The organism is Kribbella sp. NPDC026596, from assembly GCF_040638415.1.
Classification (GTDB): domain Bacteria; phylum Actinomycetota; class Actinomycetes; order Propionibacteriales; family Kribbellaceae; genus Kribbella.
In genome coordinates, this window is sequence record NZ_JBEZYF010000004.1 from 54,338 (window position 1) to 166,190 (window position 111,853).

Here is a 111,853-nt window from a genome sequence, read left to right on the forward strand (position 1 = left end):
CTGGGAAAGCCCAGCTCATGAAGACCGCGTCCGCAGGCAGTGATCTCCTCGCTCAGCAATCCGCTGACCTGCGCCGCCCAGTGCGGTCCTTGGCCGACGCGCGCCAGCAGGAAGGCGACGATGCACAGTGTCGAGTAGATCCGGAAGTGCGACACCTCACGATCGGCCAGATGATCCAGGTCCGGGATCGAGCGCAGATGGCTCGGCGCGATCTGATCGACGAGGTTCCTGTTCCACAGCCGAGAATGGTGGGCGCACACATTGCGAACGTAGTTGAGCACCCGCAACCAGTTGGCCAGCGCGCCGCCGTTGCCTTCGCCGTGCTGATCCAGGATGTCCAGCCTGGCCGCGATCTCGTTCCGATCTGACGACTTGAGCCCTTGGAACAGGTAGCTCATCGAGCCGAAGTCCAGGATCTCGGTCATCACCCAGACAGGGAGCCGCCCGTCGTACTTGTGCTGGAAGTGCAGGACGAAGTCCTCCGACGACCTGGTCTGTGCGGCCAGCATCTTCCGCAGCCATCGGTCGTAGGTGCTTGGCCGGCCGCCGCTGGACTGGGTGAAGCGACCGTCGAGATTCCCTGCGTCCAAGTGCGCATAAGCCCCACGTCGTCCGAGCGTGAATCCGATCAAGACGCGAACACCGATCTCGATCCGCTCGAGAGCGTCGAGGACGTGCAGTTTCAGTCGGCGATCGGCGTCGTACAGCCTGACCACCTGGCGGAAGGTGGTGCCCTCGACGAACTGGTCGTCACGGTCAGGGCCGTCGAGGCGGCGGCGGTAGGAGTACCAGTAGCCACTCAGGCGGTAGTAGCCGATGGCGCGTAGTAGGTGCTCCGCTTCGGGCTCGTTGTCGACGATCAGTCCTCGGCTCTTCAGCAGGCTGACTTGGTCGGCGAACGCGAGGTGGGGCTTGGTGTAGGCAGTCACGGAAATCCCCCAGGAACAAAAGAAAACCAGCCCGTGCCTTGAGGGGCAGAGGGGCTGGCCGTGTTGTGAACAAGCATACACCGATGGCTTGTCCACGTGCGGCAGGAAATCCAGGACTGTGGATATCAGGGCACGAGCATCCAGGTCGCGAGGGTGGCCATGAGTACGGCTATGGCTGTGTCGAGGAATTGCCAGGAGCGGGGGCGGGCGAAGAGGGGGGTTAGTTTGCGGGAGAGGAAGCCTAGGGTGAAGAACCAGGTGAAGCTGGCGGTGACGGCGCCGAGGCCGTAGAGCCAGCGGCCGTCGGTGCCGCGTTGGTTGGCCAGGGAGCCGAGCAGGACGACGGTGTCGAGGTAGACGTGCGGGTTCAGGTAGGTGAATCCGAGGCAGGTGAGTACGACGCTGCGGAGGGCGGCGGGGGCGTGGTCGGCGGGGCTGATGGAGCCGGGGTTGAGGGCTCGCTTCGCGGCGAAACCGGCGTACAGGAAGAGGAACGCGGCGCCGCCGAACTTGGCGATGTCGAGGGCCAGTTGGCTGCGGGTGAGTAAGGCGCCGAGGCCGGCGATGCCGCCGGAGATCAGGAGCGCGTCGGACAGCGCGCAGGTGAGGACGACCGGCAGTACGTGTTCACGGCGCAAGCCCTGACGGAGCACGAAGGCGTTCTGCGCGCCGATCGCGACGATCAGGGTCAAGGACGTGGCAAAGCCGGCGAAGAGGGGCATGTCTTCGACGGTAGGAAGTTTCAGCTGTACAAACCAGCTAAAGATTCTCACGTACCATTAGGATTGCTTCATCATGCAGTTCGACTCCGCGCAGCTCGAGACGTTCGCGGCCGTCGTCGACGAAGGCAGTTTCGACGCGGCCGCCCGGCGTCTGCAAGTGACGCCGTCCGCGGTCAGTCAGCGGATCAAGGCCCTGGAGAGCCGGCTCGGCCAGGTCGTGGTGATGCGCGGGAAGCCTGCGCGACCGACCGAGGCCGGCCAGGCGTTGCTCCGGCTCGCCCGCCAGGTCTCGTTGCTCGAGCTCGAGGCGATCACCGCCGTCCGCGGCACGGTTGACGCGCTCCGGCTCCCGATCGCGGTGAACGCGGACTCGCTCAACAACTGGTTCCTGCCCGCCATGCTCGACCTGTCGCAGAACCATGACGCCAGATTCCTGGTTCACCAGGAGGACGAGGAGCACTCCGCCGAGTTCCTCCGCAACGGCACGGTCCTGGCCGCGGTGACCGCCGATCCACGGCCGGTCCAGGGCTGCCGCGTCGTACCGCTCGGCAAGATGCGGTACCTGCCGGTCGCGACCCCCGAGTACGCCGAACGCTGGCTGACCGGCAAACCGCTGGCCGATGCCTTGGCGGACGCACCGATGATGGTGTTCAACGCCAAGGACATTCTCCAGCACCGCCTGATCCGCAAGGTCACTCGGCGGAAGCTCGATCCACCGACCCACGCGGTCCCGGCGCCCGGTGCCTTCCACCAGGCCGTCCGGATCGGGCTCGGCTGGGGAATGATCGAGGATGAGGTCGCCGAGCCCGAGCTGGCCGCCGGCCGCCTGGTGGATGTTGCCCCAGGCAAATACATCGACGTGCCGTTGTACTGGCAGCACTGGAAACTCGAGTCCGGCATCCTCGACGCGCTCACGGCCGCGGTGCTGCGGGCCGCTGCGACTGGTCTTCGTACGTCCTGAGGTCGATCGCGTTGCCCACCTTCAGCGGCAACTCGTCGATCAGCTTCCGCCACGGCAGGTACGGCAGCATCCGGAAAGTGAGGTTCCGCAGCGCCGCGAACCACTTGCTCCCCGGGATGAACCACCGTGCACCGTCCACGCCCTGCTTCTGGCTGGCCGCAGCGAACCCCCGCATGCGTACGTCGTACTCCTCGAAAGCGCGCACGTGGTCACCACCGGCCGTGTGCAACTCACCGGCGAGAACGTAGGCACCGACGATGGCGAGGCTCGTACCCATCCCGGACAGCGGTGAGGCGCAGTAGCCGGCGTCGCCGACCAGCGCGATCCGGCCGCGGGAGTAGCTGTCGAGCTTGATCTGACTGATCGAGTCGAAGTAGAAGTCCGGCGCGGTCCGCATGCCCTCGAGCAGTCGCGGCACCTCCCAGCCGATCCCGGCGAACTGCTCTTCGACGATCTGCTGCTGCGCGGCGATGTCGCGCCGGTTGTAGTCGAGTGGCTCGGACGCGAAGTAGAACAACGCCTTCGCCTCGGTGTTGTCGCGAGCGCTGTAGGTGCCGACGGTCTTGCCTGGGACGTTGAGGATCCGCCCGGTGTGATCGAGATCGAGGTGGTTCTCGACGGTGCACACCGAGGCGTAGTACCCGAGGTCGTGGACGTACGACGACTCTGGGCCGAACGCCAGCCGCCGGACATTCGAGTGCAGCCCGTCCGCGCCGATCACGAGATCGAACCGCCGGCGCAGCCCGCTCTCGAACTCCACGTCGACCCCGTCCGAGTCCTGCGTCAGCTCAGTGATCGAGTCGTCGAACAGGTACTCGGTGGTCTCGGCGGTCGCTGAGTACAGGATGTCGACGAGGTCGCCGCGGAGGATCTCTAGCTCACCGCTGAACGCCTCGACCGACGTGGTCGCCGCCGGCTTGCCGGACTCCTTCACGTACACCATCGACCCCATCCGGGTCGCCCGCGCCTCGACCGCGGGCAGGATGCCCATCCGCTCGAGCACGGTCATCGACGCGCCGCGGAAATCGACCGCATAGCCGCCGGGCCGCGGCGCCGGAGCGCGCTCGACCACGGTCGGGGTGGAGCCGTACCGGTGCAGCCAGTACGCCAGGGCCGGGCCCGCCACGCTCGCGCCGGAGATCAGAACTGTGGTCATCGGAAGCCTCCTCAGGAAGTTGGTGCGACGACTGTACGACGGTCTTAGACAAATGTACAAGACGCTCGTATGAGACGACCGTGCTAGGCTTCCGGCATGGGAAACCGCGAGGCGCTGATCGAGGGCGCGAAGACGTGTCTGCTGCAGAAGGGCTACAGCCGGACCACCGCGCGCGACATCGCGACCGAAGCCGGGGTCAGCCTGGCGGCGATCGGCTACCACTTCGGCTCGAAGGAAGCGCTGCTCAACGAGGCGATGCGTGAGGCACTGATCGGGGATTGGGCGGCCGCGGTCGGTGGGGCGATGGCGACCCGGGCGGCCGGCGGTGGGCCGCGCGAGCAGTTCGTCGCGACCTGGGGGCAGATCGTCGAGAGTCTGGCCGATCCACGGATGAAGGCGTTGTGGGCGACCCAGTTCGAGGTCCTCAGCCTCGGTGGGAGCATGCCCGAGCTGGTGGCCGAGCTGTCGAAGATGCAGGGTGAGGCGCGTGAGGGTCTTGCGCAGATCTTCGGCGGTGTCGACGCCTCGGCCGGACCCGAGACCGTGCAGGCGGTTGGCTCGTTCCTTCAGGCGCTGCTGCTCGGTGTCGTGGCGCTGAACATGTTCGACCCCGACAGCGCTCCGACCGGAGCCGAGCTGGCCGCCTCGATCCGCCAGGTTGCGGACCGGCTCGAAGGCTAGCCCCAGCGGACCGGCTCGAGGGTCAGTCCCAGCGCATTGCCATCGGGTTGTCCGGCGGGATGACACCGGCGGACATCAGCGTTGCGCTCAGCGGGTGCACCAGATCGTGCAGCTCGGCGGTCAGTTCGTCGCCGAGCGCTCGCCAACCCTGCTCGGCCAGCGCGTCCGTGGTGTCCTCGACCTGCTGCCGCAACGCTCGCCCGGCCTCCGTGAGCGCGCCGGCAGAGTCGAGCAGCCCACGATCGCGCAGGTCGTCCTCAGCGGCGGTCCAATCCTCATCGCTCCACCGCCGGTTGACCTGGAAGACCTCCCTGGACGGGCCACCCGCGGCGGAGATCGTCACGCACGCCTGACACGGGCTGAGGGCCGCGCCGACCAGCGCAGCCACATGCCCGTCACCCCGGGACTCCCGCAGGATCGTCGTCGCCTGCCACACCACCAGATGTGGTTCGTCCGGCCATTCCAGCGCCGCGTTAGCCGCGGCGATCGGTCGCCCGCCGACAGGCGCCAGCTCGGCAGCCCGGCGAGCCACCTCGGCCGCGCGACCGAACGAGGCGCTCGGGAAGAGACGCCGTACGGCGCTGTCGACGGCCGACAACCGTGCGTCGAGCAGCTGTTCCGGAGTCGCATAGCTCCAGGCATCCGGCAACGCACGAGCGACCATCGCCGGGTGGAAGTTGTAGAACACCGCGGCGACGAGTGCCGGTCCAACCGGACCGAGAGGAGCTGCCCGGCAACCGAAGTAGCTCATCCAGCCACCCTTCAGGCCGAGCGCGTCCGTGGCCTGCCTGGTGTCCGGCGAGAAGTACGTGATCGCGTGAAACGGCTCAAGCGCCTTCCACATCCGGCGAGCCCGGTTGTCGGTCATGGGGCCTCCCGGCCTGGACTGAGGAGTGGAGGGAGCGAAGCGACTGGAGCGACGAGGGAAGGCCGGGAGTAAAAGCCCCATGACCCCGCCGGCGCCGGAGGCCCGGCCATTAGCGCAGTGGTTTGTACATCACGTGCAGACCGACGTACCCGAGCTTGGGGTGGTTGAACGCCTCGGGGACGGTGCCGGCGATGCGGAAGCCGAGGGTCTGCCAGAGGTGCACGGCCGGCTCGTTCGTCTCCACCACGGCGTTGAACTGGATCGACCGGAAGCCCTCACGGCCTGCCCACGCGATCATGTCCTCGCAGAGCAACCGGCCGACACCCTTGCCGCGGGCCGCACCGTCGACCATGAAGCTCGCGCTGGCGACATGCGCGCCGGGGCCTGGCCGGTTCGGATACATGTTGGCGCTGCCCAGAACGGTGCCGTCGGCATCGACCGCAACCGTGGTCCGGGCCAACGCCGAACTCGACGGCGACATCCACAGCGCCCGCGCCTGCTCCTCGGTGAGTTCCGGATCGTAGGTGTACGTCTCGCGCGCGGTGACGATCTCGTGAAAGAACGGCCAGATAGCGGGCCAGTCAGCGTCGGTAGCAATCCTGATCTGCACAGTCATCGTGCGAGAAGCATCACCCGTCAGAGACCGGATGCCAAGTGGATTCCCGATAGGCTGTCTGAGGATGACAAACACCGTGGTTCAAGGGCTGCCGCGCTGGAGTCTGGCCGTGCCCCCGCTCGCTTTCGTTGTCCTGTTGGTGTCCTGGGGCCGTGACCTGGGCACGGTGCTGCTGATCCTGGTCTGCGCCGGGCTCGGCGCGGCGGTGATCGCAGCGGTCCATCACGCTGAAGTCGTCGCCCATCGGGTCGGTGAACCGTTCGGCACCCTGATCCTCGCGCTCGCCGTGACCGTCATCGAGGTCGCGCTGATCGTCACGCTGATGGCGTCCGGCGGTGACAAGGCTGCGTCGCTCGCCCGCGACACGGTGTTCGCCGCGGTGATGATCACCTGCAACGGCATCCTCGGACTGTCTCTCGTTGTCGGCTCAGTGCGGCACCACGTCCAGGAGTTCCGGGTCCACGCCTCCAGCAGTGCACTGGCCGTGATGACCGCGCTCGTCACGCTGAGTTTGGTGCTGCCGACGTTCACCACGAGCGCGCCGGGTCCGCAGTTCAGTCCGCCGCAGCTCGCGTTCGCCGGCGTCACGTCCTTGATCATGTACGGCGTCTTCGTCTTCGTGCAGACGATTCGGCACCGGGACTACTTCCTCCCGGTCCAGTCGGACACCGACGCCGCCGAGGACGAGGAGGTGCACGCCCACGCGCCGAGCGCGAAGGTCGCGCTGGCCAGCCTTGGCTTGCTGTTCGTCTGCCTGATCTCAGTGGTTGGTCTGGCCAAGACGGTCTCGCCGAGACTGGAGTCGGCGGTCGAGTCGGCCGGCGCGCCGCTGGCTGTCGTCGGTGTCGTGATCGCGCTGCTGGTGCTGCTGCCGGAGACGGTTGCCGCAGTACGCGCGGCTTTGCGGAACCGCCTCCAGACCAGCGTCAACCTGGCGCTCGGCTCGGCGCTCGCGAGCATCGGCCTGACCATCCCGGCGATCGCGGTCGCGTCCATCTGGCTGAGCGGACCGCTCGTGCTGGGGCTTGATGGCAAGGAACTGGTGCTGTTCGCGCTGACCGTGGTGACCAGCACACTCACCCTCGCCACCGGTCGGGCCACGCTGCTTCAGGGCGCCGTTCACTTGATGGTGTTCAGCGCGTTCCTGTTCCTCGCGGTAAGCCCTTGAGGTAGTCGATCACCGCTTGCTGGTGATTGTGCTCGGCCCAGCCCAGCGCGTTCCCGCCGTACGACGGATCACGCCGCTCCGGGTCTGCACCGAGCTCGATGAGCTTCTTGACCGTGTCCAGGTGACCGTTGATCGCGGCCTGGTGGATCGGCCCCGATCCGCCCATGATGTCGAGGTCGAAGCCGAGGTTCCGCAACGGTTCCAGCGCCTCGGTCCGCCCGATCTCGCCCGCCCGGATCGGCAGATAGGGATTGCGTGCGACGGCCCGCGCCGCGAGCTCAGGGCTGACGTCCGGGGTCTCGCCTCGCATGATCGCGGCGAACACCTCGTGGACCTCGTCCAGCGGAGCCGCACCGCGAGCGCGCAGCAGCTCGGCGATCTCGGTGTGCCCTTGTACGGCGGCCAGCTCGTACGCGCGATGCCCGCAGAACACCGGATGTTCGGTCCCACGCCCCTCCGGATCGGTGCCCTGGGCAAGTACTAGCTCGACCCGATGGAGGAGGCCGGTCGAGGATGCGAAGACCAGTTCGTCCTCGAGGAGCTGCTGAGGTGTCGGGTGTGCGGTCGTCATCCGCTCGTGCCACGGACCGCCGTCGCCCCGGCCCAGTCCGTACTCGAGCAGGAGCTCCAGGTGCACATCGTCGTACGGCGGGGGAGCCCCGGGACCGCAGTTGTACATGGTCTGGCTGTCGTTCGGATCGGCGCCCGCCTCCAGCAGCAGCCGGGCGAGCTCGACCCGGTCGCGATGCGGTGGCTGATCGCCTTCACCTCGGCCGAATACGCCGGTCAGGGCTGTGAAGGGCGACGGCAAGCCCTGCCACAGGTAGCCCGCGTTCGGATCCGCGTCGTGCTCGAGCAGCAATCCAGCGATCTCGACCTGATGGGGTGCGTCGAGGCGGCTGTAGGTGAGATACAGCAACGGTTCCCACCGGTACGGTCCGCCTTCTGTCCGCGCGTGCTGTGGAAGCTCCGCCCGTACGGCGTCCAGCTCGCCGGCCACCACCTTCGTGTAGATGTTGCTCTGGGCAACCTCTGGGAACCGGTCCAGGAGATCCCGGGCGGATTGCTGCCGGGCCGGATCGTCCTGGCCGTAGTGCAGTGTCGCCAGCCGGAGGAACTCGTCAGCGCGTTGCTCCGGGGTGTCGAGCGGCCCACCGATCGTCTGGCGATGCGGGGAGCGGCTGTACTTGTCGACGAGCTCGAGATGGCGCACGATCCGCGGCCAGCTGGGGAATCCGTAGCTGCGGGCGATCACCAGCTGCGCGTCGGCCAGCGACTGCACGGGATGGAACTCGTCGGCCAGGGCAACGGCTTCTCGGTCGCCGGATTGGACCTGCTTGAGCAACGTCTTGGCCTGCTTGCGCAGGTGCTCCAGGTTCGGGTCGTCCGGGAGATTTCGGGTCGGCATCGCGACCTCCTCTCTACGAGCCTGCTGTCCGCGTCGTCAGGCGAGAAAGGAGGTGAACATATGCCACACCGCTCCGTGAACAGGTGGGCTGAGCCCTTCCCGCGGACCGGTGGCACCCTGCGTGCCTACCCGGAAGCCTAACCGACTAAGGCTTTTCCATCCACCACTCGATGAACTCGTGCGCCCGGTCCCGGTCGAGCCGGATCACCCACAGGTTGCTGAACTCACCCGGCGGATCGGTCTGGTACGTCGTCCAGCCGCGCACGAACCCGACTCCGTCACCGAAGCCGAGCACCTCGTACTCGAACAGCGACTCACCCGGAGCGTCGGCGACTTCCAGCCAGGCCTGCACGATCGCATCCCGACCTAAGACCGGCTCCTCGTCCGGGCGCCGGTACCACGCGGCGTCCTCGGTCCAGAGTGCCGCGATATCAGCCGGATCGTTGGACTCCCAGGCCTTGCGGTACCTCGCCACCCACTTGTCGAGGTCCTTCTCCTTCATGAGATTCGGCGGTGGTTGAGAACGATCGCGGCCGGGGTCGCCAGGACTTCGGGGTGTTCGCGCGGATCCGCGTCGTACGTGACGAGGTTGCCGTCGCCGGACAACCCGAGGTAGTCCTGCGCTCCGGTCGACGCGGCCACCAGCGCCTGGCTGACCGTCAGGCCGTGCTTCACCAGTAGATCGATCTCGCCGGCGACGGTCCCGACGACATCGGATCCGGTCAGCACGCGAACGCCGTACCGATCGGCGAGCTCGAGCATCGACGCGAGGTACTCCGACTTGGCCTGGCGTCGCTTGACCTGCTCCGGCGTGGCGTCCGGCCGCGCGCCGACGGAAGCGCACAGTGTCGGCGTCCACGCGCCGCCGCGAGCGCCGAGAACTTCGAGGTCCTGCTCGGTGATCGACGTACCGTGCTCGATCGAGTCGACCCCGACGCGGATCAGGTCGCTGACGATCTCGGTATTGGTGTGCGTCGCGACCCGGGCGCCGCGGTCGTGGGCTAGCTCGACGACGGCCCTGACCAGCTCGGTCGGGTAGGTCTGCTCCATCGGGCTGTCCCGGATCGGGCCGTCCGGGCCGACCGCCGGGAAGTCGGCGACGAGCTTCAGCCAGGTGGCGCCGTCGTCCAGTTCGGCGCCGACCGCGGTGAGCAGGTCCTCCGGCTCGACGGGCTCGTGCATCCGCGAGAAGTAGCGACCGCTTGGCGCGAGGAATCGTCCGGCCGCGAGTACAACGGGACGGGCGTCGTCTTGGGTGGCCGCCAGCTTCAGGGTGACCGAGCGGTCCCCGCCGACGTCGCGGACCGCGCTCACGCCGGCGGCGGCGAGTTGCCCGAGCCGCTCACTGGCGAAGTCGGCCCCGAACAACCGCGGGCCTAGCTCGTCCGTCCCCACGGTCAGGTGGCAGTGCGAGTCCACCAGCCCCGGTACGCCGAACCGCCCGGGCAGCAGGTCCGTGGCACCCGTCGCGTCCGTGGTGCCGAACTCGAGCCGGGCGGCGTCACCGGCTGGGAGGACGGTTCCTTCGAAGACCCAGGTCGTCATGGTCGCCATCCTGCCGCAGCAGGAGACCCAGCTCACGTTCTCGATGACTTGAACATGTTCAAAATGTCGCCGTACGCTCGGATCGACGATGATTTGAACGTGTTCAAGAAGTGGGGACAAGATGAACCTGAACGTGACGACGTACCTGATCTACCTGCTGGTCGCGGTGCCGCTGACGATCTGGGTGGCCCGGACGCTGAGCCGGAACGGCCGGATCTTCCTGGTCGACGTGTTCCATGGCAACGAGGACTTCGCCGACGCGGTGAACCGGCTGCTGGTGGTCGGGTTCTACCTGGTCAACCTCGGTTTCGTGACGTTGTTCCTGCGCAGCGGCAGTGCGGTACTCGACGCCCGCGGGGTGTTCGAGCAGCTGAGCGTGAAGCTCGGCACCGTGATGGTCGTGCTCGGCGTGCTGCACCTGTCGAACGTCTGGATCTTCAACGCGATCCGCCGCCGCAGCCGGATGGAGCAGATGACCACCCCGCCGGTCCCGCCGAACGACATCGTTGCGACCGCTCCCTTGACCATGACCGAGACGGCCCCCCGCTACGGCTACTGAAGGCCGCGTTGATCATGCAAGAGCTGACCGTTCTGTACGACGCGCACTGCGGTCTGTGCCGCCGCTTCAAGGACTGGCTGGCGGCACAGCGGCCGGCGCCGAACGGGAGGGGAGGGGTGGTGCGCCTGCGGTTCGTCGCGGCGGGGTCGACGTACGCGCGGGCGCTCTACCCGTCGCTGGACCATGAGGCGACGCTGCGGGAGGTGACGGTGGTCGCCGACGACGGGTCCGTGTACGTCGGCGACCGGGCGTGGATCGTGTGCCTGTGGAGTACGTGGGAGCACCGGCACACCGCCGTACGGCTGGCGAGTCCGGCCATGCGGCCGGTGGCGCGGGCGATGGTCCAGGCGGCCGCGGGGCTGCGGCGCTTGAACGGAGGTGACTACGCTGACCGATGTGACGGACAGTGCGACCGCCAAGGGTGAGCAGACCCGGGAGCTGATCCTGTCGACGGCGCTGCGGTTGTTCCGCGAGCAGGGGTACGGCAAGACGACGATGCGCGCGATCGCCACCGAGGCGGGGGTCTCGGTCGGCAACGCGTACTACTACTACGGCTCCAAAGAGCATCTGATGCAGGCGTACTACGACCACCTGCAGGTGCAGCACCGTGAGGCCGTCGAGTCGATCCTGACGACGGAGAAGGCGTTCGTGCCGCGGATGACCGGCGTACTCCGGACGTGGCTCGACGTGGCCGCGCCGTACCACGAGTTCGCCGGCACCTTCTTCAAGACCGCGGCCGATCCGAAGAGCCCGCTCTCACCCTTCAGTGAGGAGTCCCAACCCGCCCGTGAGGCAAGCATCGAGGTCTTCCGCCGAGTCGTCGAAGGCTCAGACCTCAAGCTCCCCGCCGACCTGAAGGCCGAGCTCCCCGAACTCCTCTGGCTCCTCCAGATGGGCATAGTCCTCTTCTGGGTCCACGACAACAGCGAGGACCTACGCCGCACCAAAACCCTGATCGACCGCTCAGTCCCCCTCGTCGACCGCCTCCTGAGGCTCACCCGAATCCCGGGCGTCCGAGGCGTAGTAAACGACGTCGTCGGCCTGATCCGCTCGATCAAACCCTGAGCTACTCGCCGGTTGTGCCGTCGATGGTTTCGCGGAGGAGGTCGGCGTGGCCGTTGTGGCGGGCGTATTCCTCGATCATGTGGATGTAGAGGTAGCGGACGGAGTAGTCGCCCTCGTGGTTGGGGCGGGTGAAGGTGTCGTCGAGGGTGTAGCGGGCGGCTAGTTCGTCGGAGGTTTTGACGGTCTGGCGGTAGTCCTCGAGGTCCTGGTCGGCCTGGCCCGGGTCCGCGAGGTCGAAGTCGCCGTCCGGGTGCTCGGCGGTCCAGAACTTCGGCTCGGACGGCTGCTGGGCGAGGGCGCGGTGGAACCAGTACTTCTCGACCTCGGTCAGGTGCCGGACCAGGCCGATCAGCGACATGCTGGACGGGTCGACGGCGCGCTGGACGAGCTGCTCGCCGGTGAGGCCGGAGACCTTCCACAGGAGCGTGCCGCGGTGGAAGTCGAGGAAGCCCTGCAGAAGTTCGCGTTCGCCGGCAGCGGTGGGCGGATCCACCCGGAACTGTGTCGTCACGAGCCAGAACCTAGTCCATGTGACGAGCGTCCCGTGAAACAACTGCTGGGGACTGGACCCGCGTGCCGTAGACTGTGCGTGACGGCCCGCCCAGTTCTGCCTCGGGCCGGAGAGCGCAAACACCTTGCGCCAGCAGTCGACCACCACGCGCCGCGGCACCTACTACAGCCGCGCCGGGCAGGACGACCCACGACTTCCTTTGGAGCATTGCATGGCGGCCAGCCGCCCCACGTCTACATCCCCCCAGAAACAATCCCCTTCCCAGCAAGCAGGTGCTGTCCAGCAATCGGGTCCTTCCCAGCAGTCCGGTCCGCGGAGCTCGACAGACGCCCCGCGCGGTGGATCGGCGCAACCGCGCCGCCGCAGCCGTTCCGGTGCCCGACGCAACAAATCCGCCGCCGGCGCCCCGCTCTTCAGCCCGCCCGCCGACAACGGCAAGCGGCAGCCGAAGGTTGCTGACAGCAACGAGTCGGTCACGTACGACGAGGTCGCGACGCTCGTTGTCCCGGACGACCTCACGTTCGCGGATCTCGGCGTACCCGAGTCTTTGGTGGCCGCTCTTGCGACCACCGGCGTGACGAAGCCGTTCCCGATCCAGGCGGCGACGTTGCCGGATTCGCTGGCCGGCAAGGATGTTCTCGGCCGCGGCCGGACCGGATCGGGTAAGACCTACGCGTTCGTCCTGCCGGTGCTGGCTCGCCTCGCGGCCAGCCGGACCAAGCGCCGCCCGAACCACCCGCGCGCGCTGATCCTCGCCCCGACCCGCGAGCTGGCGACCCAGATCCAGGCGTCGATCACGCCCCTCGCCGACGCGCTCGACCTGCGCACGATGACGGTCTTCGGCGGTGTCGGTCACGGCCCGCAGATCAACGGCCTGCGCAAGGGTGCCGACATCGTCGTCGCCTGCCCGGGCCGGCTCGAGGACCACGTCCAGGCCGGGCACGCGAAGCTCGACGCGGTCGAGATCACCGTCCTCGACGAGGCTGATCACATGGCGGACCTCGGCTTCCTGCCCGCGGTACGCCGGATCCTCCAGGCGACCCCGTCGACCGCCCAGCGGCTGCTGTTCTCGGCCACGCTGGACGCCGGCGTCGACGTACTCGTCCAGCGCTTCATGACCGACCCGGTCACGCACAGTGTCGACTCGGCGCAGTCGCCGGTGTCCAAGATGACGCACCACGTCCTGCACGTGAAGGCCGACACCCGGCTGCCGGTGCTCGTCGACCTGACCGCCGCGCCCGGACGTTCGCTCGTCTTCACGAGGACGAAGTACGGCGCCAAGGCGTTGACCAAGAAGCTGATCGCCCTGGGTGTTCCGGCTGTCGAACTGCACGGGAATCTGTCGCAGGGCGCCCGTACGCGGAACCTGGAGGCCTTCTCGGCCGGTACGGCGAAGACGCTGGTCGCCACCGATATCGCGGCGCGTGGGATCCACGTCGACGACGTCGCGCTGGTCATCCACGCCGACCCGCCGATCGAGCACAAGGCCTACCTGCACCGGTCCGGGCGGACGGCTCGCGCGGGTGCCGAGGGTACGGTCGTCACGCTGATGACCGACGACCAGGTGCGCGATGTCCGCGACCTGACCCGCAAGGCCGGTATCGCGCCGACCATCACGAAACTCGCCTCCGGCGATCCGCTGCTGACCGAGCTGGCCCCTGGCGAGCGCACCTTCGTCGAGCCGGCGGCCAAGCCGGTCGAACAGGAGCGTGGCGCGGGATCGGGCGGTCGTGGCGCGGGCGGTCGTGGTTCGGGCCGGGGCAACCGCCGCCGGCGCGCCTCGGGCTCCGCTCCGCAAGCGACCGAGCAAGGCTCAGCCCGCTCGGGATCAGCCAAATCGGACCGGTCATCCCAGTCGGCCCCGTCGGGTCGCTCGTCCCAGCCGTCTCGTGGAGCGCGGGGCGCGGGCCGTTCCAAGGCCCGCGCGGGCTCGGGCGGGTCGAAGACCTACACCACGAGCACCCCGGGATCGACGAGTCGTCCAGCCGGTGCCGCAGCGTTCTCCGCGGGCTCCCGCGCCGGCACCTCCCGCCGAGGCCGCTGACCTCATCGGACGTGCCGGTCGGCCTCACCGCCGGCCAATCGGCGCACTGCTCGAGCTGAAGGCCCAGTCATTGCGACTGGGCCTTTCGCGCGCGGTGGGCGCGGACTCGGCCGCGGGTGGCGCAGGCTGGGTTGGGACACCAGCGGCGGCGCCCGGTGGTGTCGATGAAGACGCCTCGGCAGTCGGACTCGGAGCAGGCGAAGAGAAAGGCGCGCTCCGGGCCGGTCAGCTGATCCACCGCCTGCCGCGCGATCCGTTCGAGTGCATCGGTGGTGGTCGCCGGGCGACTGCGAACCAGCCGGTCGGTCACGATGAGCCTGACCTGGCCGGAGTCGAGGAATCGGCCGAGCGCCTCCACCTGCCCGGGGTCGGGCGCCACGCCGTCGACGGTCGCGAGCGCGATCGGCCGCAGCGTTTCGCGGAGGTCCCACGCCGCCTGCAGGTCCGCCGCCCGTACCGCACGCGCCGGCCGCAGCTCGACCTGCTCCAACCACTCTGTGAACCGCTCGACCGTCGGGATCCGCTCCACCGGGTGCTCCCCGAAGTGCGTTCCCCGCGTGGCCAGCAGGTTCAGCCACGTCGCGCCACAGTCCAGCCGGAACTCCATCCGATCGACCACCTGGACATCGTAACGCCTCACCCGTTACGTTGGTAACGGTTCAACCGTTACAGGAGGATGCGATGCAGGACGCCGGCGACCGCAGCGTTCGAGGAGGAGTCGTGATCCGCACCGTCCTGGGTGAGCTGCGGCCGGAGGCGCTAGGTGTCACCGACTCCCATGACCATCTGTTCTTTCGTTCGGCGGTGCTGCCCGGGCAGGAGCTGGACGACGAAGCCGCCGCGGTCGCTGAAGTCGAGGCGTTTGCGGCGGCCGGCGGACAGGCGATCGTGCAATGGACGCCGTACGGACTGGGTCGCCAGGCTGAACTGTTGCCCGGAATCTCAACCAGCACGGGGGTTTCGCTGATCGCGGCGACCGGACTGCATCGGCGGGAGCACTACCCGGAGGGCTTCGTCGACAAGGTGCGGGATGATCTCGCCGAGATCTTCGTGCGTGAACTGACCGTTGGTATCGGCAACAGTTCGGTCCGGGCCGGACTGATCAAGGTCGCCGGCGGGTTTCACGTCCTGGATGCGCACGCGGAGTTGGTGATGCGGGCCGCGGCCGAGGCTCACCACCAGACCGGTGCGCCGATCGCGATCCATCACGAGCTCGGGTCCGCGGCGGACGCCGTACTGGATCTGCTGGTCGACGAGCTCGACGTACATCCGGCGGCAATGATTCTCGGGCATCTCAACCGGTTCCCGGATCACCGTGTGCATCTCGAGTTGGCCGCGCGGGGTGCATGGCTGGCGTTCGACGGGCCGTCGCGGGCGAACAACGCGACCGATCCCCAGCTGCTGGACTGCCTGGCCGCGCTGGTCGACGCCGGGTACGCCGATCGGCTGCTGCTCGGCGGTGACACGACGACGGCGCGAGCCCGTGCTGCGACAGGTGAAGGTCCCGGTATGCCGTACTTGCTCACACACCTCCGACCCAGGATCGAGCGTCACCTGGGCGCAGAGGTAGCGGCGGCCGTCTTCAGGACTAATCCCGCGCGAGCGTTCGCTGTCGACTGGCGAGGCTGACGGCGGGTCGCGGGTTGTACCGGCCCGGCGACTGTACGGTTCCGCCATGAGCGAGCGAAGCGAGGTCATCATCAAGCAGAGTGCGTCTTGTGCCTCAGCCGCGCCCGGAGCGAAGCGAGGACGTGGATGAGCGTGATCGCGCAGGTCTTCGTGGTGCTGGCCGGGCTGTTTCATGTCGCGGTGTTTGCGATGGAGAGCCTCCTGTTCCGCAAGCCGAGCACCTACAAGCGGTTCCTGGTCAAGGACGAAGCCGAGGCCGCAGCGACCGCGCCGTGGGCGTTCAACCAGGGCTTCTACAATCTGTTCCTGGCGATCGGCGCGCTCGGCGGTCTGATCTGGGGCGGCGACAAGGGACACGCCATCGCGCTGTTCGCGTGTGCGTGCATGGCGGGCGCCGGCATCGTGCTCGTCGCGTCCGACCGGCGGATGGTCCGCGCCGCCGCGACCCAGGCCGGCCCGCCGATCATCGCATTGGTGCTCGCCGCGATCCTCTGATGGGCTTGACTTAAAGTCCACTTGATGTCCGAAGGTTCTCGGCATGACCACCACTGCCGAGCCCGGAACCGCACCGGCCACTGATTCAGGCGGCGTACTCGCACCGCAGTACCGGGCACTGACGGTCGGGATGGTCGCGCTGATCACCCTGGTCGCGTTCGAGTCCCTCGCCGTCACGACCGCGATGCCGACCGTCGCGCAGGCGCTGGACGGACTCAGCCTGTACGCGCTCGCGTTCGGCGGCCCACTTGCCTCCGGTGTGGTTGCAATGGTGGTCTCCGGAACTTGGAGCGACCTCAAGGGCCCGACCCGCCCGCTCTGGCACGGGACCGCATGGTTCCTGGCCGGTCTGATCATCGCTGGGCTGGCTCCGAGTATGGAGGTCCTGGTCGCCGGCCGGATCATCCAGGGCTTCGGTTCCGGCTTGCTGACAGTCGCCCTGTACGTCGTCGTCGGGCAGCTGTACCCGGCCCGGTTGCGCCCGCGGATCTTCGCCGCCTTCGCGACCGGCTGGGTGGTCCCATCACTGGTCGGTCCCGCGATCGCCGGACTGATCGTCGAGCACACCAGTTGGCGGATCGTCTTCCTCGCCGTACCGGCGATGGCGATCCCGGCCGCGCTCGTGATGCGGCCCGGTCTGGCCCGCGGGAGTGCTCACGAGGCACGGCCGGGACGGCTTTGGGACAAGCGGGCCATGTTGGCGATCGCGGCCGCGGTCGGCGTCGGCCTGCTGCACTACGGTGGCCAGCAACGCGGCGTACTCCAGCTTGTCCTGCTCGGGGTCGGGTTGGCCGGCGTGATCGCGTTCGCGCCGCGGCTGTTGCCGAGTGGGACGTTCACGTTCGGACGCGGCTTGCCGTCGGTGGTTGCTTTGCGCGGTCTGGTTGCGGCAGCTGGCTTCGGCGCTGAGGTGTTCCTGCCGCTGATGCTCACCCGGGAGCGCGGCCTGTCCCCGGCACTCGCGGGGCTGGTGCTGACCGTGAGCGCTCTGAGCTGGACCGCCGCCTCCTGGTACCGCGGCCGCCCGAACCAGCCGTTCTCGCACGCTGTCTTCCTGCAAGCCGGCATGGTCTTGATCCTGCTCGGCATCGTCACCGCGGCGTTGACGCTCAACTCACAGGTGCCGGTCGTCGTCGGCATCCTGGGCTGGAGCCTCACCGGGCTCGGCATGGGTACGGTCTTCCCGACGCTGTCCGTACTGGTCCTCGAGTACTCGGAGCGCGATCAGCAGGGCGCGAACAGTTCCGCGCTGCAGCTGAGTGACTCGTTGGCCACGGCAACGGTCCTGGCGGTCGGCGGGTCGCTGTTCGCCGCACTCGAGCCGCATTCCGCGATGACGGCGTACCTGGTGGCCTTCGGGCTCCCGGCTCTGCTCGCGCTGCTCGGCGTACAGGCGGGCCGGCGGACTGCTACTCCTTAGAGCCCGTCACGGCGATGCTGGCGCCGAGGCCGATGATCATCAGGCCGCCGGTGCCGCCGACCAGCTCGAGCCGGCGCGGTGAGCGGGCGAACCACTCGCGGGCGGTGCCGGCGACGACGGCCCAAACGCTGTCGGAGCAGAGCGCGATCAGGATGAAGATCAGGCCGAGGACGAGGATCTGGGCCGAGGCCGGGGTGCTCGCGCCCTTGTCCACGAACTGCGGCAGCACCGCGGCGAAGAAGACCGCGGTCTTGGCGTTGGTGAGCCCGACCAGGAAGCCCTGCCGGAGCGTCCGGCGGGTGGTGCCCGGCTTCACGCCGCTTGTCATCGCCTCGACCAGCGACTTCCGGGTCCGGAACGCGTGCACGCCGAGATAGATCAGGTACGCCGCTCCCGCCAGCTTCACGATGGTCAGGGCGATGGCGCTGGCCGCGATCAGGGTGCCGAGACCGAGCGAGACCAGGACGAGCAGCACCGACGCGCCGACGGTGTTGCCGACCATCGTCAGCACCGCCTCCCGCCGCCCGACCGCGAGCGCCCGCCCGACGATGAACAGCACACTCGGCCCGGGCACGACGATGATGATGAACGCGGTGATCGCAAACGCGACCAGATGATGAGCGGACGGCATCCCCCCAGAGTAAGTGCGACCCGATCGCGCCGCACCACCGATTTCGCCGGATGGGACAGACCACCGCCACACCATCCGCCCCCACGCGGGGGTGATTGGGCGGGTGGGATAGATCACCGGCGCGCCGTGATGCGTTGACCGGGCTCTTGGGCGGGCTCTACGGTTCGTAGGACAAACTGCGGTGCCATGAGGGAAGCCGGTGGAAGTCCGGCACGGCCGCGCCACTGTGAGCGAGCTCTGCTCGTGAGTCAGGACGCTCGGGCACCAGCAGCCTTTCGAAGGGGACGCGCACTTCCCCAGGAGGTACAAGATGGCAGCTCCTGCCCGCTCGGTCGCCGTACCGGCATTCTCACCCCGGCTTCTCGCCCTCGCGCTGCTCAGCGTCGGTCTGATGCTTCTGCTCGCCTACCTGGTCGGGTTCGACCAGGGCGCGGTCTCCCAGTCCGGGATGTACCTGCACGAGCTGATGCATGACGGCCGGCACCTTCTCGGCGTGCCCTGCCACTAGATCTCATGCGCACCTTCGGATCGCTCCTGGTGCGCGGACTGATCGTCGGACTCTTCGCCGGCCTGCTGGCCGGAACTTTCGCGTACGTGATGGGTGAACCGCGTGTCGACGCGGCCATCGCGATCGAAGAGGCCGGTGCCGCGCACACCCACGACCATGGCGACAGCACTGAACCTGCCGCCGAAGAAGAGCCGCTCGTCAGCCGCGAAGGCCAGAAGGCCGGCCTCTTCCTTGCCACCAGCCTGTACGGCGTCGCCCTCGGCGGCATGTTCGCCGTCGGGTTCACCCTGCTCCGGCGCAAGCTCCGGACCGAGAACGACGCGTACGCCGCCCTCGGCCTGGCCGCGGCCGGATTCGTCGGGATGGTGCTGGTGCCGTTCCTCAAGTACCCACCGAACCCGCCCGCGGTCGGTGACCCGGACACGATCACCCGGCGGACCGTGACGTACCTCCTCACGCTGGTGATCGGCCTGCTCGCGGTCTGGGCCGGTGTCGCCGCGTCCCGCTGGGCCGAGCGGTACGGCGACCTCGCCCGGCTCGCCGGTGGGGTGATCGGCTTCCTCGTCACGATCGTGGCGGCGTACCTGATCCTGCCGCGAATCAACGAGGTTCCGGAGACGTTCCCGGCTACGCTGCTGTGGCAGTTCCGGTTCGCCTCGCTCGGTACGCAGGCGACGCTGTGGCTCCTACTCGGCTTTGGGTACGCCGCCACAGTGGACCGCCGGCTGGCTCGACAGAAGGTGGTCGCCGCTTGACGGCATTGACGCTGATCGCGCATGCCTTGACACCCGCGTTGCGTGGACTGGTGCTCGGTGGCGACGCCGAGCCGGATCCCGCGAGTGTCGAGGCTGCCCGCGAGCTGAAGCTCCACGCCGATGCGGTGTACGCCGGCCCCGAGCGGGCCGCCGTACGCACCGCTGAGGCGCTCGGCCTGACCCCGGTCGTCGAGTCGGCCCTCCGGGACCGCGAGTACGGCGACTGGGCCGGCCGGGGGCTCGAGGAGTTGCTCGCGGCGGATCCGGAGCGGGTGTCTGCCTGGCTCGAGCGCCCGCACACCGCGACCCCGGGCGGCGAGACCGAGAACGACGTCCTCGGCCGCGTGGCCGACTGGCTCGGGGACCTGGCCGAGCGCCACGACGATCGCAGCACGGTGCTGGCCGTCGTCCATCCCGCGATCGCCCGGGCCGTCGTCCTGTACGTCGTCGACGCGCCCGCTGAGTCGCTCCGCCACGTGGACGTTCGTCCGCTGGCCACCGTGAATCTCTCCCATCACACCGGCAACTGGTCCCTCGCCTTCCGCTGACCGGCTGGTCTTCTGACGTGTCAGACTGCCGGTGCCGGTCTCACGCTCAGGTGATCGGCAGTCACGGGGAGTCGCGATGGATCAGCTTGCCGAGCGGTACCGCGCCAACCACGGACGACTCGTAGCCGCCCGGGACCGCCTGCAGGCCGCGGTCGACGCGGGTGCCGCGACGGATGACGACCGACGGCGGCTGGGCACTGTTCTTGAACTTCTGACCCCGGTCATCGTCACGGCGGTGAATGCCGACGGCAAGGTCGTCGAGGTCCGGCGACCACGTCAGTTCCTCGAGGTGGATCCCGCCGGCCAGGGCCGGGCGGTGGAGGTGCACGGCGAGCTCGACCAAGCGCGGAACGTCGCGGTACTGGTCCCTGGGATGGGCAACAGCCTGGACACGTTCCGCGGGCAGTCCGACCGCGGCGACCTGATCCGGCAGGAGTCGGGACCGGGCACGGCCGTGGTGGTGTGGCTCGATTACGACTCGCCGCAGGGGCTGCCGGCGGCAGCGAGCAAGCAAGCGGCGCTGGACGGCGGGCCGCGGCTGGCGACCTTCCTGACCGATCTCGATCACCTGAAGACGCACGACGCGAAGAGCACGCTGATCGGTCACTCCTACGGCACCGACGTAGTCGGCCAGGCGCTGCTGAACGGTGGCCGGGCGGACAGGGTCGTCCTGACCGGATCGCCCGGAATCACGAAGTACATCGACGAGGCGGCCGATTTCGTACCGACCCCGACCCGCCTGTACGTCGAACGCGCGCCGGGGGACTATGTCGCGTACAGCGAGTGGCACGGCCCGGATCCGGCCACCTTTCCGGACGCGATCAGGATGGCGACCAACGATCCACTGGCCAACGACGAGGCGGTCTCGGTGCACTGGCACAACGAGTACTACCGACCCAACAGCGAGGCGCTGCGCAACATCGGCCGGGTGGTCCGGGGCGACCTGACCGCGATCACGACGACGAACACCAGTCGGTCGGCCGAGACCAAGTTGGCGCTCGGCGCCTCATGGGGTGGGGCCTTGAACGCGGTCGCGGGCGCCGCGTCGAAGGTGTACGACGGGGTTGTGTCACTCACCAAGCCGTCGCAGGACTCCGCCCGGGCCGCCGCGTCGAAAACCTCCGCCCAAGGCTTCACGTCACGCTCCCGGCAGCAGGAAGGGCCGCGCCGATGATCGCCGGACGGGAGTTCCTCCGGAACGAGTTGCTTGCGGTTGCGGCTGCCGTCGTACCGGATCAGCGACCGGTGGTCACGCACGACCCGGGACCGGTGAATCCGGCCGTTCTGTTCGACGGTCGCGGCCCGGCGACCGTCTTCAGGATCACCGTCGAGACCGGCGACCCGCAGGCCCCGGACCCGGCCGCTGCTGTCGACGCCGCGGCGGAAGCGTTCCGGGCCCGAGGGTGGACCGCCGAGGTCGCGCCCGAGGAGAGCGGTCACTACCGCGTGATCGCCGCCCGCGACGGGTTCGACGTCGCGGTACACGCCTGGTCGACGGACTGGCGGATCACGTTCACCGGGGAGACCCCGGTCGCGCCGTGACGCATCACGCCGTGACTCGGCGAGGCGTCAGGTCGTCGCGGCTCGTTCGGCGGCGCTGCGGAGTACGCAGAACTCGTTGCCTTCCGGGTCGTGCATGGTGACCCAGCCGGTGCCGTCGGGTTCGCGGTGGTCGTGGGCGATGGTGGCGCCGAGCGTGAGTAGCCACTCGAGCTCGGCGTCGCGTGGGCCGTCCGGCTCGAGGTCGAGGTGGACGCGGTTCTTGGCGGCCTTCTCGTCGTTGTTCCGTTCGAACAGCAGCGTCAGCTTGTCCGTCACCACCGCCGCGTAGGGATCCTCGGGGTGGTCGTCGTCGGGACGCGGTGCCTTGAGCACCTGCAGCCAGAAGCCGGCCAGTTCGTAGGGGTCATGGGCGTCGAAGGTCACGGTCCGCACGCGCGAAGTCATGCGCCGAAGACTACTTCCGGAACGCCAGGCGGTCAGGCGGAATATCGCCGTCCACGTACGGCGTGAAGCCGGCCTTGACCGCGATCTCGGTGAGGCCTTCGGGAAGCCAGCGATGGACGTACAGATCCATCGGCAGATCGCCGTACCCGGAAGTCTTGTGCGTGCTCTCGGTGCCGACGTGGAAGCCGAGCAAGAGGATCCCGCCGGGCGCGAGGACGCGGTGGAACTCGGCGAACGCCTGGGGTACGACGTCGCGCGGCAGGTGGATGATCGACCACCACGACAGGACGCCGCCGAGCCGGCCGTCGGGGAGGTCCAGCCCGGTCATCGAACCGACGCGGAAGTCCAGCTCGGGGTGATCCCGCCGGGCGACTGCGATCATCCCGGGGGACAGGTCGATCCCGGTCACCTGCACACCGCGCGCGGCCAGCAGGGCGGTCGTCCGGCCGGGCCCGCACCCGACATCGATGACCGGACGACCATCAGCCAGCTTGGCCAACAGGTCGAAGCCCTCAGGCTCCCAGTCCGCGCCGTCCTGCACGAGCTCGGCGTACGACGTCGCGACGGTGTCGTAGGAAGTGCGGATCCCCACCAGATGATCTGTCATGGCGCGACCTTAGAAGGCCGCGCCGACAGAAAATCAGGCCTTGCCGAGGGACTGCTTCTGCTTGCCCAGACCCTGGATCTCGAGCTCCATCGTGTCGCCGGGTGCCAGGTACGGGAAGCGGCCGGACAGCGCGACGCCCTCCGGGGTGCCGGTGTTCAGGATGTCGCCGGGGCTCAGGACCATGTACTGCGAGAGGTCGCGGATCAGCGCCGCCACGGAGAAGACCATGTCCCGGGTGTTCGAGTCCTGCCGCGCCTCGCCGTTCACCCAGGACTTCAGGGCCAGGTTGTCGGGGTCGACCTCGTCGGCCGGCACCAGCGCCGGGCCGAGCGGGTTGAACGTCTCGCAACACTTGCCCTTGGACCACTGCCCACCGGACTGCTCGATCTGGAAGGCGCGCTCCGACACGTCGTTCGAGACCGCGTACCCGGCGATGCAGGCCAGGGCCTCTTCGTCGGTCTCGACGTACCGGGCCTGCTTGCCGATGATGACGGCGAGCTCGACCTCCCAGTCGGTCTTGGTCGAGCCGCGCGGGACGAGCACCTCGTCGTCCGGCCCGACGACGGTGCTCGGGTGCTTGAAGAACACGATCGGCTGCTTCGGCGGCTCGGATCCGGACTCGGCCGCGTGGGCGGCGTAGTTCATGCCGATGCAGACCACCGCGCCCGGCCGGGCGATCGGAGCACCGACCCGTAGGCCGGCGACGTCGGCCGCCAGGAGTTCGCCGGCGTCGAGTGCGGCGCGCGTACGGGCGATGCCGTCGGAGGCGAGGAAGTCGCCGTCGATGTCGGCGGTGAGCGGGCTCAGGTCGTGAACGGTGCCGTCGGCGGCGCGCACGTACGGGCGCTCCTCACCGACCGCGCCGAGGCGCAGCAGTTCCACAGAAATCTCCCTGATGACGGTTCTGGTCCTGGGTGGCGGTCTAGTCCTGGTCGAAGATCGGGCGCAGCCGGGCCCGGGAGGCCTCGATGTGCGCCCGCATCGCCGCGGCCGCGTCCTCCGGATCGCCCTTGCGGACCGCGGTCACGATCGTCTTGTGCTCCCGCAACGCCTTCGTCGCGATGCCGCCACCGTAGTACAGCCGGAACAGGTGCAGGTGGCAGTGTGTCCGCGCAAAGGACAGCCGGGCCGTCTCGTTGCCGGACAGCTCCAGCACCAGGTCGTGGAAGCGCTGGTCGTGCGCCGCCATCGCCCGGTAGCTCTCGTACGCCGGCCGGTCGGGTACGTCGGTGTAGCTCAGCATCTCGGCCTTGAGCCGGGACAGGTCCTCGGCGCCCGCCCGCTCGGCGGCGCGCCCGGCACCCCACGGCTCGACGTGCAACCGGTACTCGAACAGGTCCTCGAACTCGGCCCGGGTCAGCCGGGAGGACACCCGGTACCCGCGCAGGGGCTCCTTGATCACGAGGCCGTCGGACTCCAGCCGCGCCAGCGACTCCCGGATCGGGGTCTGGGAGATGCCCAGCTCACGGGTCAGCGCGTCGATGTTCAGCCGGGTGCCCGGCTCGACCACGCTGTCCATGATCAGGCCCTTGACCGTCTCGTAGACGTCGTCGCTCAGCACCTGTCGCTGGGGCAGGCGCGCGAGCTGCCCCGCCAGACCCACATGCGCATCCGTCACAGTTGCTCCTCCCGAAGCCCTATTCTGCCCGACTCGCATCGTTACCTGGACGAGTCTTGACGCGTCCAGTGTGAGACGGCAGCATCAGGTTGGCAATATCCTATAGGATCTGGAGCCGCCCCGTGACCGTGTCACCCAGTCGGACCCCGCTTGCGGCGAGTACGGCGATCATCCACGCCGAGGCCTACCTGGTCGACCTGGAGGTCGAGACGGTCCGGACGGACGCGGTCCAGTCGTTCCTCAAGCAGGAGACGATCTTCGTGTCGCTGGAGACCGCGGACGGGCTGACCGGCCTCGGGTACTCCTACACGATCGGTACTGGCGGCACCGCCGTACTGGCTCTGCTGCGGGACCACCTGCTGCCCCGGCTGGCCGGTGCGGACGCCCGGAACGTCGAGGCGCTGTGGTCGGACCTGTTCTGGTCGACGCACGCGACCACGGTCGGTGCGATCACCTCGCTCGCGCTGGCGGCAGTGGACACGGCCTTGTGGGACCTCCGCTGCTTGCGCGCCGGTGAGCCGTTGTGGCGGCTGGCCGGTGGGTATCGGCAGCAGGTCCCGCTGTACGACACCGAGGGCGGCTGGCTGCATCTGACAACGGATGAGCTCGTCGCGGGCGCGCTCGCCTCGCAGAAGGCCGGCTGGCCCGGAGTGAAGCTCAAGGTGGGCAAACCACGGGCGCACGAGGATCTGGAGCGCTTGCAGGCGGTTCGGGACGCCGTGGGGCCGTCGCTGGACATCATGGTCGACGCGAACCAGTCGATGACCTATCCCGAGGCTCGGCGGCGGGCCGCGGCCTTCGAGGCGGTGGATCTGTCGTGGTTCGAGGAGCCGCTGCCGGCGGATGACGTGACCGGGCACGGCAGGTTGGCGGCGTCGACGTCGATCCCGATCGCCGTGGGGGAGTCGCTGTACTCGGTCTCCCAGTTCCGGGAGTACGTCGCCTCCGGTGGCGCCGGGATCGTCCAGGTGGACGTGGCCCGGGTCGGCGGGATCTCGCCGTGGCTGAAGGTCGCGCACCTGGCCGAGACGTTCAACCTCGAGGTGTGTCCGCACTTCCTGATGGAACTGCATGTCAGCCTGACGGCCGCCGTACCCAATGGGCGGTACGTCGAGCACATCCCGCAACTGCGGGCGATCACGTCGTCGGAGATGGCGATCGTGGACGGGCACGCGGTGGCACCGGACACGCCCGGGCTCGGGATCGACTGGAACCAGGACGCGATCGATGACCGGAGGGTTGGATGAACGGCATGAGCAGAGTCGACGCCCACCACCACATCTGGGACCTGACGATCCGCGAGCAGTCCTGGATGGTCGGGCCGGAGCTGGATCCGATCCGGCGCAACTTCTCCATCGACGACCTGGCTCCGCTGGCCGCGGCGGCGGCCGTCACCGCCACCGTCCTGGTCCAGACCGTCGGCCTGGTCGACGAGACCGTCGAGTTCCTGGAGGTTGCTGCTAGCAACGACCTGGTGGCCGGCGTGGTCGGCTGGGTCGACCTCACCGCGGACGACGTCGCCGAGGCGCTGGACGGTCTGCGCTCACGGCCGGACGGCTCGTACCTCAAGGCCATCCGCCACCAGGTCCACGACGAGCCGGACGTCGACTGGCTTCTGCGTCCCGACGTACAACGCGGTCTCGCGGCGGTCGCCGACGCCGGCCTGGCCTACGACCTCCTCACCAAGACCCCGCACCTTCCGGCCGCGATCCAGACTGTCCGCAACCTCCCACAACTGACCTTCGTCGTCGACCACATCTCCAAGCCGGTGATCGGCGAGCCCTTGGAGCCGTGGGCCGGCCACCTCCGCGAGCTGGCCGCCCTCCCCAACGTCACCTGCAAACTCTCCGGCATGGTCACCGAAGCCCCCTGGTCCACCTGGAAACCCGCAGATCTCCAGCCCTACGCCGACACGGTCCTCGACGCCTTCGGCCCCGACCGCGTCATGTTCGGCTCCGACTGGCCGGTCTGCCTCCTGGCCGCGACCTACGCCGACGTCACCGATACCGCCGAGGCCCTGACCACCGCCCTAACCCCCGCTGAACGCCAGTCCGTCTTCGCCACCACCGCCACCCACACCTACAACCTCTAGCTGTACTAACGCTTGACAAGCGCCGCGCCGGTCGGGGAGATTGGCCGAACGGCGCCGACCGGTCGCCGAGCCGTGGAACATCTGCCCCAGTCGGAGTTCCGTCGGTGAAGGGGAAGAGCCCTCTCGGTCGTCGATGTCAGCAGGCCATCTCTCAACACCGCGTCGCTGGGGGGCGAGGGTGTCATGAGGAGGCTTGTCATGACCAGGGACGGCAACTTCAAGAAGGTTGTCCGGCGTCACGCCGAAGAGACGGGGCAGCGCTACACCGAAGCGCTGACCGATCTAGAGGGTCTCAGTACCCGCATGCACCACGAGCCCGTTGCCGAGCGGCTGCTCGCCCACCTTCGGGATCACTACGGCATCGACCCGGTCGCGGCGACGAAGGTCAGTGTGCACAAGACCTACGTCTTCCGCATCGATCGGAATGACGGCGAACCATGGATCGCGCGTGCGTTCCCTCCGGCCCGGCCGAGGGCCGGCGTCGAGGGCGACGCCGCGATCCTGCGCTTCCTGGAGCGGCACGACTTTCCCGCGGAGCGTCTCGCCGTCGACGACGCGGTGTCCGACTTCGATGGCAGCGCGGTCCTCGTGACCCGGTTCATCGAAGGCGCCCCGCTTCCTGATGGTGCCGAGAAGTTCGCCATCATGGGTGAACTGCTCGGACGGCTGCACGCGCTGCCGCTCGACGACTCCGTCAGCCGCCCCGGCGGGGCGAGTGGTGAGGACCCCAGTCGTGAGGGTCGACCGCGTCAGGACCTGCTGGCCGCACTGTCGTTTCTCGACGCGGTGGACACGAAGGTCGCGGCGGCCGATCGCCAGCGATTCGAGCAGCTCCGCGACCAGGTGCGCTCGGCCGACGACGGTCAGGGTCTTCCCGAGGGCTTGCTCCACGGCAACCTCCTGCACGCTCCCGATCACGCGATCGTGAGCGCGCACGGATCGATGGCGATCAACTGGAAGGCGTCCGGGCGCGGACCGCGCCTCGCCGACTTCGCTTACCTGATCTGGGGCACCGGGAACTGGTCTCCTTCGAGACACACCAACGAAGAGTGGATCGACGCGGCCGTCAATGCCTACCGCCGGCACGTCGAGCCGACCGACGACGAACTCGACCGGCTCGAGGCGATGATGTACATCCGGCCGCTCTACCTCGTTGGCTTCAGTTACCGGCGTGCACTCGCCAACGGCGTGCCGTTCGACGAGTGGGCCTTCATCGAACCACCGGAGTACTTCAGCTCCACCGCCGCCGCAACCCGAGCCGCCTTCCGCAGATAGACGTTCGCGGCGATGGTGGGAGAGCTGAAGGTTCTCGGCGCGTCCGAGCACAACCTGCTCGACGTCGACGTCACGTTCGGTCCCGGCGTGACCGCCGTCGTCGGTGTGTCCGGCTCGGGGAAGTCGTCGCTGGCGTTCGACGTCGTCTACGCCGAGGCACGGCGGCGGTTTACCGAGTCGTTCGCCCTCGGACGTCGAGGGGCACGCGTTCCGGCCGCACAGGTACGCGGCATCGAGGGCTTGGGACCAGCGGTCGCGATTGCCCAGAACGTGCTCAACAACAACCCAGCTTCGACGGTGGCGACGTCGGTTGGCCTGCACCCGTTCCTGCGCATTCTGTACGCGCGATTCGCGGATGTGACCTGCCCGCGGTGCGAGGTGCCGGTTCGGTCGGTGTCGCGCGAAGAGCGGCTCGCGATCGCCTTGGACATGCTCGCGATCGCGGGCAGCCTGGACGTAGAGGTCGCGGTGGTGCGCGGGCTTCGCCGGAGCCACGCGCGTCTCCTCGCCGGCCTGCGCGGCCAGTTCGACGCGGTCACGATCGACGGCCGTCCGTGGGCTGCAACCACGTCGAGCCGCGTGCCGCGGCTTGACCCGGCGGTGCCGCACGATGTCGTCGTACGCGTCGCCACGCTCCAAGCGGGAGCGTCGGCGGCGGAGGTACGCGCCACCCTGGAGCGTGCTGACGCGTTGGGCTCGCCGGAGGTTCGTCTCGACGGCACGCCGGTGCTGCGGACGCCCGTCTGCCCGAGCTGCTCGGAGTGGGTCCGGCCGCTGGAGCCGATGGCGTTTCGAGACCCGGCCGTGGACACCTCGTCGCATCGCATCGCCGGCGTGACCTTGCCCGATTTGCTGGCTTGCTCGGTGAGCGAGGTTCTCGAGTTCGTCGAGCAACTTCCGGTCGGCCCGCGCGCGGCGCGCGTCGAGGACGAGCTGCTGCGGCGACTGCGGCCGATGGTCACGTTGGGGCTCGGCCACATCACCCTCGACCGATCGATGCCGACGCTGTCGCGCGGAGAGGCGCAACGGACCCGGCTGGCGGTCGTGCTCGGGGGCAGGCTCGAAGACCTGCTGCACGTCCTCGACGAGCCGACTATCGGGCTGCACCACACCGATCTCCAACGACTGCTGGATGCCATCGCATCGCTCTCCGGCCCCGTACTCATGGTCGAACACGACCGGGCCGCGATCGCGATGGCAGACGAGGTCGTCGAGATCGGCCCGGCTGGAGGCCGTGGCGGCGGCGAACTCGTCTTTCAAGGAATCCCCGCCGCGCTGTGGCGCGCCGACACCGCATCGGGCCGCGGCTTCTCGGTGCCAACCAGTGTCCGGCGCGCCCCTCGCGTGATCGGTGATCAGCGGATCGGCATCAGCGGCGCCGGCCCGCGCAACCTTCGCGGGGTCGACTGCGAGATCCCGCTCGGAGCGCTCACCGTCATCACGGGTCCGTCCGGAGCCGGCAAGACCACCCTCGCTCGTGACGTGTTGCTGGAGTCGATCCGAGCGCACGCGCCGGTCGGCTGCGCGACGTTCGACGCGCCCGCCGTGCGCGCGATCGCTGTCGACCAGAAGCCGCTGGGTAACAACCCGCGGTCGAATCCCGCGACGTACACGAAGGTCTTCGATCGCATCCGCGAGGTGTTCGCGAGCGAGACCGGGCGGTCGGCGTCGGAGTTCACGTTCAACCGGGCCGAAGGGGCCTGTCCCGAGTGCGAGGGGATGGGCGCGGTCGCGATCAGCCTGAGCTACCTCGCGCCCATGTGGGTCCCGTGCGAGACCTGCGAGGGCCGGCGCTACCGGCCCGAGGTCCTCGAAGCAACGTGGTCGGAACTCTCGATCGCAGACGTGCTGGCGTTGAGCGTCGACGAGGCCCACGCCGTGTTCGCCGAGCACCGGTCGGTGACGCGCCTCCTGGAGACCTTGCAGGAGGTCGGGCTCGGCTACGTGACGTTGGGCCAGCCGTCGCCGAGCCTGTCCGGAGGTGAAGCACAACGGGTTCGCCTCGCCCGCGAGGTGACCAAGGCCAAGACGGGCGACCTCGTGCTGCTCGACGAGCCCACCACCGGCCTCCACCCCGCCGACCTCGGCCGGCTGCTCACTGTGCTCGACAAGCTGACGGCCAACGGCTGCACTGTGGTTGTCGTCGAACACCACGCCGACGTGATCGCCTCCGCCGACTGGCGCATCGATCTCGGCCCGGGCGGTGGCCCTGATGGCGGACGCCTGCAGCACTGCGGCCCGCCCGTCGCCGAGAAACAACCAAGGGTCAGGCCCCGCGCGAAGCCACGCGCCGGCCGACGCTCGAGCGACGCGATCCGCGTGCGCGGGGCCCGCGCCCACAATCTGCAGGGTGTGGATGTCGACTTCGCGAAGGGTCGGTACACCGTCGTGACGGGGGTGTCGGGGTCCGGCAAGTCGTCGCTGGTCCGCGATGTCGTCGCGGCCGAAGCAACGCGGCGGTTGCTCGAGTGCCTGTCGGTGTACGAACGCCAGTCGGTGCGCGAGGGACCCGAAGCCCCGCTCGACTCGCTGACCGGGCTGGGGCCGACGATCGGCATCGACGCCTCCGGCATGATTTTCGACTCGAGGGGACCCGGCTTCCAGGTCTGGGATGCCGCCCGAGCGACCGTCGGCCGGTCGAGTGACCTCGACCGCCTGATCGCGCTGGTCATGGCGCGCGCCGGTGTGCGCACGTGCCTCGCGTGCGGCGACGACGACGTTCGCCGAGATTCACTGAGGCCCGATTCCGCGTGGACCTGCAGCGGTTGCGACACAAGGGCGGCGCCGATCGAACCGCGCCACCTCGTGGGATCGCCGGCATCCAGCTGTCCCCAATGCGTGGGACTCGGCGTTGAGCGACAGTACGAATGGGACAAGGTGATCGTGCGGCCCGACGCACCACTCGCCCGCTGCTTCGGCAGGGGTCTGGCGTGGTTCTGTCCTGAAGTAGTCGGCAGCAACGACGTGTTGCGTGCCCTCGGTGCGCGCTACCGGTTCGACCCGAGCACGAAGCCGTGGTCCGAGATGTCAGACGAAGCGCGCCACGCGGTCTTGTACGGCGACTCGTCCTGGGTCGGGCTGAACGACTGGGCTCAGCACGACCTGGGCGGCAAGGAGACGAACGCGTTCCCGTGTCGGGAGTGCGACGGCAAGCGGCTGCGCGCTCCCTACTTGGCGATTCGTCTTGACGGTCGCGACCGTGACGACTTGTTCTCGGCGTCGTTCGCCGAGCTCGAAGACGTACTGGTATCGATGGACGAGCCGGACGACGAACACGCGGCGCACGCCCGCACAGTTGCGTTGCATCGCCTCGGATTCCTGGGCTCTGTCGGGCTCGGCTACCTCCAGCTGGACCGGACGACCTGGACGTTGTCCGCGGGCGAGGCCCAGCGGATCAAGCTGGCGTCGGTGGTCGGCGGTGGTCTCGTCGGCATGACCGTTCTGCTCGACGAGCCATCCCGCGGCCTGCATCCCGCAGAAGTGAGTGCACTCGCTCAGACCCTGGCCGAGTTGCGCGACGCCGGCAACACCGTCATCGCCGTCGAACACGATCCGACGCTCATCCGCGCCGCCGACGACGTCATCGAGATCGGCCCTGGGCCCGGGCGAGCGGGCGGCCGCATCATCGATCTCGACAGTGCGGAGTCGGTCACCCGGGCAGTGCGCGACGGACACAACTCGATCTCTCGCCGCGCCCGCCGCGAGCCAACAGAGTGGATGCACGTCACCGGCGCGCGGGAGAACAACCTGCGCGGCCTCGACGTGCGCATCCCGCTCGGCGTGCAGGTCGGCGTGTGCGGTGTGTCGGGTTCGGGCAAGTCCTCACTCGTCGTCGACACGATCGCCCTGGGCCTGGTGCGACCGAAAACCGACATCCCCCACCGCGGTGTGGTCCGCGTAGAGCCAGGCATTCACGACGCCATCTCCGGCGCGCCGGAACGCACCGTCGTGGTCGATCAATCGCGTGCCGAGATCACCTCGCCCGGCGTCTTCCTCGGGCTGATTGACGGCGTTCGACGGGCATTCGCCGCAAGCGAAGCGGCCATCGAGCAGAGCATCACAATCAAGGACCTCGCGTACCGCTGCGATGCGTGCCGTGGCAAAGGAACCTGGCAGGAGGACATGTCGTTCCTCCCGTCGGTGACCCAGACCTGCGAGGCGTGCGGCGGCTCCGGCTATCGCCGCGAGGTAGCCGCCCTCGTCGAGCGGGGCCGAAGCCTCGCCGATATCGAAACCCTCACCATCGGCGAACTCGTCGAGGAGTGGGGCGATATCGACCGGGTGCGCCGCGTCGGCGACGCCGCCATAGCGCTCGGCCTCGGCTACCTGATCGTCCGCCAGCCGGGTTGGAGTCTGTCGGGAGGCGAAGCCCAGCGGCTCAAGCTCGCCAAGGAACTCGCTCGTCCCACGAAGGCCGGCACCCTGTACGTACTCGATGAGCCCACCGTCGGTCTGCAGGTCACCGATGTCGGGGTGCTCGCCCGCGCCCTCGACACGATCGTCGACGCCGGCAACACCGTGCTCGTCGTCGAGCACGACCCGATGTTGCTCGCCACCTGTGACTGGCTCATCGAACTCGGTCCGGGTGCAGGACCCCGTGGCGGCAAGACCGTCTTCGAAGGCCCACCGGAACAACTCGCCAAGGCCGACACCGCAACCGCGTCCTTCCTGTTCGAGGTCCTCAGGTGAACACGCTGCTGCTCGGAGACCCGTCCCCGTCGCTGCAGTGGCGTGCGGCGGTCGAGCTCGAGGGAATCACCGAAGACGATGACGACGTACGGGCGTCGCGCGCCGAGATCCGCGAGAGCGCCGCGGTCCGGTCGCACCTCGCGCGGCTTGAAGCCGCGCGCAACCGGCCCAAAGCCGCCGGCTACCTGCTCTGCCAGCTCGCGTACCTCGGCTACCAGGGTCCCGAGCTGCCCGCTGCGGTCGACGCCATCTTCGCCCACCAGCAACCGGACGGCTCGTGGCCACTGTGGCTCGACGACGACAGCGACCGTAAGCCCACACGGAAAGCGCAGCCGCCACCACCAGCCGACGGCCCGCGGTTCATCACCATGCAGACGGTCGTGCGCTTGCGGGGCATTGCCGCTGCGGGCTTCGCCACCGACCCTCGCGCGGAACGCGCCTACGAGTGGCTCCTCCGCGAACGGCTCCCGGACGGCTCCTGGCCGTCGGGACCCAAAGCCGACCTCGGCGGTCCCGGACGCCCATCGCCGGCGGAGAAGGACTACCGGCAACTGACCCGAGGCGCCGGATGCCGCTCGGCGACGACCGGCGCCGCCGCCTGCTTCGCGCTGCACCCCGAACGGAGACGATCCGACGCCGCCCGCATCGGTGTCGACCATCTCCTCGCACGCGAGACGCGAGACGAATCGACCCTCGGATGGGAAGTCTCCCGCCTGGTCGGGCTCGAACGGGCCATGGGACAGGTCACCTTCTACGTCACCTTCGATCCCGCCTTCCTCCTCGACCTGGCCTCCCGATGCGGCGTCTCCGCTGACGACCGCCGCGTACGCGACCTCGTCGCCTGGCTCGAGACCCTCCGAGGCCCCTACGGTCTCTGGGAACACCACGCTCACCCGCAGCTCTCCCGATGGCTCACCTTCGACCTCGAATGCAGCCTCCGCCGACTGGCCGACGGCGACTGGGTCGGCAACGAGGAACCGGCCGGCTTCACCCCCTACAAACGTGGCCGCCGCCGCTACTGAGCGGAGGGGGCGAACTCGACGCGGACGCCTAGGAGGCGGATGGGGCGGCGGAGTTCGAATTTGGTGAGGAGGGCCAGGGCGGTGGTGGCAATCACTTCTGGGTCTTGGGTTACTTCGGGGAGTTTGCGGCTCTTGATGGGGGTGTAGAAGGAGATGAAGCGGACCTTGACCCAGACGCGTTGGATGCTGCGGCCTTCGGCGACGACGTCGCGGGTGACCTCGACGGCGATGCGGCGGAGTTGCTCCTCGACGTCGGCTCGTTCGACGAGGTCTTCGGGGAAGGTCTCCTCGTGGCTGCGGGATATCGGCTCGCGGGGTACGTCGGTGACTTCGGTGTCGCCGAGTCCGCGGCCGAGAGCGGCGTACCAGGCTCCCATCTTCGGGCCGAAACGTTTGCGGAGGACATCGACGTCGGCGGCGGCCAGGTCGGCGATGGTGAAGACGCCTAGTTCGTTGAGGTTTCGCTCCATCCGGCTGCCGATGCCCCAGAGTTCGCGTACCGGCCGGTGGTCCATCACCTCGCGCCAGTTCGCGCCGGTCAGCCGGTAGACGCCGTCGAACTCGCGATGGCCGTCCTCTGTACTGGCGTGTTCGAAGGGCGCAGCGTGCGACCGCGGTTGCTTGGCGAAGGTCGTGGCCAGTTTGGCGCGGGTCTTGTTGTCGCCGATGCCCACCGAACAGGTGAGCGTCGTCCGGGCCTGTACGGCGGCGCGTAGGTCAACGGCCAGCTGTTCCGGATCGTCGGTCTCCGCGCCGACGAAGCACTCGTCCCATCCCCACACCTCGACCACCACCGGGAACGAGCGCAGCGTGTCCATCACCTCGGTCGACGCCGCTTCGTAGGTCGCGGGATCGGACGGCAGGAAGATCGCCTGCGGACACTTCTTGTACGCCGCTCGCACCGGCATCCCCGAGTGCACGCCGTACTCGCGCGCCTCGTACGACGCGGTAGCGACCACCTGCCGCGGTTGCGTGGGATCGCCCGACCCGCCGACCACCACCGGCAACCCGCGCAGTTCCGGCCGCCGCCGGATCTCCACAGCCGCGATGAACTGATCCATGTCCACATGCAGGATCCACCAGCTCATCAACACCCCCTGGGCTCGACAACCCAGCGTAGCCAGTCGGGGAGGCAGGGTCAGAGTTCTTTGCGCATCTGCTGGGAGGTGACGGTGTAGCCGAGGGACTCGTAGAGGCTGATGGCGGTGGAGTTGTCGCCGAAGACGTTGAGATCCAGCTGCTGGTAGCCGAGCCGGCGGCACTCCTCCTCGCCGGCGAGCATGATCGCGCGGCCGTAGCCCTTGCCGCGCTGCTTGCTGCCCACCTCGAGCCCGTAGATGAACGGCACTCGTGCCTTTGTGCTGATCCACAGGCTGCCGACCGGTTCCGAGCCGTCGCAGGCGATCCAGATCAGGTGGTGCTCGGTGGTGGTGCCGTCGGGCAGCAGCCGGGCGGTCTCGTCATGGGCGAGCGTCAGCGCCTCCTCGGGGTTCAGCCCGCGGGCCGGCCCGATGCCGGCCGCGAACGACTCGGCGGCGCGGTCCTTCCAGCCGGCGAACTCGGACTCGGTAATCGGGCGCAGGCTCACCGATGGCGTGGTCACCTGCTGACGATAGCCCGCCCGCAGGTTTGCCGACGGGTACTGGAGCAAGTGGCCGCGGTTGTGGAACCAGCCGCGCCGAACCCGATCGACCCCCGAGGTGCCCGACCATGTCAGCCAAACCCAGGACCCTGTCATGAGGCGGCGGAAACCGCCCGCCGGTGTGGTGAGCAAGGCGCCAGACGGCCTGCCGTCCCCGTTGTTCGAGAACTGGGCCTGGCAGGAACGTGCCGCCTGCGCCGACGTCAACCCCGAACTGTTCTTCGCCGCCGAGGCCGAGCGCGGCCCGCGCAAGCACGCCCGTGAAGTGATCGCCAAGTCGCTCTGCAAGACCTGCCCGGTACGGCGGGAGTGCCGCGAGCACGCCCTGGTCGTCGGGGAGGCCTACGGCGTGTGGGGCGGCACCACCGAGGAGGAACGCGAACCCACCCTGCACACCCGCCATCACTAATCTGCCGGCACGGAGCCGCTGACACTCAGTCGAAGAGTTCCTCCAGGAAGGACTTTTTCTTCTTGCGGGGGTGCTGCTGGTTGCCGTACCGCGGGTCGTAGCGGCGGTCGTCGTCGCGCCGCCGATCGTCGTCGTACCGGCGGTCGTCGTCGTACCGCTTCTTCTCCTCGTACCGCGGCTGCTGCGGTGAGTTGTACCGCAGCTCCGCGTCGACGAGCCGCTCCAGCTCGCCCCGGTCGAGGAAGATCCCGCGGCACTCGCCGCACTGATCCACCGTCACACCACTACGTTCGTACGTGCGCATCGCGCCACGGCACTTAGGACACGTCAGGCTCTCCATCCAGCAACCCTAAGTGACGAATTCCCCGCGCTGCCGCGCTTTCAGCCAACTCTCAGGAACTTCAGAGCCCAACTCTCAGGATCACTTGAAGCGGGTGAGGAAGTTCTTCAGGATCGGGCCGGCGGCGTGCGAGCCGGACTCGCCGCCCTCGACGATGACGGCGAAGGCCACGTCGCCGCGGTAGCCGGCCATCCAGGCGTTGGTGATGACCTTGCCGCCCGAGACGAGCTCGGCGGTGCCGGTCTTGGCGGCGACCGCGCCGTTGCCGGCCAGCACCTTCGCGGTACCACCGGTGACCGTCGTCCGCATGAAGGTCCGCAGCGCGGCAACCGTTGCTGCAGGCAACGGAGAGGCGGCCGCCCCGGCCGCGTCCTTGCCCGGAACGAGGACCGGCTTCATCGCGGTGCCGTGGTCGACCGTCGCCGCGACCAGCGCGATCGCCAGCGGGCTCGCGGTGACCGTGCCCTGGCCGATCATCGACGCGGCCTCGGCGACGTCGTCCTTGGGGGCAGGCACCTGACCGCCGTACGCCGAGATCGACAGGTTCAGGTCCCGCCCGATGCCGAACATCGCCGCGGCCTTGGTCATCCCGTCCTTCGGCAGCCGCGCGTGCTGCGAGATGAACGCGGTGTTGCAGGACTCGTTGAACGCCTTCTGCATCGTGCCCGCGCCGTACGCCGCGAGCCCGTCGTAGTTCTTGAACGTCTTGCCGAAGACGTTGATCGTGTTCGTGCACGGCAGCGCGGTCGCCGCGGTCTCACCACTGCCCAGCAGTGCCGCCGAGGTGACGATCTTGAACGTCGACCCCGGCGCGTAGCGACCCTGGAAGGCGCGGTTGTAGCTCGCCACCTGCGGGCCGTTCGCCGCGGCCAGGATCTGCCCGGTCGACGCCTGGACGGCGACCAGTGACGCGGGCAGCTTGCTCGTCGCCAGCGCCGCCTCGGCGTAGCGCTGCAGGTTCACGTCCAGGGTGGTCTTGACCGGCTTCCCCGCGGTGCCCTTCTGGCTGAACACCGTGTCGATCGTCAGCTTGGTCTTGCCGTCGCGCAGCGTGACCGTCCCACCCGGGGTCCCGGCGAGCTGCTGCTGGAATGCGTACTGCAGGCCGGTCGTCCCGACCTGATCCTGCGCCGACGCGGTCGGACCCGCGTTCTTCAGCGACTCAGCGGTCGCCGTCTTCATCGTGCCGAGGATGGACCGGGCGAACGTCGCGGTCTCCGGCAGCGACTGCGTGCCGCCCATCGTCAGCACACCGGGGAGTTTGCCCATGGTCGGCCGCAGCGCCTCCCACTGCTCGGCCCGGATCGTGATCGCGTCGACGAACTGGCCGGCCGGTGCGGCCTTCGCGCGGGCGGCGAGCTTCGCGCCGTCCACCTGGAGATTCTTGGTGAAGGCGGCGTACGTCGCGGCCGTCGCCACGGTGCCCGAGGCGACCCCGACGATGACGACCGGACGGTTCGCGGTCAACGCGACGCCGTTGCGGTCCAGGATCGAGGCGCGGGCGGGCAGTGCGCGGACCCGCTTGAGGTAGTTCGCGTCGCCGAGACCCGGGTAGATGGTGTCGCCGGAGGCTTTGATCTTCCACACGTCGCCGGTCTTCACGGCGGTCGCCGTACTGGTCCACTTCATCGCGCCGATGCCGCGGAGCTGGGCCTCGACGGCGAGCTCCTGCGTGCAGTTGTTGCCGTCGCTGCACTTCGGGTCGCCCTGCGGTGCGACCGTCACGGTGCTGGCGACCAGCGCCGTGTCCACGTCGTCGAGCCGCTTGGCGAACACCGTCGGGTTGTCGGTGAGCGCGCCGGCCGCGTCGGGCTTCCCGTCCGGCGCCCACGCCTTGACCCAAGCGTCGGCGAACTGCTTGATCACCGCGGCCGAGGCCTGCTTCTCGTCGTTCGGGTCTGGCTTTCCGTCGCCTGATTTGCTGTCGGAGCAACCGGCGGTGATCAGCAGACTACTCAAACAGACGATCGCAGTGGTTCGCTTCACGTTCTCAACTCTCGCACGACGACGGATGGACACCGGGCACAGTCTTCGGCGTGTGGCATTGCGGCCACGAGGGCGAAACTACTCAACCCGTGCAAGTACGACGCCGGATCCGGCGCCTGAGTTGGCAGCTACCCGGTGGATCGCCCGGATGAATCGGGAGCAAGAGGCAGAAGGTATCGGGATTCTGGAACCGTGGTCCAGGTCCGGCACCCGCGGCGTATTCTGCGGCCTTGTGACCCGCCTTGCTCTGCACAGCCGGCTGATTCCCGGAACCGAAGAGGCCTACGAGCTCGAGCACGCTCGTGTCTGGCCGGAACTGATCACCGTGATGCGCGCCGCCGGCATCACCGACTGGTCCATCTGGCGCAGTGGCCGCGACCTCTTCCACCTGGTCGTGTCGGACGACTTCGAGGCCGCCGTCGCCCAGCTGAAGACGGACCCGGTCGATCAGCGCTGGCAGCAACACATGAGCCAGTTCGTCGAAGGCTTCGCCGAGAACCCCGAAGGCGTCGCCGGCCAGTCGCTGCGCCACGTCTGGACCATGAGCGAACAGCAGGACTAGTACATCTCCCACACCAGGAGCTCGGCGCCGTTCGGGCCTGCGGTGATGCGACGGCCGTCCCCGTCGGTCAGTCGTACGGCGTCCGCCGTACCCAGGTCGCCCGCGGCTTCGAGGGCGGCCGTGCCCTGGGCGATGAAGAGATGCACGTACGGCGCTGCCGGGAGGGCGACCGCTTGGCCCGGGGCGAGGCGGGCGACCGACATCCCGGCGGAGCGCTGGTTGATGCGGATCGCCGTACTGGCGGCGTGCTGAGGGAGACCGGAGGCGATGGGAACCAGCTCGCCGGTGCCGAGGTCGAGCTCGGCCTGCTGGTACGACGGTGGCAGGTCGAAACGGTCCGGGCGGACCCACATCTGGACGTAGCGGACCGGGTCGACGGAGTCGTTCCACTCGGAGTGCTGGATGCCGGAGCCGGCGCTCATCCGCTGGGCCAGGTCCGGGTAGACGACGCCGCTGTTCCCTTCCGAATCACGATGCGCCAAGGCGCCCCGCAGTACCCAGGTGACGATCTCGAGGTCCTGGTGCGGATGCGTCTCGAACCCGGTGCCGGGGGCAACTGTTTCGTCGTTGTGCGCGAGCAGGAAGCCGAACCCGACGTTCGCCGGATCGTAGTGTGGCCCGAACGAGAACGAGTGCCGCGACTCCAGCCACTCGGACGAGGTCACGAATCTGTCGCCCGCCCGCCGGATCTCCATGGGTACTAGTAATACCCCTTCTGGCCGTCCAGGAGCTCACGCATGGTGTCCAGGTGCCCGACGTGCCGGGCGGTCTCCTCGACCATGTGGATCACCATCCACCGCAGCGTCGGGCTGTATTCCGGGTCCTTGCCGACGTCGTCCAGCGAGTGGGCGGCGGTGATCTCGTTCGACTGCGCGCACTGCGCCTCGAACTCGTCCAGCAGCCGTGTCAGCGGTACGTCGTCGACCATCCAGTCGGCGTCGTCCGGCAGATCCTTGCGGAACTGCGGGTTCGTGTCGGAGGGCTCACCGAGAAAGATCACGTTGAACCAGCAGTGCTCGGTCCAGCGCATGTGCGACACCAGTCCGGCCGGCGTCATCATCGGCGAGTCCGGCAGCACCGAACGGTGCTCGTCCTCGGCCCGCAGGCCCTCGAGCTTCCAGCGGACCAGCGCCCGCTGCAGATCCAGCCAGCCGATCAGCTGCGTGCGCTCATCCGCCACCAAGGGCGGCCGTTCCCGGGAAAGAGTCATGCCGGGACCGTAGCCGAGCGCGGGATCAGCGGCACCCGCATAAAAGAGGGACTGCGCCGCTCGGTGGGCGGCGCAGTCCCGGACGTGGGGCTGGGGTCAGCCGGTGGGGTTGCCGTTGTCGGAGCCCAGGGTGGCGGTGACGGTCTGGGTCTTGCCGTCGCGGGTAAAGGTCACCTTGACCTCATCGCCCGGGCGGTGCGATCGGACCGCGGCGACCAACGCGTCCCCTGACGCGATCGCCTTGCCGTCGACAGTGGTGACCACATCACCAGACTGCAGACCGGCCTTGTCCGCCGCACCGCCGGACGTTACCTCGCCGAGGCGTGCTCCGTTCGTGAGCCCGTCGGACGCCTGCGCGTCGCCGACCTGTACGCCGAGCCGCGCATGCGTGGCCTTGCCCTTGGCCACCAGCTCGTCGATGATCGGCTTGGCCTGGTCGATCGGGATTGCGAAGCCCAGGCCAATGTTTCCGCCTTCGGATTGTCCCGATCCTCCGGCGGTCTTGATCGCGCTGTTGATTCCGACCACCTGGCCGGCGAGGTCGATCAGGGCGCCGCCCGAGTTACCGGGGTTGATCGCGGCGTCCGTCTGAATTGCTGGGAAGACTGTGGTGCTGTCCTGCTGCTCGTCGCCCGACGTCACTGGCCGGTTCAGCGCCGAGACGATGCCGCTCGTCACGGTCGCCTCCAAGCCGAACGGCGAACCGATCGCGACCACGCCTTGCCCGACCGCGAGCTTGCCGCTCTGGCCCAGCGTGGCCGGGGTCAGGTCGGTCGCCTCCGCGTGGATGACAGCCAGGTCGGTCAGCGGGTCGGTGCCCTTGACCGTGGCCGGTACCGTCCGGCCGTCGTTCAGCATCACGGTGATGGTCGCGCCCTGTCCGGCGCCGGCCACCACGTGGTTGTTGGTGACGATCAGGCCGTCCTTGCTGATCACGATGCCGGAACCGGTCGCCGCGCCCTGCGAGGTCGCGACGGCGATCTTCACCACGCTCGGCAGCACCTTCGCGGCGGCGTTCTGCACCGAGCCGTCCGGAGCCGAGGCGGGAGCCGCCTGGTTGCCGTTCAGCGGAGCCGTCGTCGACGGAGTGTTGGCCGTGGAGTCGTTGGTGGCCGAGTACACCGCGGCGCCGCCGACTCCGCCGGCGGTGCCGACCAGGAGGGCGGTCAGCGCCACCAGCGCGAGTCCGCGCCGCTTCGGCTTGGCCGCCGTGGCGGCCGGTGCCTGCGGCTGCGGACCGTAGGGCCAGTTCGGGCCCGGAGACGTCCCCTGATGCGTCCCCGGCGCACCGAACTGCGGGTAAGCACTCCCACCTGTTGGGTGCTGACCCGGCCGCTGCTGCCCACCAAGCGGTGCGAACTGCTGCTGCTGATGCTGTCCGTACATCGGCATCTGCTGCGTCCGCTCCGGCCCCTGCGGTTGCTGCGGGTTCTGGCGGGGCTGGTTCTGCGGCTGCTGCGGCGTGTTCTCACTCATAGCGAATACTGTGGCGGCCGGACCTGAGAAGGCCCTGAAGATCCCCTCGGAGCTGTCGAAGAACTCCATGAAGATCCTCTGAAGGATCAGTCAGGATCTTTTCAGACGGTTTGCGTACGACGTCGCGGCGCGCTAGCGGGTACGACGTCAGCGGGTCTGCGTCGCGGCGTGCGGCAGCCACAGCGTGAACTGCGCTCCCGCGCCGGGGGCGTTGCGCGCGTAGATCATCCCGCCGTGCTGCTCGGCCGCATGCTTCACGATCGCGAGTCCCAGGCCGGATCCAGGCCGGCTACGCGCCTCGCTGGAGCGGTAGAACCGTTCGAACACATGCGGCAGATCCGCCTCGGCGATCCCCGGCCCGGAGTCGGTCACCGTGAGTACGCCGTCGAGCAGGCGGACCGTGACGAGCCCGACCGGCTGGCCGTCGCTCCGCGGCGTGACACCCTCCGGCACGCTGTACTTCGCGGCGTTGTCGAGCAGGTTCATCACAGCGCGGCCGAGCAGTCGCTCATCACCCCACACCGGGAACGGAGTGAGCTGGACGTCCCACTCCAGCCCCGGCGCCCGGCGCCGTACCTTGATGATCGCGTCCTCGACCACGTTGGACAGCTCGATCAGCTCCGCGTTCCGCACCTGCGGGGTGTCGCGGGCCAGTTCGGTGAGGTCACCGATCAGCGTGGTCAGCTCGTCCATCTGCGCGCGTACGTCGTCCAGCAGCTGCTGGCGATCCTCCGGCCGCAGGCCGCCGCGCTTGTCGGCCTGAGCGAGCAGGTCGAGGTTGGTCCGGATGCTGGTGAGCGGCGTACGCAATTCGTGCCCCGCGTCACCCACGAGCCGCCGCTGCCGGTCCTGCGACCGCGCCAGCGCCGCGAGCATCGCATTGAACGCCTGCGCCAACCGCGAGATCTCATCGGACCCGGTCACCGGAATCGGCTGCAAGTCTTCGGTTCGCGCGACATGCTCAGCTGCCCCGGTCAGCCGCGCGAGCGGTCTGAGCCCGGACCGGGCGACCGCGTTGCCGACGAGCGCGGCGCCGATGACGCCGATCAGGCCGAAGGCCCAGAGCACGATGCCGAGGTTGTGCAACGTCTGGTCGATCGCACCCAGAGACTGCGCGACGACCAGCGCCGACGGCTGGAACAGATCCGGGTCGGCCCGGCAATTGAACTGGGCCGGACAGTAGTGAGCGGGTACGGCGACCACCCGGAAATGTGAGCCGTTCCGGACGCCGACGGTCCGCAGACTGGCGTCGGCGCCCTGGGCCCGAGCGATGGCGAGCTCGTCCTGTCCCATCGGCGGGAGCACGCTGTCCTCGGCGCCGAACGTCTGCCCGTCCGCACCGATCATCCCGACCTGGATATCGCTCAGGCCGAGCGCGTCGGGTGGGATGTTCTGCAGATTCTGGAGGTTGGTCAGCACACCCTTCTGGGCGGCCTGGCTGGCCCGGAGGATCAGGCTGTCGTCCAGGTTCTGGTACATCTGCTGGCGCACGGTGACGTACGCCGCGACACTCACGATGGCGACCGCGAGTCCGACCGCGACCGCCGCGAGCATGGTGACCCGGGCGTGCAGACTCAGCTGGTGGAGTTTCTCGTTCCACCAGGTCTGGGTACGGGCAGCCGTCGCCACCACCCGATTCCCGTTGCCGTTGAGAACCAGCGGGGGCGCGGGCTGCCGCGGGGCGGCCGGCTCACGCCGGTCGGCGTACGAGGGGAATTCTTCGGGGTGTTGACGGCTCACGGTGGGGTGTCTCTCAGGACGTACCCGATGCCGCGGACGGTGTGGATCAGGCGGGGAAGGTCGTTCACCTCGGTCTTGCGGCGGAGGTAGCCGATGTAGACCTCGAGGGAGTTGGCGGTGGTCGGGAAGTCGTAGCCCCAGACCGCGTCCAGGATGACCGCGCGCTCCAGCACCCGGCGCGGGTTGCGGATCAGCAGCTCGAGCAGGGAGAACTCGGTCCGGGTGAGCGGGATCGGTACGTCGCCCCGGTGCACCTCGTGCGCGTCCACGTCGACCACGAGATCGGCGTACTGCAGCACCTCGCCGCGCTGGCCGCCCTCACCGGGCGTGGTGCTGCGGCGGAGCAGGGCGCGCAGCCGGGCCAGCAGTTCCTCGAGCGCGAACGGTTTGGTCAGGTAGTCGTCGCCGCCGGCGTCCAGGCCGTCGACCCGGTCCGCGACCGCGTCCCGCGCGGTCAGCACCAGGATCGGCACATTGTTGCCCGCGGCCCGCAAGGCCTTGGTGGTCTCGAGCCCGTCCAGGCGCGGCATCATCACGTCCATCACGACGACGTCCGGCTCGACGTTGCCGATCACCGCGAGCGCCTCGGCCCCGTCCGCGGCGGTCACCACCTCGAAGTCGTTGAACTCCAGCGAACGGCGCAGCGAGTCCCGGACCGCCCGGTCGTCGTCCACCACCAGTACCCGCATCGTCTTCCTCGCTCCGCTCGAAGTTCCGCCTCGACAGTAGGCCGTCAGTTTGAGAATCGCCTGAGAACCCGCTGATCACTACCCCAATACCTCCTGCACACCTTAGGTTGGCAAATCGTGGACATCCTCGAATACACCCCCGAGCCCGAGCAGTTCGCCTGGACCTTCGGCGGGGTGCCGCCGGTCCGGCGCGTCAAGCCGGGCACCGCCCTGAGGTTGTGGACCGAGGACGCGTACTGCGGCACCCTCCGCAGCACGGCGGACCTGGCCAGCGCCTCGCTGAACATGCCGTTCGTGAACCCGCAGACCGGCCCGTTCTACGTCGAGGGCGCCGAGCCCGGAGACACCCTGGTGCTGCACTTCGTGGAGCTCACGCCGGCCCGCAGCTGGGGTGTGTCCACGACCATCCCGTTTTTCGGCGGCCTGACCAGCACCGACCGCACCGCGACACTGCAGGACCCGCTGCCGGAGCGGACCTGGATCTACGAGGTCGACTCCGACAAGCAGACCGTCGGGTTCCACGCCCGGAGCAGCGGGCTGGAGCTCGCGCTGCCGTTGGAGCCGATGCTGGGCACGGTCGGCCTCGCGCCGGCCGCGTTCGAGGCTCGCTCGTCGCTGGTTCCGGACATGTTCGGCGGCAACATGGACACGCCGGAGATGCGGGCCGGTGCGACTTGTTACCTGCGGGTGAACGTCGAGGGTGCACTGTTCTCGGTCGGCGACGGGCACTACCGCCAGGGCGAGGGTGAGTCCTGCGGGACCGCGGTCGAGGGCGCGATGAACGTCGTACTGATCGTGGACCTGGTGAAGACGCCGGGACCGGTCTGGCCGCGGATCGAGAACGACGACTACCTGGCGGTGGTCGGGTCGAGCCGGCCGCTCGAGGACGCCTGGCGGGCCGGTCAGGTCGACATGGTCGGCTGGCTCGGGTCCCTGTACGGACTGGACAAGCTCGACGCCTACCAGCTGCTCAGCCAGATCAGTGAGGTCCCACTGGCGAACGTCGTCGACGTGAACTACAGCGTGGTCACCAAGGTCCCGAAGCGCCTGCTACCGAGCGCGACGGTGTACGACGGCATCCACCAGCACCTCCGTGCCGCGGCCGCCACTCTCACCTGAAGCTGGGTACGACGTCCTCCGCGAACCGCTGCATCGGCTCGTGGTCGTACGCGACCCGGGAATGTAGACGATGACGTACTGGATCCCGGCCTCGGCCAACCTCTCGACGTGCTCGGTGAGCCGCTTCGTCGTGAGGACCTCGGCGAGAGCACCAGGGGTTCCGCCGGCGCCGATCTCCGCGAACTCGTCCAGGCTGTAGCGGCCCCGCGCCTTGGCCGTCGTGGCGACCGGGTCGGCACCGGACTCGACCGGAAAGACGTTGAGGCTGGTCGACTTGACGATCTCGTCGTAGTCACGGCCGACGTCGTCGCAGTGTTGCCGGAGTACGGCGAGCTTGTGCTCGATCACGTCGACGCGACCGGTGCCGAAGTTGCAGACGTCGCCGTACTTCGCAACGAGCCGGAGCGTGACCCGCTCGCCACCACCGCCGATCCACAACTGTGGCTTGCGCCGCGGTACTACGAAGGGCTTGTCGACCGAGTGGTACTTGCCCTCGAAGACCACGTCGTCCTCGGTCCACAACCGGTGGATCAGCTCCACGGACTCCGCGAACGACCCCATCCGGTCCTTCTGGCTCGTCCACGGATAGCCGTACGCCCTCCACTCGTGCTCCGACCAGCCCGCGCCGATTCCGGCGTACAGGCGGCCGTGGCTGGCGACGTCGACGGTGGCGGCCATCTTCGCGTAGAGCGCCGGGTTGCGGTAACCGTTGCAGCCGACCATCTGGCCGAGCTTCACCCGGTGCGTATCGCGGGCGAGTGCGGCCGTGGTGGTCCAGGCCTCGAAGACGGTCTCGCGGACCGGCTCGGGCACTGTGTGGAAGTGGTCGAACAGCCAGATCGCATCCCACGGCCCGGCATCGGCGGCCCGGGCGACCGCGGTCATCGCCTCCCACTGCTCGACCGGATCCTCGAGTTCAGCCAGGTCCATCCGCCAACCCTGCGGTACGAAGACACCGAACTTCATCGGGCCCTCCCGGTACGACGTGAGATCGCGACGCCGGCCAGGCACACCGCGCCGCCGACTAGTGCGAGCAACGCGGGCGTCTCGCCGAGGAAGAGCCAGCCGAGCGCGATGGCGACGACCGGGACCACATAGACCGTGGCGCCCATCTTGCCCGCGCTGGTCCGCCGGAGGGCGAACGCCCAGGTGGTGAATCCGAGCGCGGTCGGGAAGGCGGCCAGGTAGACCGCCCACCAGATCGTCCCAGCGCTCGCGGATCCGAGCTCGTCGACTAGTGCGGGCGCGAACGGGACGCAGACGACGGCGCCGATGGTGCAGGCGAGCCAGGTGACCTCCGCCGCGGGGAGCCGGCCCAGTAGGGGCTTCTGCGTGACCACGCCGACGGCGTACGAGATGGCCGCGGTGATGCAGAGGACGACACCCCAGGTTTCCGCGCGGCCGGTGGAGGTCGACGTACCGATCAGCAGGATGCCGCCGAACGCGACCAGGCTGCCGATGACGACCTGGCGGGGGAAGCCCTCGCCGAGGGTGAGGCCGGCCAGCAACGCGATCAGCAGCGGGGCGATGTGGACGAGCATGGCCGCGGTCCCGGCGTCGAGACGGCGTTCGGCCTCGTTGAGCGTGAGGTTGTAGACGCCGAACCAGAGCAGGCCGCAGGCCAGCAACTGCGGCCAGTCGCGCGCGGCCGGCCAGCGGCGTCCGGCCACCTCGCGCCGTGGGCGGAGGAAGAGGAACGCGCCGAGGAAGATGCTGCCGAGGCCGAGGCGGGCCAGTGCCAGAGCGCCGGCCGAGAACTCGGTGCCGGCGTGCCGGATGGCGACGAACGACGAAGCCCAGAGCACCACGGTCACGGCCGCCGCGGCGGTCGCGAGGCCGCTCCTGGGCGGAGCTTCCACGATGGTAGTCACCCTGACTACCCTAGGAACCAGCTCTCAGTTTTCCCATGCCGGATCGGAGTCGAAATGGCGGTCTTGCTTACTGAAACGAAAAGCCAAGTGCTCGATGAGCTCAATACCCGGATCTTGGCCGAACTGACCGCCGACCCGCGGCTGCGGACCACCGAGCTGGCCCGCCGGCTGGGCGTGTCCACGCCGACCGTGCGGGAACGCGTCGCGCGGCTGGAGGAGTCCGGGGTGATCCGGGGCTACCGGCTCGAGGTGGATCCGGCCGCGCTCGGGCTACCGGTCGCGGCGTGGGTGCGGCTGCGGCCCGGTCCGGGGCAGATCCCGAAGATCATCGAGCTGGCCGCGCGTACGCCGGAAGTCGTCGAGTGCCACCGGATCTCGGGCGAGGACTGTTTCCTGATGCGCGTCCAGGTTCCCGCGATCGCGTCGCTCGAGGACGTCCTCGACAAGTTCCTCGTCCACGGCCAGACGACGAGCTCGTTCATCGTCTCGACCCCGGTGCCCCCGCGCTCGGTGCCGTTGGGGTGAACCCCAACCACCGCTGAGGGTGGTCTGCATCACTAATGTGGTGGCGACTTAGTGACCCTTGGAAGGACCCCGACCCATGGCTGCTGACAAGTCTGTTCGCAGAGTTGCCCTGCTCACCGCCGGCGGGCTCGCGCCCTGCCTGTCGTCCGCCGTCGGCGGGCTGATCGAGCGCTACACCGAGGTGGCGCCCGACGTGGAGATCATCGCCTACCTGAACGGGTACCACGGCCTGCTCAGCGGCCGGTTCGTCGAGGTGACGCCGGAGGTCCGGGCGAAGGCGTCCGTACTGCACAAGTTCGGCGGCAGCCCGATCGGCAACAGCCGGGTGAAGCTGACCAACACCGCGGACCTGGTCAAGCGCGGCCTGATCGCCGACGGCCAGAACGCGCTCCAGGTCGCGGCCGAGCGGCTGGTCGCCGACGGGGTCGACGTCCTGCACACCATCGGCGGTGACGACACCAACACCACCGCCGCGGACCTGGCGGCGTACCTGCACGAGCACGACTACGACCTGACCGTGGTCGGCCTGCCGAAGACCATCGACAACGACGTGATCCCGATCCGGCAGAGCCTGGGCGCGTGGACCGCGGCGGATCAGGGCGCGCTGTTCGCCCGCAACATCATCGCCGAGCACAGCTCGAACCCCCGGATGCTGATCGTCCACGAGGTGATGGGCCGCAACTGCGGATGGTTGACCGCGGCAACGGCCCGGGCGTACCGGGACTGGCTGGACACGCAGGAGTGGAACCCGGGCATCGGCCTGGACCAGGGCGGCTGGGACGTGCACGCGGTGTACGTGCCGGAGGCAACGATCGACCTGGACGCCGAGGCGAACCGGCTGCGCAAGGTGATGGACGAGAACGACTGCGTCAACATCTTCCTGTCCGAGGGCGCCGGCGTACCGTCCATCGTGGCCGAGATGGAGGCCCGTGGCGAGGAGGTCGGGCGGGACCCGTTCGGTCACGTGAAGCTGGACACCATCAACCCGGGCGCGTGGTTCGCCAAGCAGTTCGCGGAGCGGATCGGCGCGGAGAAGACGATGGTGCAGAAGAGCGGCTACTTCAGCCGTTCGGCCGCGGCCAACGACCGCGACCTGGCTCTGATCAAGGAGTGCACCGACTACGCGGTCGACGCCGCGCTGCGCGGTGAGAGCGGCGTGGTCGGCCACGACGAGGAGCGCGGTGACGAACTGCGCGCGATCGAGTTCCCGCGGATCGCCGGCGGCAAGGAGTTCGACCCGGGCGTCGACTGGTTCGTCGCGCTGAAGGCGGAGATCGGTCAGGCCTGAGTGCTGAGGCGGCCGACCCACTGGTCGGCCGCCTTCTCGATCTGCGCGAGGACGTCGTCGAAGTCGGCGTCGTCGCCGTAATACGGATCCGGTACGTCGTCATCGGCGAACAACCGGGCGTCGCCACCGAGCTCGGCCAAGTGTCCTGAGTCCATCGCGAGCACGAGGTCGCGGTCCGCGAACCACCCGGGCCGGAACTGGCGGGCCCGGTGCGCGCTGCCGTCGTACCCATGCCTGCGCAGCACGGCCGCGGCCCGCGGGTCCATCCGATCCCCGACGTGCCAGGCGCCCGTCCCCGAGCTCGTCACCTCGACGTCGTCGATCCCCGCCTCGGCGAGCTTCGCGCGCAGCACGACCTCGCCGATCGGCGACCGGCAGATGTTCCCGGTGCAGACGATCTCGACGTGCCTGGGCACTACTTGATCTCGGCCTTGTCCGGAAGAACGATGTTCAGCACGATGCCGACGACGGTGATGATCACCGAGCCGAGCAGCGCGGACCAGAAGCCGTCGACGTGGAACTGGACGTCCAGCTTGCCGGTGATCCACGACGTGAGCAGCAGCATCGCCGCGTTGATGACGAAGAGGAACAGCCCCAGCGTCAGGGCGATGAGCGCGCACGACAGCAACTGGAGGATCGGCTTCACAATCGCGTTCACGACGCCGAAGATCGCGGCGACGATCAGCAGCGTGAGGATCCGCCGTCCGGTGGTCGCACCCTCCAGAGTGATCCCGGCGACGACCCAGGTCGCGATCGCCAGCGCGACCGCGTTGGCGAGGAGTCTGATGACCAAGTTCTTCATGCGGTCGATCCTCCCATCCCACCGGTGCCTCTACGCCCGGTACGCGCCCTGACCCGAACCTGACTCTTGACACGGAAATGACCAAGTGATCTGATCATTTTCATGTTCCGTCCATTGGTTGGGGTAGTCGCGTTGTCACTCACGGCAGCGGGCCTCGGTCTGCCCGCTGCTTCCGCCGACCCCTCCAGCTGCAGCGCCGTGAGCACGAACTGGACCGCCCAGGCCCAGCCGCACGCCGCGCCCGAGGGCCTTCTGAACGCCTACAGCGACACCGGGAAGGGGTGGACCGGGGCGGACAGCACGTACTCCGTGCCGCTGTCGGGTGGGCGGACCGCGTTCGTCTTCTCGGACACCTTCCTCGGCCCGGTGAACCCGGACGGCAGCCGTCCGACCACGACGCCGTTCATCAACAACTCGTTCGTCATCGAGCAGGGCGGGAAGCTGAAGACCGTCACCGGCGGTACGGCGACCAACCCGACAGCGCTCGTACCTCCGCCGTCCAACGGCTGGTACTGGTTCGGCGCCGCGCAGACCAGCAACGCCGGCCGGAACCTTGACGTCATTGCCTTGCGGTTCGAGAAGACCGGACCGGGCCAGTGGGACTGGCACTGGGCCAGCAACTACCTCGCCCGGTTCGACAGCAAGACGTTCAAGCTGCGCAGCCTCAAGCCGCTCCCGTCGGCCGCCAACGTGCAGTGGTCCGGCTGGCTGCTGCGTGACCACGGCTACACCTACATCTACGGCGTGGAGGACCTCGGCTCCTCGAAGTACCAGCACGTCGCCCGAGTCCGCGGTGACGACCTGACCGCGAAGGCGTGGGAGTACTGGACCGGCTCCGGCTGGTCGGCGGACGAGACCGCTTCCGCACGTGTGCTCGAAGGTGTCGCCAACGAGCACAGCGTGACCCAGTGGGGTGACGGCTATCTGCTGGTCACGCATGACACGACAGAGCTGTTCAGCAAGCGAGTCCTCGGGTACTTCTCCTGCTCGCCGACCGGTCCGTTCGTGAAGCCCGTCGAGCTGTACCAAACCCCGGAGACCGGTGGGAACATCATCACCTACAACTCACATGAGCATCCGGACCTGCGCCGTGGCAACGAGCTCCTGGTCAGCTACAACGTGAACAGTCTCGTCAGCGACGACCTGTACGCCGATGTGAGCATCTACCGCCCGCGGTTCCTGACCGTCACCCTGGCGGCGGCGCAGTGAGCACCCCGGGTGGCGTCGTACGCCGCAGCCTGCTGGACGATCTGGCGACGTCGATGCTCTCACTGATCGCGGACCGGAAACTGTCGGTGGGTGACCAGTTCGAGTCCGTGCGGTCGCTGGCCGAGCGGTTCAAGGTCGCCGTACCCACCATCCGGGAGGCGCTTCGCCGACTGGAGGCAACCGGCGCGGTGGAGCTGCGGCACGGCTCCGGTGTGTACGTCGGTCCGAACGTCGGTCGTCTCGTCCTGGCCAACCCCCTGGCGCTGGCGCCGAGCGCGGAACGGCTGGTGGAACTCTTGCAGGCACGCGCTCTGATCGAGCCGCCGGTCGCTGCGCTGGCCGCCCAGATCCGGGCCGAGACCGCACTCGAGCAAATGGAACGGGACCTCGCCGCAGCGGCCGAGCTGATCGCATCCGGCGACCATGCCCAGCTCGCCGAGGTGAACATGGACTTCCACCGCTCACTGGCGCAGGCGTCCGGAAACGCGACCCTGGCCGAGGTGGTCGAGTCCGTCACCGTCGTCAACGCGCGTGAGCAGCTGGAGATCCTGCACATCCACGGCGACCGGCAGACCGACCTGGACGAGCACCGCGCCATCTACGACGCGGTCCGCGCCGGAGACACCGAACTGGCTGAACGCCTGACCCGCGAACACCTCGACGGCGTCCTCGTCGTCATCAACCAACGACTTCAGCACCCCTGAGCTGGAAGGACGCACTCCCATGCAACGCAAGATCAACCGCAAAGCGCTCACCGCCCTCGCAGTGGCCGGTGCGCTCGCGCTGTCCGCCTGTGGGGGCGGCGGGGCCGCCGGCGGTGCCGCCAAGGGCGAGGACAAGCCGGTCGACTCGCTGAAGTTCTACAACGACAAGGGTGGCTGGAAGGACGCCTTCACCCAGGTCGGCGCGGCGAGCAAGTCCGATATCGGCGTCGGGATGGAGCCGGTCGGCTACTCCGACTCCAACACCTACACCGCGTTCATCCGCTCCTCGTTCCGGACCAAGGAGAAGGCGGACCTGTTCAGCTGGCACACCGGCAAGGAACTTCAGGACCTGGTGGACCAGAAGCTCGTCGCCGAGACCACCGACCAGTGGACCAAGGCGGTTGCCGACGGCAACATCCCGGAGCAGCTCAAGCAGTACTTCACCTACGGCGACAAGCAGTACTGCGTGCCGCTGAACGCCGGGTACTGGGTGATGTACTACAACAAGGCCGTCTTCAAGAAGGCCGGGATCACCCAGACGCCGAAGACCTGGGCCGAGCTGACCCAGGTGGCCGACAAGGTCAAGGCGGCCGGGGTCAAGCCGTTCTACCAGACCAACATCCTGTTCTCCTTCGTCTGGTTCGAGACGCTGCTGGCCGGCAAGGACCCGGACCTGTACGACGCCCTCGCCACCGGCAAGGCGAAGTACACCGACCCGGGCGTGGTCGAGGTGATGAACGAGTGGAAGAAGATGATCGACGCCGGCTACTTCAGCGACCCGGGTTCGAAGACCGAGCCGCAGGCGCAGCTGAAGAACGGCGACGTGGCGATGATCAACTTCGGTACCTGGTTCAGCGGCAACCTGAACACGCTGAAGATGAAGGCCGGCACCGACTACGACTTCTTCGTGATCCCGAACGTGAACCCGGACCTGCCGAAGACCTCGATGATCTTCGAGACCGGCCCGGTCTGCTCGGCCGCCGCCAGCGACCACGCCTCCACGGTGAAGAAGTGGACCGACTGGTGGGTCACGCCGCAGGCGCAGACCGCGTGGGCGAACTCCCGCGGTGACCTGTCGTTCAACCCGAAGGCCGAGGTCAAGGACCCGGGCCTGGCGGCGCTCAACAAAGATGTCGGAGGCGACGGCAGTGCCAGTTACCGGCTGATCAACCGTTGGTTCGAGGCGACGCCGGTGCCAGTCGCGAACAAGGCGCTCGAGGTGTTCGGCGCGTTCGTCACCAAGCCGGGCGACCCGATGCCTGGCCTGCAGAAGATCCAGGCCGAGGCGGACGCGTACTGGGCCAAGCAGAAGTGACTTCGACGATCGAGCGGGCGCCGGTCAAGCCACGGGTGAGCGTCCAGCGCTCGGCCCGGACCGGCGCCCGCATGGCGCCGCTGTTCGGGCTGCCGGCCGTGGGCGTGGTGGCACTGCTGCTGTACCTGCCGTTCCTGTGGACGACGTACGTCAGCTTCACCGACTACGACGGCCTGGCCTCACCCGTCTGGTCGGGGCTGACGAACTACAAGGCGATGTTCAGCGACCCGGACCTGGTCGGGGCGCTGACCAACACGCTGCTGTGGGTTGTCGGCATGGTGACTCTGCCCGTGGTGCTCGGGCTGCTGATCGCCGTCATGACTTATGGACACAAGTGGGGCACGTGGCTGCGGCTGCCGTTCCTGCTGCCGTACGCGATCTCCGGTGTGGCCGTCGGCGTCATCTGGGGGTTCGTGCTGCAGCCCGACGGTGCGCTCGGTCAGGTGCTCGGGTTCTTCGGCCTTCCCGGTGCGCACACCGGCTGGCTGCAGGCCGGCCCGGGCAACACGCTGATGATGATCGTGGCCGTCACCTGGCAGGCGGCGGGTGTGAACGCCCTGCTGTTCGTGGTCGGGTTGCAGTCCATCCCGGCGGAGCCGCTGGAGGCTGCCCGCCTGGACGGCGCTGAGGGCTTCAGGCTCTTCCTGCACCAGCTCTGGCCGCAGCTCCGGCCGATCACGACGGTGGTCGTCGGGCTGTCGATCGTCGGAAGCCTCAAGACCTTCGACGTGGTGTGGGTGATGACGCAAGGCGGTCCTGGTACGTCGTCGGAGACGCTCGCGCTCTCGATGTACAAGGAGACGTTCGTACTGAACGACTACGGCCAGGGTGCCGCGATCGCGCTGTTCCTGAGCCTGGTCACGTTCGCCGCGTCGATCCTCTATCTGCGCTACCAGTTGGGGGAGTCGCGTGAGCAAGGTTAAGACTGCGATTCTCGTCGTACTGGGGCTGATCTGGCTGGCGCCGGTGTACCTGCTGGTCGTGAACGCGTCCAAGTCCGTCGACGGGTTCGACGCGAAGACGGTGTGGAAACCGGCCGGGTTCGCGCTGTTCACGAATTTCGGGGACGCGTGGAGCAAGGCCGCGCTGGGCGACACGCTCGTAGCGACCACGATGTACAGCGTCATCGCGCCGGTGATCGCCGTGCTGATCGGCGCGGCCGCCGGGTACGCGATCGTCGTACTGCGGTTGCGACGCGGGTTCCTGTGGTTCGTGTTCATCTTCGGCGGGACGATCTTCCCGCTGCAGATGATCCTGATGCCGCTGTTCTCCGGGTACGCCGACTCCGGGCTCTACGACACCCGGGTCGGGATGATCATCGTGTACACCGCGATCAGTGTGCCGTTCTCGGCGTTCGTGATGCGCAACTTCTTCACCGGTATCGCGCGCAGCGTGTTCGAGGCCGCGATCGTCGACGGTGGTGGGCTGTTCCGCATCTTCCGGAGCATCTACCTGCCGATGGCGGGGGCTGCGCTGGCCGCGATCTTCATCCTGCAGGCGACCTTCGTCTGGAACGACCTCCTGCTCGGGCTGACGCTGAGCCAGTCTGAGTCGGTCCGCCCGATCATGCCGGCGCTGACCGGTTTGCAGAGCACGTACGGCGGCGCCGCGCTTCCCACCGTGTTGGCCGGAGGGCTCCTTGTCTCTCTGCCGACGGTGATCCTGTTCCTGGCCGCCCAACGCTTCTTCTCCCGGGGTCTAGCCCTCGGTCAGTTCTGAAAGGAAACAAATGCAGGACTCTGCAAACAGCGCCGCCTTCGGCGGCGGGGGCGGGGGCCGCCGCACAGTCGTCGTCACCGGTGGCGCCGCCGGGATCGGACGAGGTGCCGTCGAACGGTTTGTCCAAGCCGGTGATCAGGTTGTTGCCCTGGATCGGGACGCGGAGGCGCTTGCTGGGCTCGAGAAGGAGCTCGGAGTCCGTGGGATCACCGTGGACGTCGGAGATCGTGAGGCTCTCGCCGCGGCCGCGCAGCAGGTGGAGCACGTCGATGCCCTCGTCTGTGCGGCCGGAGTCCAGCGGTACGGGACGGTTGTGGATACCTCGTGGTCCGTCTACGACGAGGTGATGGCGGTCAACGTCGGCGGAGTGTTCTTCGCCTGCCAGGCGTTCGTGCCGCTGCTCCCACGCGGCGGCAGTGTCGTCGTGGTGTCGTCCGTTCAGGCGTATGCGGCGCAGCACGGCGTCGCGGCGTACTCAATGGGGAAGGGCGCGCTGCTCAGCCTCGTACGGGCGATGGCGGTGGACCACGCGGCGGACGGAATCCGCGTCAATGCGGTCTGTCCGGGCTCGGTGGACACACCGATGCTGCGGACGTCGGCGGCCCAGTTCGGAGGCGGCCGGTCGACGGATGACGTGGTCGCGGAGTGGGGCCGGTCGCATCCGCTAGGGCGGGTGGCGACACCGGGAGAAGTCGCCGAGGTCATCCATTTCCTCGCGTCCCCGGCCGCGGCGTTCGTCACCGGGGCGGACGTGAAGGTCGACGGCGGGTTGACCGCCGGGCTGGCCGTCGTACTGCCGGAGGACACGAAGTGAAGATTGTCGACATCCGCGCCACGACTGTAACGATGCCGCTCGAGGCGCCGTTGCGGCACAGCAATGGTGCGCATTGGGGGCGTTTCGTCCGGACCGTGGTCGAGGTCGAGGCCGACAACGGGCTGATCGGGCTCGGCGAGATGGGCGGTGGCGGTCAGAGTGCCGAGGCCGCCGTCACCGGGCTCAAGCCGTACCTGGTCGGTCACGATCCTGCTCGGACCGAGGCGCTCCGCTGGATGCTCGCCAACCCGACTGCGAGCCTGTACAACAACCGAACCCAGCTGCTGGCTGCGATCGAGTTCGCCTGTCTCGACCTGCAGGGCCGGCAACTCGGCGTACCCGTGCATGAGTTGCTGGGCGGCAAGGTCCGCGACTGGGTGCCGTTCGCGAGCTACCTGTTCTTCCGGCACCCGGCCGACGACGGAACCGGTGAGATCCGGACGGCCGAGCAGTTGGTCAAGCACGCGCGGCAGCTCGTCGACGAGCACGGGTTCAGTGTGCACAAGCTGAAGGGCGGTGTCTTTCCGCCGGACTACGAGCGCGAGTGCTTCCGCGCGCTGGCCGAGGCGTTCCCCGGGCACCGGGTCCGCTTCGACCCGAACGGCGCGTTCAGCGTCGAGGAGGCGATCCGGTTCGCCCGCGGGATCGAGGACCTTGACAACGACTACCTCGAGGACCCGACCTGGGGTTTGAACGGGATGCGGCGAGTCCGCGAGAAGACGTCGATCCCGCTGGCGACCAACACCGTGGTGGTGAACTTCGAGCAGCTCGCGGCCAACGTCCGCGATCCCGCAGTCGACGTGATCCTGCTGGACACCACGTTCTGGGGCGGCATTCGCCCGTGTATCAAGGCCGCCGGCGTCTGCGAGACCTTCCAGCTCGGTGTCGCCGTTCATTCATCCGGCGAGCTCGGCATTCAGCTGGCGACGATGCTGCACCTTGGCGCCGTCGTACCGAACCTCTCGTTCGCCGCGGACGCGCACTACCACCACCTGCGTGACGACATCATTGCCGGCGGCAAACGTCCGTACGTCGACGGCGCGATCGCGGTCCCGGACGGACCCGGGCTCGGCGTCGAGCTGGACCGCGACAAGCTGGCCGAGTACGCCGAACTGTTCCGCGAACTCGGCCCGTACCCGTACGACCGGGACCCGGCACGTCCGGACTGGTACCCCCTGCTCCCGAACACCGATTGGGCCGACCCCTCATGACCATCCCTCGCAGTGCCGACCTGGCCAGCGACGTCTTGACTCACACCTACGACGACATGTTCAACCCGCCCGGGCTGACGAACTTCCTGGGTACGGCGCAGGTCGACCTGGACGTGGTCGCGATCCGCAGTGTGAACTTCCCGCCATACTCGCACGGCGACTGCATCACCGGTCAGCTGTACGTCGACGGCCGGCTGGCCCGCTCGTACGGCGGGACCGTCGAGGTGGTGTGGCGGCCGGACTGCGTGGTCCGATCGACCGTCGTCGACGGGCTGACGCTGCGGTCGGTCACCGCGTGTGCGCCCGGTCGGCCGGCTGTCGTCGTACGGCTCGAGCTGGAAGGTGCGCCTGGGCGGTCGGTGCGGCTCGGGTTCGCGCTGGACAGCACGGCGACCCGGTCCGAGAGTGGATGGTTGAAGCCGGAGCCGCCGTCGGAGCCGAACGACTTGAGGGTTGTCGACAATCGGGTTGCCGGCACTGGTGCATCCGCTTCCGCGGTCAGCCTGCAGGGCCTCGACGTGCCGGCGGTTGCCGACCGGTCGATGCTTGAGGCAACGATTGTTCTGGATGCCGCGGGCAAGGGACAGCTCTCGTATGTGCACGTGCTGGCCGAGGATCTGAGTGACGCGACGACGCACTTCGACATGTGTGTGGCCGACGTACCGGCGGTGATTGCTGCTGCGGAAGGCCTGTGGGACAAGGCGTTGGCGGATGCTTTCGATCCGTCGAGCGATGGCTTCAGCGGTTCACTGCCGATCCTGGAGACCACGAACGACGCACTGCGAAAACTGTACTGGTGGGGCGTTCTGGGTGTGATCTGGTTCCGGCGGGACAACCCGGCGAGTGTGCTTGGGCGGACCTACGACACGTTGATGCCGCGCTACTGGCAGACCACGACGTTCATCTGGGACTACAGCCTCTCGTCGCTGACCCACGCATTGCTTGACCCGGAGCCGATGCGCAAGCACATCGAGCACTGGATCGACCTCGACATCCACAAGCACTTCGGGACCGAGTGGCTGACCGGAGGACCGGTCGGCTACTGGTACTCGGTCAACGACTTCGCCATGACTCGGTTGGTCCGCGACTACGTGCGCTTCACCGGGGACTCCGGGTTCCTGGACGCGTCGGTCGGTCCCAAGCCGGTCGCGGAGCACCTGCAGGACTGGGCGACGGCGTGGCGCGGTCTGCGGGGTGAGCATGCTTTGGCGGACTACGGAGGTATCGATAACCTGCTGGAGTGCGTGAGCAGCTACGTGCACGAGGTGGCGAGCTTCAACGCCGCCAACGTGTGGTGTCTCCGCGTCGCTGCGGAGGTCGCCGATCGCTCTGGTGATGCCGATCGCGCTGAACTGCTCCGCAAGGAGGCGGACGAGCAGGCCGGCCATGTCAACGAGCTGTACATCGAGGGCGCGGGCTTCTGGCACGCTCGGCAGCCGGATGGCTCACTGGTCCCGGTGCGGCACTGCTACGACTTCAACATCATCGGTACGACGATGGCCGACGACCTCTCCGAGTCCCAGCGGGCCGAGATGGTGTCGTTCTTCCAGCGTGAGCTCCAGACGCCCACCTGGATGCGCGCGTTGTCGCCGTACGACGCCGATGCGGCCTTCAGCGTGCGCCCTGACCACCAGTGGAACGGCGCCTACCCTGCCTGGCCGGCCGATGCGTCCCGTGCTCTGTTCGCCCTGGGTCGTGGCGATGTCGCGCTCGAATGGCTCCCCGGGCTGGCTCGCACCGCGAACCAGGGGCCGTGCGGCCAAGCCCACTTCGTCGAGGAAGCCGCTCCGCTGATGTCCGGCGGCGCGCGCAAGTCCCCGCCGCAATTCCCGTACCTGATCGACTGGGCCTGCTCCTCGTCAGGCTCCTGGGTCAGCCTCGTCCTGGAAGGCATCTTCGGCCTCGAGATCGCCCTGGACGGCACAGTCACCGCCAACCCCCAAGTCACAGCCCTCGACCCCAACGCACAGCTCCGGGGCCTCCGAGTCGGCTCAAACACCTACGACGTCTCCGCCGAAGGAATCACCCAGCGCTAGCTAGGTGGCATGGCTATGGCTTCCAGGAGGGATTCCTGGGCGCCTTCCAGGTGGTGGCGGAGTTCTTCGACGCATTCGTCCAGCTCGCCGCGTTCCAGCAGGCGGATCAGCTTGCGGTGGGACGCGACCTGCTGGCGCGCGTCCTGCCGCAGCGCGTCCACCCGCGCCAGCGCGAGGCGAGCCTCCCCGGTGACCGAGTCGGCAGTCGCGATCAGCCGTTCGCTGCCGGTCAGCGCGACCAGGCTTCGGTGGATCGCCAGGTGCGTCTCCGTCATCGCCTCCGGGTCAGCACCATCTTTCGCGGTCGCCGCGAACACCCGCATCGCCTCGCGGACCCGCTCCCGCGCTGCCTCGTCCGCGTCGAACCACGCCCGGATCCCGGCCGACTCCAGCACGAACCGGGCCCGGCAGATGTCCGCCACCGCGTCCGGGTGCAGGATCGCCACGCTGACACCCTTGTTCGGCTCCCGGACCGCGAGCCCTTCGGTGACCAGCATGGTCATCGCCTCGCGAACGGTGCTCCGGGCAACTCCCAGCGCCTCCGCGAGTGGCTGTTCGCGTAACGGCGTACCAGGTTCGAGGTCTCCCGCGAACAGGGCGGCGCGCAGCGCGTCGACCACCCGGTCCACCGTGGTCGAGCGGTCCACCCGCAGCCGTTCGTACATAGGGCGATTCTCGTCCAGTCAAGGTCCGTTGTCGCGCGCGACCCGGCTCGCGGGCCGCTCCTGGCGGCTGCCTGTGGATAACTCTCGACACAATGACCTGGTTTTAGGGCAGCATTTTCCTCTGTGGCCGCCCCTCTCCCCGGACCGGCGTGGAGAGCCACCGAGCGATCGAGGAGCACATAGTGGGTGACAGCAAAGCCCTGCCGATCCTCGGCGGCGTCATGCTGGTGCTGTTCCTGCCTCTGCTGATCGTGATCGCGCTGATCGTCGGCGGCCTCGCCGGTATGGAGGCCAGCGCGTCGGACTGCGGCACCAGTGAGACCGAGGGCAAGGCGTTCGCCTGGCCGACCGACAAGCACGACATCGAGCAGGGCTGGCAGGACCCCGACTCCGAGGGCAACAGCCACTCCGGTCTCGACTTCAACGTCGACGAGGGCAGCAAGGTGTACGCCGCCGAGGCCGGCACGGTCACCTCGGTCGCGAACGACGAGGTCCGGATCAAGCACGACAAGGGCGTCGAGACCCGCTACAAGTACTTCAAGGACATCAAGGTCAGGGTCGGCGCCACGGTCAGCCGTGGCCAGGAGATCGGCACCTCGGGCTCCGGTGACGAGGCCACCCCCGGGTTGACCGGCTCGCACCTGCACTTCGAGCTATGGGTCGACGAGAAGAACGACGGGAACCTCAAGAACACCAAGCCCGAGGACGACTCGTTCGGCGACGACGCCGCCACCAGCGACGAGGGCGGCGCGGGCTGTTGCGGCGGAGACCTGACCGGCAACAACAACGCGCAGAAGGCGTTCAACTACTTCGCCTCCAGCGGGTACTCCAAGGAGCAGGCGGCCGGGATCGTCGGCAACATGATCCACGAGTCCAGCGTCGAGCCGGGCCGGCTGCAGGGCACCCCGTCCGGCAAGGTGACCAACCCGTCCGACGCGGTCGAGAGCCCGATGGGCTGGGGCATCGTGCAGTGGACGCCGGCCGGCAAGATGATCAAGCCGTCCCGCCAGGCCGGGATCGACGACGCCACCATCGTGTCCCTGCAGTTCCAGCTGGACTTCCTCCGCAAGCAGCTCAACGGTGAGACGGCGATCCCGGAGAAGGCTGCCGGCGACCAGGTGAAGGCGGCCAAGACGGTCGAGGACGCCGCCGTCGCCTTCGGCCGGTACTACGAGCGCTTCGCCGGCTCCAACGACCTGAGCAACTCGCGCTACACCGAGCGCAAGGCCGCCGCCAAGGAGGTCCTGTCGACGTTCGGCGACGGCGCACCATCCGGTGGCGGCTGCGGCGCCGGCAGCGGCAACATCGCCGCCGTCGCGAAGACGCTGGCCTGGCCGACCTCGGGGCACGACGGCACGGACAAATCCCTCGCGACGAAGGAGTACCGGGCGGCACTGCCGAAGTACAACAGCGAGAGCGGCGACCGCGTCTGGACCGACTGCGGGCGGTTCGTCGCGACCGTGATGCGGATGAGTGGTGCCGACCCCGACTACCCGATGGTGTACACCCCCACGCAGGAGAACTACCTTCGGACCTCCGGGAAGTACGACGTGTTCGACAGCATCAAGATCGCGGACCTGCAGCCGGGTGACATCCTGATCGGCCCCGGTCACACGTACCTGTTCGTCGGGCCGTGGGGCAACGGCTTCAACTCGGCCTCCGGCTCACTCGGAGACCACGTGCCGGAGGCAAGTAATGCCTACGACGTCGGTATCCCGGGCGGGTTCGCCGCCGCCCGGCTGAAGAAGAAGTAGGAAGGAGGAACGCATGCTCGAGGAGAAGCGGCGACCCGTCCTGATCGGCGCGACGGCCATCGTGATCGCTGTGGTGCTGATCGGTGGCTATCTGCTCTTCCGCGGCGCACCCGAGTCCAAGCTGACCGTGACGTCGATTCCCAACGACCTCACGCTGACGCTCGACGGGAAGCAGATCGCGGCGAACGGCGAGGTCAAGGTGAAGGCCGGCACCCACACGCTCGCGGCGGAGCGGAACGGGTTCGAGAGCTACAGCCAGACGGTGACCGCGGAAGGCGGCGACCCGTTGAGCGTGAAGATGTACCTGTACGCCAACGGCCCGGAAGGGCGCGAGTGGGCGGAGAAGCACCCCGAGCAGACGCTGCAGGCCGAAGAGGAGGCCGGACGGCGCTACGACGAGATCAACAAGCGGCTGCGGGAGAAGTACCCGATCATGGCCGCCCTGCCGTACCTCGGGCCCGGCTTCAAGGCGACCTACGAAGCCTCGAAGTCCGACCCGAAGAACCCCGAGGCGATCTCGATCGTCATCGCCACCTACACCGCCGACGGCAAAACCAAAGCCCTCCAATGGATCCAAGGCCAAGGCTGGGACCCCAACACCCTGGACATCATCTACACCACCACCAGCTAGACGGGCAGGATCAGGTCGCCGCCTGGGGTGGTGATGGGGTGTAGTGGGAAGTCCAGGGGGTTGGTGAGGCAGCGGATGGAGCCGCCGCCCTTGTGGAACTCCGACAGGTCGAGGACGACGACGCGCAGGCCCAGCGTGGTGAGGATGTCGTGCAGGCGGGGGGAGCATGCCGGCATGATGATCGTCTCGTTGACGACGATCGAGTTGGCGCTGAACGCGAACGCCTCCTCGTCGGTGAGCACGATCGGGTCTGGCACGATGCCGGACAGCTCCGCCTGGCTGGACTCGTCGAAGGCCGGCGGGTAGATCATCGCGTGCGTGCTGTCCACCGGGCAGAACGGCAGGTCCAGGTGGTACATGCCTTCGTGCGCGATCCGCAGCCCGCGGACGCGGATGTTCCACTCGGTCGCCAGGTGCTTGAGCGCCTCGGCCTCGGTCCGCGGGCCGTATCCCACGACCAGACTGTCGCCGAAGACGAACGCGTCACCGGACTCGAAGTGCGGCCCGACGCCCTCACTCCCGGGCCTGCTCAGGGTGAACCCGTCCCCGGTGAACCACTCGGCCGCGGTCAGCGACTCCTTCCGGCGCGGTTCGAAGCGCATGTGCGAGAGCATTGCCCGGCCGTCCGCCGTCGCCAGGCCGAGGTTCATCGCGTAGACCATGTCCGGTGAGTCCGCGCGCTGCGCGAGTACGTCGACCTCACCGCCGGCGTCCACGATTGCCTGGCGCAGGGAGTCCCACTGCTTCAGCGCGAGCGCCGGATCCGGCTGGTCGTGCGTGGACATGTACGGGTTGATCACGTAGTCGATCCGGAAGTGGTCCGGGCGGACCATCAGATACCGGCGACCCCACTCCAGCGGCTGACCCATGAGCACCCCTTCTGACTGTTGAGATCTATTGCCAGATCCCCTGATTGTCCGACAATCAGTCAGTTTGAGGCTCGCCGTACGCCGAGTCAAACGGTGTGCCGGAGGTCGCTCCGGAGAGGGTGGTTCTGGGGTGAGGTAAGGATTAACCTGCGGGCATGACCCCTGACCATGAGGTTCGCTTCCGCGCCTGCCTGGACGATGTTGCGGCTTACAAGCCCGGTCGTCCGCCCGCGCGCACCGACGGACGGCCGACGTACAAGCTGTCCAGCAACGAGAACCCGTACCCGCCGCTGCCGGGCGTGCTCGCCGCCGCGATCGAGGCCGCGGGGCAGATGAACCGGTACCCGGACATGGGCGCCGTCGACCTGCTCGAGGCGCTGTCGGACCGGTTCGGCGTGCCGGTGAGCGATCTCGCCGTCGCCACCGGATCGGTCGCGCTGCTCTACCACCTGCTGCAGGCGACGGTCGCTGACGGTGACGAGGTGATCTACGCCTGGCGCTCGTTCGAGGCGTACCCGATCGCCGTCCAGCTGACCGGCGCGACCTCGGTGCAGGTCCCGCTGACCGTCGACGCCCGCCACGACTTCAAGGCGATGGAGGCGGCGATCACCGACCGGACCAAGGTCGTCCTGGTCTGTACGCCGAACAACCCGACCGGCCCGGTCGTCCGACGCGACGAGTTGCTCGCGTTCCTGGACGCCGTACCGACGAACGTGCTGGTCGTGCTCGACGAGGCGTACCGCGAGTTCGTCCGCGATCCCGATGTGGTCGACGGCGTGGACGTGTACCGCGATCGGCCGAACGTCGTCGTGCTGCGGACCTTCTCCAAGGCGTACGGCCTGGCCGGCTTCCGTGTCGGGTACGCGATCGGCCACCCGCCGGTGGTCGCGGCGATCCGCAAGTGCGCGCTCCCGTTCGGCGTCAGCCACGTCGCGCAATCGGCCGCGATCGCGTCGCTCCGGGTCGAGGAGGAACTGCTCGAGCGGGTCGATGCTCTGGTCGTCGAGCGGGCCCGGGTCGTCGACGAACTGCGTGCGGCCGGCTGGGACGTGCCGGAGACGCAGACGAACTTCGTTTGGCTGGACCTCGGCGACGACACGGCGGCGTTCGCCCAGGCCGTCCAGGCCGAAGGTGTGTCGATCCGCCCGTTCCCGGGTGACGGTGCGCGCGTCACCATCGGTGAGCGCGAGGCCAACGACCTCTTCCTCGCGGTGGCCCGCGCCTGGCGCCAGTGACGGCCAAACCTCCGTCGATCATCTGGATCTCGGGAGCATCCGCCGGGATCGGTGCCGCCCTGGCCGCGGCCACGCCGTACCGGGACGCGCGCGTGATCGACCTGTCCCGCAGCGGCGGCGGTACGGCGGAACACCTCGAGGTGGATCTGTCCGATCCGGCCGACTGGTCGCGGGTCGAGCGCCACTTCGAGGCTGAGCTCGAGGCCTATGAGGGTGATCGTGTCGTGTTCATCCACAACGCTGGCACGATCACGCCGATCGGTCGCGCGGACGCGGTCGACCGCGACGCTTACCGGCGCGCGGTCCTGCTCAACTCGGCCGCACCGCAGATCCTCGGTAGCGCGTTTCTCCGTGCCTCGGCGCACCTCACCTGTGAACGGCACCTGGTGATGCTCTCCTCGGGTGCCGCGAAGACGCCGTACGCCGGGTGGTCGTCGTACACGGCCGGGAAAGCGGCGATCGAGCAGTGGGTACGCACGGTCGCGCTGGAGCAGCCGGACGGGTGCCGCGTGATCGCGGTGGCCCCGGGTGTCGTCGACACCGCCATGCAGACCGAGATCCGCTCCACCGACGAGCAGGCGTTCCCCTCCGTCGAGCGCTTCCACGACCTCAAGCGCACCGGCTCCCTGAGTACGCCGACCGCCGCAGCCGCCGGCATCTGGTCCCTCCTGACCCGAGACCTCCCGAACGGCAGCTGCGTGGACCTCCGAGACCTGTAGGCGCGCTCAGCGCGTGGGCCCGGGGGCCTGTGCGTCCGGGGGCAGTTCCGTGGCACGGAGGCGCCAGCTCGCGGGGGTCGGCACCCCTCCTGGTGGCCGTAGACAAGCAATAACCTGTTCAACCCCACCGGTTCCGGTCCAAGCCCACCGGTTCCGGTCCAACCCACCTGGTTCCGGTCCAACCCACCTGGTTCCGGTCCAACCCACCTGGTTCCTGTCCAACCCACCTGGTTCCTGTCCGAGCCCACCGGTTCCTGTGCCGGCCCACGGTTCTGTCCCAGCCCGGCACGCAGAGAACCCGGCCCCGCTGGGACGGGGGCCGGGTTGTAGTTGCGGCGCCGGGAGGAGTGAGGCTTGCTCCCGGCGCCGCTGGGTGGTGCTACCGAATCAGTCACCCCACCGAGGTGACTCTCTCGGGTCCGCATCACTGACCAGGGAGGGTCAGTTGTTCTGCGCGGAGTCCTGCTCGCACGTCTTCAGCGTGTCAACGGAGTTGCCGTCGTTGAACGCGCCCAGGACGCCGGCCAGGTTGGTCAGCGGGACGTTGCCGCCGATGCCGGTCGCGGACAGCTCGTTGTGGCAGGCCTGCCACGGGCCGACGTTGTTGCGGCTGACCGAGAGCAGCCCGTTGTCGCCCCGCTTGTACCACTTGCTGTTGGCCTGCGCGTTGCCCTGCTCGCAGGTCTTGACAGCGGTGACCGAGTTGCCGTTGTTGAAGAAGCCGACGATGCCGGTGACATCGCTGGCCGGCACGTTGCCGCCGATGCCGGTGCCGGAACCGAACAGGTGGCAGGCCTGGAACGGGCCGACGTTGTTGTCGTCGAGGGCGACCAGGTCGCCGTTCCGCTTGACGCCGTACCAGCCGTGGTTGCCGTAGGCCTTGCTGGCCAGCGACGCCGCGTCGGCCAGGCCGGTGTCCTGTGCCTTCTGCTGGGTGTCGTCGAGAACGTTCGCGCTCACAACGGTGGCCAGGCCCAGCGTGGCGACGGTCGCCACAGCCGCGGCTGCGGCGATCTTGCGAGTTACCTGCATTATGCCAGGTTTCCTTTCGGGTTTGACGGATTCGTCTTAGTGCTAACGACACCTGGCGAGGGGCGTTACAAACTTTTTTGTCAGATATTTCGGTACTCACGGGGCTCATAGCCGACCGGTGATGAGTTCGCTGACAGGGCAACGAAATCCGTGCTGACCAGGCAACTTACCGGCAACCAGGCGGTCGCCGGAGTGAGCGGAAGTTGAGATGGAACGGCCCGTAACCGATGCCCGGCTATCTCGTTGAGTCAGCGCGGGTGACGGATGAACCCGGTGATTCGGAAGATTGTTCTCGGTGGGCTCGGTGGTCGCCGAATAGGCAATACCATGATGAATCGGAATGTCGTTGCAACATTGCCGGAGTTTCGCACCATGTTTTTTTCGGGGCAGGGTGCCGCCCGGCAGACCAGGCCCGCTGCCGCGCGCATCGGCAGCGGTGGGAGACCCGGGTCCCTTGGGGCCCGGGTCTTTCCTTTGTCCGGAATCAGCTACGCCGGCGCTCGGCCGTGACCACGAGCGCGACCCCGATGATGATCACCGCGCCACCGACCAGGATCTGCCAGGTGATGTGCTCGCCGAGGATCAGCCACCCGAGCAGTACGGCGACCGCCGGGTTCACGTACGCGTACGTACCGATCAGCGAGATCGGCGCGTTGGCCAGGAGATACGAGTACGCCGAGTACGCCAGCAGTGATCCGAACACGACCAGATAGGCCAGCGCGACCCACCCGGATCCGTCGATCTCCCCGAGGTGCAGCCGCCCGGGCTCACCCCGGAGTACGCCGACCAGGACCATCGCCGTACCGCCGAAGACCATCTCGTACAGCGCGGTCACCAGCGGGTCCCGCGGCAGTCCGAGCCGCGGGGCGAACCGGGATCCGATCGCCCAGGAGATCGTGCCGACCACCAGGATCGCCACCGACAGCGGCTTCGCGCTGGTGTTGCCGCCGGACAACGCGAGCAACGCGGCACCGCCGAAGCCGATCAGTACGCCGACCCACGTCAGCCCACGAGGTCGCTCGCCACCGCCGACCCGCAGCAGCATCAGCCACAAGGGGATCGCGGCGACCAGCAGCGCGGCCAGACCGGACGGAACCGTCTGCTCCGCGATCGCGACCGCACCGTTGCCGAAGGCAAGCAGCAGGATGCCGACCGTGGCCGCGCCGAGCGCCTCCCGACGGGTGATCCGCAGCCGGCGCCACCCCGACTTCAGGCTCAGTGCCGCGGCCAGCAGGACGGCCGCCGTGAGGAACCGGGTCGCCATCCCGAGCATCGGCGGGATGTCCGCGTCCACGACCACCCGGATGGCCAGGTAGGTCGAGCCCCAGACGACGTACACGACCGCCAGCGCGGTCCAGATCATCGCGCCCGACGCCGGCTTGGCGCCGGTCTCGGGGAGTACGGCCGGGGCAGGCGCGGCCATCCAGGCCTCCTCAGTTGCGTCAAAAGTGTCTGTCAGGGGTGTCATGCAAAGACGATGCTTACGCTAAGCCTGCCCGATCCGCCACGCAAGCCGGTATCCGGCCAGCAATCCGCTGTTTCCCGCCAGGCCATGCGTACGGGGCAGGGTGCCAACGACCCTGCCGTACGACCCTGATCGTGAGGAGAGCTGGATGCGGATCGCCGGAGTCCTGGTTGCTGCGATGACCGTCACGCTGGGCACCTGCCCGGCGTACGCGAGCGGGCTGACGGAGGTGACCGCCGCCGCCGAGACCGCGCCGAACTGGGACGACGACGCCGGTGGCAACGCGAACGCCGACGACCCGGCCATCTGGGTCGACGCCCAGCACCCCGAGCGGAGCGTCGTCCTCGGAACGCTGAAGAACGGCGGCCTGACGGTCTTCGACCTGACCGGCAAGCAGGTGCAGCGGTTCGCCACGCCGCCCGCGCCGGAGCCGGGTCAGGAGCCGGGCCGGTTCAACAACGTCGACATTGTCGACAATCTGGCGATCGTCACCGACCGCGGTCGCGACCAGCTCCGGACGTACGCCGTGAAGGCCGGGCGACTCACCGATGTGACCAGCGCCACGGCGCCGCTCGTGTTCAGCAAGGACACCGCGGAGGTCCAGGACCAGCGGACCGCTTACGGGCTCGCGGCGACGAAGATCAAGGGCCGGACGGTCGTCGCCGTGACGCGGCGCAGCGAGACCCGGGTCGGATTCCTCGCGCTGGTTCCGGACGGCCACGGCAAGATCACCTACCGCTCGATCGGCACGGTCGACCTGCCGAGCAGTTTCAAGCTCTCCGACGGCAGCACCTGGTCGCCCTGCGAGGAGCCTGGCGACCGGCCGCAGCTCGAGGGCATGGTGTTCGACCGCACCACCAACGACCTGTACGCCGCTCAGGAGGACGTCGGCGTCTGGCGGATCCCGCAGCACGGCAAGCCGGAATTGCTGGAGAAGGTCCGCGAGTTCGGGCAGCGAGCCGTCTACAACGATGAGACCGAGGAGTGCGAGCCGACCGGACCGGTCAGTCCGGACGCCGGAAAGCACCTCAGCGCCGACGCCGAAGGACTCACGATCGCCTATCGCAACGGCGTACGGACGCTCTACGCATCCAGCCAGGGTGACTCGACGTTCGCGGTCTACGGGATGGACGGACGCCGACTGGCGTACCGCGCCGGCTTCGAGGTGATCGACGGTCCGGCGGCGGACGGCGTACAGCACAGTGACGGTGCGGCGGTGACGACTCAGCCGCTCGGGTCGCGGTTCCCGCACGGCCTGTTCGCGGTCCATGACGGCGAGAACACGCCCGGTGACAGCGACCGCGAGGGCACGAACTTCAAGCTCGTCCGGCTGGAGAAACTGCCCTGATCGAGACGCATTTGTGACACATCTCGTCAAGACCGGCTGATCTCTGTAATATGAGCGCGGACATAGGACCAGTGGATGGACTGGTGTCTCATCCTGAGACCCGTTTCGGTACCGCCGTACCCGGACGCGTCCAGACAGTTAGCGGATCAGGCACCTGCTGGGTACGGTGTCCGGCAAGATGGTGGTGAGACCAGTGAGGAGGTCCACTGCCAACAGTGCATCAACCCCTGGAATCACGCGGTCCTGCCTGCGAATGCCTCATCCGGCGCAACGGGCCGGCCCCGTGCAACGTTGCGGTCGCGGCGATCCCGCGCTCGAACCCGAGGAGTGCATGTGAGTGAGTCGGTGCCGGGAATTGCCCCGGAAGTTTTCGCGCCCGTCGAGGCGCCGGTCAGTCCATCCCAGGCCTCCGAAGAGGTCGAGTTCGTCCAGCTGCTGACGCCCGAAGGTGAGCGCGTCGAGCACCCGGACTACGCCTTCGAGCTCGACGACGAGGCGATCAAGGGGTTCTACCGGGACATGACCCTGGTCCGCCGGATCGACACCGAGGCGACCGCCCTGCAGCGTCAGGGTGAGCTCGGCCTGTGGGCGTCGCTGCTCGGTCAGGAGGCCGCGCAGATCGGCTCCGGCCGCGCGCTGAACTCCAAGGACATGGTCTTCCCGACCTACCGCGAGCACGGCGTGGCCTTCTGCCAGGGCGTCGACCCGCTGCGGCTGCTCGGCTTGTTCCGCGGCGTCGACCAGGGCGGCTGGGACCCCAAGGACAACAACTTCCACCTGTACACGATCGTGATCGGCGCCCAGACGCTGCACGCGACCGGGTACGCGATGGGCCAGCAGCGCGACCACTCCATCGGTGACGCCGAGAACGGCGAGGCCACGATCGCGTACTTCGGCGACGGCGCCAGCAGCCAGGGTGACGTCAACGAGGCGTTCATCTGGGCGTCGGTGTTCAACGCCCCGGTCGTGTTCTTCTGCCAGAACAATCAGTGGGCCATCTCCGAGCCGATCGACCGGCAGACCCGGATCCCGCTGTACCAGCGCGCGGCCGGCTTCGGCTTCCCCGGCGTCCGTGTCGACGGCAACGACGTACTCGCGACGTACGCCGTCACCCAGCAGGCGCTGAAGCGGGCCCGGGAGGGCAGCGGGCCGACCCTGATCGAGGCCTACACCTACCGGATGGGCGCCCACACCACCTCCGACGACCCGACGAAGTACCGGCTGAGCGAGGACCTCGAGCACTGGAAGCTCAAGGACCCGATCGAGCGCGTGCAGGCGTACCTGGTCCGCACGGCCGGCGTCGACCACGACTTCTTCGACGAGGTCGAGGCCGAGGCGGACAAGGTTGCCGCCGAACTGCGGGCCGGCTGCCTGTCGATGCCGGACCCGGTGATGACCGACTTCTTCGACCTCGTGTACGTCGAGCAGACGCCGGAACTGGTCGAGCAGAAGGCCCAGTTCGCCGCCTACGCCGCATCGTTCAGTGACTCTTCAGAGGGCGAGGGCTGAGCAGATGGCGAAGATCAGCCTCGGCAAGGGCATCAACATGGGTCTGCGGGCGGCGATGGAGGCCGACCCGAAGGTCGTCGTGATGGGCGAGGACATCGGCAAGCTCGGCGGAGTCTTCCGGGTCACCGAAGGACTGCAGAAGGACTTCGGCGAGGACCGGGTGATCGACACCCCGCTGGCCGAGTCCGGCATCATCGGGACCGCGGTCGGCCTGGCGCTGCGCGGGTACCGGCCGGTCTGTGAGATCCAGTTCGACGGCTTCGTGTTCCCGGCGTACGACCAGATCATCAACCAGGTCGCGAAGATGTACTACCGGTCGATGGGCAAGATCCGGATGCCGATCGTGATCCGGATCCCGTTCGGCGGTGGCATCGGCGCGGTCGAGCACCACTCGGAGTCGCCGGAGACGCTGTTCGCGCACGTCGCCGGACTCAAGGTGGTCGCGTGCAGTGAGCCGGTCGACGCGTACTGGATGATTCAGCAGGCGATCGCCTCCGACGACCCGGTGATCTTCTTCGAGCCGAAGCGGCGCTACCACGAGAAGGCGGAGCTGGACGAGTCCGTGCCGCCGGCGCTGCCGCTGCACCAGGCGAAGGTGGTCCGCGAGGGTACCGACGCGACGCTGTTCTGCTACGGCCCGATGGTGAAGACCTGTCTGCAGGCGGCCGAGGCCGCGGTCGAGGACGGCCGGCAGCTCGAGGTCGTCGACCTGCGCACGATCTCGCCCCTGGACCTGCAGGCGATCTACGACTCGGTGCGCAAGACCCGTCGTGCGGTTGTCGTGCACGAGGCGCCGTACTCGCTCGGCCCGGGGTCGGAGATCGCGGCGCGGGTGACCGAGGAGTGCTTCTACCACCTCGAGGCGCCCGTTCTGCGGGTCACCGGGTACGACACCCCGTATCCGCCGTCGCGGATGGAGGAGGAGTACCTGCCCGACCTGGACCGGGTGCTCGACGGGGTCGACCGGGTGATGGGGTACTGATGGCCATCCAGCAGTTCCGACTCCCCGACGTGGGTGAGGGCCTGGTCGAGGCCGAGATCGTCAGCTGGAAAGTCAAGCCGGGCGACACGGTCAAGCTCAACGACACCGTCGTCGAGATCGAGACCGCGAAGTCGCTGGTCGAGCTTCCCGTTCCGTTCGCCGGCACCATCACCGAGCTCCTGGTGCCTGAAGGCGAAACAGTCCCGGTCGGTACGCCGATCATCGCGGTCCAGACCGACTCCGCCGAAGGCTCCCCCGAGGACCTGGTACCGACCATCCCCGAGGAAGACCCCACCGGCGGCCGCACCGCAGTCCTCGTCGGCTACGGCCCCCGCACCACCGAAGCCAAACGCCGCCCCCGCAAGACTCCCGCAGCCTCCGCCAGCTCGGCGCTGGCTCCGGCTGCGGGCGGTGCTGCCCCAGCTACCACCCCCACCCCGGCACCTGCGGCTCCCGCCGCCGCGGCCCCAGCCGCAGTCGCGCCGGCCCCAGCCGCGTCCGCGCCTGCGCGCTCCTCTTCCACGTCCGTTGCCGGAGGCAACGGAGGTGCGGTGCATGTCTTGGCGAAGCCGCCGGTGCGGAAGCTGGCCAAGGATCTGGGGATCGAGCTGGCGAGTGTGACGGCTACCGGTCCTGGTGGGATCATCACCCGGGCTGATGTTGAAGCGCACGCGAGTGCTCCGGCTGAGGTTCCGGTGGCACCGGCGTACGAGGCTGCTCCGGTGGTGAGCGGGCGCGAAGACACTCGCGTGCCGGTCAAGGGTGTGCAGAAGGTGATGGCACAGGCGATGGTGGCCAGTGCTTTCACCGCACCGCATGTGACCGAGTGGATCACCGTCGACGTCAGCGCCACCATGGAGCTGGTCGACCGGCTCAAGGGTGACAAGGCGTTCCGGGAGCTCCGGGTCTCGCCGTTGCTGATCGTCGCGAAGGCGGTCACTCTGGCGGCCCGGCGTACGCCGATCGTCAACGCGGCCTGGGACGAGCAGGCGCAGGAGATCGTCTACAAGGGCGCGGTCAACCTCGGCATCGCCGCGGCCACCCCGCGCGGGCTGATCGTTCCGAACATCAAGAACGCGGACGCCCTCACCCTGCCCGAGCTGTGCGGGGCGCTGAACGACCTGGTCGCCATCGCCCGCGAGGGCAAGACCCAACCGGCTGACCAGGCCGGCGGCTCGTTCACGATCACCAACGTCGGCGTCTTCGGCGTCGACGCCGGTACGCCGATCATCAACCCCGGCGAGGCCGCGATCCTCGCGTTCGGCGCGGTCCGCAAGCAGCCGTGGGTGGTCGACGACGAGATCGTCCCCCGCTGGATCACCACGCTCGCGCTCTCCTTCGACCACCGCCTGATCGACGGCGAGAAGGGCTCTACCTTCCTCGCCGACGTATCCAGCATCCTCGAAGACCCAGCCCGAGCTTTGATGTTCTAGTACGCGTACTCCGCGAAGGCCCAGGTGAACACCACCTGGGCCTTCGCCGGGTCAGGCGTCGAACGTCAGCACAGCGCGGCGATCCTCCGCGACAATCTTGGTGAGCTTGATGCGCAGCTCGTTGAGTTCATCAGCGCCGTCGGTGTGCAGAACCGGATACAGCTTGATCAGCCGGGCCGCGGTAGCCGCGGCGGCGAACAACGGCAGGTCAGCCAGGTCTGCCTCGGGTAGCGGCCGACGCTGTCGGTAGCCGGCGAGGAACGCGTCGAACCGTCCCTTGTACGTCGGTGTTGGTGTGCCGGCCGAGGTCAGGTCTCGGACGGCGAGAGCGATGTCCGCGACGAACCACGATCGGGCGGCATCGTCGAAGTCGAACGACGTAGGTGTGTCCCCGACCCACGCCAGATTGTCCAGCTCGAAGTCTCCGTGAATCACCCCGTAGCGCGACGGATCACGAGGCAGTCGGTCCAGCCGGTCGACGAGGCGCCGAACGGAATCCACCAGCGGCGGGTCATCCAGCCCGGCGACCTGCTCCAGCTCGGCGAAGCCCACCGGCAAACCATCGCCGAACTCGCCCGCCGCCTCATGCAGCCGGGCAAGCTCCGTCCCCCACGCACGCGCTTGGGGGAGCGTGAGTACGTCGACCCCCAACTGCCGGCCGGGCGCGGCGGCAACACACATGGCGTGCATAGGCCCGAGGCCGCTGTCGACGGACTCCACCAGCACACCGCCGGCCGATCGTTGGGCCTGGCAACCGCAACGCCACCATCGGCCAGACTCTGCATCAGCTCGGCCACGATGGCCAGTCCATCGTGTGACTGCCTTGGCGCGAACCGGAGAAACGACCGCGGTCGCGCCGGGGAGCCTTCGGGAACGACGAAGACGTGACTCGCACTGGAGCGCCACCAACGAGCAGTACCGGCCGCGTACCCCCAGCGGGCAGCGACCGCATCCGCCACGGAGGAGCGGTCGGCCGCGTCGACCGTACGCTCCAATCTGTTGATCTCTCCGAGCGTCATCATCACTGCAACCCTGCACGAGCGGCCCAGTGACCCGCATCGTGTTTTCGCCGCTGTACCGCTGCAGACGGTTTAGCAGCTCGTGAAATATGGCTGAACCGTCGCGGTCCTGGGTGAGAAGGTGGGGGACGTGCTCGTACTGGTGGTGGTGCTTGGGGCGGCGGTGTTGCACGCCACGTGGAACGCTATGGCGCACGGTGTGCCGGATCGGCTGGCCGGATTCGCGCTGCTGGGGGTGGCGTCGGGGACTGCCGGGCTCATTGCGATCGTTTTCACCGGTCCACCGCCTGCGGGCACTTGGCCGTACATCGTCGCGTCGATCGTGCTGCACTGCGTGTACTACGGCGGCCTGCTGGCGTCGTACCAGCTGGGTCAGTTCAGCCAGATGTATCCGCTGGCCCGCGGTACGTCGCCCTGGGTTGTCGCCGTGGTGTCGATCGTCGTACTGCATCAGATGCTGGCGCCCGTCGAACTCGCCGGCGTGCTGCTCATCTCCGCCGGGCTGATCGGGCTGGTGTTCATCGGACGGTCGGCCGGACGTGCGCAGACCGCGGCCCTGCTCGCCGCCGCCGGGACAGGCCTCGCGATCGCCGCGTACACGGTTGTCGACGGTCTCGCGGTCCACAAGATGCCGGTGGCGACGTACATGGGCTGGGTGTTCATGATCCAGGGCTTCATCGTGCCGGTGGTAGCACTCTGCTGGCGCGGCCCGGCTGTCTTCCGGCAACCCCGGTCCGCGATCCTGACCGGCCTCGGCGGCGGAATCGTGTCGATGGTCGCCTACGGCCTCGTCCTCTGGGCCCAAACCCGAGGCACCCTCGCCGCGATCGCAGCCCTCCGCGAAACCAGCATCATCTTCGGCGCCATCATCGGCGCCGTCTTCTTCAACGAACGCTTCGGCCCCCGCCGAGCCCTGGCCGCCGCAGTCGTAGTAACCGGCATAGTCCTCATCAGCACCTCCTAGCGAAGCACGCTGTCTGTACCTGCTGCTGCGGGGCGTGCTTTCCTGAAGGCTCGGGTGTAGGGAGGTGCTTGGTATGCGTGATCGGGACGGTCCGGCGACGGCCTCACCTGATCTGCCGGTCGTCCGGCAGTGGGTCGAGCGCAATCCGGACGCGAGCGCCAGGCTCACGGAGACCGTTGAGCACGGCGGTGATCGGGTGGTTCTTGTCGTCAGCTTTCCGGTTCAGGAGGCCATGCTCCGAGCGCAGCTCGAGATCCCGTCGCTCGTACAGTTCCCCGAGTTGTTGCGCTTCAGACGCTGGAAGCCGACCGAGCAGGAGACCGAGTGGACCCTGCAATGGGTGCTGGGCCTCATGCGCCGGCAGCACGATCTCGATCTGCCGACCAAGGTCACCTCGACGGGGCCGCACCCGGTGTCCGGGCTCATCATGATCACGCTTGACCGCGTTGATCCCGCCTACGCCGCCGAGCTCGAAGCCCGCGGCAACGGTCTGACCTTCGTCCTGCCCGAACCGGAGAACTCTGTTTCGTTAGCCGTTGCGGGCGCCGCGTCGCCCTATTACCGAGTCCCAGATGCAGCAAGTCCGACGTGGGTCACCGTGGAGAAGTTGCGGCTTTCGTAACGAGGGCGGCTGCCGTCCGATGTTGGGGGCATGCGCGTTTCCCTGCAAGATCCGCCGCGGTGGCTGACATTCCTCGTGGCAGGCGTGCCGTTCGGACTGCTGATGGGTTTGACGGCAAAGTCTGACGGCGATAGCTGGCTCGGTGCTGGGTTCATGGTGACGAGCGGCATCCCATTCGGGCTGTGCATGGTCTGGTGGAGTGCGCGTTGGCGTCGCGAGCAGCAGGAGAAGGCGGCCGAGGTCCCGGCCGACCTCGAGCGTGCGGCACGGCGCGCTCTGTCGAGTGGTGACGTACCGGACGACGCCGGGCTCCGGTCCGCGGCGATCACAGTCGCCTCGCGCGATCTCGCCGAGGCCGGGCGCCATCGCTGGCACAGGGTCACTTCCGTGTGTGTGATGGTGATCGTCGCCAGCCTCGCCGCGGCATCCGGGTCCTGGTGGGCAGTCCTGCTGTTCGGCGCCGGCGGCGCGATGTCGTTCTATCTGTACGCGATCGTGCCCCGTCGGCTTCTGCGCCGCGTCAAGCAATTCCGCGCCGCCCCCTAGCGGATCCGATCGCGCCGGGAGTAGGCGTTATAGGTTCAACCGTCGGCGATGATCGAGCTGGGGGTTGTCTGTGGCTGTGGATGATGTGCGGGATGCGTATGGGCGGTGGGCGGAGGAGTACGCCGAGATGTTCGCCTCGATGGAGGCTACGCATGAGCTGGATCGCAAGCTGGTGTCGCAGTGGGCCGGTGGGATCACGGGCCGGATCATCGACGCGGGGTGCGGGCCAGGCCAGTGGACCGACTTCCTGCGTGGCCTGGGCTGCGACGTCGAGGGTGTTGATCTGGTGCCGCGCTTCGTGGACATCGCCCGATCGCGGTTCCCCGCCGTCTCCTACCGTGTCGGCGAGCTGGACGACCTCGGCGTACCCGATCGCTCAGTAGCAGGGATCCTGTCGTGGTACTCGATCATCCACACCGATCCGGACAACGTGCCGCGCATTCTCGACGAGTTCGCGCGATGCCTGTGCGACGGTGGCGGTTTGGTTCTCGGCATGTGCGAAGGCCCGCAGGTGGAGCCGTTCGACCACAGGGTGACGACCGCCTACTTCTGGTCGGTCGAGGAGATGTCACAGCGGCTCGTGGAATCGGGCTTCCAGGTCGAAGCAACGGAAACCCGCAGTGACGAGAAGCGACCCCATGCCGCTATCGTCGCGCGGCGCAGACGCGTCGAACCCTGACGAGCGGGAGCCCGTCGTCACAGTTGCTTCGTGGGCGTGTCCGGGTCGATTCCCAGTGCGGTGAATCGCTTGGCGAGGTCATCGACCCACTCTGGCGGTGTCCGGTGATCCGGCAGCGGGACGCCCGCTTCGCTGCGCCACAATGCGTCCGCGAGGGCGGTTCGCAGATGCCAGGCCATCACGCGGTCGACTGCCAGTTCGCGGCCGGTGATCCGCGTGTAGTGGCGCAGGGTGGCCGTGAGCAGTTCGACACCCGGACCTGTTCCGGGGAAGGTGCGCAGGTCGTACTCCGCCTCGGCGAGGCCCGCGGTCTCGAAGTCGACGACTACGCGGAGGTGCTCGCCGTCCCATACCTGATTGCCGCCATGGAGATCGCCGTGTACCAGTACGCTCGGTCGCGGCGTCGCCAGTACGTCGTCTGCCCAGTCGCACCACCTGATGACTGCGGGATGCTGATCTGGACGAGCCCATTTCACGAACCCGTCGCGTAAGGCGTCGCCTGTGGCTGGTTGCAGTGCGGCAGGGGCAAGTTCACCGAGGGCGCCTTCGACGCGTGCGCGGGTCGCCGGATGGTGCAACTCACCCAGAAACTGAGCGAGCTGCCGACCCACAAGGTCCCGGTCAATCGAGTCCACGACCTCGAACAGCGCCTCGCCCGGCACCAGCCTGGTCACCAGGAGCAGTGGATCGGTGCTGCTGGCAACCACTTCCGGCAGAAACGGAACCGCCGGCTCACGCGCCAACGCCTCCAAGACGGCGATCTCATGCGCCAACCGAAGCCCGGCAGGCCGTGACCACGCAAACTTCGCAACGAACCGCCCGCCGACCATCGCGCTTGCCGACCACCACAAGGGATCCTCGCCGATCGATTCGCGAATCGCGATCGGATAGTCACCCAGCCCGGGCGCAACACGCCTCAGCGCCCCGGCAACCGCCGCGGACGAGCCCTCCGCCAACCACCTCACGGCCGAGCCTCTCCGTCGCATCCCGCCGAAGCGATGCCGTGAACCGTGCCCGGCAGTGCCGCGTTATCGGCCATAACCGGCAGTCAACCGACGAGACTCACACAAGCGCAACCGAATTCCACGGTGCTGCTCGTGGAGCACGAGTTGGCGGGTCCGCGGGGTGGTCGATGAAGCGCGGTAGCGCGTAGCCAAGGGTGGGTGGGGCGGACCACAGTTGTATAGAGGAGTGGGGGTCCCGGGCGGGGGACCCCCACTCAGTCAGTTGACGGCGTCGAGGGCGTCGGCGATGCCTTCGCCGAAGAAGGCGTTGTTGGCCGTGGTGCCGGTGCAGCGGGCGTCGGGGGTGACCGGGCAGGCGGTGTCGTCGGCTTGCTTGCGCAGTGCCGACTCCAGCTGGCTCGGGCCCCACCACGGGTGGGTCGACTTCATCAGGGCCGCGATGCCGGTGACGTGCGGCGACGCCATCGACGTACCGCTCGAGAGGCCGTACCTGCCGCCGGGCAGGGTGGACAGGATCGAGCTTCCGGGAGCGGCGACGTCGATCTTGTTCAGGCCGAAGTTCGAGAAGCTGCTGCGGGCCCGGGCCTGCGTGGTGCTGGCGACGGTGATGACGCCGGGCAGCTCGGTCGGCATGTCCAGGCAGTCGTTGTTGATGGTCCGGGTGGCCGGGGTCGTGTCGTTCGGACTGCCGCTGTCGGTGGTCTTGTTGGCGAGGTCGTAGTTCGAGTTGCCCGCCGCCGCGACCGAGAGTACGCCGCGACCGGTCGCGTAGGCGTACGCGCGCCGGACCGCTTCCTGCACCGCACCCTGGTCACCGTTGTCCTTGCACCAGAATTCCCACGGGTCGATGAAGTAGCTGTGGTTCGTGACGTCCATGTGGTGCTCGGCGGCCCAGACGATGCCGCAGATCGAGTACTCCGGGTAGATGAACCCGTCGTCGTTCACGACCTTGACCGAAGCGATCCGCACACCAGGCGCAACGCCGACGATGCCCACACCGTTGCGGGCCGCGGCGACCGTGCCGGCGACGTGCGTACCGTGCGAGCTGGTCGTCGGCCGCCAGGCGCCGGGCGTCGTGTTGGGTACGCCGTTGTCCACACAGTTGACCGAGTCCTTCGCGTCGAAGTTCGGCGCGAGGTCCGGGTGGGTGTCGTCGACACCGCTGTCGTTGATGCCGACCAGCACCTGCCGGGAGCCGTCGGTCACCGCGTGGGCCTGGTCCGCCTTGATCTGGACCATGTCCCACTGCTCGCCCTCACGCGGGTCCAGGACCGGAGTCGCCTCCGCGTCGTCGATCGCGTTGACGCCGCCGGCTGACGAGGCGCCGGCGGCAGACGCCGCACCGACCGGGCCTTCGCTGACGGCGGCCGTCCGGGTGGCGCCGACGGACTGCACCTCACGTCCGTTGTGCCCCGCGCGGACGTCGGTGCGGAAGTCCGGGTTGGTCGACTGCGCGATCACCACGCCGAGCTGCTGGTACGCCGTGACCACCGTGCCACCGGCCGCCTTCACCGCCTGCTCGACCTTGCGGACGTGTCCGGGCGAGGCCTTGGTGTTGATGACATAGTTCATCAGCGGTCCAGGCGTGGCCGCGGCGGTTTGCGGTACGGCGTGCGCCGTGGCGGCACCAAGTGTCGTCAATGCCAGCGCGGCCGCGGCCAAGCCGGCCGTCAGCCGTCGGGGACGGGAAGTTCGGGACACGCTGCCTCCTCAGGGGCGGGGCCAGGGCGGACGGGCCCAGGCTCGGTACCCCGGACTTTAGAGCGGATTCCGGACCGGCGGAGTTCTTCATCCACAACGCAGGGGAAACCCTGCACCTGTCACTACCGAGAGTCCATCCGTTCACGCTCAGTTGCCCACATGCTGTGGATCGGCCTGTGGATAACTCGTGGACAAGCTGGGGAATACCTGGCCCCGCCGGTGGATTAGCTGTGTGTGTAGGATAGATACAACAGAGATACGAGTCGTATGGGAGATCTGTGACAAGCGGGGTGCCGGAACACGAGCCGGCGAGTGTGGCGTTGGAATTAGGTGACGAGACCGCGGAGATCGCCCGGGTGGTGGTCGAGGCGGCGCCGGGGGTGGAGAAGATCCCCGCGGCAGAGCGGGTGTACGCCTACGTCAAGGCGGCGATCCTGGACCGGACGTATCCGGGCGGCGAGTTGCTGACCGAGGGCGAATTGGCCACCGCGGTCGGGGTGTCGCGCACCCCGGTGCGCGAGGCGTTGCTCCGGCTGGAGGAGTCCGGCCTGGTGAAGCTGTACCCGAAGAAGGGTGCGCTGGTCCGGCCGGTGGTGCCGCAGGAGATCGACGACGTCCTCGAGGCCCGCGAGCTGATCGAGACGCACGCCGCCGCCAAGGTGTGGCCGCGGCGCAAGCAGCTGATCGAAACCCTGACCCAGCGCGTCGACGAGATGCGCGCACACCGTAAGACCGGTGACGCGAAGAGCTTTCTGGAGGCCGACCGGGCCTTCCACGAGGCCATTGTCGGTGCCGCTGGCAACGAAATCCTGGCCAAGCTCTACAACAGCCTGCGGGACCGCCAGGTCCGGATGGGCGTGCCCGGAATCGAGATGCAGCCGGCCAGGATGGACAAGTCCATCGTCGCGCACCAGGAGATGATCGACGCCCTCGGCGGCAACAGCGTGAAGCGGTTCCGCGACCTCGTGGTCTCCCACATCGACACCGCCGCGGCGGACCTGCGGGGCACTCGGTGACCGAACTCCTCTTCCCCCTGGGCGGACGTCGGGCCTGGGCGGTGTGGACCGCTGCTGTCCTCACTTATCTGGTGACCGTCCTGCACCGCGGCTCCATGAGCGTGGCCGGCCTGCAGGCTGCGGAACGCTTCCACATCTCCGCATCCGCGCTGGCCAGCTTCACCGTCGTACAGCTGACTGTGTACGCCGCCATGCAGGTTCCGGTCGGCGTACTGCTCGATCGGTACGGATCCAAGCGGCTGCTGATCACCGCATCCGGACTGCTCTTCGTGGCGCAGTCGGCGTTCAGTCTGGTCGACTCGTACCCCGCTGCGCTCGCGGCACGCGCCGTACTGGGTGTCGGCGACGCACTGGTGTTCATCAGCGTGCTGCGGGTCGTCATGGCGTGGTTCCCGGCGCTACGGCAGCCGGTGATGACTCAGGCGACCGGAATGCTCGGTGGTCTCGGTGCGATCGTCTCGACCGTGCCGATGGCTGCGGCTTTCCACTCCTTCGGCTGGACCAGCACGTTCGCCGGTGCCAGCATCCTGAGTCTGCTGACCGGTCTCGCGGTGCTGTTCCTGATCAAGGACAGCCCGTACGACGAGCCGCTGCGACGGACCAAGCAGTCACTCGGCGAGGTACGGCACAACCTGCGGCGAGCCTGGAATGAGCCCGGGACGCGGCTGGGCCTGTGGACGCACTTCACCACCAGCTTCTCCGGCAGCACCTTCGGTCTGCTCTGGGGTTACCCGTTCCTCGTCCAGGGCCAAGGTGTCGCCCCGACGACCGCTGCGGCGATGCTGATCCTCCCTGTGCTCGCAGGGCTCTGCTACGGCCCGTTGGTCGGGCGGTACGCCGCTCGCTTCCCGTTCTACCGGTCCTGGATAGTGCTGGCCGTGATCGGCGGCTCGGTGTTGATGTGGACCGTCGTACTGCTCTGGCCGGGCCAGGCGCCGATGCCGGTGATCCTGCTGCTGATCGTCGTACAGGCCGCTGGTGGGCCGGGGTCGATGCTCGGGCTGGACTACGCGCGGACCTTCAACCCGGCCACCCGGTTCGGTGCGGCCAACGGGATGGTCAACACGGGTGGGTTCATCGCGACGCTGCTCTGCATCGGCATGGTCGGCATCCTGCTCGACACGTCGTCGGGTGGGGCGCCGCAGACCATCGAGGACTTCAAGTTCGCGCTGGCCTTCCAGTACGTGCTGTGGGCCATCGGCACCCGCCAGATCCTCAAGTACCGCCGCAAGGCCCGCGGCCACCTGGCCCGCTACAACCCCGAGGCCTACGAAGCCCTCCTGGCCAACCAGATCGTCCCCGTAAAAGGCTGATGCCAGCCCGCTGATACGGGCTGACAGCCGAGTGCCAGGGCGGTGCCAGTACGCCGGGAGACGGTAATCCCAGTGAAGTGAGTCCACTGGGAGGAACCGATGACCACAACGAACCAGGTCGCCATCGAGGCAACCGGTTTGGTCAAGAAATATGGCAACACCACCGCCCTGGCCGGCGTCGACCTGAGTGTGCCGACCGGCACGGTCCTCGGGGTTCTCGGCCCGAACGGCGCCGGCAAGACCACGGCGGTCCGCATCCTCGGCACCCTGCTCCGGCCCGATGCCGGACATGCCACGGTCGGCGGGTACGACGTCGTCCGGGAGGCCGGCAGGGTTCGCGAGATCGTCGGGCTGACCGGACAGTACGCCTCGGTCGACGAGGACATGTCCGGCCGCCGGAACCTGATCATGATCGGCCGGCTGCTCGGGTACTCCCGGGATCAGTCCCGGGCCCGGGCCGACGAACTGCTCGAGCGGTTCGAGCTGACCGACGCCGGTGACCGGATCGCCAAGACGTACTCCGGCGGCATGCGCCGGCGCCTCGACCTGGCCGCAAGCCTGGTCGGCCACCCGAGCATCCTGTACCTGGACGAGCCCACCACCGGTCTCGACCCGCACGCCCGCAACGGCGTCTGGGAGACGATCCGCAACCTGGTCCTCGACGGGACCACGGTGCTGCTCACCACGCAGTACCTGGAGGAGGCCGATGCGCTGGCCGACTCGATCGTGGTGTTCGACAAGGGTGCGGTGGTCGCCTCCGGGCGGCCGGCCGAGCTCAAGGCGCAGGCGGGCAAGCAGTCGCTCGACGTCCGCCCGACCGAGCCCGCGCATATCGAACGCGTTGCCGCCATCGTCGCCGAGTCGGTCGGTGCGCGGCCGACCGTCGACGTGGTGAACGCGCTGGTCAGCGTGCCGGTCACGGACGGCAGCTCGATGCCGGTCGTCGTACGGCGCCTGGACGAGGAAGGCATCGCGGTCACCGAACTGTCCCTGCGGCTGCCCAGCCTGGACGAGGTCTTCCTCGCCCTGACCGGTCACACCGCCGAAGAGCGTCCGCAGGACGCGGTCCTGGAAGGAGCGGGCCGATGAGTGCCGCTGTTGTCGATGCGCCGGCCCACGTGGGTCGTCGTACCCGTCCGTTCGCCTGGGTGCAGCAGAGCCTGACCCTGGCCTGGCGGAACATCGTCCGGATCCGGCAGAACCCGGAAGCCCTGGCGGACGTGACGTTCCAGCCGATCATCTTCCTGGTGCTGTTCCTGTTCGTCTTCGGCGGCGCGATCGCCAACGGCGGGACCTGGCACGACTACCTGCCGTTCCTGTTGCCCGGCCTGCTCGTGCAAACCGTGGTGTTCTCCACCATGGGGACCGGGGTGGCGCTGAACGACGACTTCGCGAAGGGCGTGTTCGACCGGTTCCGCTCGCTTCCGATAGCCCGCATCGCACCGCTGGTCGGTGCGGTCCTCGGGGACGCGGTGCGGTACACGCTGTCGATCGTGATCCTGATGACCACCGGGTTCGTCCTCGGATTCCGGTTCCACAACGGGGTCGGGAACGGGTTGCTGGCGCTGGTGATCGTGCTGCTGTTCGCGCTGTCGATGTGCTGGATCTGGGTGTGGCTCGGGCTGACCCTGAAGACCGCGCAGGGTGTCCAGGGCGTCGCCTTCCTGGTGATGTTCCCGCTCACCTTCGGCAGCAACGTCTTCGTCCAGACGAGCACTCTGCCAGGCTTCCTGCAGGCGTTCGTGAACGTGAACCCGGTCAAGTACCTCGTCGACACGATGCGCGGCCTGATGCTCGGCGGCCCGATCCAGAAGCCGCTCCTGATCACCCTCGCCTGGATGATCGGCCTGATCGCGGTCTTCGCCCCCCTGGCCATCCGCGCCTACCGCCGCCGCACCTGAACCCTCCCAAAAGAAGGGGGCCGGGAAACCGGCCCCCTTTCTGTCCGTTCCGTCCGCCAGAGTGAGCGGTATGACGACGAAGTGGACGATGACGATCGACTGCGCCGACCCGGCCCGGGTGGCGCGTTTCTGGTGTACGGCGCTCGGCTACGTGGAGTCGGATCCGCCGAAGGGCTGGGACACCTGGGAGGCGTTCCTCACCGACCAGAACGTCCCCGAGGAGGAGTGGAACGACGGCGCCGCCATCTCCGATCCGAACGGCGTACTCCCGTCGCTGTCCTTCCTCAAGGTCCCCGAGCCCCGCACGGTGAAGAACCGCCTCCACCTGGACCTCCAGGTCAGCGGCGGCCGCGCCGAACCCCAAGTCCTCCGCGAACAACGCATCCGAGCCACCGCCGAAACCCTCCTGGCCGCCGATGCCACCCTCATCCGCGAAGTCCCCGTAGACAACACGCCCACCCTCGACCACCTCTGGCTCCAAGACCCAGAAGGCAACGACTTCTGCGTGGTCTAGCTCTGGAGTTCGGCGAAGGCGAGGGGGGTTCGGGTGCAGAGGTAGGTTGCCCAGTGCAACTTTTCGGGGGTGCCATCGGGGGTGCGGGTGATGCGGAGGAGTTCGCCGGTTTCGCGGCCGGAGGTGGTGCGGTAGACGTCTTCGGAGATGCGGGTGAAGACGGCGGGCGACTGGTGCTCGGGGGCGGCGGGGGACTTGGCCTGGAGTACGCCGTTCTTGACCGAGAAGTCGAACGGGCTGCCCTCGGTGAACCAGGTGCCGAGGACGCCGGCCAGCTCAGCCGGGACGGACGAGCCGGGGACCCACGGTTCGGTGGGCAGCGGGTCGTCCTCGAGCACCTTGATGATCAGGTCGGTCGCCAGCGCGCTGGGTGCCAGTGAGGACGCGGTGAACAGCGCGATCCCCGCCGTACCGGACTCGCGGTGTACGAACGTCGACGTGATGTGCCCCGGCATCCCGCCGTCGTGGCCGACGAAGACGCGTTCGCCGCGGCGGAACAGCATGAAGCCGAGGCCGAAGGCGAGCTGCCAGCGGTCCACGTCGGCCATGATCTGCACCTGGCACATCTCCTCGAGGGTGTCCTTCGACAGCACCTCGTCGACCGGGTTCGCGACGAACATGCCCCACTTCGCCAGATCCTCAGCCGTCGAGGCGAGCCCGCCGCAGGCGTCCATCGCGCCGAGGTCGAGCAGCGGCTCCCGCACGGGTACGTCGGAGAACGGCGGCACGTAGTACCCGGTGGCGGCCGGTCCGCCGTCCATCCCGACCGTGGTCCGGCGCATCTCCAGCGGGTCCAGGATCCGGGCCTTGATCGCGTCGTACCAGGTCCGTCCGTCCAGCCGGGCGACGATCTCGCCGAGCAGCGAGAAGACCAGGTTCGAGTAGTGGAACCGGTGATGCGGCTTCCCGATCCGCTCGGCCTCGTTCCACCCCGACACCAGCTCGGCGCGGTCCGGGAACTGCATCAGGTCCCAGACGTCGCCGACCGGCTCGCGCTGCATGCCGCTGGCGTGGCTGAGCATCTGCCGCACTGTGATGCCCTCGTGCTTGCTCTCCGGAATCAGCTTCTCGACGGTGTCGTCCAGGCTGAGCTTGCCCTCGTCGCGCAGCGCCATGATCGCGACCGCGGTCAGCGTCTTGCTCTGTGACGCGATCAGGAACTGCGAGTCCGCCGTCGGCGGTACGCCGGGATTCGCCAGATCGGCCGAGCCGGCCCCAGCCGACCAGGCCAGCGACCCGGCGCGGGCGACAGCGCCCACCACTCCAGGGATCCGGCCTTTGGCCTGCCGTCCGGCCACGATGCGAGTAAGAGCGGTCTGCGTCTGCGCGTCGATATGTGTCACGCCTGCCGACCTTACAAGGAACCAAATGACAAAAGGCAGGGGTTTTGGTCGGGGTCATGTGCGAGGCTGGTGGGGTGCGCATAGCGGTGCTTGGGCCTCTCGCGATGTGGGCGGCTGACGGGACTCCGCTGGACGTCCGCGGAGTCCGGCTGCGCGGCCTGCTCGCACGCCTCGCGCTGAGTGCCGGCCGGCCGGTGAGCGTCGACACCCTGGTAGACGGCCTGTGGGGCAGCGAGGCGCCCAGCGCGAACGCTCTGCAGTCACTCGTTTCCCGGCTGCGCGCCGGCCTCCCGGCGACCGAGTCGAGCATCTCGGTCCAATCCGGCCCGGCCGGCTACACGCTGACCATCGGCCCGGATTGTGTCGACGCCCTGCAGTTCGAAGACCTCGTACGGCGTGGTCGCGGCCTGCTCGCGTCCGACCCGGAGCAGGCGCACAAGCTACTCACCCAGGCCGACAAGCTCTGGCGCGGTGAAGCCCTCACCGACCTACGCGACCTGCCGTTCGCCGCGGTCGAGGCGGACCGCCTGGCCGAGCTCAGGCTCGCCGCCACCGAGGATCTGGCCGAGGCCGCGGTCACCTGCGGTCACGCCCGTGACCTGATCACCGACCTCGAACACCTCGCCATCACCCACCCGCTCCGCGAACGTCTCCACGAGCTCCTGATCAGAGCCCTGTACGCCGATGGCCGGCAAGCTGAGGCACTAGCGGCGTACGAACGTGTCCGCACCACACTGGCCGACGAGCTCGGCGCCGACCCGGGCACCCGGCTGCGCGACCTGCATGTCGCAATACTTCGGGGGGACTCGGTCGATCCGGCCGCGAAGACGAACGCCGTACCGGTCGCACCGCCTGCACCTCCCCGCAGCAACCTCAGAGCCCCGATGACGAGCTTCGTCGGCCGGCGCGATGATGTGGCGGAGCTTGCCCGACTGCTCAGCAACGGGACTCGACTGGTCACAATGGTCGGCCCAGGCGGCGCCGGGAAGACCAGACTGGCAACGGAGACCGGCCGAACTCTGGTGGACCAGAGTGGCGACGGCATCTGGTTCGTCGAACTCGCCCCGCTCGGTGACGCGGCCGATGTGGCGCCGGCCGTGCTGTCCACCTTGGGTGCGAGCGAGTACGTCGATCTGCCGCGGACGAAGTTCACCCAGCCGTTCCCGACCAGCCGCGCGGCGACCCAGCGACTCGTGGAGGTGATCGGCGATCGCCGCGTGCTGCTCGTCCTCGACAACTGCGAGCACCTGGTGCAGGAGGTCGCCGACCTGGTCGACTCGCTGCTCGCCGCCTGCCCGCGGCTACGGGTGCTGACGACCAGCCGCGAGCCGCTGAGCATTCCCGGTGAGCACCTGCATCCGGTCGGGCCATTGGGCATGCCGCCCGAGAACAGCGTCGACGACGAATACCCGGCGATGCAGCTGTTCGTCGACCGCGCCCGCGCCGTACGACCCGATTTCGCCCTGTACGACGGCAACCGTGAGGCAGTCGCCGAGATCTGCCGCCGGCTGGACGGGATGCCGTTGGCGATCGAGCTGGCGGCGGCACGGTTGCGGGCGCTTACCCCGCCGCAGATCGTCGACCGGCTGGCCGACCGGTTCCGCTTGCTGACGAGCGGCTCGCGGACCGCGCTGCCGAGGCACCAGACCCTGCGTGCCGTGGTCGAGTGGAGCTGGGATCTGCTCGATCCGGAAGAGCAGGCGGTCGCCCGGCGGCTGTCCCTGTTCTCCGGCGGCGCGACGCTGGACGCCGCCGAGCAGATCTGCAGCGATGACGAACTCCCGGCTGAGGCCGTGCTCGGCGTCCTCGCGTCACTTGTCGACAAATCGCTCGTCGAAGCCGCGGCCGACGACCGCTCGGTGCGCTACCGGATGCTCGAGACAGTTCGCGCGTACGGCGCTGAGCAGTTGAAGGCCTCGGGTGAGTACGACCGGTTCCGGCACGCCCACACGATGTATTTCAGCCGGATGCTGCGGCGGGCGCGGCCGAAACTGTTCACCGGCGAACAGATCCAGTGGATCGCCCGGCTGACCGCGGACAACGAGAACCTGCTCGACGCCCTCCGGACCGCGATCGACAGCGGCTCGGCGCGGAGCGCGGTCCAGATGGTCGCCGCGCTCGGTGAGTACTGGAACATGAGCGGCCGCCCGGCCGAGGCGGTCAACTGGATGCAGGCGGCACTCGCCGTACCTGGTCCGAGTTCTCCGCTGGACCGGGCCATGGCGGTCATGCTGCTCTCGCTCGGCACCTTGTCCACCGGTGACGACCAGGCCGGGTCGTTCCCCCGGGTGATCCGCGGGCTGGCCGAGGTCCGCTGGCTCAGCCGGCGTCATGCGCAGGTCGCGGAGTCCGGTGTCGGCCTGTTCACCAACGCGGTGTGGGCGGCGGTCCGGCGGGACAAGGCCGGGTGCTTCCGGGCGCTCGAGGCGGCGCGCGAGCACGACGACCCGTGGACCCGGAACATGGGCGTGATGATGACCGCGATGTTCCGCGAGAACGACGGCGAGGTCGAGCAGATGGCGGCCGACCTGGCCATCGCGCTCGAGGGCTTCCGGGCGATCGGCGACCGGTTCGGTACGTCGCTGGCGCTGCGAGGCCTGGCCAGCTACCAGGGCAATCTCGGCGACCACGAGGATGCACTCGCCTCACTGCGCGAGGCGATCGGGCTGGTCGAGGAGCTCGGCACCACCGAGGGCCTCGCGCAACTGCTCGGCTCCTGCGCGGCCAGCCGGATCGAGCTCGGTGACCTGGACGGCGCCCGCGCGGATCTGGAGCGCGCCATGCAGTTGTCCGAGGAGACCGGCTCCCGCGCCGGCCAGGCGCTCGGTTACCTGGGGATGTCGCGGATCGCCCGCCGGACCGGCCGGCTCGACGACGCCAAAGAACTCGCGGAACGCGCGTACTCGATGCTCGACCTCGAGGCGGAGCGGATGGCGCCGCACGGCCAGGCGATGCTGCTGGCCAACCTGAGCCGGGTGCACGTCGCCAGGGACGAGCTCGAGACGGCCCTGCGCTACGACCGGCAGGCGGTCGAACTCGCCCTCACCACCGAGGACATGCCGCTGGCCTCGATCATCATCGAGGCCTCTGCGGACGTGCAGTTGCGGGCCGGCGAGACCGAGCAAGCCGCGCGTACGCTCGGGCTGGCGGCCGCGATGCGGGGCATGCGGACCGTCCCGGACGCCGACGTCCGCAGCACCTCCGACCGGCTGCACGATGCCCTGGGCAACGAAGCGTTCGACGCCGCGTACGACGCGGGCGCATCGCTCACCCCGGAAGAGGCGGTCGCCGAGCTCCGCAAGCGCCTCAGCTCGTCGTGACGCCGGTCAGCTCGTGATCAGCTGGACAGCCAGCTCCCGCAACGACGTCTGCACCTTCTGCTCGGGCGGACGCGGATCGGCCAGCATCCAGTCGTAGACGACGGTGTTGACCGCACCGAAGAACGCCAGCCCGAGGAAGCGGAAGTCCTTGCGCTTGATCTCGCCGCGCTCGACCGCGGTGTCGCCGAGGTCGCGCACACTGCCGATCAGCAGCTCCCGGAACGCGATCCGCTGCTCCTCGACCGCGGGACTCGTACCGACCACCTCGACGAACGAGATCCGGGCCCGGCGCAGGTCCGTCATGATCGTCCGCAGGTACCCGTCGACGGCCGCCGTGATCCGCTCCCGGACCGGTCGGTCCGCGGTCGCGCGGAGCGCGTCGCCAGTGCTCCGGACGGCGAGCTCGATGACCTGCGCGTGCACCGCGAGTAGCACGGCCTCCTTGTTCTGGAACTCGTGGTAGAAGTGCCGGGTCGACACTTTCGCCTGTGTACACAGGCGTTCCACGGAGGTCGCCGGATAGCCCTCGGTCCCGAACAACTCCAGTGCCGCGGCCAGCAGTCGCTCCCGGCGCGCAGCCTTCCACTCCTCGACCGACCGCCCGGAATAACGGCGTACGGAGGGTTCCCTCATCACACCTCTTGTCGCTACCCCGTGCCAGATGTCGGACATCCTATCCACCGTGCGGCGCAGCTGTAACCGGGTCAGTCTCCGCGAAGACCGACCCGGTCAGGCTCAGTTCATCTTCTCGTAGCCGGTCGCGCCGTCGAGGAGTTCCCGGATGATGTCGAGGTGCCCCAGGTGGCGGGCGGTCTCCTCGATCATGTGGCAGAGGATGTACCGGACCGACGCTTGACCGGAGTCGCGGACCTCGGCCCGCTCCACGTCGCCCAGGTCGAAGCCGGCGACGATCTCGTTGGATCGCGCGCACTCCGCGTCGTACTCGTCCAGCAGCTGGGCGAGCGGTACCTCGTCGACGAACATCTCCGCGTCGGGGTGGCCCTCGTCGGTCCACGGGGTCTGGCCGGTGTCCGGCGTACCCAAGAGGTTCATGGTGAACCAGGAGTACTCGACCCAGCGCATGTGGGCCACGAGTCCCGCCACCGTCATCAGTGGCGAGGTCGGCAGCACTTTCCGGTGCGCGTCGGTCTCGCTCAGACCTTCGCACTTCGTCCGGACGAGCGACCGGAGGTGCTCGAGCCAGCCGGTCAACTGGGTCCGCTCGTCGGCGGTCAGCGGCGGCCTCATGCTTCGTCCGGCTTCGTGTAGCCGGTCCGGCCGTCGAGGAGCTCTCTGATGATGTCCATATGGCCCACGTGGCGGGCGGTCTCCTCGATCATGTGGCAGAGGATATAGCGGAGTGAGGCGGCGTCCCCCTTGGCGGCGTACGGGCCCTGCTCGACCGTGTCGAGGGACAGCGTGGCGATGGCCTCGTTGGATCGCGTGCACGCGGCGTCGTACTCGTCGAGCAGTTGGGCGAGGGGTACGTCGTCCACGAACATCTCCGCGTCCGGGTGACCACCTTCGGTCCACGGACTCTGGCCGGTGTCGGGTACGCCCACCAGGTTGAGCTGGAACCAGGCCCACTCGTTCCAGCGCAGATGCGCGGCGAGTCCCGCCATCGTCATCAACGGTGACGTCCCGAGAACCTTGCGGTGGGCATCTTCTTCGCTCAGCCCTTCGCACTTCATCCGGACGAAGGAACGCTGCAGGTCGAGCCATCCGATCAGCTGAACGCGCTCATCGGCGGTCAGCGGAGGACGTTGTACTTCGGTCATTCGAAAGCTCCTGTGGTGATGGGAGCCACCCGGTCTCAACCGCGGGTACGGCGGACAGGCAGCACGACTGTCGGACTCGACATCGCGCTCACCTCCTCTCCGCCGCCGGCGGTGTCGTCCACCGGCACGAGCACCGTACACCCCCACCTTGTGCACCCAGCAACCATATTTCCGGCCGCGAAACGGTCGGTGGGTGCACAAAGTGAGATCCGGGGGATGGCATGCTCGGGGTGAGTACGGCGCCGGCACCGCGCATCGAGGTGAGACGTGGATCCACGATTCGACCTGCCGCTCTACACCCGTGCCGAGGTCGCGCTCCACCTCGGACTGCCCGCGACCACGCTCGGCGACTGGCTGCGTTCGGGAGCGCTCGAGGCTCGCAGTGGTAGTCGCGGAGAGCCGACGATCACCTTCGCCGGTCTGGTCGAAACCCACATGCTGCGGCACCTGCGCCAGGCCGGCCTGTCCCTGCAGGCGATCGGCGAGGCCGCACTCGCATTGCGCTACCCCAGTCCGAAGTCCTCCTGTAGCACCCCGGGTTTAGATGTTGCGGTCGTCGCGGATTCGTTTGGCTTTGCCCAGGGAGCGTTCCAGGGCGTGGGGGGCGAGGACCTCGACGGTGGCCGTGACGCCTACTCGGTCCTTGATGCGGCGGGAGAGGTTGGTGGCTGCGGTGGCGCGGTCGGTCAGGTCGGGGGCGGCTTCTACCTGGACGGTTAGTTCGTCGAGGCGGTTGGGGCGGGTGAGGATGCAGAGGTAGTGAGGGGTGAGGCCGTCGACCAGGAGGATCTGTTCCTCGATCTGGGTGGGGAAGACGTTCACGCCGCGGACGATCATCATGTCGTCGGTGCGGCCGGTGATCTTCTCCATCCGGCGCATCCCGGGGCGGGCGGTGCCGGGGAGCAAGCGGGTCAGGTCCCGGGTGCGGTAGCGGAGGACGGGGAAGGCCTCTTTGGTGAGGGTGGTGAAGACGAGTTCGCCTTCGGAGCCGTCGGGGAGGACCTCGCCGGTGACGGGGTCGATGATTTCTGGGTAGAAGTGGTCCTCCCAGATGTGCAGCCCGTCCTTGGTCTCGACGCACTCCTGCGCGACGCCCGGCCCCATCACCTCGGACAGTCCGTAGATGTCGACCGCGTGGATCCCGGTGCGCTGCTCGACTTCAGTACGCATCTGCTCGGTCCACGGCTCGGCGCCGAAGATCCCGATCCGCAGCGACGTGTCCCGCGGATCCAGCCCCCGTGCGGCCATCTCGTCCACGATCGACAGGAAGTACGACGGTGTGACCATGATGATCCGCGCACCGAAGTCCCGGATCAGATCGACCTGCCGCTCCGTCATCCCACCGGACACGGGTACGACGGTGCACCCGAGCCGCTCGGCTCCGTAGTGCGCACCGAGGCCGCCGGTGAACAAACCGTAGCCGTAGGCAACATGACACACATCGCCCGCACGCCCGCCGGCGGCCCGGATCGACCGCGCCATCAGATCCGCCCAGTTGTCCAGGTCCCGCCGCGTGTACCCGACCACGGTGGGCCGTCCCGTCGTACCCGATGAGGCGTGCACCCGCACCACCTCGGACCGCGGTACGGCGAACATCCCGAACGGATAGTTGTCCCGCAGATCCTTCTTCGCGGTGAACGGCAATCGGCTGAGGTCGGAGAGCTCCTGCAAATCCCCGGGCTTGAAGCCGACCGCGTCCAAAGCGGCGCGATAGTGCGGAACGTTCTCGTACGCACCCCGCACAGTTGCCTGTAGCAACGACAGTTGACGCGACCGGAGTTCGTCGACGGACAGCCGCTCACCGGCGTCCCGTAGTTCCTCGGGGCAAGCCTCACCGAGCATGAAACTCCTCCTACGGACGGGCGAGCAGGGTCGCGATGCCCTGGCCGACGCCGATGCACATGGTTGCCAGCGCGTACCCGGCGTCGCGGTGGCGAAGCTCCAGGGCGGCGGTGAGGGCGAGGCGGGCGCCGGACATCCCCAGCGGGTGGCCGAGGGCGATGGCGCCGCCGTTCGGATTGACGTGCTCGGCGTCGTCGGGCAGACCGAGCTCGCGCAGTACGGCGAGGGACTGTGAGGCGAACGCCTCGTTCAGTTCGATCACGCCGACGTCGGCCAGTGCGACACCGGTGCGATCGAGAAGTTTGCGGGTGGCGGGTGCCGGCCCGATCCCCATGATTCGCGGCGGCACCCCGGCGGCCGCCGTACCGACGATCCGCGCCAGCGGGGTGAACCCGTGCCGCTCGACCGCCTCGCCGCTCATCACCAGCAGCGCGGCGGCACCGTCGTTCACTCCGGACGCGTTGCCCGCCGTGACTGTGCCCGGCGAGCGGAACGGAGTCTTCAGCGCGGCCAAGGCTTCGAGTGAAGTCTCCCGCGGGTGCTCGTCGGCATCAACGACGGTGATCGCGCCACGCTTACCCGGCACGTCGACGGCCACGATCTCTTCGGCCAGCCGCCCGTTGGCCTGAGCCTTGGCTGCCCGCTGCTGACTCCGCAGCGCGAACAGGTCCTGGTCCTCGCGAGAGATGCCGTAGTCCGAGGCGACGTTCTCCGCGGTCTCGGGCATCGAGTCGATCCCGTACTGCTCCTTGAGTGCCGGGTTGACGAACCGCCAGCCGATCGTGGTGTCGAAGATCTCGGCCTGCCGGGAGAAGGCAGTCGTTGCCTTAGGCATCACAAAAGGTGCTCGTGACATCGACTCGACCCCACCGGCCACGACGATGTCGTTGTCTCCGGCAATGATCGACCGGGCCGCCGAGGCGACCGCGTCCAGACCCGATCCGCACAGCCGGTTGATCGTCGTACCCGGCACCGAGACCGGCAGGCCGGACAGCAGCACCGCCATCCGGGCCACGTTCCGGTTGTCCTCGCCGGCCTGGTTCGCGCAGCCGAGGATGACGTCGTCGATCAGCGCGGGGTCGACGGCCTGCCGGTTCAGCAGCGACGAGATGGCGTGCGCCGCCAGGTCGTCGGGCCGGACCGCGGAGAGCGCACCGCCGTACCGTCCGATCGGCGTACGGACGCCGTCCACGAGATAGGCCTCACGCATCATGAATCCTCCGAACCAATGATCGTGCCGGACAGTTGCCGGCTCCGGCCGCGGAACTCGGCGATCACCTCGTCGCCGCGCCGGACGGTCACGTCGTAGATCCCGTTCCGGCCGAACGCCGTTCGCTCGCGGGCCTCGGCGACGAGCAGGTCCCCGCGCCGGGCCGGGGCGACGAAGACGATGTCGCAGGCCTGCGCGACGGTGACCTGGTTGCGGGCGTTGCAGGCAAAGGCGAACGCGGAGTCGGCGAGGCAGAACACGAATCCACCATGCGCGATCCCGTGCCCGTTCACCATGTCCTCGCGCACCGGCATCTCGATCCGGGCCATACCGTCGGCGACGTCCACCAGCCGCATACCCAGGCCGGCGCTGGCGGTGTCCTCCGCCCACATCGCCGCGGCCACCCGCGCCGCCAGTCCGTCACCCATGGATCTGCCCTATCGAGAAGCTGCCCTGTCGAGAAGAAGGTTTGTGACACTCTATTGCCGGTTGCGTCAACGACTGTAACATCGCACTATGACCGATCTGCTCGCCGCTCATCGTGAACGCCTCGACGCCGCTCTGACCGCGATCCGCGGCCGCGGGTACCACTCTGCCTTCCCCGAGTCGCCGAGCCCGCGGGTGTACGGCGAGACCGCGGCGGCCGACGGTAAGACCGCGTTCGAGGCCCACCGCGGTACGGCGTACGCCCTGGAGACCCCCGGGAGCCGCGGCACGGTCGTCACCGAGCAGTCGCCGTACGGGATCACCATGGACGTCTCCTACCCGCGCGTGGTCGAGGACGGGCTGGATGAGCTGCTCGCGGCGGCCCAGAACGGCATCGCGGACTGGCGCCGGGCCGGGATCGACGTCCGTACCGGGGTGACCCTGGAGATCCTCGACCGCTTGCACAAGCGGATCTTCGAGCTGGCCAACGCGGTCCAGCACACCAGTGGTCAAGCGTTCGTGATGGCGTTCCAGGCCGGCGGCGCGCACGCCCTTGACCGGGCGCTGGAGGCGGTCGCGTATGCGTACGAGGAGATGAACCGCTACCCGGCCGAGGCGGTCTGGGAGAAGCCCGCCAAGGGCGACCCGATCCGGATGACCAAGACGTTCACCGTCACCGGCCGCGGCGTCGCGCTGGTGATCGGCTGTAACACCTTCCCGACCTGGAACTCCTGGCCGGGCCTGTTCGCCTCCCTGGTCACCGGCAACGCCGTGGTCGTCAAGCCGCACCCGCTGGCCGTCCTGCCGCTGGCGATCACCGTCGAGGTGTGCCGAGAGGTGCTCGCCGAGGCCGGCTTCGATCCGAACCTGGTCACCCTGGCCGTCGAGCGGGCCGGCGACGGCCTGGCCAAGCCGCTGGCGACCCGGCCCGAGGTGAAGCTGATCGACTTCACCGGCGGCAGTGAGTTCGGCGAGTGGCTGGAGCAGAACGCGACCCAGGCGACCGTCTTCACCGAGAAGGCCGGTGTGAACGCGGTCATCATCGACTCCACCGACTCTTTCAAAGCGTTGACAGGGAACCTGGCGTTCACGCTCTCGCTGTACTCCGGCCAGATGTGCACCACGACCCAGAACATCTTCGTCCCGGCCGGCGGCATCGAGACCGACGAAGGCCACAAGTCGTTCGACGAGGTCGGCGCCGGCATCGCGGGCGCGATGAGCAAGCTGCTCGGCGACGACGCCCGTGCGGTCGAGATCCTCGGCGGCATCGTCAACCAGGCCGTGATCAGCCGGCTCGAGCTCGCCCCGGAGTACGGCGAGGTCGTGCTGGAGTCGCGCGCGATCAAGCACCCGGCCTTCCCGGATGCGGTGGTCCGCACTCCGCTCCTGGTCGCGATCGAGGCCAAGGACGCCGAGGTGTACGGGCGGGAGTGTTTCGGGCCGGTGTCGTTCCTGGTCAAGACCGCCGACACCGCCGAGTCGATCGAGCTGTTCCGGTCCACCGTCACCGAGGGCGGCGCGATGACGGCCGGGATCTACTCCACCGACGCGAAGGTGCTCGACGAGGCCCGCGAGGCCGCGCTCGACGCCGGTGTCGCACTGTCGGAGAACCTGACCGGCCAGGTGTTCGTCAACCAATCGGCTGCTTTCAGCGATTTCCACGGCACCGGCGCCAATCCGGCCGCCAACGCGACCTTCACCGACGGCGCCTACGTTGCGAGTCGCTTCCGCGTCATTCAGTCCCGCCGACACACTGCGTGATCTCGCTGAGAAGGGATCGTGCACTCACAGTGAGTTGTCCGCGGGTGCGGAGGTCTTCGAGACGGTCGGCAACGTGGACAAGAAGGCGGGCGGCCTGAACCAGGCGACTGCGCTGGCAGCGCGGAGCACTCGAGAACCTCCGGGATTACGGCCTCAACCGGGCCACCGCGCCGTACGCCCCTGTTCGTGGGACTCGCGGTGTTGAAGTTGCTGCCGAAGCGTCGTTGAGCTGACCCTGAAACGGAGGATATGACAGTGGTACCGCCATCCGCCGACCCGTCCAGGAGACCGCCGTGACACCGAGCTTGACCGAGGCACTTGCCTACTACGACAGCTGGCTGGCCTTCAATCAGCGGTACCAGCGGGTGCCGGGGGTCCAGGCCGCCGTGTACGCCGGGGAGGGGATCGCGTTCTCCGCGGCGTACGGTTTCGCCGACGTGGAGAACGCCGTACCGCTGACCGAGCAGCACCTGTTCCGGATCGCGTCGCACTCGAAGACGTTCACCGCGACGGCCGTGTTCCAGCTGGTCGAGCAGGGCCGGCTGCGCCTGGACGACAAGGCGTCCCAGCATGTCACCGAGATCGTGGACACGCCGCTGGGTGAGCGGACCATCCGCGAGCTGCTGGCGCACGCCGGTGGCATTACCCGGGACAGCCAGGCGGCCGACTGGTGGCAGTTGGAGACGAGCTTCCCCGACCGTGACGAGCTGCTCGCGGTGCTGCGGCAGGAGTCGTCGGCCGTGCTGCCGGAGAACGACCGCTTCAAATACTCGAACATCGGCTACGGCCTGCTCGGTCTCGTCGTCGAGGCGGCCGCGGGGACGTCGTACAACTCCTACGTCCAGACCGCGATCGTGGACAAGCTCGGTTTGTCCGGGCTCGGGCCGGAGCTGGATCCGGCCCGGCTGGGTGAGTACGCCGCGGGCTATAGCGCGCTCGCGTACGCCGACCAGCGGGTGCCGATCGAGCACGTCGACACCCGGGCCCTGGCTTCGGCGACCGGGTTCTTCGGCAACGCCCGCGACCTGGTGACCTACTTCTCCGCGCACCTGCCCGGTGACGACCGGCTGCTCACGGACAAGTCGAAGCGCGAGATGCAGCACCCGCTGTGGAAGACCGGCAAGGAGGACGGGCCGCGGTACGGGCTCGGCCTCCAGGTGACGAAGGTCGGCGACCGTGAGGTCTTCGGTCACGCCGGTGGGTACCCAGGGCACATCACCAAGACCTTCGTCGACGGCGAACGCCGGCTCGCGGTGTCCGTGCTGACCAACGCGATCGACGGCCCGGCCACCTCGCTGGCCGAGGCGGCGCTCAAGCTGATCGACCTCGCCACGTCCGAGGACCGCGGCGCTGCCGACGGCCTGGGCCGGTTCACCGGGCGGTTCGCGAACCTCTGGGGCGTGACCGACATCGTCGTGCTCGGCGGGCGGCTGTACGCGATCGACCCGACCTCCCCGGACCCGGCGGCCGAGCCCACCACGCTCGAACCCGACGGCGACAACCTGCGCGTCACCGGCGGCTCCGGCTACGGCTCGTACGGCGAGACCTACCGCTACACCTTCGACGCCGACGGCAAGCCCGAGTCGGTCCGGGGCTCCAGCGGCCTGCTCTCGCTCCCCATCGACACCTTCACCCTGCCCACCCGGGTCACCGTGCGGTAAGTAAGTTGCGGGTATGACGATCCACGGCGATCACCCGTTCTTGCCGCCCGAGTCCGAGCGGAGTCCAGTACGGCGGTTGCGCGGGCGACTGCCGTCACCGGTCGGTCTCTGGACGACGGCGTACGGCGGCAAGCGGGCCGGGCTCACGGTGTCGTCGATGCTGGTGGCTGACGGCGAGCCCGGGTCCGTGATCGGACTGATCGACCCGGACTCGGACCTGTGGGAAATGTTGCGTGAGGCAAGGACCGCGGTGGTGTCGCTGCTCGGTGCACCACATCAACAGCTCGCCGACGCGTTCGGCTTCGTCGCTCCAGCGCCCGGCGGCCCGTTCCGGCTGATCGACTGGATCGACACGGAGTGGGGCCCCGCCCCGGTCGGTGTCAGTACGTGGGCCGGGTGCACGCTGCTCTCACCCGATCCGCCGAAGGCCGGCTGGGCGCTGCAGGTCCAGCTCGAGATCGCGCACGTCGAACTGGCCCCCGACGAGATCCCACCCCTGGTCCACCGCCGCGGCCGCTACACGACGATCTAAGGTTGAACCCATGCGTGCCACGACGATTCATGCGCCGTACGACATCAGGCTGGAAGACGTCCCGGATCCGGCGATCGGCGGGCCGACCGACGCGCTGGTGAAAGTCGTTGCCTCATGCATCTGTGGCTCCGACCTGTGGCCGTACCGCGGCGAGAACAAGATCCGCCCGGGCAGCCGGATCGGCCACGAGTTCGTCGGCATCGTCGAGGAGATCGGCAGCGAGGTCAGCACGGTCAGGCCGGGCGACTTCGTGATCGCGCCGTTCGTGATCAGCGACGGCACCTGCCCACACTGCCTGGCCGGCTACCAGAGCGCCTGCCAGAACCTGGCGGGTTTCGGCAGCGACCAGGCCGACGGCGGCCAGGGTGAGTACGTCAAGCTCCCGTACACCGATGGCACGCTGGTGGCGACGCCCGAGGTGCCGGACGACTCGCTCGTCCCCTCACTGCTCACGCTCTCCGACGTGATGGGCACCGGGTGGCATGCCGCCCGGGCGGCCCGGGTGAAGGCCGGCGACACGGTGGTCGTGGTCGGCGACGGTGCGGTCGGGCTGTGCGGCGTACTCGCGGCGGCGCGGATGGGCGCCGAGCGGGTGGTGGCGATGTCGCGGCACGAATCACGGCAGAAGCTGGCGGTGGAGTTCGGTGCCACGGACATCATTGCCGAACGCGGTGACGCCGCGCGGGACGCCGTACTGGAGTTGACCGACGGGGTCGGCGCGGACGCCGTACTCGAGTGTGTCGGCACCGGACAGGCGATGACGACCGCGTTCGACGTGGCCCGCGCCGGGGCGACGGTCGGCTTCGTCGGGGTACCGCACGGGGTCGAGGTCCCGCTCGGGACCATGTTCCGGCGGAACGTCGGACTGGCCGGCGGGATGGCGCCGGCGCGGGCGTATCTCCCGGCCCTGATGGCCGACGTGCTGGCCGGCGAGATCGACCCCGGGAAGGTGTTCGACCTGGAGTTGCCGCTGGAAGAAGTGGCCGAGGGCTACAAAGCCATGCACGAACGCCGGGCGATCAAGGTTCTCCTGCGTCCGTAGGAAAGTTTCGCGCAACCGGACTGCGCACAGTGCCCGATCGGGCGTGGAATGTGCGCGCTCTCACACCAGTGAATCGCGTGGGGTCACGTCTGCGCAACGCGCCTGCGCGGAGCGTTGACACTCGGCGCGCGGCATGTCCAGAGTTGCACCGTCAAGGGGGCATCGTTGTCACAGGCGGCTCCATCAACTGATCGGAGAGTGAATCATGCGTGGTGGTCTGAGTAAGACCCTGGCGCTGGTGGGTGCAGCGGGTCTTCTCGCGGTGAGCGCCTGCGGGAACAGCGACGACAGCGGCGGCAGCGGGGACTCTTCCGCGAGCAAGGACGTCACAGTCTTCACCTGGTGGGCCGACGGTGGCGAGAAGGCCGGTCTGGACGGCATGGTCTCGGTGTTCAACACCGACTGCAAGGACTTCAAGTTCGTCAACTCCGCGGTCGCCGGTGGCGCCGGGGCGAACGCCAAGCAGGTGCTGGCCAACGACCTGCAGGCGGGCAAGCCGCCGTCGACGTTCCAGGCGCACGCCGGTGCGGAGCTGAAGGACTACATCAACGCCGGGCAGGTCGACGACGTCAGCCAGCTGTACAAGGACTACGGGCTGGACAAGGCTTTCCCGCAGAACCTGATCGACAACCTGACCGTCGACGGCAAGATCTACTCGATCCCGGCCAACATCCACCGGGCGAACGTGGTCTGGGCCAACCCGACGGTGCTGAAGAAGGCCAACATCGACGGCGCCACCGCGCCGGCGAGCGTCGACGCGTGGATCGCGGACATGGACAAGCTCAAGGCCGCCGGTGTGAAGGCGCCGCTGGCCATCTCCAAGGGCTTCGCCCAGGAGATGCTGGTCGAGGCCGTACTGCTGGCTGAGCTGGGCCCGGACAAGTTCAAGGGTCTGTGGGACGGCAAGACCGACTGGACCGGTGCGGACGTGACTGCCGCGCTGAACAAGTATAAGACGCTGCTGACCTACACCAACGCCGACCGCGAGGCGATCGACTGGCCGGACGCGCTGGGGTACGTGAACAAGGGCCAGGCCGGCTACACGCTGATGGGTGACTGGGTTGCCGCGCAGCAGCTGGCCGACAAGGTGCCGGACTCGGCGTACACCTACTGGCCGGCGCCGGGCACCTCGGGCGACTTCCAGTTCCTGGCCGACTCGTTCACGCTGCCGACCGGCGGCGCGGACCCCGACGGTGCGAAGTGCTGGCTGAAGACCGTCGGCTCGGCCGAGGGCCAGAAGGCGTTCAACACCAAGAAGGGCTCGATCCCGGCCCGGTCGGACGCCAACCCGGCGGACTACCCGAAGTACCAGCAGACGGCGATGGCGGACTGGAAGAGCAACACGATCGTGCCGTCCTGCGCCCACGGTGCGGCCTGCACGCTGGGTCAGAACAACGACATCCTGTCCGCGATCAGCCAGTTCAGCGGTAGCCCGGACGTCGCCAAGCTGCAGACAGCGCTCGCCAATGCGATGAAGACGAGCTGATGTGCGGCGAGTTGAGGACCGGTGACGTGGTTGTCGTCGTGACGGAGGGCTGAGCATGCACGGAAGAATCCGCACCTGGGGACCCGGTGCCCTGGTGCTACTGCCGACCGTGCTGCTGCTCGGGTACTTCGTGTACGGGTTGATCGCGTGGACGTTCAACACGTCACTGACCGATCGGCACACCGCCCGTAAGGGCTCGGCGAACTACGTCGGGTTCGAGAACTACACGAACCTGTTCGGTGAGGACCGGTTCCTCAACTCGCTGAAGAACCTCGGCGTGCTCACGGTGCTGTTCATCGTGGGCACGCTGATCTTCGGCCTGATCTGGGCGCTGCTGCTGGAGAAGGGGGTCACCGGCGAGGGCGTGTTCCGGTCGATCTTCCTGTTCCCGATGGCGATCTCGATGATCGCCTCGGGTGTCGTCTGGGGCTGGTTGCTGAACCCGTCCCAGGGCGACGACGCGCGCGGGCTGAACCGGCTGTTCGAGATTCTCCAGCTGCATTTCCTGGAGAATTCGTGGTGGACCGCGGGGAGCAGATGGACGACGATGGCGTCCATCGCCCTACCGGCGGTCTGGCAACTGTCCGGGTACATCATGGCGCTGTTCCTGGCCGGTTTCCGGGGCATCCCGCCGGAGCTGCGCGAGGCGGCGCGGGTCGACGGCGCCTCGGAGTTCAAGCTGTACCGGCACGTGCTGTTCCCGCAGCTGTCGCCGATCGCGCTGTCGGCGCTGATCATCCTCGGCCACATGTCGCTGAAGCTGTTCGACCTGATCTACGCGATCACCGGGCCGAACCAGTTCCGCACCGAGGTGCCCTCGATCCTGCTGTGGAACACCTTGCTGCGCGGCGACCAGGCCAAGGCGGCCGCGATCGCGATCGTGATGCTCGCGGTCGTCGCCGTACTCGTCATCCCGTACGTCGCGTACACCGTCCGGCAGGAGACCAACGAATGACCGCCGTCGATGCCGCCACCGGCACAACCGCGGCAGCGATCCGTCACAAGCCGCGGACCGGTGCCGATGGGACGACCCGGCTGAGCCGGTCCGTCAAATACCTCCTGCTGCTGCTGTTCCTGCTGTTCGTCCTCATCCCGGTGTACGTCGTGGTGGTCGGCAGCTTCAAGACGTCCAGTGACACCACCGCCGCGGCGCAGTGGAACCTTCCGCAGATCTGGACGGTGGAGCCGTGGCGCAAGGCCTGGGACGTGCTGGCTCCGTACATGGTCCGGTCGCTGTCGCTGGCGATCCCGGCCGCGATCATCTCGTCGATGATCGGATCCGTGAACGGGTTCGTGCTGGCCCGCTGGCGGTTCCCGGGCGCGAACCTCGTGTTCGCGTTCATCCTGTTCGGGATGTTCATCCCCTACCAGGCGGTGATGCTGCCGCTGCGGACGACGTTCACCGAGCTGGACATCACCCGGGGAATTCCGACGCTGATCATCGCGCACTGCATCTACGGCATCCCGATCTGCACGCTGATCTTCCGGAACTACTACGCCACGATCGTGCCGAACGAGATCATCGAGTCGGCCCGGGTGGACGGCGCCGGACTGGTCCAGACGTACGCGCGGATCATCCTGCCGATCTCGATCTCCGGGTTCGTGGTGACGCTGATCTGGCAGTTCACCTCGGTCTGGAACGACTTCCTGTTCGCGCTGTTCCTCACCACACAGCAGAACGGCCCGGTGACGCTGGGCCTGGCGGCGCTGGCGGGCGGTCAGAAGGTCGACTACGCGGCCAGCATGGCGGGCGCCCTGATCACCTCGTTCCCGACCTTGCTGGTCTACATCCTGCTGGGCCGCTGGTTCATCGGCGGCCTGATGGCAGGAGCCCTGAAGGGCTGATCGTTCCCGACTGCGGCCCGTGCTCCTTGAGGCACGGGCCGCAGTCTGTTGGTGACGGTGTGTCGATCGAGTTGTCCACAGGACGCGCGCAGCGGCCTGCGGGGGACTGCTGGTGGCGGGTAATCTCACGGAGGTGACCAAGTCTCCTCGTGACCGGGACGGACGACGCAGCCATCTGCGGCTGGTCGGTTCGACCCCCGGTCCGGCCCACGGACCCACGGCGGGTGTCGATGTCGACATCACGCCGAGTGTCGCCGTGCTGGAGACCCTCCTCGAGACGCTGGCCCTCGACCTGGCCGCCGCACCCCGCGCGCTGCACCCGGTGATCGCCGAAGCCTCGGTGGCGCGGTCGGCGGCGATGCTCACCGACCAACTGTGGCCGGCCGGGCGCCCGGACGAGATCGGCGAGGTGGAGCGGTTCTTCTGGGCCGACGCCGCCCGCGTGCTCGGCGAGCGCCGGGACGTGGATTCCTTTGTCCTGTTGACGAGCCTGGCCCGCACGGTCGGCCCGGCCGGTCGGTTGCCGCTGCAACGCGCCCATCTGTCCCGGTTGCGCACCCAGGCCCAGGTGCCGGAGTGGGTGACCCGGATCGCCGGGTTCCGCCTCACCAGCGCGATCGTGTCGGAGGACATCACCGGCGACGGGCTGAGCGTCGTACTGGACTACGACGACGAGCAGCATCCGCACACCGTCGTGGTGTTCATCGACAACAACCTCGGCGCGATCGTGAAGGACGTGTTCGTCGGCCCGCCGGTGGACCGGGTGCTCGAGGCGTACCAGCGCGGCGGCCGGGTGAGCATCCGGACCGTGCGCCCGCCGACCGCGGCCGGGATCATCCTGCAGGCGCTCGGCGAGACCAACGACTACGACGATCCGCCGGTGAGCGAGGACTTCGAGTTCTTCTCCGGCCTGCTGGTGAACCGGCTGACCCAGTTGCCGGAGCGCCCGATCCGGCCACCGATCCGGCCGTTGCTGTCACCGCGGCAACGCGATCAGCTGGTCGACGAGTTCCTCGAGTCGCGGTACGCCGTGGGCTTGCCGGAGGACGCCGCGGACATTGTCCGGTTGTGGATCGACCACGCGGTGGACCATACGGTCGGCGGTCCGTTGCGGGTCAGCGCCGTACTGGTGGAGCTGTTCCTCGCGTACTGGCTGCCCCGCAAGGTGCTTGCCGATAGCACCTATTTCGAAGCGGTGCCGGTTGCGGTGAAGGCGTGGCTGGAGTTCGCCGGGGAGCGGACCCAGTTGCCGCTGGACGCCGTCGACGAAGCGGTCGACGCGGTGGACGTGTGGACACCCGCGCTGGAAGCCGCTGCGATGATCGACCCGATCGGCTCGAAACCCGGCGAGCGGGTCTTCCTCGACGACACCACCAACGACCTGGAAGACGCCTACCGGGCGCTGTCCGGCCTGGGCTCACCCCCGCAGCCCGACCTGCACGGCCTGGACAAGTCCCAAGCCGCCACCCTGTCCGTCCTGGCCCCGCACGCCTGGCTGATGGCCGGCGAGACCCTCGGCAACGCGTACGCCCCCGAAGCGTTCGACATCGCCGAACGCCTGGTTCGCGACGCCCCCGACCTCCTGACCAAAGCCCGCCTCTCCACCTGGCCCCGGGCCATCGTCTGGCTCCTGGCCCACCGCCACCGCCTGGTCGGCCCCGGCGAACCCCTCACCCCCTACGCCCTGGCCGCCGACCTCTCCTCCTCCCCAGCCACCCTCCGCAAAACCGCCAAACTCCTCACCGACACCCTCATCCTCCCCCGCTAACCCCGAGCGCACCGCCCCGCCGGCGCGTGGGGGTGGGGTCGGATGGTGGGTGGGTGGGGGATGGGGTTGAGGGGCGGCGGAGAATGGGGGTATGTATTTGCGTGCGCCGGAGCTCAAGGGTCGTGGGTGGTTGAACACGGGGGGACGGGAGCTGAGGCTCGCGGACTTCCGGGGGCGGTTTCTGCTGCTGGACTTCTGGACGTTCTGCTGCATCAACTGCCTGCACGTGCTGGACGAGTTGCGGCCGTTGGAGGAGAAGTACGGCGATGCGCTGGTGATCGTCGGCGTGCATTCGCCGAAGTTCGCGCACGAGGGTGAAGAGGCGGCGGTCCGGTCGGCCGTGGAGCGGTACGAGGTGGCGCACCCGGTGCTCGACGACCCCGAGCTGGTGACCTGGCAGAACTACACTGCGCGCGCGTGGCCGACGCTCGTACTGGTGGATCCGAATGGATACATCGTCGCGCAGTACTCCGGTGAAGGACACGAGCACGCCCTGGACGCGCAGTTGGCGGAGCTGATCGCCCAGCACGAGCAGGCAGGCACGCTGACCCGCGGGAAGTCGCCGTACGTCGCTCCCGCTGCGGAACCCACGGACTTGAGGTTCCCGGCGAAGGTGGTTGCGCTGGACAACGGATTCCTGGTCGCCGACGCCGGCAACCACAGCATCGTCGAGCTCGCCGCCGACGCGCAGACCGTCGTACGCCGGATCGGCACCGGCCGCCGTGGATTCGCCGACGGCGCCGCCGACCAGGCCAGCTTCTCCGAGCCGAACGGGCTCACCCTGCTCCCGGATGACGTCGCCGCCGAGCTCGGGTACGACGTGGTCGTCGCCGACACCGTTAACCACGCGCTGCGCGGGATCAACCTGGGCAGCGGTCAGGTCACCACATTGGTTGGCACCGGCAAGCAATGGATGGACGGCGACGCCACGGACGTGCTGAGTTCACCGTGGGATGTCGCATGGTGGCAGGACAAGGTGTGGATCGCGATGGCCGGCGTCCATCAGTTGTGGACCTACGATCCGTACACCAAGGTCACGGAAGTTGCCGCCGGCACCACCAACGAGGGCTTGAAGAACGGCGCGCTGGCCGAGGCGTGGTTCGCGCAGACGAGCGGTCTGGCGGTTGACGGCGAGCGGCTGTGGCTGGCCGACTCGGAGATCTCCGCGCTGCGGTGGATCGACACCGAGGTGCACACCGCCGTCGGCACCGGCCTGTTCGACTTCGGGCTGCGGGACGGAAAGGCGAGCGAGGCGCTGCTCCAGCATCCGCTCGGGGTGACCGTGCTGCCGGACGGTTCGATCGCGATCTCCGACACCTACAACGGCGCCGTACGACGCTATGACCCGCGCACCGAGGTGGTCGACACGATGGCGACCGGACTGGCCGAGCCCAGCGGCGCCGTTGTCGTGGGCAACGAACTGCTGGTGGTCGAGTCGGCCGCGCACCGGCTGACCCGGATCCCGCTGGGGGCGTCAGCGAAAGCGGACGAGTTCAGCACGCGGACGCAGCGGCCGCCGATGGACATCGCGGCCGGCGAGGTGACGCTGGAGGTCGTGTTCACGCCGCCGCCGGGCCAGAAATTGGACGATCGGTACGGCCCGTCGACGCGACTACTCGTGTCATCGACCCCGGACAACTTGCTCCGCGAAGGGGCCGGCGACTCGACCGACCTCGCGCGCCGGCTCGTCATCGACGAACGCGTCGGCGACGGCGTCCTGCACGTCGCCGTCCAAGCAGCTTCGTGCGACGACTCGGCCGAGGTCGAGTTCCCCGCCTGCCACATGCATCGCCAGGACTGGGGCGTCCCGATCCGCGTCACCCCGGACGGCCCCGCCCGGCTGGAGCTGGTCCTCTCGGGAGCAACTACTCCTTGATGTCGCGGTGGTGTTCCTCGACGACGCGGTACTCCTCTTCGACCGCGGGGTCGATGGCGTCGGTCTCGACGCGACGGCGCCGGTTGGTGATGTAGAACGAGAGCACGATGCCGGCCAGACCGGCGAGCATCAGGATGTAGCCGACGACGGTCAGGTTCACCGCGTCCCACGAGTCCTGGACGGCGAACGCCAGTACGGCGCCGACCACCATCAGAAAGATCCCCACACCGATGCTCATCCGAAGAGCCTCCTCGTGAAGTCGTCCCTACACTGTCGACGCTACCCCGCCACGACGACGTAATCCATGACATCGGGTGTCTTGTGCACCACCCGGCATCCAATCGGTACCCGGCGTCAAACCTGCGCCGTCGGGACCGGCGCGGGATCAGTTGCCGCTGAGGTCGATGTCCCCGCTCACCGTCGTGGCCTCGATGCTGTGCGAGCCGTTCGCATCGTTGCCGAGCTCGTTGTCGACATCACCGCTGCGGGTGTCGGTGGTGACCTTGTACCCGCCGGACGGCGCGGTCACCTCGATGTCCCCGCTCGTGCCCTTGGCCCGTACGTCGTTCGCCTCGTCGAGCCGGAGCTTGATGTCGCCGGAGCTGGTCTCGACCTTCACCGGGCCGCCCTTGAGACCGGAGGCCTTGATGTCGCCGGAGTTCGCCTTCACGTCCAGCTTGCCGGTGAGATCACCGATCTCGACGTCGCCGGAAGTGAGGTCGAGCTTCACGTCGCCGGTGACGTCGTCGAGCTCGATCTTGCCGGACCGCGACTTCGCGTCCACCCCGCTGACGCCGGTGATCGAGAGGTCGCCGCTGCCGTTCTCCCCGGTGACCTTCGTACCGCGGGGGACCGTCACGACGAAGTCGGCGCTGCACTGCCAGCCGCAGTCGGCGTCGAGCTTGAGTACGCCGTCGTTCACCGAATACGTGTCGCCGTGCTTCCAGAGCCAGTACGTGCGCTTCTCCTGGACCGTCGTGGTGTCGTCGTCGGACACCTGGATGCTGATGTCGGCGTGCTCGGCGGCCAGCTGGACCGTGGTGATCTTCTCGTCGATCTGGTGCCGGTCGTCGGAGTCCCGGTCCCCGAACTGCCAGAACGCCAGCCCGGCCGCGGCCACCAGAAGTATCGCCCCGAGCTGCTTGCTCTCCGCCATCGTCCGCCTCTTCTCCCGCCCCGCCCACCTTGTCCGCTCGACAGTAGGTCGCGGACCGGCCCCGCTGGATCCGGCAGATCCCCCGAGCCGCCCCTGAGCCGGTCCCCAGGGAAGCCCGAGGTCAGCGGCGCAACTCGCCCCGGGAGACGGCCGCGGCGAGGTCGTCACCGGTCGTGCCGTAGAACGTCCGGGCCCAGAGGGTGTCGCCGTACCAGTACGGCCCGTCGTCGCCCGGTAACGACGCCGGCGCCTTCCCGCGCTTCAGCGCCCGGCGGCACTCGGCGCACAGGGGCAGCGTCAGTGTCGTCCCGTCGGCCTCGACCTGGGTCGGTTTGCCGGTAGCCCTTCCGTGCAAGGGATTGAAGGCACACAGCTCCGGTACGGCGTTCGCCGTCCGGCCGGCCGCGATCGCCACGGACACGTCGTACTCGCGGCGCGCCTTGTCGAGCAGCACCATCGCCCCGACCAGGTCGACCAGCGAGGTCGACGAGTCGAGGACCTTGCCGGCGGCAGCGTAGTAGTCGAGCGCGGCCTGCTGATGACGCAGGCCCGGACCCTCGACGGTCGGCAGCGCCGCGAGCTGCGATCCGAGACTGGTGAGCTGGTCGGTGTTCTCGCGGACCAGCCGCCGGCGACGCTCGGCCGCGACGGTCGCCGCGACATGCGGCGGGATCCGGAACGCCTTCTCCCGCCACGCCCCACCGCCGGACCTCCGGCGCAGCAGACCGATGACCAGCCCGAGGACGACCAAGGCCACGATCCCGAGGACGATGAAGAGCGCCACCTTCGCACCGGAGCCGGACGAGTCATCCGAGTCCTCGTCACCCCTCGAGCCCGAGCCTGTGGAGATCGTCGGAGTGCTCGAGGGAAGGGTCGGCGACGCCAGCAGCTCGTACATGCGGGCCAGCACCTCGGTCGGCCCGGCGTCGTACCCGGTGTCGTCGAGAGCGCGGTCCCGAACCGCGCTCAGCCGGCTCTCGTCGAGCTGCGGGAGGTCGTGCGCCTCGTACCAGGGAAAACGGCTGCCGCCGTCGACCACGACGTACAGGCCGGGCTTGCGCAGGGCATCGATCACCAGGGTGAGGACCGTGCTCTCCTTGCCCTGGAACGCGTCGCTCGGGGTGAGCGGCAGCACGATCGAGTAGACCGGGTAGCCGAGCGCCGTGGCCTTGTCCCGGACGTCGGTGCGCAGCGTCTCCGGCAGGGCCGACTTGTACGCCGGATCGATGTACAGCGGATCCTTGGCCAGCGCGGTCGCGATCTCGCGGGCCCGCTCGGCCGGCGTCTGGGTGGTCCCGGCCGCGGCGGGAAGCGCCGGCAGCAACGCGACCAGCGCCGTCGTCAGCAGGATCAGGCAGTTCCGGGCTCTCATGACCGTCCTTCGCGTCGTCCGGCGACGATCGCCGCCACTCCCAGCACCAGGCCGGCCAGCAAGGCTCCACCGAGAAGGCCGAGCACGCCGCCCCCGGCGCCGTTGCCGATCGCCTTGCCCACGGTGAACCGCTCCTTCGGGTACGTCCGCTCCGGCTCCGGCGGCAGGGGTTCGATCCGGGCCGGTTCCGGCTGGTAGCGGTCGCCGACCCGCAGTTCGCCGAGGTAGTCGGACAGTTGGCCGCTCATCGCCTGCTTCGGTTCCGCCCAGGTGCTGCCCGCTGCCCTCGCGGCGATCTCGTGGGCCACACCGTACGTCGTGTCGCCGTCCATCACGACGTACAGACCGGGTTGGTGGTTGCCCGCTGCCAGCCAGCCGGCCAGCAAGGCGGTGTCGCCCTGCTCGGGGAACCACTTCCCGGTCGGTACGACCGCGACGTACACCCGGACCTTGGCCGTCGCGATCGCCTGTAGCAGGGGAGCTTCGTCGACGATGCTCGCGAAGTCGGGATCGACATACAACGGGCCGGTGGACCACGCGGCCACGGCGGCGGCGATCCGGGGGTCGGCCGGCTGCGCGGCCGCGGCGGGCAGCGCCGGGCCGAGCGCGATGATCGTTGCGATGAGCAACAGTACGGCGCGCTTCACCGGGGCTCGTCCTGCCGCTCGGCGACCAGCTCCGGCAGGTCGTCGGACAGCGCACCGAAGCCGGTCGCGACCATCGGGCTGTCCTCGGGATCCAGGTTCCAGTAGGAGACGATCTCGCGGTCGTGGCCGAACCGGCCGGTCTTCCGCCAGACCCGCAGCCCGAGCGGCCGGCGGCCCTTGGCCAACGCCTGGGCGCAGTGCGTGCATCCGGGCACCTCGACGTCGTCCTGCCAGGTGACCGTCCTGGTACCGGGCTGATGGGTCGGGTCGAAGAAGCAGGGCGGCTGGACGGGTGACCCGCCGGCGATCTGCTCCGCCTGCCGGGCCAGGACGAAAGCGCCGGCCAACGCGAGCAGATCGTCCGGCTGGCGATTGCGCAGAGCACGCGCGGCGTCCAGCCGGCGGGTGGCATCGTCGCGCTGATCGAGCTGCCGCACGGACAACTTGGTACGCAAGCCCGGTCGCTCGATCGCCCGGTCGGCGCGGCGGATGTACTGATCCGCCTTCGTCCGCAGCTGCGCCACGCTGACCGACGGCTTGCCGAACGGTCCGCGGGGATCCTGCTTGCGTCGCTTGCGGCGCAGGGAGAGCCACAGCGTCAGAGCGAACCCGGCCACCGCGCCGACCCCGATACCGATGTAGGCGGACAGGTCCTCGCGGTCCGTGACTGACAGGCCGCGGTCTTCGCGCTCCGGCTCCAGATCCGCCCCCGGGATCTCGGGTAGCGGCCGGCCGTCGTACGCCGTCGCCGCTTCCTGGATCGTCCGGACGATCCCCGGCGCCGGGCGGTTGTCGATGATGTCGTAGCGCTTCTCGTCGTCGAGCTGCACGCTGACGAGACTGCGGCCCTTGAGGCCGCCGGCCCGGAACAGCTCCTCCTCGCCCGACCAGTAGTCGTCCGAGACCACGCGGACGATGTAGAGGCCCGGCTGCCCGACGCGTGCCTGCAGCAGGGTCGGGAGGTCGACCAGGTGCTCTCGCGTGTACGGCGATTGGGGCACGAGGGCGACGTACACCCCGAAGGCGGCCGTGCTGGCCGCGGTGCGGATCCGGGTCAGCTCGGCGGCCGGGAACGCCGGGGCGAGTCGCGGGTCCAGGTAGATCCGGTCGGTGCGCCAGCCGGCGGCGATCCGATCCGGCAGTTCGGGCGTGGCGGCGCGTGCCGGAGTGACCGGGAGGACCACCAGGAGGGCGAGCAGCACTGTGAGGCTGCGGAGGCGGGAGAGCATCGCGGACAGCGTACGACGAGCGGACCGGGACACGATCACACGGACGCACTACCTGGACAGGCGGTTCCGTCCCCGGACGTGACGCGGCCCTGGCTCGGACAGGGGAAGCCAAGCCAGGGTCGCGGTGTTGCCACGGGCAGAAACGCTGCTACAAACCGCAGTTCCTCACCAGGGCAGATCGTGGGGCAACCCGGGGCAGATCAATCTGCCCCGAGCTCCGGCGCCCGAAGGGCGCCGAGTTTGGAAGCCTCCGGCTCGGGCCGCGCAAGGGTCCGAGCCGGAGGTGTCTTTGGGGTTAGAAGGCGGACTCGGGCAGGTCCATCACGTCGAGGTCGGTGAGCTCGGCCTTGATCCGCTCCGCGCGGACCGTCGGCATCGTGGAGCGCACGAACCACTGAGCCGCGGCCACCTTGCCGGTGTAGAAGTCCTGCTCGCTCGCGGAGAGCTCGCCGCCGAGCGCGTTCAGCGCGATCTCGGCCTGCCGCAGCATCAGCCAGGAGCAGACCACGTCACCGAGGACGAACAGCAGTCGCGAGGTGTTCAGGCCGACCTTGTAGATGTTGCGCGGGTCGCCGTTCTCCGCCTGCGGGTTGCTCGCCATCAGCGCCTGGCCCATCACGCCCAAGATCTTCTGGGTGTCCTCAAGGCCCTTCGCCAGCAGCGCCCGCTCTTCCTTCAGCCGGCCGTTGCCCGCCTCGGAGGCGACGAAGCCCTGGATCTGCTCGGCCAGGTGGCCCAGCGCCTTGCCCTGGTCCTTGATGATCTTGCGGAAGAACAGGTCCTGGCCCTGGATCGCCGTCGTGCCCTCGTAGAGCGTGTCGATCTTCGCGTCCCGCACGTACTGCTCGATCGGGTAGTCCTGCAGGAAGCCGGATCCACCGAAGGTCTGCAGCGACTCGGTCCCGAGCAGCGTCCACGACTTCTCCGAGCCGTAGCCCTTGACCAGCGGGAGCAGCAGGTCGTTCACCCCCTCGGCGACCGTGTCGTGCTCACCGGCGTACCGGGCCTGCTCCGCGCGATCCTGGTACGTCGCCGTGAACAACACCAGCGCCCGCAGCGCCTCGGCGTACGCCTTCTGGGTCAGCAGCGAACGACGAACATCCGGGTGGTGCGTGATCGTCACCCGCGGCGCATCCTTGGCCGGCTGAGTGAGGTCCGCACCCTGCACCCGCTCCTTCGCGTACTCGAGTGCGTTCAGATAGCCGGTGGACAGCGTGGCGATCGCCTTCGTGCCGACCATCATCCGCGCGTACTCGATCACCTGGAACATCTGTGCGATGCCGTCGTGCACCTCGCCGAGCAGCCAGCCCTTGGCCGGGACGCCGTCGCCGAAGGTGATCTCGCAGGTCGTGGAGACCTTGATGCCCATCTTCTTCTCGACGTTCGTCACGAAGGCGCCGTTGCGCTCGCCGGTCAGCTCGCCGGTCTCCAGGTCGAAGTGGTGCTTCGGTACGACGAACAGGCTCAGACCCTTGGTCCCCGGACCACCCACACCCTCGATGCCCTGCGGCCGGGCCAGCACCAGGTGGACGATGTTTTCGGTCAGGTCGTGCTCGCCAGAGGTGATGAATCGCTTGACGCCCTCGAGGTGCCAGCTGCCGTCCTCCTGCAGCGTCGCCTTGGTACGCCCGGCGCCCACATCGGAACCGGCGTCCGGCTCGGTCAGCACCATGGTGGCGCCCCAGCCGCGCTCGATGATGTGGTGCGCGATCTTCTGGTCCCGCTCGGTGCCGTTGCGCCAGAGGACATGCGCGAAGTTCGGGCCGGCGGCGTACATGTGCACCGGCGGGTTGGCGCCCAGCACCAGCTCGGCGGCGGCCCAGCGCAGCGACGGCGGGGTCGGCTGACCTCCGAGCTCAGCCGGCAGCTCGAGCTTGAACCACTCGGCATCCATATAGGCGTGGTAGCTCTTCTTGAACGCCTCGGGCATCCGGACCTCGTGCGCGTCCGGGTCGAAGACCGGCGGGTTGCGGTCGGCGTCGGCGAAGGACTCGGCCAGCTCGTGCTTGGCCAGGCGGTCGATCTCGGCCAGCACCTCGCGCGCGGTGTCGACGTCCATCTCGGCGTACGGGCCCTGCCCGAGCACCTCGTCACGGCCCAGGACCTCGAGCAGGTTGAACTCGATGTCCCGCAGATTCGACTTGTAGTGGCTCACAGGATTCCCCTACCTCTTGGCAGCGTCGTCGTACTCACGAGTAACTTGAGTATATACCCGCCGGTAATGAAGCAAAAGCGGGTTAGCTGTGAGCTGTGACCAGGCTGATATACGAGACCCACTCGATCACTGTCGACAACGAGAACGGAGTCGCGACCGGTTGGTTGCCGGGGGAGCTGTCCGAGGAGGGGATCCGGGAGGCCAAAGCGATGGGCCCGCGACGGCGCGATGTCGACGTCGTCTTCAGCTCCGACCTGCGCCGGGCGGTGCACACCGTCGAGCTGGCCGAGCTGGCCGCCCCGCACTTCCAGGACTGGCGGCTCCGCGAGTGCAACTACGGCGAGCTGAACGGCGCACCGGTCGACGCGCTGCATCCGCGCGTCGAC

The 111,853-nt window shown here is 68.4% G+C and carries 110 protein-coding genes, 1 pseudogene and 1 riboswitch (3 of these 112 running past the window's edge); of the genes and pseudogenes, 62 read left to right on the forward strand and 49 right to left on the reverse strand.

Features of this window, described 5'->3' with window-relative positions; translation table 11 throughout:
* A protein-coding gene (locus tag AB0E63_RS04305; RefSeq protein WP_360361151.1) for an MBL fold metallo-hydrolase crosses the window boundary here: on the reverse strand, window positions 1–19 show its beginning. The gene continues 848 nt to the left of window position 1, outside the view; 19 of the gene's 867 nt are visible here — the first part of the coding sequence; it begins with the start codon at window positions 17–19; the stop codon falls past the left edge of the window.
* Window positions 1–929 carry the 5' portion of an Abi family protein gene (locus AB0E63_RS04310; RefSeq protein ID WP_360361154.1) on the reverse strand. Its footprint begins 34 nt before the window's first position, so 929 of the gene's 963 nt are visible here — the first part of the coding sequence; its start codon is at window positions 927–929; its stop codon lies beyond the left edge, outside the window. The genes AB0E63_RS04305 and AB0E63_RS04310 overlap by 53 nt, the downstream gene beginning before the upstream one ends.
* 125 nt (window positions 930–1,054) lie before the next feature.
* On the reverse strand, window positions 1,055–1,651 hold the full coding sequence (locus tag AB0E63_RS04315) for a LysE/ArgO family amino acid transporter (RefSeq protein WP_360361157.1): 597 nt from the start codon (window positions 1,649–1,651) through the stop codon (window positions 1,055–1,057).
* Window positions 1,652–1,724: 73 nt separating this feature from the next.
* On the opposite strand from AB0E63_RS04315, the gene AB0E63_RS04320 reads away from it, so the two are divergent.
* Window positions 1,725–2,612 (forward strand): LysR family transcriptional regulator ArgP, encoded by an 888-nt coding sequence (locus AB0E63_RS04320; RefSeq protein WP_360361160.1) that lies wholly within the window; start codon window positions 1,725–1,727, stop codon window positions 2,610–2,612.
* On the opposite strand, the gene AB0E63_RS04325 is transcribed toward AB0E63_RS04320, so the two are convergent.
* Window positions 2,563–3,768: an FAD-dependent monooxygenase gene (locus AB0E63_RS04325; RefSeq protein ID WP_360361163.1), complete on the reverse strand. Its 1,206-nt coding sequence runs from the start codon at window positions 3,766–3,768 to the stop codon at window positions 2,563–2,565. The two genes, AB0E63_RS04320 and AB0E63_RS04325, sit on opposite strands and share 50 nt — an antisense overlap.
* Before the next feature lie 96 nt (window positions 3,769–3,864).
* Between AB0E63_RS04325 and AB0E63_RS04330 the strand changes: the two genes are divergently transcribed.
* The gene (locus AB0E63_RS04330) at window positions 3,865–4,449 is read left to right on the forward strand and encodes a helix-turn-helix domain-containing protein (protein WP_360361166.1); all 585 of its coding nucleotides are present in this window, start codon (window positions 3,865–3,867) and stop codon (window positions 4,447–4,449) included.
* 22 nt (window positions 4,450–4,471) lie between these two features.
* Here AB0E63_RS04330 and AB0E63_RS04335 read toward each other — a convergent pair whose 3' ends face one another.
* Together AB0E63_RS04335 and AB0E63_RS04340 are read right to left on the reverse strand one after the other, a co-directional pair.
* A complete protein-coding gene (locus AB0E63_RS04335; protein WP_360361169.1) occupies window positions 4,472–5,317 on the reverse strand; it encodes a hypothetical protein in 846 nt (281 codons plus the stop codon).
* A gap of 109 nt (window positions 5,318–5,426) precedes the next feature.
* A complete protein-coding gene (locus AB0E63_RS04340) occupies window positions 5,427–5,933 on the reverse strand; it encodes a GNAT family N-acetyltransferase (protein WP_360361172.1) in 507 nt (168 codons plus the stop codon).
* 64 nt (window positions 5,934–5,997) lie between these two features.
* Here AB0E63_RS04340 and AB0E63_RS04345 point away from each other — a divergent pair, with 64 nt between their 5' ends.
* The gene (locus AB0E63_RS04345) at window positions 5,998–7,101 is read left to right on the forward strand and encodes a calcium:proton antiporter (protein WP_360361175.1); all 1,104 of its coding nucleotides are present in this window, start codon (window positions 5,998–6,000) and stop codon (window positions 7,099–7,101) included.
* On the opposite strand, the gene AB0E63_RS04350 is transcribed toward AB0E63_RS04345, so the two are convergent.
* From AB0E63_RS04350 to AB0E63_RS04360, 3 genes are all read right to left on the reverse strand, one after another.
* Entirely contained in the window at window positions 7,067–8,509 is a 1,443-nt protein-coding gene (locus AB0E63_RS04350; protein WP_360361177.1) for an ankyrin repeat domain-containing protein, read from the reverse strand. The genes AB0E63_RS04345 and AB0E63_RS04350 overlap by 35 nt on opposite strands.
* A gap of 145 nt (window positions 8,510–8,654) precedes the next feature.
* Window positions 8,655–9,011: a nuclear transport factor 2 family protein gene (locus AB0E63_RS04355; protein WP_360361180.1), complete on the reverse strand. Its 357-nt coding sequence runs from the start codon at window positions 9,009–9,011 to the stop codon at window positions 8,655–8,657.
* Window positions 9,008–10,054: an amidohydrolase family protein gene (locus AB0E63_RS04360; RefSeq protein WP_360361183.1), complete on the reverse strand. Its 1,047-nt coding sequence runs from the start codon at window positions 10,052–10,054 to the stop codon at window positions 9,008–9,010. Before AB0E63_RS04360 ends, AB0E63_RS04355 begins: the two co-directional genes overlap by 4 nt.
* 121 nt (window positions 10,055–10,175) lie before the next feature.
* On the opposite strand from AB0E63_RS04360, the gene AB0E63_RS04365 reads away from it, so the two are divergent.
* From AB0E63_RS04365 to AB0E63_RS04375, 3 genes are read left to right on the forward strand one after another with little or no spacing between them, the layout of a single operon-like run.
* Entirely contained in the window at window positions 10,176–10,613 is a 438-nt protein-coding gene (locus AB0E63_RS04365) for a hypothetical protein (protein WP_360361186.1), read from the forward strand.
* Window positions 10,614–10,627: 14 nt separating this feature from the next.
* Window positions 10,628–11,038: a DCC1-like thiol-disulfide oxidoreductase family protein gene (locus AB0E63_RS04370; protein WP_360361189.1), complete on the forward strand. Its 411-nt coding sequence runs from the start codon at window positions 10,628–10,630 to the stop codon at window positions 11,036–11,038.
* Window positions 11,010–11,678 (forward strand): TetR family transcriptional regulator, encoded by a 669-nt coding sequence (locus tag AB0E63_RS04375; protein ID WP_360361192.1) that lies wholly within the window; start codon window positions 11,010–11,012, stop codon window positions 11,676–11,678. The genes AB0E63_RS04370 and AB0E63_RS04375 overlap by 29 nt, the downstream gene beginning before the upstream one ends.
* Before the next feature lies 1 nt (window position 11,679).
* Here AB0E63_RS04375 and AB0E63_RS04380 read toward each other — a convergent pair whose 3' ends face one another.
* Window positions 11,680–12,189, reverse strand: a complete 510-nt coding sequence (locus tag AB0E63_RS04380) for a DinB family protein (RefSeq protein WP_360361195.1) — start codon at window positions 12,187–12,189, stop codon at window positions 11,680–11,682.
* Between the two features lie 211 nt (window positions 12,190–12,400).
* Here AB0E63_RS04380 and AB0E63_RS04385 point away from each other — a divergent pair, with 211 nt between their 5' ends.
* A complete protein-coding gene (locus AB0E63_RS04385) occupies window positions 12,401–14,233 on the forward strand; it encodes a DEAD/DEAH box helicase (RefSeq protein ID WP_360361198.1) in 1,833 nt (610 codons plus the stop codon).
* 67 nt (window positions 14,234–14,300) lie between these two features.
* Here the strand turns inward: AB0E63_RS04385 and AB0E63_RS04390 are convergent, their stop codons facing one another.
* Window positions 14,301–14,852: a CGNR zinc finger domain-containing protein gene (locus AB0E63_RS04390; protein WP_360361201.1), complete on the reverse strand. Its 552-nt coding sequence runs from the start codon at window positions 14,850–14,852 to the stop codon at window positions 14,301–14,303.
* Between the two features lie 101 nt (window positions 14,853–14,953).
* Here AB0E63_RS04390 and AB0E63_RS04395 point away from each other — a divergent pair, with 101 nt between their 5' ends.
* From AB0E63_RS04395 to AB0E63_RS04405, 3 genes are all read left to right on the forward strand, one after another.
* On the forward strand, window positions 14,954–15,862 hold the full coding sequence (locus AB0E63_RS04395) for a hypothetical protein (protein ID WP_360361203.1): 909 nt from the start codon (window positions 14,954–14,956) through the stop codon (window positions 15,860–15,862).
* Between the two features lie 126 nt (window positions 15,863–15,988).
* Window positions 15,989–16,357: a DUF1304 domain-containing protein gene (locus AB0E63_RS04400; protein ID WP_360361206.1), complete on the forward strand. Its 369-nt coding sequence runs from the start codon at window positions 15,989–15,991 to the stop codon at window positions 16,355–16,357.
* Window positions 16,358–16,400: 43 nt separating this feature from the next.
* Window positions 16,401–17,777 (forward strand): MFS transporter, encoded by a 1,377-nt coding sequence (locus tag AB0E63_RS04405; protein ID WP_360361209.1) that lies wholly within the window; start codon window positions 16,401–16,403, stop codon window positions 17,775–17,777.
* Here the strand turns inward: AB0E63_RS04405 and AB0E63_RS04410 are convergent.
* On the reverse strand, window positions 17,767–18,408 hold the full coding sequence (locus AB0E63_RS04410; protein WP_360361212.1) for a LysE family translocator: 642 nt from the start codon (window positions 18,406–18,408) through the stop codon (window positions 17,767–17,769). The genes AB0E63_RS04405 and AB0E63_RS04410 overlap by 11 nt on opposite strands.
* A 191-nt stretch (window positions 18,409–18,599) precedes the next feature.
* Window positions 18,600–18,665: riboswitch (cobalamin riboswitch) on the forward strand.
* A gap of 53 nt (window positions 18,666–18,718) precedes the next feature.
* Between AB0E63_RS04410 and AB0E63_RS04415 the strand changes: the two genes are divergently transcribed.
* The 5 genes from AB0E63_RS04415 (at window position 18,719) to AB0E63_RS04435 (ending at window position 21,761) form a co-directional block, all read left to right on the forward strand.
* Window positions 18,719–18,916, forward strand: a complete 198-nt coding sequence (locus AB0E63_RS04415) for a CbtB-domain containing protein (RefSeq protein WP_360361215.1) — start codon at window positions 18,719–18,721, stop codon at window positions 18,914–18,916.
* Between the two features lie 5 nt (window positions 18,917–18,921).
* Window positions 18,922–19,671: a CbtA family protein gene (locus AB0E63_RS04420; protein ID WP_360361218.1), complete on the forward strand. Its 750-nt coding sequence runs from the start codon at window positions 18,922–18,924 to the stop codon at window positions 19,669–19,671.
* Window positions 19,668–20,219: a histidine phosphatase family protein gene (locus AB0E63_RS04425; RefSeq protein WP_360361220.1), complete on the forward strand. Its 552-nt coding sequence runs from the start codon at window positions 19,668–19,670 to the stop codon at window positions 20,217–20,219. Before AB0E63_RS04420 ends, AB0E63_RS04425 begins: the two co-directional genes overlap by 4 nt.
* Window positions 20,220–20,295: 76 nt before the next feature.
* On the forward strand, window positions 20,296–21,393 hold the full coding sequence (locus AB0E63_RS04430) for an alpha/beta hydrolase (protein ID WP_360361223.1): 1,098 nt from the start codon (window positions 20,296–20,298) through the stop codon (window positions 21,391–21,393).
* Window positions 21,390–21,761 (forward strand): hypothetical protein, encoded by a 372-nt coding sequence (locus tag AB0E63_RS04435; RefSeq protein WP_360361226.1) that lies wholly within the window; start codon window positions 21,390–21,392, stop codon window positions 21,759–21,761. Before AB0E63_RS04430 ends, AB0E63_RS04435 begins: the two co-directional genes overlap by 4 nt.
* 27 nt (window positions 21,762–21,788) lie before the next feature.
* On the opposite strand, the gene AB0E63_RS04440 is transcribed toward AB0E63_RS04435, so the two are convergent.
* From AB0E63_RS04440 to AB0E63_RS04455, 4 genes are read right to left on the reverse strand one after another with little or no spacing between them, the layout of a single operon-like run.
* On the reverse strand, window positions 21,789–22,166 hold the full coding sequence (locus AB0E63_RS04440; RefSeq protein WP_360361229.1) for a VOC family protein: 378 nt from the start codon (window positions 22,164–22,166) through the stop codon (window positions 21,789–21,791).
* A gap of 10 nt (window positions 22,167–22,176) precedes the next feature.
* Window positions 22,177–22,773 carry a class I SAM-dependent methyltransferase gene (locus AB0E63_RS04445; RefSeq protein ID WP_360361232.1) on the reverse strand — a complete coding sequence of 199 codons (597 nt, stop codon included), beginning with the start codon at window positions 22,771–22,773 and terminating at the stop codon, window positions 22,177–22,179.
* A gap of 33 nt (window positions 22,774–22,806) precedes the next feature.
* Window positions 22,807–23,655: a fumarylacetoacetate hydrolase family protein gene (locus AB0E63_RS04450; protein WP_360361235.1), complete on the reverse strand. Its 849-nt coding sequence runs from the start codon at window positions 23,653–23,655 to the stop codon at window positions 22,807–22,809.
* A gap of 40 nt (window positions 23,656–23,695) precedes the next feature.
* Window positions 23,696–24,391 (reverse strand): GntR family transcriptional regulator, encoded by a 696-nt coding sequence (locus AB0E63_RS04455; protein ID WP_360361238.1) that lies wholly within the window; start codon window positions 24,389–24,391, stop codon window positions 23,696–23,698.
* A 122-nt stretch (window positions 24,392–24,513) separates the two neighbouring features.
* Here AB0E63_RS04455 and AB0E63_RS04460 point away from each other — a divergent pair, with 122 nt between their 5' ends.
* The 5 genes from AB0E63_RS04460 (at window position 24,514) to AB0E63_RS04480 (ending at window position 33,469) form a co-directional block, all read left to right on the forward strand.
* The gene (locus tag AB0E63_RS04460) at window positions 24,514–25,638 is read left to right on the forward strand and encodes a mandelate racemase/muconate lactonizing enzyme family protein (protein WP_360361240.1); all 1,125 of its coding nucleotides are present in this window, start codon (window positions 24,514–24,516) and stop codon (window positions 25,636–25,638) included.
* Window positions 25,639–25,643: 5 nt separating this feature from the next.
* Window positions 25,644–26,483 (forward strand): amidohydrolase family protein, encoded by an 840-nt coding sequence (locus AB0E63_RS04465; protein ID WP_360361243.1) that lies wholly within the window; start codon window positions 25,644–25,646, stop codon window positions 26,481–26,483.
* A gap of 198 nt (window positions 26,484–26,681) precedes the next feature.
* On the forward strand, window positions 26,682–27,758 hold the full coding sequence (locus tag AB0E63_RS04470; protein ID WP_360361245.1) for a phosphotransferase: 1,077 nt from the start codon (window positions 26,682–26,684) through the stop codon (window positions 27,756–27,758).
* A gap of 12 nt (window positions 27,759–27,770) precedes the next feature.
* A complete protein-coding gene (locus tag AB0E63_RS04475; protein ID WP_360361247.1) occupies window positions 27,771–32,447 on the forward strand; it encodes an ATP-binding cassette domain-containing protein in 4,677 nt (1,558 codons plus the stop codon).
* On the forward strand, window positions 32,444–33,469 hold the full coding sequence (locus AB0E63_RS04480) for a prenyltransferase/squalene oxidase repeat-containing protein (protein ID WP_360361250.1): 1,026 nt from the start codon (window positions 32,444–32,446) through the stop codon (window positions 33,467–33,469). The genes AB0E63_RS04475 and AB0E63_RS04480 overlap by 4 nt, the downstream gene beginning before the upstream one ends.
* Here the strand turns inward: AB0E63_RS04480 and AB0E63_RS04485 are convergent.
* Window positions 33,463–34,557 carry a DNA polymerase IV gene (locus tag AB0E63_RS04485; RefSeq protein ID WP_360361252.1) on the reverse strand — a complete coding sequence of 365 codons (1,095 nt, stop codon included), beginning with the start codon at window positions 34,555–34,557 and terminating at the stop codon, window positions 33,463–33,465. The genes AB0E63_RS04480 and AB0E63_RS04485 overlap by 7 nt on opposite strands.
* Before the next feature lie 50 nt (window positions 34,558–34,607).
* Window positions 34,608–35,072, reverse strand: coding sequence for a GNAT family N-acetyltransferase (locus tag AB0E63_RS04490; RefSeq protein ID WP_360361255.1), 465 nt, complete (start codon window positions 35,070–35,072; stop codon window positions 34,608–34,610).
* Between the two features lie 133 nt (window positions 35,073–35,205).
* On the opposite strand from AB0E63_RS04490, the gene AB0E63_RS04495 reads away from it, so the two are divergent.
* Window positions 35,206–35,520 (forward strand): WhiB family transcriptional regulator, encoded by a 315-nt coding sequence (locus tag AB0E63_RS04495; protein ID WP_360361258.1) that lies wholly within the window; start codon window positions 35,206–35,208, stop codon window positions 35,518–35,520.
* 25 nt (window positions 35,521–35,545) lie between these two features.
* On the opposite strand, the gene AB0E63_RS04500 is transcribed toward AB0E63_RS04495, so the two are convergent.
* On the reverse strand, window positions 35,546–35,860 hold the full coding sequence (locus AB0E63_RS04500; RefSeq protein WP_360361261.1) for a zf-TFIIB domain-containing protein: 315 nt from the start codon (window positions 35,858–35,860) through the stop codon (window positions 35,546–35,548).
* 81 nt (window positions 35,861–35,941) lie between these two features.
* Window positions 35,942–37,846, reverse strand: coding sequence for a penicillin-binding transpeptidase domain-containing protein (locus AB0E63_RS04505; protein ID WP_360361264.1), 1,905 nt, complete (start codon window positions 37,844–37,846; stop codon window positions 35,942–35,944).
* A gap of 232 nt (window positions 37,847–38,078) precedes the next feature.
* Between AB0E63_RS04505 and AB0E63_RS04510 the strand changes: the two genes are divergently transcribed.
* The gene (locus AB0E63_RS04510) at window positions 38,079–38,408 is read left to right on the forward strand and encodes an L-rhamnose mutarotase (protein ID WP_360361267.1); all 330 of its coding nucleotides are present in this window, start codon (window positions 38,079–38,081) and stop codon (window positions 38,406–38,408) included.
* Here AB0E63_RS04510 and AB0E63_RS04515 read toward each other — a convergent pair.
* The 5 genes from AB0E63_RS04515 to AB0E63_RS04535 form a co-directional block, all read right to left on the reverse strand.
* Entirely contained in the window at window positions 38,405–39,103 is a 699-nt protein-coding gene (locus AB0E63_RS04515) for a pirin family protein (RefSeq protein ID WP_360361270.1), read from the reverse strand. The genes AB0E63_RS04510 and AB0E63_RS04515 overlap by 4 nt on opposite strands.
* Window positions 39,104–39,108: 5 nt before the next feature.
* Complete coding sequence (locus AB0E63_RS04520) at window positions 39,109–39,618, reverse strand: DinB family protein (RefSeq protein WP_360361273.1); 510 nt, start codon at window positions 39,616–39,618, stop codon at window positions 39,109–39,111.
* 96 nt (window positions 39,619–39,714) lie between these two features.
* Complete coding sequence (locus AB0E63_RS04525; RefSeq protein WP_360361275.1) at window positions 39,715–41,094, reverse strand: trypsin-like peptidase domain-containing protein; 1,380 nt, start codon at window positions 41,092–41,094, stop codon at window positions 39,715–39,717.
* A 147-nt stretch (window positions 41,095–41,241) separates the two neighbouring features.
* Window positions 41,242–42,834 (reverse strand): HAMP domain-containing sensor histidine kinase, encoded by a 1,593-nt coding sequence (locus tag AB0E63_RS04530; protein WP_360361278.1) that lies wholly within the window; start codon window positions 42,832–42,834, stop codon window positions 41,242–41,244.
* Entirely contained in the window at window positions 42,831–43,523 is a 693-nt protein-coding gene (locus AB0E63_RS04535; RefSeq protein ID WP_360361281.1) for a response regulator transcription factor, read from the reverse strand. The genes AB0E63_RS04530 and AB0E63_RS04535 overlap by 4 nt, the downstream gene beginning before the upstream one ends.
* A gap of 117 nt (window positions 43,524–43,640) precedes the next feature.
* Between AB0E63_RS04535 and AB0E63_RS04540 the strand changes: the two genes are divergently transcribed.
* Window positions 43,641–44,642: an acetamidase/formamidase family protein gene (locus tag AB0E63_RS04540; RefSeq protein WP_360361284.1), complete on the forward strand. Its 1,002-nt coding sequence runs from the start codon at window positions 43,641–43,643 to the stop codon at window positions 44,640–44,642.
* Here the strand turns inward: AB0E63_RS04540 and AB0E63_RS04545 are convergent.
* A complete protein-coding gene (locus AB0E63_RS04545) occupies window positions 44,574–45,608 on the reverse strand; it encodes an LLM class F420-dependent oxidoreductase (RefSeq protein WP_360361287.1) in 1,035 nt (344 codons plus the stop codon). The genes AB0E63_RS04540 and AB0E63_RS04545 overlap by 69 nt on opposite strands.
* Window positions 45,605–46,513 carry an EamA family transporter gene (locus AB0E63_RS04550; RefSeq protein WP_360361290.1) on the reverse strand — a complete coding sequence of 303 codons (909 nt, stop codon included), beginning with the start codon at window positions 46,511–46,513 and terminating at the stop codon, window positions 45,605–45,607. Before AB0E63_RS04550 ends, AB0E63_RS04545 begins: the two co-directional genes overlap by 4 nt.
* Window positions 46,514–46,600: 87 nt before the next feature.
* Here AB0E63_RS04550 and AB0E63_RS04555 point away from each other — a divergent pair, with 87 nt between their 5' ends.
* Window positions 46,601–47,038 (forward strand): Lrp/AsnC family transcriptional regulator, encoded by a 438-nt coding sequence (locus AB0E63_RS04555; RefSeq protein WP_360361293.1) that lies wholly within the window; start codon window positions 46,601–46,603, stop codon window positions 47,036–47,038.
* A 76-nt stretch (window positions 47,039–47,114) separates the two neighbouring features.
* Complete coding sequence (locus AB0E63_RS04560) at window positions 47,115–48,326, forward strand: pyrophosphate--fructose-6-phosphate 1-phosphotransferase (RefSeq protein ID WP_360361295.1); 1,212 nt, start codon at window positions 47,115–47,117, stop codon at window positions 48,324–48,326.
* Here AB0E63_RS04560 and AB0E63_RS04565 read toward each other — a convergent pair.
* Complete coding sequence (locus AB0E63_RS04565) at window positions 48,317–48,742, reverse strand: low molecular weight protein-tyrosine-phosphatase (protein ID WP_360361298.1); 426 nt, start codon at window positions 48,740–48,742, stop codon at window positions 48,317–48,319. The genes AB0E63_RS04560 and AB0E63_RS04565 overlap by 10 nt on opposite strands.
* Window positions 48,742–49,128, reverse strand: a complete 387-nt coding sequence (locus tag AB0E63_RS04570) for a phage holin family protein (RefSeq protein WP_360361301.1) — start codon at window positions 49,126–49,128, stop codon at window positions 48,742–48,744. The genes AB0E63_RS04565 and AB0E63_RS04570 overlap by 1 nt, the downstream gene beginning before the upstream one ends.
* Window positions 49,129–49,326: 198 nt before the next feature.
* Between AB0E63_RS04570 and AB0E63_RS04575 the strand changes: the two genes are divergently transcribed.
* Genes AB0E63_RS04575 through AB0E63_RS04610 form a run of 8 tightly spaced genes read left to right on the forward strand, consistent with a single transcriptional unit; the run spans window position 49,327 to window position 58,136 of the window.
* On the forward strand, window positions 49,327–50,337 hold the full coding sequence (locus tag AB0E63_RS04575; protein ID WP_360361304.1) for a DUF4185 domain-containing protein: 1,011 nt from the start codon (window positions 49,327–49,329) through the stop codon (window positions 50,335–50,337).
* Window positions 50,334–51,041 (forward strand): FCD domain-containing protein, encoded by a 708-nt coding sequence (locus AB0E63_RS04580; protein ID WP_360361307.1) that lies wholly within the window; start codon window positions 50,334–50,336, stop codon window positions 51,039–51,041. Before AB0E63_RS04575 ends, AB0E63_RS04580 begins: the two co-directional genes overlap by 4 nt.
* Window positions 51,042–51,060: 19 nt before the next feature.
* Window positions 51,061–52,356, forward strand: a complete 1,296-nt coding sequence (locus AB0E63_RS04585; RefSeq protein WP_360361310.1) for an extracellular solute-binding protein — start codon at window positions 51,061–51,063, stop codon at window positions 52,354–52,356.
* Window positions 52,353–53,279, forward strand: coding sequence for a sugar ABC transporter permease (locus AB0E63_RS04590; protein ID WP_360361313.1), 927 nt, complete (start codon window positions 52,353–52,355; stop codon window positions 53,277–53,279). Before AB0E63_RS04585 ends, AB0E63_RS04590 begins: the two co-directional genes overlap by 4 nt.
* A complete protein-coding gene (locus AB0E63_RS04595) occupies window positions 53,266–54,075 on the forward strand; it encodes a carbohydrate ABC transporter permease (protein WP_360361316.1) in 810 nt (269 codons plus the stop codon). The genes AB0E63_RS04590 and AB0E63_RS04595 overlap by 14 nt, the downstream gene beginning before the upstream one ends.
* Window positions 54,076–54,085: 10 nt before the next feature.
* Window positions 54,086–54,889, forward strand: coding sequence for an SDR family oxidoreductase (locus tag AB0E63_RS04600; RefSeq protein WP_360361319.1), 804 nt, complete (start codon window positions 54,086–54,088; stop codon window positions 54,887–54,889).
* On the forward strand, window positions 54,886–56,100 hold the full coding sequence (locus AB0E63_RS04605) for an enolase C-terminal domain-like protein (protein WP_360361322.1): 1,215 nt from the start codon (window positions 54,886–54,888) through the stop codon (window positions 56,098–56,100). Before AB0E63_RS04600 ends, AB0E63_RS04605 begins: the two co-directional genes overlap by 4 nt.
* Window positions 56,097–58,136 carry a hypothetical protein gene (locus tag AB0E63_RS04610; RefSeq protein WP_360361325.1) on the forward strand — a complete coding sequence of 680 codons (2,040 nt, stop codon included), beginning with the start codon at window positions 56,097–56,099 and terminating at the stop codon, window positions 58,134–58,136. Before AB0E63_RS04605 ends, AB0E63_RS04610 begins: the two co-directional genes overlap by 4 nt.
* Here AB0E63_RS04610 and AB0E63_RS04615 read toward each other — a convergent pair.
* The gene (locus tag AB0E63_RS04615; protein WP_360361328.1) at window positions 58,133–58,801 is read right to left on the reverse strand and encodes a GntR family transcriptional regulator; all 669 of its coding nucleotides are present in this window, start codon (window positions 58,799–58,801) and stop codon (window positions 58,133–58,135) included. The two genes, AB0E63_RS04610 and AB0E63_RS04615, sit on opposite strands and share 4 nt — an antisense overlap.
* 182 nt (window positions 58,802–58,983) lie before the next feature.
* On the opposite strand from AB0E63_RS04615, the gene AB0E63_RS04620 reads away from it, so the two are divergent.
* The gene (locus AB0E63_RS04620; RefSeq protein ID WP_360361331.1) at window positions 58,984–60,555 is read left to right on the forward strand and encodes a phage tail tip lysozyme; all 1,572 of its coding nucleotides are present in this window, start codon (window positions 58,984–58,986) and stop codon (window positions 60,553–60,555) included.
* Between the two features lie 13 nt (window positions 60,556–60,568).
* Window positions 60,569–61,186: a PEGA domain-containing protein gene (locus AB0E63_RS04625; RefSeq protein WP_360361334.1), complete on the forward strand. Its 618-nt coding sequence runs from the start codon at window positions 60,569–60,571 to the stop codon at window positions 61,184–61,186.
* Here AB0E63_RS04625 and AB0E63_RS04630 read toward each other — a convergent pair.
* Window positions 61,183–62,055, reverse strand: a complete 873-nt coding sequence (locus AB0E63_RS04630; RefSeq protein ID WP_360361337.1) for an arginine deiminase-related protein — start codon at window positions 62,053–62,055, stop codon at window positions 61,183–61,185. The two genes, AB0E63_RS04625 and AB0E63_RS04630, sit on opposite strands and share 4 nt — an antisense overlap.
* A 155-nt stretch (window positions 62,056–62,210) precedes the next feature.
* Between AB0E63_RS04630 and hisC the strand changes: the two genes are divergently transcribed.
* Together hisC and AB0E63_RS04640 are read left to right on the forward strand one after the other, a co-directional pair.
* Window positions 62,211–63,290 (forward strand): histidinol-phosphate transaminase, encoded by a 1,080-nt coding sequence (hisC, locus tag AB0E63_RS04635; protein WP_360361340.1) that lies wholly within the window; start codon window positions 62,211–62,213, stop codon window positions 63,288–63,290.
* Window positions 63,287–64,009: an SDR family NAD(P)-dependent oxidoreductase gene (locus AB0E63_RS04640; protein ID WP_360361343.1), complete on the forward strand. Its 723-nt coding sequence runs from the start codon at window positions 63,287–63,289 to the stop codon at window positions 64,007–64,009. The genes hisC and AB0E63_RS04640 overlap by 4 nt, the downstream gene beginning before the upstream one ends.
* A gap of 441 nt (window positions 64,010–64,450) precedes the next feature.
* Here AB0E63_RS04640 and AB0E63_RS04645 read toward each other — a convergent pair whose 3' ends face one another.
* Together AB0E63_RS04645 and AB0E63_RS04650 are read right to left on the reverse strand one after the other, a co-directional pair.
* Complete coding sequence (locus tag AB0E63_RS04645) at window positions 64,451–65,041, reverse strand: hypothetical protein (RefSeq protein WP_360361346.1); 591 nt, start codon at window positions 65,039–65,041, stop codon at window positions 64,451–64,453.
* A gap of 484 nt (window positions 65,042–65,525) precedes the next feature.
* A complete protein-coding gene (locus AB0E63_RS04650) occupies window positions 65,526–66,464 on the reverse strand; it encodes an EamA family transporter (protein ID WP_360361349.1) in 939 nt (312 codons plus the stop codon).
* Between the two features lie 190 nt (window positions 66,465–66,654).
* On the opposite strand from AB0E63_RS04650, the gene AB0E63_RS04655 reads away from it, so the two are divergent.
* From AB0E63_RS04655 to AB0E63_RS04670, 4 genes are all read left to right on the forward strand, one after another.
* Window positions 66,655–67,854 (forward strand): phytase, encoded by a 1,200-nt coding sequence (locus AB0E63_RS04655; protein WP_360361352.1) that lies wholly within the window; start codon window positions 66,655–66,657, stop codon window positions 67,852–67,854.
* 432 nt (window positions 67,855–68,286) lie between these two features.
* On the forward strand, window positions 68,287–69,363 hold the full coding sequence (gene pdhA / locus AB0E63_RS04660) for a pyruvate dehydrogenase (acetyl-transferring) E1 component subunit alpha (RefSeq protein WP_360361653.1): 1,077 nt from the start codon (window positions 68,287–68,289) through the stop codon (window positions 69,361–69,363).
* 4 nt (window positions 69,364–69,367) lie between these two features.
* Window positions 69,368–70,345 (forward strand): alpha-ketoacid dehydrogenase subunit beta, encoded by a 978-nt coding sequence (locus tag AB0E63_RS04665; RefSeq protein ID WP_360361354.1) that lies wholly within the window; start codon window positions 69,368–69,370, stop codon window positions 70,343–70,345.
* Entirely contained in the window at window positions 70,345–71,778 is a 1,434-nt protein-coding gene (locus AB0E63_RS04670) for a dihydrolipoamide acetyltransferase family protein (RefSeq protein WP_360361357.1), read from the forward strand. Before AB0E63_RS04665 ends, AB0E63_RS04670 begins: the two co-directional genes overlap by 1 nt.
* Before the next feature lie 51 nt (window positions 71,779–71,829).
* Here the strand turns inward: AB0E63_RS04670 and AB0E63_RS04675 are convergent, their stop codons facing one another.
* Window positions 71,830–72,498, reverse strand: coding sequence for a phosphotransferase (locus tag AB0E63_RS04675; RefSeq protein WP_360361360.1), 669 nt, complete (start codon window positions 72,496–72,498; stop codon window positions 71,830–71,832).
* A gap of 429 nt (window positions 72,499–72,927) precedes the next feature.
* Between AB0E63_RS04675 and AB0E63_RS04680 the strand changes: the two genes are divergently transcribed.
* The 4 genes from AB0E63_RS04680 to AB0E63_RS04695 all read left to right on the forward strand — a co-directional run bounded on the left by AB0E63_RS04680 (window position 72,928) and on the right by AB0E63_RS04695 (window position 75,608).
* Window positions 72,928–73,761: a DMT family transporter gene (locus tag AB0E63_RS04680; protein WP_360361363.1), complete on the forward strand. Its 834-nt coding sequence runs from the start codon at window positions 72,928–72,930 to the stop codon at window positions 73,759–73,761.
* 73 nt (window positions 73,762–73,834) lie between these two features.
* Window positions 73,835–74,383, forward strand: coding sequence for a hypothetical protein (locus tag AB0E63_RS04685; protein ID WP_360361366.1), 549 nt, complete (start codon window positions 73,835–73,837; stop codon window positions 74,381–74,383).
* A 30-nt stretch (window positions 74,384–74,413) separates the two neighbouring features.
* Entirely contained in the window at window positions 74,414–74,929 is a 516-nt protein-coding gene (locus AB0E63_RS04690) for a hypothetical protein (protein WP_360361369.1), read from the forward strand.
* 76 nt (window positions 74,930–75,005) lie between these two features.
* Window positions 75,006–75,608 (forward strand): class I SAM-dependent methyltransferase, encoded by a 603-nt coding sequence (locus tag AB0E63_RS04695; RefSeq protein ID WP_360361371.1) that lies wholly within the window; start codon window positions 75,006–75,008, stop codon window positions 75,606–75,608.
* Window positions 75,609–75,625: 17 nt separating this feature from the next.
* Here AB0E63_RS04695 and AB0E63_RS04700 read toward each other — a convergent pair whose 3' ends face one another.
* Window positions 75,626–76,594 (reverse strand): aminoglycoside phosphotransferase family protein, encoded by a 969-nt coding sequence (locus AB0E63_RS04700; protein ID WP_360361373.1) that lies wholly within the window; start codon window positions 76,592–76,594, stop codon window positions 75,626–75,628.
* A gap of 237 nt (window positions 76,595–76,831) precedes the next feature.
* Window positions 76,832–78,274 (reverse strand): S8 family serine peptidase, encoded by a 1,443-nt coding sequence (locus tag AB0E63_RS04705; RefSeq protein WP_360361376.1) that lies wholly within the window; start codon window positions 78,272–78,274, stop codon window positions 76,832–76,834.
* Between the two features lie 278 nt (window positions 78,275–78,552).
* Here AB0E63_RS04705 and AB0E63_RS04710 point away from each other — a divergent pair, with 278 nt between their 5' ends.
* The 5 genes from AB0E63_RS04710 (at window position 78,553) to AB0E63_RS04730 (ending at window position 83,018) form a co-directional block, all read left to right on the forward strand.
* Entirely contained in the window at window positions 78,553–79,290 is a 738-nt protein-coding gene (locus AB0E63_RS04710) for a GntR family transcriptional regulator (RefSeq protein WP_360361379.1), read from the forward strand.
* Window positions 79,287–80,603: an MFS transporter gene (locus AB0E63_RS04715; RefSeq protein WP_360361382.1), complete on the forward strand. Its 1,317-nt coding sequence runs from the start codon at window positions 79,287–79,289 to the stop codon at window positions 80,601–80,603. The genes AB0E63_RS04710 and AB0E63_RS04715 overlap by 4 nt, the downstream gene beginning before the upstream one ends.
* 99 nt (window positions 80,604–80,702) lie before the next feature.
* Window positions 80,703–81,692, forward strand: coding sequence for an ATP-binding cassette domain-containing protein (locus AB0E63_RS04720; protein ID WP_360361385.1), 990 nt, complete (start codon window positions 80,703–80,705; stop codon window positions 81,690–81,692).
* On the forward strand, window positions 81,689–82,504 hold the full coding sequence (locus AB0E63_RS04725) for an ABC transporter permease (protein ID WP_360361388.1): 816 nt from the start codon (window positions 81,689–81,691) through the stop codon (window positions 82,502–82,504). The genes AB0E63_RS04720 and AB0E63_RS04725 overlap by 4 nt, the downstream gene beginning before the upstream one ends.
* A 70-nt stretch (window positions 82,505–82,574) precedes the next feature.
* Window positions 82,575–83,018, forward strand: coding sequence for a VOC family protein (locus tag AB0E63_RS04730; RefSeq protein ID WP_360361391.1), 444 nt, complete (start codon window positions 82,575–82,577; stop codon window positions 83,016–83,018).
* On the opposite strand, the gene AB0E63_RS04735 is transcribed toward AB0E63_RS04730, so the two are convergent.
* Window positions 83,015–84,361: a serine hydrolase domain-containing protein gene (locus AB0E63_RS04735; RefSeq protein WP_360361394.1), complete on the reverse strand. Its 1,347-nt coding sequence runs from the start codon at window positions 84,359–84,361 to the stop codon at window positions 83,015–83,017. The two genes, AB0E63_RS04730 and AB0E63_RS04735, sit on opposite strands and share 4 nt — an antisense overlap.
* 86 nt (window positions 84,362–84,447) lie before the next feature.
* On the opposite strand from AB0E63_RS04735, the gene AB0E63_RS04740 reads away from it, so the two are divergent.
* Entirely contained in the window at window positions 84,448–87,681 is a 3,234-nt protein-coding gene (locus tag AB0E63_RS04740) for a BTAD domain-containing putative transcriptional regulator (protein ID WP_360361397.1), read from the forward strand.
* Between the two features lie 6 nt (window positions 87,682–87,687).
* On the opposite strand, the gene AB0E63_RS04745 is transcribed toward AB0E63_RS04740, so the two are convergent.
* From AB0E63_RS04745 to AB0E63_RS04755, 3 genes are all read right to left on the reverse strand, one after another.
* Complete coding sequence (locus AB0E63_RS04745; protein WP_360361400.1) at window positions 87,688–88,314, reverse strand: TetR/AcrR family transcriptional regulator; 627 nt, start codon at window positions 88,312–88,314, stop codon at window positions 87,688–87,690.
* Between the two features lie 102 nt (window positions 88,315–88,416).
* Window positions 88,417–88,929: a DinB family protein gene (locus AB0E63_RS04750; protein ID WP_360361403.1), complete on the reverse strand. Its 513-nt coding sequence runs from the start codon at window positions 88,927–88,929 to the stop codon at window positions 88,417–88,419.
* Window positions 88,926–89,459, reverse strand: a complete 534-nt coding sequence (locus tag AB0E63_RS04755; RefSeq protein ID WP_360361405.1) for a DinB family protein — start codon at window positions 89,457–89,459, stop codon at window positions 88,926–88,928. Before AB0E63_RS04755 ends, AB0E63_RS04750 begins: the two co-directional genes overlap by 4 nt.
* 267 nt (window positions 89,460–89,726) lie before the next feature.
* On the opposite strand from AB0E63_RS04755, the pseudogene AB0E63_RS04760 reads away from it, so the two are divergent.
* A pseudogene (locus AB0E63_RS04760) lies at window positions 89,727–89,936 on the forward strand (hypothetical protein); the annotation flags it as partial.
* 63 nt (window positions 89,937–89,999) lie between these two features.
* On the opposite strand, the gene paaK reads toward AB0E63_RS04760, so the two are convergent.
* The 3 genes from paaK to paaI are packed head-to-tail and all read right to left on the reverse strand — an operon-like array spanning window position 90,000 to window position 92,939.
* Window positions 90,000–91,301, reverse strand: coding sequence for a phenylacetate--CoA ligase PaaK (gene paaK / locus AB0E63_RS04765; protein ID WP_360361407.1), 1,302 nt, complete (start codon window positions 91,299–91,301; stop codon window positions 90,000–90,002).
* A gap of 10 nt (window positions 91,302–91,311) precedes the next feature.
* Window positions 91,312–92,511: a 3-oxoadipyl-CoA thiolase gene (gene pcaF / locus AB0E63_RS04770; RefSeq protein WP_360361410.1), complete on the reverse strand. Its 1,200-nt coding sequence runs from the start codon at window positions 92,509–92,511 to the stop codon at window positions 91,312–91,314.
* Window positions 92,511–92,939: a hydroxyphenylacetyl-CoA thioesterase PaaI gene (gene paaI, locus AB0E63_RS04775; RefSeq protein ID WP_360361412.1), complete on the reverse strand. Its 429-nt coding sequence runs from the start codon at window positions 92,937–92,939 to the stop codon at window positions 92,511–92,513. The genes pcaF and paaI overlap by 1 nt, the downstream gene beginning before the upstream one ends.
* 88 nt (window positions 92,940–93,027) lie before the next feature.
* On the opposite strand from paaI, the gene paaN reads away from it, so the two are divergent.
* The 9 genes from paaN (at window position 93,028) to AB0E63_RS04820 (ending at window position 104,908) form a co-directional block, all read left to right on the forward strand.
* Window positions 93,028–94,698 (forward strand): phenylacetic acid degradation protein PaaN, encoded by a 1,671-nt coding sequence (gene paaN, locus AB0E63_RS04780; RefSeq protein ID WP_360361415.1) that lies wholly within the window; start codon window positions 93,028–93,030, stop codon window positions 94,696–94,698.
* A 293-nt stretch (window positions 94,699–94,991) separates the two neighbouring features.
* On the forward strand, window positions 94,992–96,359 hold the full coding sequence (locus tag AB0E63_RS04785) for a serine hydrolase domain-containing protein (protein ID WP_360361418.1): 1,368 nt from the start codon (window positions 94,992–94,994) through the stop codon (window positions 96,357–96,359).
* 13 nt (window positions 96,360–96,372) lie between these two features.
* Entirely contained in the window at window positions 96,373–96,891 is a 519-nt protein-coding gene (locus tag AB0E63_RS04790; RefSeq protein WP_360361421.1) for a flavin reductase family protein, read from the forward strand.
* Between the two features lie 10 nt (window positions 96,892–96,901).
* Window positions 96,902–97,933: a zinc-dependent alcohol dehydrogenase family protein gene (locus AB0E63_RS04795; RefSeq protein ID WP_360361422.1), complete on the forward strand. Its 1,032-nt coding sequence runs from the start codon at window positions 96,902–96,904 to the stop codon at window positions 97,931–97,933.
* A gap of 205 nt (window positions 97,934–98,138) precedes the next feature.
* Complete coding sequence (locus tag AB0E63_RS04800) at window positions 98,139–99,419, forward strand: ABC transporter substrate-binding protein (protein WP_360361424.1); 1,281 nt, start codon at window positions 98,139–98,141, stop codon at window positions 99,417–99,419.
* Between the two features lie 55 nt (window positions 99,420–99,474).
* Window positions 99,475–100,374, forward strand: coding sequence for a sugar ABC transporter permease (locus tag AB0E63_RS04805; protein WP_360361426.1), 900 nt, complete (start codon window positions 99,475–99,477; stop codon window positions 100,372–100,374).
* A complete protein-coding gene (locus AB0E63_RS04810; RefSeq protein ID WP_360361429.1) occupies window positions 100,371–101,264 on the forward strand; it encodes a carbohydrate ABC transporter permease in 894 nt (297 codons plus the stop codon). Before AB0E63_RS04805 ends, AB0E63_RS04810 begins: the two co-directional genes overlap by 4 nt.
* Window positions 101,265–101,397: 133 nt before the next feature.
* The gene (locus AB0E63_RS04815) at window positions 101,398–103,032 is read left to right on the forward strand and encodes a hypothetical protein (protein ID WP_360361431.1); all 1,635 of its coding nucleotides are present in this window, start codon (window positions 101,398–101,400) and stop codon (window positions 103,030–103,032) included.
* Between the two features lie 91 nt (window positions 103,033–103,123).
* The gene (locus tag AB0E63_RS04820) at window positions 103,124–104,908 is read left to right on the forward strand and encodes an NHL domain-containing thioredoxin family protein (protein ID WP_360361434.1); all 1,785 of its coding nucleotides are present in this window, start codon (window positions 103,124–103,126) and stop codon (window positions 104,906–104,908) included.
* Here the strand turns inward: AB0E63_RS04820 and AB0E63_RS04825 are convergent.
* The 6 genes from AB0E63_RS04825 to AB0E63_RS04850 all read right to left on the reverse strand — a co-directional run bounded on the left by AB0E63_RS04825 (window position 104,898) and on the right by AB0E63_RS04850 (window position 111,467).
* The gene (locus AB0E63_RS04825) at window positions 104,898–105,146 is read right to left on the reverse strand and encodes a DUF6458 family protein (RefSeq protein WP_360361436.1); all 249 of its coding nucleotides are present in this window, start codon (window positions 105,144–105,146) and stop codon (window positions 104,898–104,900) included. The genes AB0E63_RS04820 and AB0E63_RS04825 overlap by 11 nt on opposite strands.
* A gap of 147 nt (window positions 105,147–105,293) precedes the next feature.
* On the reverse strand, window positions 105,294–106,064 hold the full coding sequence (locus AB0E63_RS04830) for a DUF4097 family beta strand repeat-containing protein (RefSeq protein WP_360361439.1): 771 nt from the start codon (window positions 106,062–106,064) through the stop codon (window positions 105,294–105,296).
* A 121-nt stretch (window positions 106,065–106,185) separates the two neighbouring features.
* Window positions 106,186–107,436, reverse strand: coding sequence for a hypothetical protein (locus AB0E63_RS04835; RefSeq protein ID WP_360361442.1), 1,251 nt, complete (start codon window positions 107,434–107,436; stop codon window positions 106,186–106,188).
* Entirely contained in the window at window positions 107,433–108,083 is a 651-nt protein-coding gene (locus tag AB0E63_RS04840; protein WP_360361444.1) for a hypothetical protein, read from the reverse strand. Before AB0E63_RS04840 ends, AB0E63_RS04835 begins: the two co-directional genes overlap by 4 nt.
* Window positions 108,080–109,312 carry a hypothetical protein gene (locus tag AB0E63_RS04845; RefSeq protein WP_360361446.1) on the reverse strand — a complete coding sequence of 411 codons (1,233 nt, stop codon included), beginning with the start codon at window positions 109,310–109,312 and terminating at the stop codon, window positions 108,080–108,082. The genes AB0E63_RS04840 and AB0E63_RS04845 overlap by 4 nt, the downstream gene beginning before the upstream one ends.
* 295 nt (window positions 109,313–109,607) lie before the next feature.
* A complete protein-coding gene (locus AB0E63_RS04850; RefSeq protein ID WP_360361449.1) occupies window positions 109,608–111,467 on the reverse strand; it encodes an acyl-CoA dehydrogenase in 1,860 nt (619 codons plus the stop codon).
* Window positions 111,468–111,562: 95 nt separating this feature from the next.
* On the opposite strand from AB0E63_RS04850, the gene AB0E63_RS04855 reads away from it, so the two are divergent.
* Window positions 111,563–111,853, forward strand: the 5' portion of a protein-coding gene (locus tag AB0E63_RS04855) for a histidine phosphatase family protein (protein ID WP_360361452.1). It continues 228 nt past the right edge of the window; only the first 291 of its 519 coding nucleotides appear in the window; the start codon lies at window positions 111,563–111,565; its stop codon lies beyond the right edge, outside the window.

What these genes read in the sequence shown, in the direction of transcription:
- AB0E63_RS04315 (WP_360361157.1), bottom strand. Translation starts at nt 1,651, where the DNA reads ATGCCCCTCTTCGCCGGCTTTGCCACGTCCTTGACCCTGATCGTCGCG.
- AB0E63_RS04320 (WP_360361160.1), top strand. Translation starts at nt 1,725, where the DNA reads ATGCAGTTCGACTCCGCGCAGCTCGAGACGTTCGCGGCCGTCGTCGAC.
- AB0E63_RS04325 (WP_360361163.1), bottom strand. Translation starts at nt 3,768, where the DNA reads ATGACCACAGTTCTGATCTCCGGCGCGAGCGTGGCGGGCCCGGCCCTG.
- AB0E63_RS04330 (WP_360361166.1), top strand. Translation starts at nt 3,865, where the DNA reads ATGGGAAACCGCGAGGCGCTGATCGAGGGCGCGAAGACGTGTCTGCTG.
- AB0E63_RS04335 (WP_360361169.1), bottom strand. Translation starts at nt 5,317, where the DNA reads ATGACCGACAACCGGGCTCGCCGGATGTGGAAGGCGCTTGAGCCGTTT.
- AB0E63_RS04340 (WP_360361172.1), bottom strand. Translation starts at nt 5,933, where the DNA reads ATGACTGTGCAGATCAGGATTGCTACCGACGCTGACTGGCCCGCTATC.
- AB0E63_RS04345 (WP_360361175.1), top strand. Translation starts at nt 5,998, where the DNA reads ATGACAAACACCGTGGTTCAAGGGCTGCCGCGCTGGAGTCTGGCCGTG.
- AB0E63_RS04350 (WP_360361177.1), bottom strand. Translation starts at nt 8,509, where the DNA reads ATGCCGACCCGAAATCTCCCGGACGACCCGAACCTGGAGCACCTGCGC.
- AB0E63_RS04355 (WP_360361180.1), bottom strand. Translation starts at nt 9,011, where the DNA reads ATGAAGGAGAAGGACCTCGACAAGTGGGTGGCGAGGTACCGCAAGGCC.
- AB0E63_RS04360 (WP_360361183.1), bottom strand. Translation starts at nt 10,054, where the DNA reads ATGACGACCTGGGTCTTCGAAGGAACCGTCCTCCCAGCCGGTGACGCC.
- AB0E63_RS04365 (WP_360361186.1), top strand. Translation starts at nt 10,176, where the DNA reads ATGAACCTGAACGTGACGACGTACCTGATCTACCTGCTGGTCGCGGTG.
- AB0E63_RS04370 (WP_360361189.1), top strand. Translation starts at nt 10,628, where the DNA reads ATGCAAGAGCTGACCGTTCTGTACGACGCGCACTGCGGTCTGTGCCGC.
- AB0E63_RS04385 (WP_360361198.1), top strand. Translation starts at nt 12,401, where the DNA reads ATGGCGGCCAGCCGCCCCACGTCTACATCCCCCCAGAAACAATCCCCT.
- AB0E63_RS04400 (WP_360361206.1), top strand. Translation starts at nt 15,989, where the DNA reads ATGAGCGTGATCGCGCAGGTCTTCGTGGTGCTGGCCGGGCTGTTTCAT.
- AB0E63_RS04405 (WP_360361209.1), top strand. Translation starts at nt 16,401, where the DNA reads ATGACCACCACTGCCGAGCCCGGAACCGCACCGGCCACTGATTCAGGC.
- AB0E63_RS04410 (WP_360361212.1), bottom strand. Translation starts at nt 18,408, where the DNA reads ATGCCGTCCGCTCATCATCTGGTCGCGTTTGCGATCACCGCGTTCATC.
- AB0E63_RS04415 (WP_360361215.1), top strand. Translation starts at nt 18,719, where the DNA reads ATGGCAGCTCCTGCCCGCTCGGTCGCCGTACCGGCATTCTCACCCCGG.
- AB0E63_RS04420 (WP_360361218.1), top strand. Translation starts at nt 18,922, where the DNA reads ATGCGCACCTTCGGATCGCTCCTGGTGCGCGGACTGATCGTCGGACTC.
- AB0E63_RS04430 (WP_360361223.1), top strand. Translation starts at nt 20,296, where the DNA reads ATGGATCAGCTTGCCGAGCGGTACCGCGCCAACCACGGACGACTCGTA.
- AB0E63_RS04435 (WP_360361226.1), top strand. Translation starts at nt 21,390, where the DNA reads ATGATCGCCGGACGGGAGTTCCTCCGGAACGAGTTGCTTGCGGTTGCG.
- AB0E63_RS04440 (WP_360361229.1), bottom strand. Translation starts at nt 22,166, where the DNA reads ATGACTTCGCGCGTGCGGACCGTGACCTTCGACGCCCATGACCCCTAC.
- AB0E63_RS04445 (WP_360361232.1), bottom strand. Translation starts at nt 22,773, where the DNA reads ATGACAGATCATCTGGTGGGGATCCGCACTTCCTACGACACCGTCGCG.
- AB0E63_RS04465 (WP_360361243.1), top strand. Translation starts at nt 25,644, where the DNA reads ATGAGCAGAGTCGACGCCCACCACCACATCTGGGACCTGACGATCCGC.
- AB0E63_RS04470 (WP_360361245.1), top strand. Translation starts at nt 26,682, where the DNA reads ATGACCAGGGACGGCAACTTCAAGAAGGTTGTCCGGCGTCACGCCGAA.
- AB0E63_RS04475 (WP_360361247.1), top strand. Translation starts at nt 27,771, where the DNA reads ATGGTGGGAGAGCTGAAGGTTCTCGGCGCGTCCGAGCACAACCTGCTC.
- AB0E63_RS04485 (WP_360361252.1), bottom strand. Translation starts at nt 34,557, where the DNA reads ATGAGCTGGTGGATCCTGCATGTGGACATGGATCAGTTCATCGCGGCT.
- AB0E63_RS04495 (WP_360361258.1), top strand. Translation starts at nt 35,206, where the DNA reads ATGAGGCGGCGGAAACCGCCCGCCGGTGTGGTGAGCAAGGCGCCAGAC.
- AB0E63_RS04500 (WP_360361261.1), bottom strand. Translation starts at nt 35,860, where the DNA reads ATGGAGAGCCTGACGTGTCCTAAGTGCCGTGGCGCGATGCGCACGTAC.
- AB0E63_RS04515 (WP_360361270.1), bottom strand. Translation starts at nt 39,103, where the DNA reads ATGGAGATCCGGCGGGCGGGCGACAGATTCGTGACCTCGTCCGAGTGG.
- AB0E63_RS04520 (WP_360361273.1), bottom strand. Translation starts at nt 39,618, where the DNA reads ATGACTCTTTCCCGGGAACGGCCGCCCTTGGTGGCGGATGAGCGCACG.
- AB0E63_RS04525 (WP_360361275.1), bottom strand. Translation starts at nt 41,094, where the DNA reads ATGAGTGAGAACACGCCGCAGCAGCCGCAGAACCAGCCCCGCCAGAAC.
- AB0E63_RS04535 (WP_360361281.1), bottom strand. Translation starts at nt 43,523, where the DNA reads ATGCGGGTACTGGTGGTGGACGACGACCGGGCGGTCCGGGACTCGCTG.
- AB0E63_RS04545 (WP_360361287.1), bottom strand. Translation starts at nt 45,608, where the DNA reads ATGAAGTTCGGTGTCTTCGTACCGCAGGGTTGGCGGATGGACCTGGCT.
- AB0E63_RS04560 (WP_360361295.1), top strand. Translation starts at nt 47,115, where the DNA reads ATGGCTGCTGACAAGTCTGTTCGCAGAGTTGCCCTGCTCACCGCCGGC.
- AB0E63_RS04570 (WP_360361301.1), bottom strand. Translation starts at nt 49,128, where the DNA reads ATGAAGAACTTGGTCATCAGACTCCTCGCCAACGCGGTCGCGCTGGCG.
- AB0E63_RS04585 (WP_360361310.1), top strand. Translation starts at nt 51,061, where the DNA reads ATGCAACGCAAGATCAACCGCAAAGCGCTCACCGCCCTCGCAGTGGCC.
- AB0E63_RS04600 (WP_360361319.1), top strand. Translation starts at nt 54,086, where the DNA reads ATGCAGGACTCTGCAAACAGCGCCGCCTTCGGCGGCGGGGGCGGGGGC.
- AB0E63_RS04610 (WP_360361325.1), top strand. Translation starts at nt 56,097, where the DNA reads ATGACCATCCCTCGCAGTGCCGACCTGGCCAGCGACGTCTTGACTCAC.
- AB0E63_RS04615 (WP_360361328.1), bottom strand. Translation starts at nt 58,801, where the DNA reads ATGTACGAACGGCTGCGGGTGGACCGCTCGACCACGGTGGACCGGGTG.
- AB0E63_RS04625 (WP_360361334.1), top strand. Translation starts at nt 60,569, where the DNA reads ATGCTCGAGGAGAAGCGGCGACCCGTCCTGATCGGCGCGACGGCCATC.
- AB0E63_RS04630 (WP_360361337.1), bottom strand. Translation starts at nt 62,055, where the DNA reads ATGGGTCAGCCGCTGGAGTGGGGTCGCCGGTATCTGATGGTCCGCCCG.
- hisC (WP_360361340.1), top strand. Translation starts at nt 62,211, where the DNA reads ATGACCCCTGACCATGAGGTTCGCTTCCGCGCCTGCCTGGACGATGTT.
- AB0E63_RS04645 (WP_360361346.1), bottom strand. Translation starts at nt 65,041, where the DNA reads ATGCAGGTAACTCGCAAGATCGCCGCAGCCGCGGCTGTGGCGACCGTC.
- AB0E63_RS04650 (WP_360361349.1), bottom strand. Translation starts at nt 66,464, where the DNA reads ATGGCCGCGCCTGCCCCGGCCGTACTCCCCGAGACCGGCGCCAAGCCG.
- AB0E63_RS04655 (WP_360361352.1), top strand. Translation starts at nt 66,655, where the DNA reads ATGCGGATCGCCGGAGTCCTGGTTGCTGCGATGACCGTCACGCTGGGC.
- AB0E63_RS04665 (WP_360361354.1), top strand. Translation starts at nt 69,368, where the DNA reads ATGGCGAAGATCAGCCTCGGCAAGGGCATCAACATGGGTCTGCGGGCG.
- AB0E63_RS04670 (WP_360361357.1), top strand. Translation starts at nt 70,345, where the DNA reads ATGGCCATCCAGCAGTTCCGACTCCCCGACGTGGGTGAGGGCCTGGTC.
- AB0E63_RS04685 (WP_360361366.1), top strand. Translation starts at nt 73,835, where the DNA reads ATGCGTGATCGGGACGGTCCGGCGACGGCCTCACCTGATCTGCCGGTC.
- AB0E63_RS04690 (WP_360361369.1), top strand. Translation starts at nt 74,414, where the DNA reads ATGCGCGTTTCCCTGCAAGATCCGCCGCGGTGGCTGACATTCCTCGTG.
- AB0E63_RS04700 (WP_360361373.1), bottom strand. Translation starts at nt 76,594, where the DNA reads ATGCGACGGAGAGGCTCGGCCGTGAGGTGGTTGGCGGAGGGCTCGTCC.
- AB0E63_RS04720 (WP_360361385.1), top strand. Translation starts at nt 80,703, where the DNA reads ATGACCACAACGAACCAGGTCGCCATCGAGGCAACCGGTTTGGTCAAG.
- AB0E63_RS04725 (WP_360361388.1), top strand. Translation starts at nt 81,689, where the DNA reads ATGAGTGCCGCTGTTGTCGATGCGCCGGCCCACGTGGGTCGTCGTACC.
- AB0E63_RS04730 (WP_360361391.1), top strand. Translation starts at nt 82,575, where the DNA reads ATGACGACGAAGTGGACGATGACGATCGACTGCGCCGACCCGGCCCGG.
- AB0E63_RS04745 (WP_360361400.1), bottom strand. Translation starts at nt 88,314, where the DNA reads ATGAGGGAACCCTCCGTACGCCGTTATTCCGGGCGGTCGGTCGAGGAG.
- AB0E63_RS04750 (WP_360361403.1), bottom strand. Translation starts at nt 88,929, where the DNA reads ATGAGGCCGCCGCTGACCGCCGACGAGCGGACCCAGTTGACCGGCTGG.
- AB0E63_RS04755 (WP_360361405.1), bottom strand. Translation starts at nt 89,459, where the DNA reads ATGACCGAAGTACAACGTCCTCCGCTGACCGCCGATGAGCGCGTTCAG.
- paaK (WP_360361407.1), bottom strand. Translation starts at nt 91,301, where the DNA reads ATGCTCGGTGAGGCTTGCCCCGAGGAACTACGGGACGCCGGTGAGCGG.
- pcaF (WP_360361410.1), bottom strand. Translation starts at nt 92,511, where the DNA reads ATGCGTGAGGCCTATCTCGTGGACGGCGTCCGTACGCCGATCGGACGG.
- paaI (WP_360361412.1), bottom strand. Translation starts at nt 92,939, where the DNA reads ATGGGTGACGGACTGGCGGCGCGGGTGGCCGCGGCGATGTGGGCGGAG.
- paaN (WP_360361415.1), top strand. Translation starts at nt 93,028, where the DNA reads ATGACCGATCTGCTCGCCGCTCATCGTGAACGCCTCGACGCCGCTCTG.
- AB0E63_RS04790 (WP_360361421.1), top strand. Translation starts at nt 96,373, where the DNA reads ATGACGATCCACGGCGATCACCCGTTCTTGCCGCCCGAGTCCGAGCGG.
- AB0E63_RS04795 (WP_360361422.1), top strand. Translation starts at nt 96,902, where the DNA reads ATGCGTGCCACGACGATTCATGCGCCGTACGACATCAGGCTGGAAGAC.
- AB0E63_RS04800 (WP_360361424.1), top strand. Translation starts at nt 98,139, where the DNA reads ATGCGTGGTGGTCTGAGTAAGACCCTGGCGCTGGTGGGTGCAGCGGGT.
- AB0E63_RS04805 (WP_360361426.1), top strand. Translation starts at nt 99,475, where the DNA reads ATGCACGGAAGAATCCGCACCTGGGGACCCGGTGCCCTGGTGCTACTG.
- AB0E63_RS04810 (WP_360361429.1), top strand. Translation starts at nt 100,371, where the DNA reads ATGACCGCCGTCGATGCCGCCACCGGCACAACCGCGGCAGCGATCCGT.
- AB0E63_RS04820 (WP_360361434.1), top strand. Translation starts at nt 103,124, where the DNA reads ATGTATTTGCGTGCGCCGGAGCTCAAGGGTCGTGGGTGGTTGAACACG.
- AB0E63_RS04825 (WP_360361436.1), bottom strand. Translation starts at nt 105,146, where the DNA reads ATGAGCATCGGTGTGGGGATCTTTCTGATGGTGGTCGGCGCCGTACTG.
- AB0E63_RS04830 (WP_360361439.1), bottom strand. Translation starts at nt 106,064, where the DNA reads ATGGCGGAGAGCAAGCAGCTCGGGGCGATACTTCTGGTGGCCGCGGCC.
- AB0E63_RS04835 (WP_360361442.1), bottom strand. Translation starts at nt 107,436, where the DNA reads ATGAGAGCCCGGAACTGCCTGATCCTGCTGACGACGGCGCTGGTCGCG.
- AB0E63_RS04845 (WP_360361446.1), bottom strand. Translation starts at nt 109,312, where the DNA reads ATGCTCTCCCGCCTCCGCAGCCTCACAGTGCTGCTCGCCCTCCTGGTG.